120 protein-coding genes and 2 riboswitches (2 of these 122 running past the window's edge) are annotated in these 115,343 nt (G+C 34.6%); of the genes, 29 read left to right on the top strand and 91 right to left on the bottom strand.

Translation table 11 applies throughout. The features are described 5' to 3' along the window. The 11 genes from MKY81_RS14035 to MKY81_RS13985 form a co-directional block, all read right to left on the bottom strand. Window positions 1–32: the start of a hypothetical protein gene (locus MKY81_RS14035; protein WP_066233542.1), read on the bottom strand. The gene continues 271 nt to the left of window position 1, outside the view; the window shows 32 of its 303 coding nt (coding positions 1–32); the start codon lies at window positions 30–32; the stop codon falls past the left edge of the window. Between the two features lie 293 nt (window positions 33–325). Beyond that, complete coding sequence (locus MKY81_RS14030; RefSeq protein ID WP_244913528.1) at window positions 326–787, bottom strand: Gfo/Idh/MocA family protein; 462 nt, start codon at window positions 785–787, stop codon at window positions 326–328. Then, complete coding sequence (locus tag MKY81_RS14025) at window positions 768–1,274, bottom strand: Gfo/Idh/MocA family protein (RefSeq protein ID WP_341118085.1); 507 nt, start codon at window positions 1,272–1,274, stop codon at window positions 768–770. Before MKY81_RS14025 ends, MKY81_RS14030 begins: the two co-directional genes overlap by 20 nt. A 236-nt stretch (window positions 1,275–1,510) precedes the next feature. Beyond that, window positions 1,511–2,128 carry an NUDIX hydrolase gene (locus MKY81_RS14020; protein ID WP_108073092.1) on the bottom strand — a complete coding sequence of 206 codons (618 nt, stop codon included), beginning with the start codon at window positions 2,126–2,128 and terminating at the stop codon, window positions 1,511–1,513. Between the two features lie 38 nt (window positions 2,129–2,166). Next, a complete protein-coding gene (locus MKY81_RS14015; RefSeq protein WP_108073090.1) occupies window positions 2,167–3,012 on the bottom strand; it encodes a class I SAM-dependent methyltransferase in 846 nt (281 codons plus the stop codon). A 211-nt stretch (window positions 3,013–3,223) separates the two neighbouring features. Beyond that, window positions 3,224–4,582: an LLM class flavin-dependent oxidoreductase gene (locus MKY81_RS14010; protein ID WP_108073088.1), complete on the bottom strand. Its 1,359-nt coding sequence runs from the start codon at window positions 4,580–4,582 to the stop codon at window positions 3,224–3,226. 20 nt (window positions 4,583–4,602) lie between these two features. Continuing rightward, window positions 4,603–5,157: an NADPH-dependent FMN reductase gene (gene ssuE / locus MKY81_RS14005; RefSeq protein ID WP_108073108.1), complete on the bottom strand. Its 555-nt coding sequence runs from the start codon at window positions 5,155–5,157 to the stop codon at window positions 4,603–4,605. 82 nt (window positions 5,158–5,239) lie between these two features. Continuing rightward, a riboswitch (SAM riboswitch) is annotated at window positions 5,240–5,343 on the bottom strand. A 112-nt stretch (window positions 5,344–5,455) separates the two neighbouring features. Further along, the gene (locus MKY81_RS14000) at window positions 5,456–6,136 is read right to left on the bottom strand and encodes an ABC transporter permease (RefSeq protein ID WP_066233522.1); all 681 of its coding nucleotides are present in this window, start codon (window positions 6,134–6,136) and stop codon (window positions 5,456–5,458) included. A 17-nt stretch (window positions 6,137–6,153) separates the two neighbouring features. Next, complete coding sequence (locus MKY81_RS13995) at window positions 6,154–7,071, bottom strand: osmoprotectant ABC transporter substrate-binding protein (RefSeq protein WP_376067278.1); 918 nt, start codon at window positions 7,069–7,071, stop codon at window positions 6,154–6,156. A gap of 9 nt (window positions 7,072–7,080) precedes the next feature. After that, the gene (locus MKY81_RS13990) at window positions 7,081–7,734 is read right to left on the bottom strand and encodes an ABC transporter permease (RefSeq protein WP_341118084.1); all 654 of its coding nucleotides are present in this window, start codon (window positions 7,732–7,734) and stop codon (window positions 7,081–7,083) included. 11 nt (window positions 7,735–7,745) lie between these two features. Next, window positions 7,746–8,897 carry a betaine/proline/choline family ABC transporter ATP-binding protein gene (locus tag MKY81_RS13985; RefSeq protein ID WP_341118083.1) on the bottom strand — a complete coding sequence of 384 codons (1,152 nt, stop codon included), beginning with the start codon at window positions 8,895–8,897 and terminating at the stop codon, window positions 7,746–7,748. Window positions 8,898–9,167: 270 nt separating this feature from the next. Between MKY81_RS13985 and MKY81_RS13980 the strand changes: the two genes are divergently transcribed. Then, window positions 9,168–9,704, top strand: coding sequence for a GbsR/MarR family transcriptional regulator (locus tag MKY81_RS13980; protein WP_107958802.1), 537 nt, complete (start codon window positions 9,168–9,170; stop codon window positions 9,702–9,704). A 133-nt stretch (window positions 9,705–9,837) separates the two neighbouring features. After that, window positions 9,838–10,242 carry a thiol-disulfide oxidoreductase DCC family protein gene (locus tag MKY81_RS13975; protein ID WP_107958800.1) on the top strand — a complete coding sequence of 135 codons (405 nt, stop codon included), beginning with the start codon at window positions 9,838–9,840 and terminating at the stop codon, window positions 10,240–10,242. A 74-nt stretch (window positions 10,243–10,316) separates the two neighbouring features. Here MKY81_RS13975 and MKY81_RS13970 read toward each other — a convergent pair whose 3' ends face one another. From MKY81_RS13970 to MKY81_RS13955, 4 genes are all read right to left on the bottom strand, one after another. Then, a complete protein-coding gene (locus MKY81_RS13970) occupies window positions 10,317–11,123 on the bottom strand; it encodes a DUF817 domain-containing protein (RefSeq protein WP_107958806.1) in 807 nt (268 codons plus the stop codon). 92 nt (window positions 11,124–11,215) lie between these two features. Further along, window positions 11,216–11,437: a helix-turn-helix domain-containing protein gene (locus MKY81_RS13965; RefSeq protein WP_107958798.1), complete on the bottom strand. Its 222-nt coding sequence runs from the start codon at window positions 11,435–11,437 to the stop codon at window positions 11,216–11,218. A 10-nt stretch (window positions 11,438–11,447) separates the two neighbouring features. Then, window positions 11,448–11,930, bottom strand: a complete 483-nt coding sequence (locus MKY81_RS13960; RefSeq protein WP_325949451.1) for a DUF2975 domain-containing protein — start codon at window positions 11,928–11,930, stop codon at window positions 11,448–11,450. Between the two features lie 257 nt (window positions 11,931–12,187). After that, a complete protein-coding gene (locus tag MKY81_RS13955; RefSeq protein ID WP_235993061.1) occupies window positions 12,188–13,045 on the bottom strand; it encodes a GNAT family N-acetyltransferase in 858 nt (285 codons plus the stop codon). A gap of 175 nt (window positions 13,046–13,220) precedes the next feature. Between MKY81_RS13955 and MKY81_RS13950 the strand changes: the two genes are divergently transcribed. Further along, a complete protein-coding gene (locus tag MKY81_RS13950; protein WP_066233494.1) occupies window positions 13,221–14,015 on the top strand; it encodes an ABC transporter ATP-binding protein in 795 nt (264 codons plus the stop codon). A gap of 27 nt (window positions 14,016–14,042) precedes the next feature. Here the strand turns inward: MKY81_RS13950 and MKY81_RS13945 are convergent, their stop codons facing one another. From MKY81_RS13945 to MKY81_RS13935, 3 genes are all read right to left on the bottom strand, one after another. Continuing rightward, window positions 14,043–14,582, bottom strand: coding sequence for a histidine phosphatase family protein (locus MKY81_RS13945; RefSeq protein WP_108073077.1), 540 nt, complete (start codon window positions 14,580–14,582; stop codon window positions 14,043–14,045). Window positions 14,583–14,656: 74 nt separating this feature from the next. Further along, a complete protein-coding gene (locus tag MKY81_RS13940) occupies window positions 14,657–15,364 on the bottom strand; it encodes a DNA alkylation repair protein (RefSeq protein ID WP_066233578.1) in 708 nt (235 codons plus the stop codon). A 64-nt stretch (window positions 15,365–15,428) separates the two neighbouring features. Beyond that, window positions 15,429–16,673 carry a helix-turn-helix domain-containing protein gene (locus tag MKY81_RS13935; protein ID WP_108073271.1) on the bottom strand — a complete coding sequence of 415 codons (1,245 nt, stop codon included), beginning with the start codon at window positions 16,671–16,673 and terminating at the stop codon, window positions 15,429–15,431. Between the two features lie 190 nt (window positions 16,674–16,863). Here MKY81_RS13935 and MKY81_RS13930 point away from each other — a divergent pair, with 190 nt between their 5' ends. The 3 genes from MKY81_RS13930 to MKY81_RS13920 all read left to right on the top strand — a co-directional run bounded on the left by MKY81_RS13930 (window position 16,864) and on the right by MKY81_RS13920 (window position 18,673). Then, on the top strand, window positions 16,864–17,232 hold the full coding sequence (locus MKY81_RS13930) for a hypothetical protein (RefSeq protein WP_107958439.1): 369 nt from the start codon (window positions 16,864–16,866) through the stop codon (window positions 17,230–17,232). 226 nt (window positions 17,233–17,458) lie between these two features. After that, window positions 17,459–17,683 carry a hypothetical protein gene (locus MKY81_RS13925; RefSeq protein WP_107958441.1) on the top strand — a complete coding sequence of 75 codons (225 nt, stop codon included), beginning with the start codon at window positions 17,459–17,461 and terminating at the stop codon, window positions 17,681–17,683. Window positions 17,684–17,698: 15 nt separating this feature from the next. Continuing rightward, a complete protein-coding gene (locus tag MKY81_RS13920) occupies window positions 17,699–18,673 on the top strand; it encodes a hypothetical protein (protein ID WP_107958443.1) in 975 nt (324 codons plus the stop codon). Between the two features lie 111 nt (window positions 18,674–18,784). Here the strand turns inward: MKY81_RS13920 and aspA are convergent, their stop codons facing one another. Further along, on the bottom strand, window positions 18,785–20,215 hold the full coding sequence (aspA, locus tag MKY81_RS13915) for an aspartate ammonia-lyase (RefSeq protein ID WP_107958445.1): 1,431 nt from the start codon (window positions 20,213–20,215) through the stop codon (window positions 18,785–18,787). Between the two features lie 220 nt (window positions 20,216–20,435). Between aspA and MKY81_RS13910 the strand changes: the two genes are divergently transcribed. After that, window positions 20,436–21,191, top strand: a complete 756-nt coding sequence (locus MKY81_RS13910) for a hypothetical protein (protein ID WP_341118081.1) — start codon at window positions 20,436–20,438, stop codon at window positions 21,189–21,191. A 94-nt stretch (window positions 21,192–21,285) separates the two neighbouring features. After that, complete coding sequence (locus MKY81_RS13905; RefSeq protein ID WP_341118080.1) at window positions 21,286–22,656, top strand: hypothetical protein; 1,371 nt, start codon at window positions 21,286–21,288, stop codon at window positions 22,654–22,656. Between the two features lie 70 nt (window positions 22,657–22,726). Here the strand turns inward: MKY81_RS13905 and dctP are convergent, their stop codons facing one another. The 3 genes from dctP to MKY81_RS13890 all read right to left on the bottom strand — a co-directional run bounded on the left by dctP (window position 22,727) and on the right by MKY81_RS13890 (window position 26,401). Further along, on the bottom strand, window positions 22,727–24,004 hold the full coding sequence (dctP, locus tag MKY81_RS13900) for a C4-dicarboxylate transporter DctP (RefSeq protein ID WP_327990657.1): 1,278 nt from the start codon (window positions 24,002–24,004) through the stop codon (window positions 22,727–22,729). A gap of 119 nt (window positions 24,005–24,123) precedes the next feature. Then, window positions 24,124–24,804, bottom strand: a complete 681-nt coding sequence (locus MKY81_RS13895) for a response regulator (RefSeq protein ID WP_341118079.1) — start codon at window positions 24,802–24,804, stop codon at window positions 24,124–24,126. A gap of 1 nt (window position 24,805) precedes the next feature. Continuing rightward, the gene (locus tag MKY81_RS13890; RefSeq protein ID WP_341118078.1) at window positions 24,806–26,401 is read right to left on the bottom strand and encodes a sensor histidine kinase; all 1,596 of its coding nucleotides are present in this window, start codon (window positions 26,399–26,401) and stop codon (window positions 24,806–24,808) included. Between the two features lie 98 nt (window positions 26,402–26,499). On the opposite strand from MKY81_RS13890, the gene MKY81_RS13885 reads away from it, so the two are divergent. Both MKY81_RS13885 and MKY81_RS13880 read left to right on the top strand, forming a co-directional pair. Then, window positions 26,500–27,555, top strand: a complete 1,056-nt coding sequence (locus MKY81_RS13885) for a TRAP transporter substrate-binding protein (RefSeq protein ID WP_328019154.1) — start codon at window positions 26,500–26,502, stop codon at window positions 27,553–27,555. A gap of 131 nt (window positions 27,556–27,686) precedes the next feature. Beyond that, the gene (locus MKY81_RS13880; protein ID WP_066233461.1) at window positions 27,687–28,856 is read left to right on the top strand and encodes an MFS transporter; all 1,170 of its coding nucleotides are present in this window, start codon (window positions 27,687–27,689) and stop codon (window positions 28,854–28,856) included. Between the two features lie 72 nt (window positions 28,857–28,928). On the opposite strand, the gene MKY81_RS13875 is transcribed toward MKY81_RS13880, so the two are convergent. Then, window positions 28,929–29,711 (bottom strand): VOC family protein, encoded by a 783-nt coding sequence (locus tag MKY81_RS13875; protein ID WP_328019153.1) that lies wholly within the window; start codon window positions 29,709–29,711, stop codon window positions 28,929–28,931. Between the two features lie 147 nt (window positions 29,712–29,858). On the opposite strand from MKY81_RS13875, the gene MKY81_RS13870 reads away from it, so the two are divergent. Continuing rightward, entirely contained in the window at window positions 29,859–30,677 is an 819-nt protein-coding gene (locus MKY81_RS13870) for a DUF2161 domain-containing phosphodiesterase (RefSeq protein WP_341118077.1), read from the top strand. A gap of 101 nt (window positions 30,678–30,778) precedes the next feature. Here MKY81_RS13870 and MKY81_RS13865 read toward each other — a convergent pair whose 3' ends face one another. From MKY81_RS13865 to MKY81_RS13850, 4 genes are all read right to left on the bottom strand, one after another. Further along, the gene (locus tag MKY81_RS13865) at window positions 30,779–31,114 is read right to left on the bottom strand and encodes a CHY zinc finger protein (RefSeq protein WP_325946921.1); all 336 of its coding nucleotides are present in this window, start codon (window positions 31,112–31,114) and stop codon (window positions 30,779–30,781) included. A gap of 12 nt (window positions 31,115–31,126) precedes the next feature. Beyond that, the gene (glsA, locus tag MKY81_RS13860) at window positions 31,127–32,056 is read right to left on the bottom strand and encodes a glutaminase A (protein ID WP_325946920.1); all 930 of its coding nucleotides are present in this window, start codon (window positions 32,054–32,056) and stop codon (window positions 31,127–31,129) included. Window positions 32,057–32,347: 291 nt separating this feature from the next. Continuing rightward, window positions 32,348–32,500, bottom strand: a complete 153-nt coding sequence (locus tag MKY81_RS13855; protein WP_084347753.1) for a Fur-regulated basic protein FbpA — start codon at window positions 32,498–32,500, stop codon at window positions 32,348–32,350. A gap of 41 nt (window positions 32,501–32,541) precedes the next feature. Then, entirely contained in the window at window positions 32,542–32,850 is a 309-nt protein-coding gene (locus tag MKY81_RS13850; RefSeq protein WP_328007480.1) for a DUF5634 family protein, read from the bottom strand. 182 nt (window positions 32,851–33,032) lie between these two features. On the opposite strand from MKY81_RS13850, the gene MKY81_RS13845 reads away from it, so the two are divergent. Next, complete coding sequence (locus tag MKY81_RS13845; protein ID WP_066233443.1) at window positions 33,033–33,494, top strand: YndM family protein; 462 nt, start codon at window positions 33,033–33,035, stop codon at window positions 33,492–33,494. A 42-nt stretch (window positions 33,495–33,536) separates the two neighbouring features. On the opposite strand, the gene MKY81_RS13840 is transcribed toward MKY81_RS13845, so the two are convergent. Further along, window positions 33,537–34,307: a class I SAM-dependent methyltransferase gene (locus MKY81_RS13840; RefSeq protein WP_328007482.1), complete on the bottom strand. Its 771-nt coding sequence runs from the start codon at window positions 34,305–34,307 to the stop codon at window positions 33,537–33,539. 146 nt (window positions 34,308–34,453) lie between these two features. Between MKY81_RS13840 and MKY81_RS13835 the strand changes: the two genes are divergently transcribed. The 3 genes from MKY81_RS13835 (at window position 34,454) to MKY81_RS13825 (ending at window position 37,333) form a co-directional block, all read left to right on the top strand. Then, window positions 34,454–34,654: a methionine aminopeptidase gene (locus MKY81_RS13835; protein WP_328007483.1), complete on the top strand. Its 201-nt coding sequence runs from the start codon at window positions 34,454–34,456 to the stop codon at window positions 34,652–34,654. Window positions 34,655–34,909: 255 nt separating this feature from the next. Then, window positions 34,910–35,800, top strand: a complete 891-nt coding sequence (locus MKY81_RS13830) for a CPBP family intramembrane glutamic endopeptidase (protein WP_341118076.1) — start codon at window positions 34,910–34,912, stop codon at window positions 35,798–35,800. A 288-nt stretch (window positions 35,801–36,088) separates the two neighbouring features. Continuing rightward, window positions 36,089–37,333, top strand: coding sequence for a cation:dicarboxylate symporter family transporter (locus tag MKY81_RS13825; protein WP_107958345.1), 1,245 nt, complete (start codon window positions 36,089–36,091; stop codon window positions 37,331–37,333). 169 nt (window positions 37,334–37,502) lie between these two features. Here MKY81_RS13825 and argH read toward each other — a convergent pair whose 3' ends face one another. The 11 genes from argH to MKY81_RS13770 all read right to left on the bottom strand — a co-directional run bounded on the left by argH (window position 37,503) and on the right by MKY81_RS13770 (window position 53,513). After that, window positions 37,503–38,876, bottom strand: coding sequence for an argininosuccinate lyase (gene argH, locus MKY81_RS13820; RefSeq protein ID WP_327990642.1), 1,374 nt, complete (start codon window positions 38,874–38,876; stop codon window positions 37,503–37,505). Window positions 38,877–38,909: 33 nt separating this feature from the next. Then, on the bottom strand, window positions 38,910–40,121 hold the full coding sequence (locus tag MKY81_RS13815) for an argininosuccinate synthase (protein WP_327990641.1): 1,212 nt from the start codon (window positions 40,119–40,121) through the stop codon (window positions 38,910–38,912). 72 nt (window positions 40,122–40,193) lie between these two features. Further along, window positions 40,194–41,177 (bottom strand): ornithine carbamoyltransferase, encoded by a 984-nt coding sequence (gene argF / locus MKY81_RS13810; RefSeq protein ID WP_107920623.1) that lies wholly within the window; start codon window positions 41,175–41,177, stop codon window positions 40,194–40,196. A gap of 21 nt (window positions 41,178–41,198) precedes the next feature. Then, window positions 41,199–44,387, bottom strand: a complete 3,189-nt coding sequence (carB, locus tag MKY81_RS13805; protein ID WP_341118075.1) for a carbamoyl-phosphate synthase (glutamine-hydrolyzing) large subunit — start codon at window positions 44,385–44,387, stop codon at window positions 41,199–41,201. Beyond that, a complete protein-coding gene (locus MKY81_RS13800) occupies window positions 44,374–45,450 on the bottom strand; it encodes a carbamoyl phosphate synthase small subunit (RefSeq protein ID WP_341118074.1) in 1,077 nt (358 codons plus the stop codon). The genes carB and MKY81_RS13800 overlap by 14 nt, the downstream gene beginning before the upstream one ends. Before the next feature lie 4 nt (window positions 45,451–45,454). Further along, complete coding sequence (locus tag MKY81_RS13795) at window positions 45,455–46,645, bottom strand: acetylornithine transaminase (RefSeq protein ID WP_341118073.1); 1,191 nt, start codon at window positions 46,643–46,645, stop codon at window positions 45,455–45,457. Continuing rightward, complete coding sequence (gene argB, locus MKY81_RS13790; protein ID WP_341118072.1) at window positions 46,639–47,421, bottom strand: acetylglutamate kinase; 783 nt, start codon at window positions 47,419–47,421, stop codon at window positions 46,639–46,641. The genes MKY81_RS13795 and argB overlap by 7 nt, the downstream gene beginning before the upstream one ends. Window positions 47,422–47,446: 25 nt before the next feature. Then, the gene (argJ, locus tag MKY81_RS13785) at window positions 47,447–48,694 is read right to left on the bottom strand and encodes a bifunctional ornithine acetyltransferase/N-acetylglutamate synthase (RefSeq protein ID WP_108073245.1); all 1,248 of its coding nucleotides are present in this window, start codon (window positions 48,692–48,694) and stop codon (window positions 47,447–47,449) included. Window positions 48,695–48,709: 15 nt separating this feature from the next. Next, a complete protein-coding gene (argC, locus tag MKY81_RS13780) occupies window positions 48,710–49,750 on the bottom strand; it encodes an N-acetyl-gamma-glutamyl-phosphate reductase (RefSeq protein WP_341118070.1) in 1,041 nt (346 codons plus the stop codon). Between the two features lie 207 nt (window positions 49,751–49,957). Next, window positions 49,958–52,021, bottom strand: a complete 2,064-nt coding sequence (locus MKY81_RS13775; protein ID WP_341118068.1) for a sensor domain-containing protein — start codon at window positions 52,019–52,021, stop codon at window positions 49,958–49,960. Window positions 52,022–52,328: 307 nt separating this feature from the next. After that, the gene (locus MKY81_RS13770) at window positions 52,329–53,513 is read right to left on the bottom strand and encodes a beta-ketoacyl-[acyl-carrier-protein] synthase family protein (RefSeq protein ID WP_341118067.1); all 1,185 of its coding nucleotides are present in this window, start codon (window positions 53,511–53,513) and stop codon (window positions 52,329–52,331) included. A 576-nt stretch (window positions 53,514–54,089) separates the two neighbouring features. Here MKY81_RS13770 and kynB point away from each other — a divergent pair. From kynB to MKY81_RS13755, 3 genes are all read left to right on the top strand, one after another. Further along, window positions 54,090–54,719: an arylformamidase gene (gene kynB, locus MKY81_RS13765; RefSeq protein ID WP_341118066.1), complete on the top strand. Its 630-nt coding sequence runs from the start codon at window positions 54,090–54,092 to the stop codon at window positions 54,717–54,719. Window positions 54,720–54,724: 5 nt separating this feature from the next. Then, entirely contained in the window at window positions 54,725–55,546 is an 822-nt protein-coding gene (kynA, locus tag MKY81_RS13760; RefSeq protein ID WP_341118065.1) for a tryptophan 2,3-dioxygenase, read from the top strand. A 72-nt stretch (window positions 55,547–55,618) separates the two neighbouring features. Next, window positions 55,619–56,335: a class I SAM-dependent methyltransferase gene (locus tag MKY81_RS13755; protein ID WP_341118064.1), complete on the top strand. Its 717-nt coding sequence runs from the start codon at window positions 55,619–55,621 to the stop codon at window positions 56,333–56,335. Between the two features lie 76 nt (window positions 56,336–56,411). Here MKY81_RS13755 and MKY81_RS13750 read toward each other — a convergent pair whose 3' ends face one another. The 5 genes from MKY81_RS13750 to MKY81_RS13730 form a co-directional block, all read right to left on the bottom strand. Then, a complete protein-coding gene (locus tag MKY81_RS13750) occupies window positions 56,412–56,603 on the bottom strand; it encodes a hypothetical protein (RefSeq protein ID WP_341118063.1) in 192 nt (63 codons plus the stop codon). A gap of 53 nt (window positions 56,604–56,656) precedes the next feature. After that, window positions 56,657–56,956 carry a hypothetical protein gene (locus tag MKY81_RS13745; protein ID WP_341118062.1) on the bottom strand — a complete coding sequence of 100 codons (300 nt, stop codon included), beginning with the start codon at window positions 56,954–56,956 and terminating at the stop codon, window positions 56,657–56,659. Window positions 56,957–57,023: 67 nt separating this feature from the next. Beyond that, the gene (locus MKY81_RS13740; RefSeq protein ID WP_341118061.1) at window positions 57,024–60,158 is read right to left on the bottom strand and encodes an AAA family ATPase; all 3,135 of its coding nucleotides are present in this window, start codon (window positions 60,156–60,158) and stop codon (window positions 57,024–57,026) included. Then, window positions 60,155–61,300 carry an exonuclease SbcCD subunit D gene (locus tag MKY81_RS13735; RefSeq protein ID WP_108073234.1) on the bottom strand — a complete coding sequence of 382 codons (1,146 nt, stop codon included), beginning with the start codon at window positions 61,298–61,300 and terminating at the stop codon, window positions 60,155–60,157. Before MKY81_RS13735 ends, MKY81_RS13740 begins: the two co-directional genes overlap by 4 nt. Window positions 61,301–61,444: 144 nt before the next feature. Then, window positions 61,445–61,624 (bottom strand): hypothetical protein, encoded by a 180-nt coding sequence (locus MKY81_RS13730; RefSeq protein ID WP_066233367.1) that lies wholly within the window; start codon window positions 61,622–61,624, stop codon window positions 61,445–61,447. Between the two features lie 218 nt (window positions 61,625–61,842). Between MKY81_RS13730 and MKY81_RS13725 the strand changes: the two genes are divergently transcribed. After that, window positions 61,843–62,271: a DUF2621 domain-containing protein gene (locus MKY81_RS13725; protein ID WP_108073233.1), complete on the top strand. Its 429-nt coding sequence runs from the start codon at window positions 61,843–61,845 to the stop codon at window positions 62,269–62,271. Window positions 62,272–62,439: 168 nt separating this feature from the next. Here MKY81_RS13725 and MKY81_RS13720 read toward each other — a convergent pair whose 3' ends face one another. From MKY81_RS13720 to MKY81_RS13710, 3 genes are all read right to left on the bottom strand, one after another. Then, on the bottom strand, window positions 62,440–62,928 hold the full coding sequence (locus tag MKY81_RS13720; protein WP_066233361.1) for a CcdC family protein: 489 nt from the start codon (window positions 62,926–62,928) through the stop codon (window positions 62,440–62,442). Window positions 62,929–63,106: 178 nt separating this feature from the next. After that, window positions 63,107–63,466 carry a response regulator gene (locus MKY81_RS13715; protein WP_066233358.1) on the bottom strand — a complete coding sequence of 120 codons (360 nt, stop codon included), beginning with the start codon at window positions 63,464–63,466 and terminating at the stop codon, window positions 63,107–63,109. Window positions 63,467–63,596: 130 nt separating this feature from the next. Continuing rightward, window positions 63,597–64,310, bottom strand: a complete 714-nt coding sequence (locus tag MKY81_RS13710; protein ID WP_108073231.1) for a cytochrome c biogenesis CcdA family protein — start codon at window positions 64,308–64,310, stop codon at window positions 63,597–63,599. Between the two features lie 233 nt (window positions 64,311–64,543). Here MKY81_RS13710 and MKY81_RS13705 point away from each other — a divergent pair, with 233 nt between their 5' ends. Then, window positions 64,544–64,720 (top strand): aspartyl-phosphate phosphatase Spo0E family protein, encoded by a 177-nt coding sequence (locus tag MKY81_RS13705; protein ID WP_084347743.1) that lies wholly within the window; start codon window positions 64,544–64,546, stop codon window positions 64,718–64,720. Window positions 64,721–64,801: 81 nt separating this feature from the next. Here MKY81_RS13705 and MKY81_RS13700 read toward each other — a convergent pair whose 3' ends face one another. The 8 genes from MKY81_RS13700 to yneA form a co-directional block, all read right to left on the bottom strand. After that, entirely contained in the window at window positions 64,802–66,595 is a 1,794-nt protein-coding gene (locus tag MKY81_RS13700; RefSeq protein WP_066233354.1) for an ABC transporter ATP-binding protein, read from the bottom strand. Window positions 66,596–66,598: 3 nt separating this feature from the next. Then, window positions 66,599–68,350, bottom strand: coding sequence for an ABC transporter transmembrane domain-containing protein (locus MKY81_RS13695; RefSeq protein ID WP_108073229.1), 1,752 nt, complete (start codon window positions 68,348–68,350; stop codon window positions 66,599–66,601). 196 nt (window positions 68,351–68,546) lie between these two features. Continuing rightward, the gene (locus MKY81_RS13690) at window positions 68,547–68,765 is read right to left on the bottom strand and encodes a YneF family protein (protein WP_066233348.1); all 219 of its coding nucleotides are present in this window, start codon (window positions 68,763–68,765) and stop codon (window positions 68,547–68,549) included. Between the two features lie 74 nt (window positions 68,766–68,839). After that, on the bottom strand, window positions 68,840–69,280 hold the full coding sequence (gene sirA / locus MKY81_RS13685) for a sporulation inhibitor of replication protein SirA (protein WP_066233345.1): 441 nt from the start codon (window positions 69,278–69,280) through the stop codon (window positions 68,840–68,842). A gap of 177 nt (window positions 69,281–69,457) precedes the next feature. Then, window positions 69,458–71,464, bottom strand: coding sequence for a transketolase (gene tkt / locus MKY81_RS13680; RefSeq protein ID WP_108070567.1), 2,007 nt, complete (start codon window positions 71,462–71,464; stop codon window positions 69,458–69,460). A gap of 167 nt (window positions 71,465–71,631) precedes the next feature. Next, entirely contained in the window at window positions 71,632–71,865 is a 234-nt protein-coding gene (locus MKY81_RS13675; protein WP_066233338.1) for a DUF896 domain-containing protein, read from the bottom strand. A 110-nt stretch (window positions 71,866–71,975) separates the two neighbouring features. Beyond that, window positions 71,976–72,617 (bottom strand): YneB family resolvase-like protein, encoded by a 642-nt coding sequence (locus tag MKY81_RS13670; RefSeq protein WP_108070729.1) that lies wholly within the window; start codon window positions 72,615–72,617, stop codon window positions 71,976–71,978. 8 nt (window positions 72,618–72,625) lie between these two features. Next, complete coding sequence (gene yneA / locus MKY81_RS13665; protein ID WP_341118058.1) at window positions 72,626–72,946, bottom strand: cell division suppressor protein YneA; 321 nt, start codon at window positions 72,944–72,946, stop codon at window positions 72,626–72,628. Between the two features lie 163 nt (window positions 72,947–73,109). Between yneA and lexA the strand changes: the two genes are divergently transcribed. Continuing rightward, window positions 73,110–73,733, top strand: a complete 624-nt coding sequence (gene lexA, locus MKY81_RS13660) for a transcriptional repressor LexA (RefSeq protein WP_066233332.1) — start codon at window positions 73,110–73,112, stop codon at window positions 73,731–73,733. Between the two features lie 59 nt (window positions 73,734–73,792). Here the strand turns inward: lexA and glnA are convergent, their stop codons facing one another. The 3 genes from glnA to MKY81_RS13645 all read right to left on the bottom strand — a co-directional run bounded on the left by glnA (window position 73,793) and on the right by MKY81_RS13645 (window position 77,039). Continuing rightward, a complete protein-coding gene (glnA, locus tag MKY81_RS13655; RefSeq protein ID WP_066233329.1) occupies window positions 73,793–75,127 on the bottom strand; it encodes a type I glutamate--ammonia ligase in 1,335 nt (444 codons plus the stop codon). A gap of 46 nt (window positions 75,128–75,173) precedes the next feature. Beyond that, the gene (locus MKY81_RS13650) at window positions 75,174–75,563 is read right to left on the bottom strand and encodes a MerR family transcriptional regulator (protein ID WP_066233327.1); all 390 of its coding nucleotides are present in this window, start codon (window positions 75,561–75,563) and stop codon (window positions 75,174–75,176) included. A gap of 213 nt (window positions 75,564–75,776) precedes the next feature. Beyond that, window positions 75,777–77,039, bottom strand: a complete 1,263-nt coding sequence (locus tag MKY81_RS13645) for a methionine gamma-lyase family protein (protein WP_066233324.1) — start codon at window positions 77,037–77,039, stop codon at window positions 75,777–75,779. 232 nt (window positions 77,040–77,271) lie between these two features. Between MKY81_RS13645 and MKY81_RS13640 the strand changes: the two genes are divergently transcribed. Next, on the top strand, window positions 77,272–77,892 hold the full coding sequence (locus MKY81_RS13640; RefSeq protein WP_066233322.1) for a trimeric intracellular cation channel family protein: 621 nt from the start codon (window positions 77,272–77,274) through the stop codon (window positions 77,890–77,892). A gap of 9 nt (window positions 77,893–77,901) precedes the next feature. On the opposite strand, the gene spoVK is transcribed toward MKY81_RS13640, so the two are convergent. The 3 genes from spoVK to miaA form a co-directional block, all read right to left on the bottom strand. Then, window positions 77,902–78,846 (bottom strand): stage V sporulation protein K, encoded by a 945-nt coding sequence (gene spoVK / locus MKY81_RS13635; RefSeq protein WP_066233319.1) that lies wholly within the window; start codon window positions 78,844–78,846, stop codon window positions 77,902–77,904. Window positions 78,847–79,150: 304 nt separating this feature from the next. After that, entirely contained in the window at window positions 79,151–79,381 is a 231-nt protein-coding gene (gene hfq / locus MKY81_RS13630; RefSeq protein WP_066233316.1) for an RNA chaperone Hfq, read from the bottom strand. Window positions 79,382–79,411: 30 nt separating this feature from the next. Beyond that, the gene (gene miaA, locus MKY81_RS13625; protein WP_341118057.1) at window positions 79,412–80,362 is read right to left on the bottom strand and encodes a tRNA (adenosine(37)-N6)-dimethylallyltransferase MiaA; all 951 of its coding nucleotides are present in this window, start codon (window positions 80,360–80,362) and stop codon (window positions 79,412–79,414) included. 360 nt (window positions 80,363–80,722) lie between these two features. On the opposite strand from miaA, the gene sda reads away from it, so the two are divergent. The 4 genes from sda (at window position 80,723) to MKY81_RS13605 (ending at window position 82,916) form a co-directional block, all read left to right on the top strand. Beyond that, a complete protein-coding gene (gene sda, locus MKY81_RS13620; protein ID WP_107921100.1) occupies window positions 80,723–80,857 on the top strand; it encodes a sporulation histidine kinase inhibitor Sda in 135 nt (44 codons plus the stop codon). 215 nt (window positions 80,858–81,072) lie between these two features. Further along, a complete protein-coding gene (locus MKY81_RS13615) occupies window positions 81,073–81,834 on the top strand; it encodes a thermonuclease family protein (protein WP_107921101.1) in 762 nt (253 codons plus the stop codon). Between the two features lie 119 nt (window positions 81,835–81,953). Further along, window positions 81,954–82,577 (top strand): hypothetical protein, encoded by a 624-nt coding sequence (locus tag MKY81_RS13610; RefSeq protein WP_325946850.1) that lies wholly within the window; start codon window positions 81,954–81,956, stop codon window positions 82,575–82,577. Window positions 82,578–82,814: 237 nt separating this feature from the next. Continuing rightward, complete coding sequence (locus MKY81_RS13605; RefSeq protein WP_084347739.1) at window positions 82,815–82,916, top strand: YjcZ family sporulation protein; 102 nt, start codon at window positions 82,815–82,817, stop codon at window positions 82,914–82,916. 143 nt (window positions 82,917–83,059) lie between these two features. Here the strand turns inward: MKY81_RS13605 and MKY81_RS13600 are convergent, their stop codons facing one another. Next, window positions 83,060–83,947: a YitT family protein gene (locus MKY81_RS13600; RefSeq protein WP_341118055.1), complete on the bottom strand. Its 888-nt coding sequence runs from the start codon at window positions 83,945–83,947 to the stop codon at window positions 83,060–83,062. A 123-nt stretch (window positions 83,948–84,070) separates the two neighbouring features. Further along, window positions 84,071–84,171, top strand: a riboswitch (guanidine-I (ykkC/yxkD leader). A gap of 63 nt (window positions 84,172–84,234) precedes the next feature. Between MKY81_RS13600 and MKY81_RS13595 the strand changes: the two genes are divergently transcribed. Beyond that, complete coding sequence (locus MKY81_RS13595) at window positions 84,235–84,576, top strand: DMT family transporter (RefSeq protein ID WP_341118054.1); 342 nt, start codon at window positions 84,235–84,237, stop codon at window positions 84,574–84,576. Continuing rightward, window positions 84,576–84,890 (top strand): DMT family transporter, encoded by a 315-nt coding sequence (locus MKY81_RS13590; RefSeq protein WP_341118053.1) that lies wholly within the window; start codon window positions 84,576–84,578, stop codon window positions 84,888–84,890. Before MKY81_RS13595 ends, MKY81_RS13590 begins: the two co-directional genes overlap by 1 nt. Window positions 84,891–84,935: 45 nt before the next feature. On the opposite strand, the gene MKY81_RS13585 is transcribed toward MKY81_RS13590, so the two are convergent. From MKY81_RS13585 to recA, 12 genes are all read right to left on the bottom strand, one after another. Further along, complete coding sequence (locus tag MKY81_RS13585; protein ID WP_181294603.1) at window positions 84,936–85,094, bottom strand: hypothetical protein; 159 nt, start codon at window positions 85,092–85,094, stop codon at window positions 84,936–84,938. Window positions 85,095–85,153: 59 nt separating this feature from the next. Further along, the gene (locus MKY81_RS13580; protein WP_341118051.1) at window positions 85,154–85,336 is read right to left on the bottom strand and encodes a hypothetical protein; all 183 of its coding nucleotides are present in this window, start codon (window positions 85,334–85,336) and stop codon (window positions 85,154–85,156) included. Between the two features lie 139 nt (window positions 85,337–85,475). Next, on the bottom strand, window positions 85,476–87,365 hold the full coding sequence (gene mutL, locus MKY81_RS13575; protein WP_341118050.1) for a DNA mismatch repair endonuclease MutL: 1,890 nt from the start codon (window positions 87,363–87,365) through the stop codon (window positions 85,476–85,478). A 13-nt stretch (window positions 87,366–87,378) separates the two neighbouring features. Next, window positions 87,379–89,952 carry a DNA mismatch repair protein MutS gene (gene mutS / locus MKY81_RS13570; protein ID WP_341118049.1) on the bottom strand — a complete coding sequence of 858 codons (2,574 nt, stop codon included), beginning with the start codon at window positions 89,950–89,952 and terminating at the stop codon, window positions 87,379–87,381. A gap of 108 nt (window positions 89,953–90,060) precedes the next feature. Further along, window positions 90,061–90,435 carry a VOC family protein gene (locus MKY81_RS13565; RefSeq protein ID WP_341118048.1) on the bottom strand — a complete coding sequence of 125 codons (375 nt, stop codon included), beginning with the start codon at window positions 90,433–90,435 and terminating at the stop codon, window positions 90,061–90,063. 163 nt (window positions 90,436–90,598) lie between these two features. Beyond that, window positions 90,599–91,141, bottom strand: coding sequence for an outer spore coat protein CotE (locus MKY81_RS13560; protein WP_108070586.1), 543 nt, complete (start codon window positions 91,139–91,141; stop codon window positions 90,599–90,601). Window positions 91,142–91,426: 285 nt separating this feature from the next. Next, window positions 91,427–91,858, bottom strand: a complete 432-nt coding sequence (locus tag MKY81_RS13555; protein WP_066233275.1) for a RicAFT regulatory complex protein RicA family protein — start codon at window positions 91,856–91,858, stop codon at window positions 91,427–91,429. A 3-nt stretch (window positions 91,859–91,861) separates the two neighbouring features. Further along, window positions 91,862–93,406, bottom strand: coding sequence for a tRNA (N6-isopentenyl adenosine(37)-C2)-methylthiotransferase MiaB (gene miaB, locus MKY81_RS13550; protein ID WP_066233270.1), 1,545 nt, complete (start codon window positions 93,404–93,406; stop codon window positions 91,862–91,864). A gap of 212 nt (window positions 93,407–93,618) precedes the next feature. Then, window positions 93,619–93,879, bottom strand: coding sequence for a stage V sporulation protein SpoVS (gene spoVS / locus MKY81_RS13545; RefSeq protein WP_058002725.1), 261 nt, complete (start codon window positions 93,877–93,879; stop codon window positions 93,619–93,621). A 146-nt stretch (window positions 93,880–94,025) separates the two neighbouring features. Further along, the gene (locus MKY81_RS13540) at window positions 94,026–94,826 is read right to left on the bottom strand and encodes a TIGR00282 family metallophosphoesterase (protein WP_108070590.1); all 801 of its coding nucleotides are present in this window, start codon (window positions 94,824–94,826) and stop codon (window positions 94,026–94,028) included. A gap of 128 nt (window positions 94,827–94,954) precedes the next feature. Next, window positions 94,955–96,514: a ribonuclease Y gene (gene rny, locus MKY81_RS13535; protein WP_066233264.1), complete on the bottom strand. Its 1,560-nt coding sequence runs from the start codon at window positions 96,512–96,514 to the stop codon at window positions 94,955–94,957. Window positions 96,515–96,797: 283 nt separating this feature from the next. Next, window positions 96,798–97,832 (bottom strand): recombinase RecA, encoded by a 1,035-nt coding sequence (gene recA, locus MKY81_RS13530; RefSeq protein WP_066233261.1) that lies wholly within the window; start codon window positions 97,830–97,832, stop codon window positions 96,798–96,800. Window positions 97,833–97,968: 136 nt separating this feature from the next. On the opposite strand from recA, the gene MKY81_RS13525 reads away from it, so the two are divergent. Next, on the top strand, window positions 97,969–98,106 hold the full coding sequence (locus MKY81_RS13525) for a hypothetical protein (RefSeq protein WP_341118046.1): 138 nt from the start codon (window positions 97,969–97,971) through the stop codon (window positions 98,104–98,106). Here MKY81_RS13525 and MKY81_RS13520 read toward each other — a convergent pair. The 17 genes from MKY81_RS13520 to MKY81_RS13440 all read right to left on the bottom strand — a co-directional run. Next, the gene (locus MKY81_RS13520) at window positions 98,079–99,317 is read right to left on the bottom strand and encodes a competence/damage-inducible protein A (RefSeq protein ID WP_341118045.1); all 1,239 of its coding nucleotides are present in this window, start codon (window positions 99,315–99,317) and stop codon (window positions 98,079–98,081) included. The genes MKY81_RS13525 and MKY81_RS13520 overlap by 28 nt on opposite strands. Window positions 99,318–99,346: 29 nt before the next feature. Then, window positions 99,347–99,928: a CDP-diacylglycerol--glycerol-3-phosphate 3-phosphatidyltransferase gene (gene pgsA / locus MKY81_RS13515; RefSeq protein ID WP_066233255.1), complete on the bottom strand. Its 582-nt coding sequence runs from the start codon at window positions 99,926–99,928 to the stop codon at window positions 99,347–99,349. Window positions 99,929–100,038: 110 nt separating this feature from the next. Further along, window positions 100,039–100,929, bottom strand: a complete 891-nt coding sequence (locus tag MKY81_RS13510; protein ID WP_341118044.1) for a helix-turn-helix domain-containing protein — start codon at window positions 100,927–100,929, stop codon at window positions 100,039–100,041. Between the two features lie 18 nt (window positions 100,930–100,947). After that, window positions 100,948–101,739 (bottom strand): DUF3388 domain-containing protein, encoded by a 792-nt coding sequence (locus tag MKY81_RS13505; protein ID WP_066233250.1) that lies wholly within the window; start codon window positions 101,737–101,739, stop codon window positions 100,948–100,950. 220 nt (window positions 101,740–101,959) lie between these two features. Then, window positions 101,960–102,217 (bottom strand): DUF3243 domain-containing protein, encoded by a 258-nt coding sequence (locus MKY81_RS13500; RefSeq protein WP_066233246.1) that lies wholly within the window; start codon window positions 102,215–102,217, stop codon window positions 101,960–101,962. Between the two features lie 70 nt (window positions 102,218–102,287). Further along, window positions 102,288–103,010, bottom strand: coding sequence for an elongation factor P 5-aminopentanone reductase (gene ymfI / locus MKY81_RS13495; protein ID WP_341118043.1), 723 nt, complete (start codon window positions 103,008–103,010; stop codon window positions 102,288–102,290). 72 nt (window positions 103,011–103,082) lie between these two features. After that, window positions 103,083–104,372 carry an EF-P 5-aminopentanol modification-associated protein YfmH gene (gene yfmH / locus MKY81_RS13490; protein ID WP_066233240.1) on the bottom strand — a complete coding sequence of 430 codons (1,290 nt, stop codon included), beginning with the start codon at window positions 104,370–104,372 and terminating at the stop codon, window positions 103,083–103,085. Continuing rightward, window positions 104,369–105,649 carry an EF-P 5-aminopentanol modification-associated protein YfmF gene (yfmF, locus tag MKY81_RS13485; RefSeq protein WP_341118041.1) on the bottom strand — a complete coding sequence of 427 codons (1,281 nt, stop codon included), beginning with the start codon at window positions 105,647–105,649 and terminating at the stop codon, window positions 104,369–104,371. Before yfmF ends, yfmH begins: the two co-directional genes overlap by 4 nt. Before the next feature lie 132 nt (window positions 105,650–105,781). Beyond that, entirely contained in the window at window positions 105,782–106,741 is a 960-nt protein-coding gene (locus MKY81_RS13480; RefSeq protein ID WP_066233232.1) for an ABC transporter permease, read from the bottom strand. Next, entirely contained in the window at window positions 106,742–107,785 is a 1,044-nt protein-coding gene (locus MKY81_RS13475; RefSeq protein ID WP_066233227.1) for an ABC transporter permease, read from the bottom strand. Next, window positions 107,778–109,313 carry an ABC transporter ATP-binding protein gene (locus tag MKY81_RS13470; RefSeq protein WP_341118781.1) on the bottom strand — a complete coding sequence of 512 codons (1,536 nt, stop codon included), beginning with the start codon at window positions 109,311–109,313 and terminating at the stop codon, window positions 107,778–107,780. Before MKY81_RS13470 ends, MKY81_RS13475 begins: the two co-directional genes overlap by 8 nt. Window positions 109,314–109,468: 155 nt before the next feature. After that, window positions 109,469–110,545, bottom strand: a complete 1,077-nt coding sequence (locus MKY81_RS13465; RefSeq protein WP_107919917.1) for a BMP family lipoprotein — start codon at window positions 110,543–110,545, stop codon at window positions 109,469–109,471. Between the two features lie 47 nt (window positions 110,546–110,592). Continuing rightward, window positions 110,593–111,318, bottom strand: a complete 726-nt coding sequence (locus tag MKY81_RS13460; protein ID WP_066233220.1) for a GntR family transcriptional regulator — start codon at window positions 111,316–111,318, stop codon at window positions 110,593–110,595. 197 nt (window positions 111,319–111,515) lie between these two features. Next, a complete protein-coding gene (locus MKY81_RS13455) occupies window positions 111,516–113,852 on the bottom strand; it encodes an FtsK/SpoIIIE family DNA translocase (RefSeq protein ID WP_341118036.1) in 2,337 nt (778 codons plus the stop codon). A 111-nt stretch (window positions 113,853–113,963) separates the two neighbouring features. Beyond that, a complete protein-coding gene (locus MKY81_RS13450; protein WP_066233212.1) occupies window positions 113,964–114,173 on the bottom strand; it encodes a YlzJ-like family protein in 210 nt (69 codons plus the stop codon). Then, the gene (locus tag MKY81_RS13445) at window positions 114,170–114,919 is read right to left on the bottom strand and encodes a ClpP family protease (RefSeq protein ID WP_066233209.1); all 750 of its coding nucleotides are present in this window, start codon (window positions 114,917–114,919) and stop codon (window positions 114,170–114,172) included. The genes MKY81_RS13450 and MKY81_RS13445 overlap by 4 nt, the downstream gene beginning before the upstream one ends. Window positions 114,920–115,036: 117 nt before the next feature. Then, on the bottom strand, window positions 115,037–115,343 hold the 3' end of the coding sequence (locus tag MKY81_RS13440; RefSeq protein ID WP_341118034.1) for a ribonuclease J. The gene runs 1,364 nt beyond the window's last position; 307 of the gene's 1,671 nt are visible here — the last part of the coding sequence; its start codon lies beyond the right edge, outside the window — the gene reads right to left on this strand; the stop codon is at window positions 115,037–115,039.

The raw sequence follows: 115,343 nt of genomic DNA, 5'->3' as shown, positions 1-115,343 counted from the left end.
TGTACTTGCCTTTCTTCTTGTAATGGATTCACTGTCCTTTTCCCTCCTCTTTATATATTAATTTTCTTATTATTTTCTCCACTGTAGATTCCCAGTACTGAATTGATGTAGGTCCAGTATAGTCTTTATTTTTATAATGGACTGACATATTGTAATAAAAACGTTTCTTTTCAGCGTAACTATAAGAATTTGAAACCCAAGATCATGCATAGGAAGGTTTAAAATAGAATTGGTAAAATCTATTTCTACCCAAGCTGAACTATCACAGAAAGATGCCGCAAAAGTGGTTGACTTCTTTTTAGAACTAATTACGCTAAACTATATATTAATTTGCCAAAATCTTATCTAATATAACTTGGTTTTCATATCCATCTTGAATTGTTGGTAAATCTCTATCTAATTTGTCAAAAATAATATATTCATATACTTTTTCCAAAAACGGATAAAAAGCAGGATAATAAGCCTTCGCTTCTAAAGTAAGATGAACAGGAATATTCTCTTGTTGAAGAATATGGATTTTTTTTAATGGTTTACTTCCTTTTCCATATTTAAGAGTATTATCATTCATCAGCACAATCGTTCCCGCACTACCAAATATCCTTAATTGGGATCCGAATCCATGGTTTACCCCTGAAAGCAGTTGAAGGGAAAAAGTAGAATTATTCTTCATCTTTCCATGAATGAAAAAAGCATCATCTGCATCCCGAAACTCACCTGCTCCTTCTGGAACATGTGTGTGTACAAAGCCATTAATTTTTTCTATTTCATCACCTACTATCCATCTCATTACATTCGATCATATGTGATCCAATTGCACCTAACATTCCACCAAATTGTTTTTTTTGCGCCATCCATCCTCTACTTGTTAAGTGAAGATGCTCATATTGTGCACTCGAAATATGATAATCAAAATGAATAAGATCCCCAATATTGTTTTGAAATAATTTTTTCATTTTTTGCCTGATAGGAAGAAATCTCCATTCAAAATCTATCATTACTTTGGCGGAATAGTGTGTCGTTAGTTCTATTAATTCTCTCGATTCATGGCGATTCATTGTAAATGGCTTTTCGCAAACAATATTAATTCCTTTTTTTAGTGCTGTTTTAACCATATTATAGTGAAACGGAGGCAATGAACTTACAAATAATAGATCGAGTTCTTCATAATCTATCATTTTGTTCCAGTTTCGATAATGTTTAGGAATAGTTGATTCACTAAATATTCCATCTGGGATTTGATGACGATTCATCGTGCAAACTGCAGTTAATTTCATCCTAGGATGTGTTTGAATAATGGGAGCTTGAACCCACTCGCATCACGGCTCTCCTCCTCCTAAATTAAGAGCAGTAGATTTTGTCTACTGCTTCTAGATTGTGTTTATTTACGAAATTACTTTTTTGTAACAAGACCCCTGCCTGTGAAGTTCGCAGAAACTGGTGTTTTCCCAACTTCCCTCGCCCAAACAGATACTTAACCAATATGACATAAAACAATCAGAATTTAAACAATTCAATCAAAATATATACGTTCATCTGAACTATTTGCTATTCTTATTGCCATCTCAATTTGTGATTTAGTATTTCTGGCTTCTGATAGTTCAGGTAGTTCATTTTCAGCAAAAAAGCTTACATCACTGGTTTCAATTCCTTCTAAAGACATCCCGCCAATAATTTCGCATTGGATGAAAACTTTATATACATGATAAAGTGAAGGTGGATGTGGATGATACTTTTTATCTAGAATTCCTAATAGTTTAACTGCTTTTACATCGTAGCCTGATTCTTCCTTTACTTCTTTAACAGCAACTTCGCTTGGCGATAATCCAATGTCCGCCCATCCTCCAGGTAACGCCCACTTGTTATCTGTCTTTTCTTTGACCAATAGAATTTTCTTATTTCTTAAAACAACAGCTCGAATATCTACTTTTGGTGTTTGATAGCCTGTTTCATTTGCAAATAAATCTTTTATAAAGGTTGTATCCATATTTGTCTGATTGGATAGGATTTCTATACTAATCTTTCTTATTAATTCAAATCTCTCCTTGTCATAAATATCATTAGAATAAGTTAACCCTGCTTGGGCAATTGCTTGTAACTGTTTCACCCATTCTAGCCATTTTAGTTCCATAATCATTCACCTTTTTATTTCATTTTTCTAATTTACATTTAGTTTGCTGTAAAAGCATAGACTGACAAAGGAATAATTTTATTTACTTTAATATGCTCTTCTAGCATGTTTTTTTCAGATTGAAGGAGTTCTTTAAGCTTTATAGGTAGTTCACCATTTTTTTGTAGTTCTTCATCAAATTCTGTTAAAACATTATGTATTTCCCATTGACCATCTTGTATATCTGGGGAAAAAATAGATGTTTCATTCGTGATTGTCCAACCAGCATGTTTTGCGATTTTTATTATTTCATTTGGGGTAAATAATGTTCGTACATTTGATTCACTGTTGTCCTTAAACGACTCAAGTTGTGCTTGAATAAGAATAGATAAAAAATGAGAATACTGTTCAATTTTATGAATGTTTGTATCCCATTCTGCAAAACATAATTTTTTTCCCCATTTTTTAATTTTGCTCAGTATTTCAAATAATTCTTTTTTTGACTTTAAATACCACGAGCAATGTGATAATACGATACAATCAAAATATCCATCTGGAAAATCTATTTCAGGGGACAGTATATCCACATTAAAGTTCATATTAATCTGCTTACCTAACTTTGAATGTGTTAAATACATTGCAGAATCACCTAATGATACCGGACTACCGTAAGATTCAGAACCAATATCTACTCCTTGAACTAGACCACTTTCTCCTACATAATAGGCAAGCACTGCTGTTGTATCCCCTTGACCGCAGCCTATTTCAAGGACCTTATCCCCTTTTTCAATTTCCCAAAACTCAACTAGTTTCATACGATGCTTTGTTTGTATCCTTTGAATATCCCGCATTTCTATATTTGCAGCCATACAATCAACTATGGTCTCTAATACTTGTTTATTCATCAATACCCTCCAAATACAAAAAGATAATTTCAAAAAATCCTTTGATATATAAAACTTCGATAATCTATAAAATAATCCTTCTTTTTAAACATTCAATCCACCAAGCGGAATAGGCGTTTCAAAATGGCTTTTATTTCAGCCAATTCTAGTGCTAATAGTAAAATATGAAAAACCTTATTTCGTAGTTTACGAGAATAAGGTTTTTCATATTTTAAACAGGTATTCTCCTATTTCGATGTTGTCTAGCTGGATGATGTTCATGTAAAAAATCATTTCCAAATAATTTTTTCCGGAATGTCCCTTCTTCATATTTTTTTCTGACTAATCCACGCTCTTGTAGAATTGGTATGACAAATTCTACGAAATCCTCAAAGGTTCCAGGCGTAATCGCATAAGCTATATTAAAACCATCTACTCCCGTTACTTCTACCCATTCCTCTAATGAGTCCGCAACTTTCGTTGGAGAGCCGACAATAACTGGACCTAATCCACCAACCCCAACAAATTCTGCTACTTCTTCTACAGTAAACTCTGAGTATGACTTCAATGCTGACTGAATAGCATCGTTTTTCACATATTGAATTTTCTCTTGTGGATTAAGTTCCTCTAAATTGAGTCCAGTCCATCCGCCAACTAATGCTAGTGCACCTTCGTAGCTCGCGTATTTTTTGTATTCATTATATTTCGCTTCTGCTTCTTCTTGTGTCGGGGCGACAATTGGGGTAATAAGAGTTAGAATTTTTATTTCTTCTGGTTTTCTTCCAGCTTTAATAGCTTCTTCCCGAAAAGCTTGAACTGTCTTTTTCGTACTTTCCATTGTAGTTGCGCCAATGAAAACTAGCTCTGCATGCTTTGCCGCAAATTTTCTGCCTCTAGAAGATGCACCCGCTTGAAAGATAACAGGTGTTCTTTGAGGTGATGGTTCACATAAATGCGCACCTGGAACTTTATAATACGTACCCTCGTGTTCAATATCATGAACTTTACTCGGATTCGTATAGATCCCCTTCTCTTTATCTACAATAACGGCGTCATCCTCCCAACTCGCTTCCCATAATTTGTAGACAACATCCATATATTCATCAGCAATATCGTATCTATTATCATGACTAAGCTGTTTATCAAGGCCGATATTTAATGCAGCACTATTTAAATAGGAGGTAACAACATTCCAGCCGATACGCCCTTTCGTTAAATGATCTAAAGTAGAGATTCTCCTGGCAAACGTATATGGATGTTCGTAGCTTGTTGAAGCTGTTAATCCAAATCCTAGATGTTTTGTTACTTGAGCCATTATTGGAACGACAAATGCCGGATCGTTTACCGGTACTTGTGCACCTTGGCGAACTGCAGGATCCCTTGAGCCTTGATAAACATCATAAGTACCTAACACATCAGCTAAGAATATCGCATCAAAACAACCCTTTTCCAAGACCTGCGCAAGATGAGTCCAATATTCTGCATCTTTATAAGTAGAGGAGCGATCTTCTGGGTGTGACCATAAACCAGGGGATTGATGACCTGCACAATTCATATCAAAAGCATTCAAATAGATTCTTTTTTTTACCATTTTCAGACCTCCTAAATTTTTTACAAAGATTGCGCTGTAAATTGTTTGAGCTGTTTAATCGACTTAACAAATCCGTCAACCTGCTCAGATAATCGTTGAATCGACTCAATATGTGTCAGAGGATTTCGTTTATTGGATTTGTCAATAGCACTTTCTAAAATATAAATTCCTTGTAAAGGATTTCCCTTTAATGTTGTTATGAGTGGTTTTAATGCATAATCTAGAGCGAGTAAGTGCGCACCACTGCCTCCTACCATTACAGGAAAAACAGGTTTTCCCTTAAGTATTCTTTCAGGCAATAAATCAATTAATGTCTTTAATACACCTGTGTAGGATGCTTTATACACAGGTGATCCGATAATGACGCCATCTGCATTTATAATCGTTTGTGCCAAATGATTAATATCCGGACTGTCATAACGGCTATTTACTAAATCTAAAGGTGAGAAATCGACAACTGAAGCATACGAAACAGAAATCCCTTCTTTCTCTAATAAAAATTGAACATGTTTCAACACAAGATCTGTTTTGGACTTATCAGATGGGCTCCCACATAAAATTACTACTTTACTCATATCACTAACCTTCTTTCTTATAAAATTTTTCAAGCAAAAAGTCCCCTTTTCAAAAAGAAAAGAGGACTCCTCAATGCGTCATCTCTTATCTTCCAAGCGAATGCTTGCTGGAATTAGCACCTTTCTACCTAAGTAGAGGTTGCTGAAGCTTCTTCGGGCCAGTCCCTCGGCTTCTCTGGATAAGAATTATTTAATTGTATTAATAATAATATTTGAACATTTAATATGTCAAGATTAATTCTGACTTTTTTTATCTGAATTATAAGTCTTGTTGTTGGTCTACACCCTCTGTTCCATATTATGCAGCTTCCTTCATTTCTAATTTTACTTCTTTTTTCTTTTTCACAGGAGATAGGATTCGTTCCAGCCAGCCCATCAAAAAGTCTGCAGCAACTGCCATTAATGCAGTCGGAATCGCTCCAGCCAATATTATGGACGAACCGTTCGTTACATTCGTACCGCGGACAATAATATCACCTAGTCCACCTGCTCCGACAAATGTTCCGATTGTTGCAATCCCAATTGCGACAACTAGTGCGTTTCTGAGACCTGCCATAATAACGGATAATGAAAGTGGCAGCTCAACCATTCTTAGTATTTGAAATTTCGTCATCCCCATCGCTTTTCCGGACTCCAACAAGAATTGATCGACATTAACAATTCCTGTATAAGTGTTCTTTAAAATTGGCAAAAGTGAATATAGAAATAATGAAAGGACTACTGTATTTGTTCCTAACCCCATAACTAACATTAGGACCGATAACATCGCTAAGGCAGGAATCGTTTGGATAATATTTGCAAGTGAAATTACCCACGTACTAAGCCTGCGGTATCGCGCAATGATGATTCCAAACGGAATAGCAACAATCGCAGCAAAAATTACCCCGTATGCTGACATTAGAAAATGTCGATAAAACTGTTCCCAAACATATCCACCATTGTGAGCGTAATAATCAAATAATCCTTGTATCGTATTCAATTCACACACCTCCAGTCTTACTCAAAATAGTTATTTTCCTCTAAAAACTCTTTAGCAACAACAGAAGGCTCTTTCATTTTCCCATCGCTTTCATAATTCAATTGCTGCATTTTTTTCGTACTAATCTTTCCAACCAGCTTTTGTAAGATTCCTTTTAGTTCAGGATGTTTTTTTAATACATCATTTCTAGCAACAGGCGATGCGTCGTAAGGTGGGAAGAAATGTTTGTCATCTTCCAGTACCTGAAGATTATATGCATTGATTCGGCCATCCGTTGTATAAGCTAAAACAACATCCATTTTTCCGCTTTGGACTGCTTTATAAACGAGACCGATTTGCATTGGGAAGGTTTGACCGAATTCGAAGCCATACTCCTTCACAAAACCTTCGTAGCCATCCCCTTTTCGTTTTAACCATGAATTATCAACACCTAAACTCAAGTCTTTCACCATTGGTTCTAATTGGGAAACTTTTGATATGTTATTTTTTTCAGCAAAGTCTTTCGTTACAGTAAATGCATACGAATTGGCGAATCCATATGAATCAAACCATGTTTGATCAAAACGTTTATCAAATTCTTTCTGAACAATTTTTAATGCCTTTTTTGGATCGTTCACTGGATCCATCCCAAGAGCACCCGGCAAATCGGTACCTGTATAGCGTGCAGCTGAGATATCAACATCCCCGTTAAGCATTGCTTTATGCAAAACGATGGATGAACCTAAATTGTTCACCAAATCCACCTTTAAATCCGTATAATGTTCGATCATATATTTTTCCATATATCCAAGAATTTGTGTTTCTGTTGTTGTCACCATACCTATCGAAATCGATTTATCTGAAGATGCACTTAAACCAGGTAAAGAGCATCCACTGATGATCAATGAGATTGACAAAACGAAGACGACAAACCATTTTCGTTTTTTCATACTAATGCTCCTTCCTTATGCAGCTTGTTCTAATTTACGTATCCCTTTCGGTGTTGCCCAATTTTCAAGTTTTCCTAATAAGAGATCGACAAGCAGAGCAAGAATTGTTACCGGGATTGCCCCTGCAATAATAAACTCTGTTTGATATAAATTAAGTCCACTAAATATATAGTCACCAAGTCCACCTGCACCGATGAAGGCAGCAAGTGTTGCCCATCCAATTAAATAAACGGTAGACAATCGAATACCAGCCATAATAACCGGTATCGCTAATGGAATTTCGACATAGCGAATCCGTTCCCATCCAGTCATACCCATCCCGCGACCTGCCTCAAGCAAGTTTCGTTCGATCCCTTTGACACCTATATATGTGTTTCTCAAGATGGGTAGGACTGAATAGAAAAATAACGCAACAATTGCAGGCACCTTTCCAACACCTAGAATCGGAATAAAAAAGGCTAAAATAGCGAGACTCGGAAAGGTTTGGATGACACCAGCAATACCCATGATTACTCCTGCTAATTTCGGTGTTCTCGTTAAAGCAATCCCTATCGGAACGGCAACAATTATTCCTAGGAAAACAGCAATGATAGAAATATAGAAATGCTGCCATGTTTTAAATAATAACTCGCTCCAATTACTAGTTAAAAATTGTATAATGCTATCCATCTAGCTCCCTCCTAGCCAACATTTTTCGTTTCAATCTCCTCTTGTACATCACCCCAAATAGAATCGTAGACAATATCTACTAAACTAGCTCTAGTTACAATCCCCACTAAACGATTGTGGCCATCGACTACAGGAACATATTTCATTCCCATTTTTAATATTTTTCGAATCGTATCTCGGACTAATGTTTCTTTTTCAACAGCAAATACTTCCGTTTCTAATACATCCGCTACTTGAACCATTTTCTTGCGATTTTGATCTATTATTTCTACATCAATATATCCTTTTAAAACTTGGTTTCCATCGACTACGAGGAGAGAATCTACGCGTTTCTCTTTCATAATTTGAATCGCTTCTGATAGAGATTTATCTTCCGTAATTGTTATTGGGTTAGAGTTCATTACTTGCTCAACCGTTTGTATATTTGGTCTTGCTTGTAATAAACGTTCTTTACCGATAAATTCTTCAACAAAGTCATTGGCTGGGTCACGTAATATCTCTTCTGGAGTACCAACTTGGACCAATTGACCATCTTTCATAATCACAATACGATCTGCTAGTTTCAGAGCCTCATCCATATCATGCGTTACAAATACAATTGTCTTACCGAGCGTTTGTTGTAGCTTTTTGAATTCGTCTTGTAAGGAATCCCTTGTAATAGGGTCAAGTGCTCCAAACGGTTCATCCATCAGAATTAATGGTTGGTCTGCTGCAAGTGCACGAAGAACTCCGATACGTTGTTGTTGTCCACCGCTTAACTCATGTGGATAGCGATCTAAATAATCCTCTGTCATGTTAACAAGTTTGAGGAGCTCTTTGGCACGTGCCCGACGTTTCTCATCTGGCCATTTTAATAGTTTTGGTATGAGTGATATGTTTTGTTGTATGGTCATGTGAGGAAATAAACCGATTTGTTGAATAACATACCCAATTTCTCTTCTAAGTTGTACTGGGTCCTTTTCCATTATGTTTTTTCCATTAATATAAATAGTGCCACTTGACGGTTCGATTAGGCGATTAATCATTTTCATCGTTGTCGTTTTCCCGCAACCACTTGGACCGATGAAAACGATGAACTCACCTGGTTTAAATTCTAAATTTAAATCTGAGACTGCTTTCTTTCCACCTTTATACACTTTTGTTACATGATCAAATTTAAGCAAAATGATGACACCTCCACAATTTTCATAAAGTACTTACTTATTTATTCACCTTTCAATTGTATCGCACACTTTATAAAATAAAAAGTTTACAAATTTTATATATTGTATAGATTATACGCAAATTCGTGAGTGTATATTGTTAAAAACGACATTATTCATACTATTACTTATTAATGCTTTAGTATACTCCCTGTATTGCTTGTTTATTTTTCCACTAAAATATGATACATTGACTTAGTAAATTAGGTGGTTGAAAGGAGCCTACTACCTATGGATGAGAAACCATTGAAATTAATTAATCAAGCTAAAGAACAATATATAGAGAAGATTGCAGATAATATGCGTACGTATGGAGTATCCACTACGGTTGGTCGTGTTCTAGGTATTATTTATATGAACCGGAAACCGATGACGCTTGATGAACTATCTGCTGCAACTGGCATGAGTAAAACAAGAATGAGCCAAGTCGTTCGCGAAATGCTTGATATCAATATTGCCGAAAAAGTATTCGAAAAAGGTGTTCGTAAAGATATTTATGATGTCGAATCCGATTATTACGAAACCTTTATTTCTATCTTCACCTCCAATTGGCGAAAAACGATCAATCGCAATAAAATATTTGAAAAAAAATTATCCAGAGAACTCTCCCTATTAAAGGAACATGAAGAGTTATCACCAGAAGTTGAAGCAAGCGTTAATGAACTACTGAAAGAAATGAAAGTATGGTCAGGCTACTATCAATGGCTAACTCGGTTAGTTGACTTTTTCGAAAGCGGGGAAATATTCGAGCACGTTCCAAAATCGTAGACCTTTATGTATCATTACTCCTATTTTTAAAAAATGGGAGTATTATTATTTACCCAATATTTTTTGCTTATAAACATGAGTTAATATGTTATCCTTATCTTACTTGAATGACTAAAAAATAGTGGGTGATCACATGGGTGGGATTATTTTATTCGACGGCGTTTGTAATTTTTGCAATAGCAGTGTGCAATTTATTATGAAAAGAGATCCTAAAGCCTTTTTCAAGTTTGCATCACTTCAAAGCGAAACTGGAAAATCACTATTACTGAAATATCAGATTACTGAGGATGTTGACAGTCTTGTATTAATAGAAGACGATTCATATTTTATTAAATCTAGTGCAATCTTAAGAATTTGTACCCATTTACGGGGATTATGGAAAATCTTATCCGTTTTTCGTTTCGTACCTACACCAATGCGGAATATATTGTATGATATCATCGCCAAAAATCGATATAGATGGTTTGGAAAGAAAGAAACTTGTATGATTCCTAGCAAAGAGGAAAGACGGAGATTTTTAGATTATACAGATTCATAACTTTTAAAAAAGCATCCAATCATTTTGGATACTTTTAACAAGGATCCGACTTTTTAATAGAGAATTCTAAGTAGTTATAAAGATTGACTAGCATCCGAACTAATGGAGCTTTTTCCCTTCACTTGCTTTAACGTTGCTACTATAAGAAAGCTAACAATCACTAATAAGAGCCATGAACTTACCTTACCTAGATGAACGAGACTCCATGCTTCTGTTTGGTTTGGATACTCCCAAGCGCCAAAAAACGTTGCGATATTTTCGGCTACCCATATAAAAAATCCGATGAGCACAAAAGAAAATGATAGTGGCATACGGTAACGTGTTCCATTAACTTCGTATATGACCCATGACTTCCAAAAAACGATAATGACAAGCCCTGATAACCATAAACGGACATCAATCCAATAGTGGTGAGTAAAGAAATTCAAATAAATCGCAGCTGCAAGAGGTACAACTACCAAAAATGGTGGCCACTTAACCAGCTCAACCTTCAACCTCCTCCAAGCCTGGCAAAGATAACTAGCTACGCTTGCATACATGAATCCGCTATACAAAGGCACTCCAAAAATTTTGAAATATCCTTCCTCCGGGTAAGACCAAGAACCCATATGTACCTTAAAAAGTTCAAGAGCAAGTCCAATAAGGTGAAACAATGAGATTACCTTTAGTTCATCCATTGTTTCAAGTCCAGATCGAACCATCCACCACTGCATTAGAAGGCAAATGATCAGCATCCAGTCATACCGCGGCAGGAAGGGAAGCGGGATGATTTGTGTAAGAGCCAAAGAGGCAAAAATAACGACGGGAAACAAACAGGATAATGCCTGTTCCCATCCAAAATGAACAAGTTGCTTGATTACTCTGACGATTTGTGCATCCATTTTTGAATGATTAAACTCATGAATTGCTTCCCTTTTACGAATTTGATTCATAGAAAACTTCACTCTCCTTACGTGTTAAATACTCCATTTTATTAAACTTGAGAGTCTTCATCACTTCGGTATTCTAAAATATCTCCGGGTTGACATTCTAAAGCCTTACAAATTCCCTCTAAAGTTGATAATCGAATTGCTTTTGCCTTTCCATTTTTTAATATTGAAAGGTTAGCCATTGTGATTCCAACCTTCTCCGATAGTTCGGTTACACTCATTTTCCTTTTAGCAAGCATCACATCAATATTGATTATAATTGCCATTGTTTTCACCTCAAACCGTTAAGTCATTTTCTGATTTTATATCAATCGCTTCTTTTAACAGCTTTTGAAGAACAGCGGCAAAGACTGCAATCACCATAGAAGCAAAAGGAACTACCAAACCAATAATGACAACACCTGGTGCGTCATCTTTATCCGCAAACAGATAGAAAAGCGGCAAGACGAGGATATGTAAGCAACTAATTGTGATTGCACAGTATTTGATTTTCTCTAAAGATTTTACAGAGTTTTGCGAGAAAGCATTATTTTTGTCAATATAGCGTAAAAGTTTGAAAGCCTGATACAAAGCAAAGTAAAAAGGAATCACCGATGCATAAAACGCGATGAAAACGAGATATTTTATATAAGCAAACTTAGGTAATAATTTTGCTGCAAGATTCCCTATCTCAGGCACCAAAAAAATGCACAAAGCAAGAATTGGAATTCCAATAAGAACGACAGATATCTTTAAAAAGAGTGTTGACACTCGTTTCATAAAAGCACCTCACTTATTTAATGTCTTTATTGAATTTAACATAATATTTATCGTTTTACAATAAAAAATTATTGATTTTTACTGCACTCTTATTGTTATAAAATTATCATATTCATTTGCTAAAAGAAAAAGCATTCCTCATACCTTTGAGAAATGCAATAAAACACTTAGATCTATAATCTATTCAATTCATAAACTGTTGGACCTCTCCTCATTTCAAAATATAATCAACAAACAATAGATTAATAAAATAGGTTTTACATCGATGGAATTACAACTGCATTACACGCTTTTTCATAAAATTCAATCGGTCCTGCCTCACCAATAACTGCATACTCATAACCAATTTCCTTCATATCTTTTAAACAATGATGAAGTAGTGCATAGCCAATACCTTTAACCCTATTAGATTTCGTTACACCCATAGGACCGAAATAACATTTTCTATTCTTATAAATATCAAAAGCAGCAAAGCCAATAATCTCTTTATAATTATCATATGCAATATATATAGAGGGATCATCTAATAAAAACGCAGCTCTAATGGTTTGAGACCATTCCTTTGAAAAATTCTTATCTACAAAATTAACAATATTATTTTCATCCTTACTAATTGCCCTTCGAATCAAGGGCGAATCTACATTGGGATATGTGTATTTGCCGAGGTGAGTAATCATATCCCTTGAATTTGTTCCGAGGGCTAAAATTATTTCCTTATTTTCATCTGTTAAAAAACTATCCATCACTCCAGTAGTAATTAAAGCTTTAAGTAAATGACCTTCATTTAAATAAACTTGATTATATTTTTCCATGTAATGCCTTGCAGTATGAAAAACTTCAATCACTTCAACCGTTACAGCTGTATTAAAAAAATCGCTTCCAGTTATATTTTGATTTTGTGATTCCCTTAATTCTATTATTCTATTTGTCATTAAAGATTTGTCTATGTTAGTTTTCAAAGATATTTCACCGAGCACTCCAGTTTTTTCATTTAGGCACGCAATAAGTAAATGTACGGGCTGTAACACTTTATCTTTAGAAAAATGCATCTCTATCTCTGCATTCCTCATAATTCTTAGGATTCTACTAGTAAAATAAAAGTTTGAATTTTTCAAATTAACGCCCCCTTCAAGTAGCCTAGCATATTAAACCATTGATAAAATAGAAAAAAATTAAAATTGACCAACAATATTTTTGCTTTTTTTAGGACAATAATGTTATCATGTATTCACTATTTTCTAAATAGTATAAAATTATCATAATAATATATCACTAAAAGGAATGAAGCAAATGATTATTAATATGAAGAACGTATGCTGGAAACGCGGGGAAAACTGGATTTTACAAAATCTATCATGGGATGTGAAAGAAAAAGAGCATTGGTGTATTCTCGGACTTAACGGATCTGGAAAAACAACTCTACTTAATATGATTAATGGGTATATTTGGCCGACAAAAGGAGAAGTGAATGTATTAGGGAACAAATTCGGTCGTACCGATCTACGCGAGCTACGGAAATCAATTGGATGGGTAAGCTCCTCATTACAACAGCAGTTACCTGATGAAGAAATAGTCGAAAATATCGTATTGAGCGGCAAATTTGCAAGCATTGGTTTATATGAACAAGCATCTCCACAAGATTATGAAAAAGTTCATGATTTACTCACATTACTAGATTGCCAGCATTTAAGAAACCGAATGTACCAAACTTTATCCCAAGGTGAACGCCAACGCATACTAATTGCAAGAGCTTTAATGGCCGCGCCAAAATTACTTATACTAGATGAACCATGTACAGGACTGGATATCATTGCTCGGGAACAGCTTTTACAGTTGATTGAAACATTAGCGAATCAACCAGATGGCCCTACTTTGATCTATGTTACACATCATGTTGAAGAAATTCTTCCTTCCTTTCAAAAAACTTTATTATTAAAAAATGGTGAACCATTCGCCTCCGGTAATACAGTTGATCTATTAACAGAAAAAAGATTATCTGAATTTTACGGAACACCCATTTCTGTTACAAAGAATCTTGAACGGACTTGGCTGTCATTTAAAGAAACTTTATCCGTGAACACATGAATATCATGCGTTCACTTTTTGTTAATCCTATTTCCAAATTCTCTTTATATTAATTGAATTGGTATCAAAATCCAATTGATAAACATCTGGATTCGTCAAATCCCGCCATGTTTCAAAAGAATACTTGTTATTAAAATAATTTAGTATTAAAGATAATAAATTCCCATGTGTTGCAACTAAGGTCGTGTCATATGGTCCTTCTACTATCTCTGTTATTACATCGATCGCACGCTTTGCAGCCGTCCTACTTGATTCCCCGCCATCAAAGCAAAGATCTACATCTTCAAACGTTCTTCTTAGCATGTCAAACCATTCGGGTTGATCAGTTGTACTAAGTACCCTCTCAGTTAAACGTGTATCTTTAACGATTCTAAGTTTCTTCATATTTGCGAGTGGAACTACGGAATCAACAGCTCTCTTAAAAGGACTTGCTATTATTTGATCAATATTTTTAGTAGTAAAAAATTCCGCCAATTCAACAGATTGCTTGATACCTATTTCAGTTAAATTAGCATCCCTTTCCTGACCGAATGCCTGGCAATGACGGATAAGGTAAATCGTTTTCAATAACGCTCTTCCCCTTTATGAAACAGTTTTTTGTTCATTATTATATTAAACCGCCTACGCAACTAAGCCAATTTTTAGCACCTAACATATTTGCGTTTGAAACCAAGTCTTCCTCTATCAATTTCTTTTTGAATATTTTCGTAGGCGTTTAGAAGACTGCTTTTTTTATTTTCCCGTTTGACTTCTACTATACCTACTTCCTTAGCGGTCTTGACTGCCTTTTCATGAAGTGGCAAATAAGAAATCCCCACTGTGGATAGAAAGTTATTCATAGACGATTTCGTTCGTTCTGGCGATTCATGGATCGTATTTTTCACAATATCAAGCATATTGGAAATCTTGCTTTCGGAAAATTCAATGTCTTTACGATTTCCTAAAAGCCAGCAGTAGCAACTCCAGCCCGCTGACATTCTCAGCTCGTCACCGCTTGCAATCCACTTATCTGCAACGTCTTGTGCAATATCGGACTCTGATAAAGTTACTGCCACCACATAATCGGACAGCATATAAAAATACGCCCCATCCATCCAACGATCAAAATCCGACTCTGTCATAGCTTTCGGATCTGCAATAATGCCTGCAAAGTACATTGCATCGTAGTTACCTGTAGAATAAAGCTCTTCCGCTAAAGGTTGATTTATTTTTATTTTCTTTGCCATTGGTTTCATAGCGCCTGTAGCTACACCAAAAAGAGGCTCATGAGCACCATTCGATATGTACATTTTTTTCATTCGATCCTTACCGAGGGCTTCAAGCTCCTGCATAACTGTTGCAAAATCCATAGTTGCACTTCCTTCCTTAAAATTAATACCCATTTTATAGTAAACCAACCTCTTGTACTCGACACTAATCTAATTCATAAAGACTATTCTCAACCAGCATTTTCTTTTTGGCGATAGCCCATGCCTTTTCGTTCTGCCCTGTTTTTATATAATACCGAAAAAGCCTAACTTCAAAGTGCTGTATGATATCCTCGTTTCCGGACTGAATAAAATAAGGGAGCACCTCATTTTCAACGTATTTATAGTAAGAATCTTCCATACCCTTCAATGAAAATATATGTAGGTTAAAATAGAGATATCTATGATCTTTTCGTTGTATTGCATGGTGAAGTCCTTTTTTTGCATCGGTCAATAGGCTTTCTTTCGATTTTAAATTGCCTTTATAACAGATGTCTATGTATAAATCTAACATGGTTAGATAGTAAAAATCGTCTTCTTTTATTAACGAAAATCCTTTATCAATATACTCTTTTGCTTCTTCAAAACGTTTTCTTCTAAACAGCTCTTGTCCAAAATTATAATAGAGCTTCATTAATCTATCTACAGATTGTATTTTTTTAGCAGATTGAATTAATTTATAATAAAATTGGCGGGTTTCTTTTAAGCTAAATTGCGATTTGGCGTTTATTAGAAGAATAATTAACGTCTCTGTATCAAGTATACGTGTGAAATTTAATGTTTCTTGAAAATAATGTAAAGCTTTTTGAGCATAATATTGAGCTAAAGTGTTATTATGAACCGCATGATATGAAATAGCAAGGTGGTAGTAATATTCTTGGCTCGAGTAGTTGGAATCAATTTTCTTTAAAATTTCAATAGATTTCTTGTAGCTTCCGATACTAAAGTAATAGATGCCTTGAACATGATTATATAGGTTGCTCTCATAAGGTGAGAGGTTGATATCAAGTTTCTTGACATTCTCCATTAGTTTATGACATTTTTCAATTTCATAAAATACAAGATAATGACGAGCTAATAGAAGTGAGTAACGTACTTGAAAATCGGGAATATTCTTTAATGGATTAGCGTCAAGTGCCGCTTTTTTTACTTGCATTTCATCGGTATCTAACATAACGATAGCGTTTTGCCATTCTTGTAATGTTACTTCAAAATTTTTGAATTTTCTTACTTCATCTTGAATATTTATATTTAATTGTTTAGAAAGAATTGCTGTAATTTCTTCCGAATATTCCGTAATGCCCCGCTCAATTTTACTTAAATGACTGACAGGACAGATCCCTTTTGAAAGCTGTTCCTGTGTGTATCCTTTTTGTTCTCTGTAGTATTTTAAAATTTTCCCCTTGACCATCCTGTCCCCTCCTACCGATAGTATACAACAGAATGATTGATAGCAATAGGTAAGACTTTGATGTAGTTTATAGAAGGGAAAATTGCAAATGTCAAGTAAAATTCATGAATTAATTTAGATACTCCAGCCTTTTACGTTATAATTAAACTACAACTTATTTAAAAACCGGGAAATAAAGGAGATTTTATTTGTGTTCCTAAGAGAACTGAATCAAGAAGAGAAAGAAGCGTTTCTTGAACTCGCTTATCTCATAGCAAAAATTGATAAAAATCAATCTATATTCGAAAATTCAATTCTAAATAAATTCAAAACAGAAATGGGAATTGATAAATATTCGATTAAAGGATCTGACATAGAAGATATACTTAAAGTATTTGAAAACGATCGAACGAAAAATATCGTCTTAGTTGAAATCCTTAGACTCATTTTCTCAGATGGAGTTTTTCATGATTTTGAGAGAGAATCAATACAACTCATAAAAAAACACTTTGGTTTCGATAAAGATGACTTCCAAAGTTTGAGGGATTGGGTATTAAAAATAAAGGAATTAGAGAAATAAGGTAACAAAAGTTTTTTCTTTGTTTAGAAAAGATTTTTATATTGACTCAACTTAAAATACCATGTATACTCGTAAACGTTGTACGCATAAATTGGAGATTGATCCCCACAACTGGTTTGTGGGGATTTTTGTTTTTTACCCTGTGTATTGAAACTTCCTTTTATTTTCTATATATTACTAATATATAACTTCTTACAAGGAGGGACCTGATATCACTTTACTCCCATTGTATTTATTACATGCTACTGAAGATGCCCATGTAGAAAACGATTTCCAATTATGGTTGGTATTTTTCTGCAATTTTCTGATGGTTATTACTGGATTTATTTTTATGTACAAATTATTTACATTAAAAAATGCAAAAAAAATTGGAATTACTTTTGGGATCATCTTACTTATTAATTATTTTCTTATACTTTTATTCGGAAGTTTCTTTGATTTACTTGGTTAACGAAGGGAGATGTTGATGAATTTGAAATTTTACCGACTTTGGGTTTTAGCATTTTTACTTAAATTTATTGGTTCAGCTTGGGACGCGTCCTATCATTTTCGCTATTTATTCGAAAAATACTCCATTCCTCATTTAGTTAATTTTGCCGGCTTTGCATTGGGGGCGTATCTTCTATTTAATGAATGGCGTCGTTTAAACTATATGGATCGTTTTTCAAGAAATTTAACGACGATTGGTTATGTTCTGTTTTTAATTGGAATTCCTTTAGATTTTAGTTATCATATCGCATATGGAATTGATCTGACAACGTGGAGTCCAACCCATTTTGTCTATTATATTGCCACTGGAATAATGATTATTGCTGTATGGCGCGGATATTCGGTTTATACTAAAGGTCAAGTGCCTATATGGAAATCGATGCACACTTGGTTTGCCATGTTTTTATTAGAATGTCTTGTGTTCCCAAATATGCAGCAAGAAAATGGTTCTATCTCATATGATCAATATATCCATGGTAAATCGATTGCCTCTAAAGAGATTTTAGCCATTTTATCTGATCCGGCATCACAAATCTTTGGCGGGATTCCACCTTGGTTATATCCTTGCTATTCCGTATTAACTGTTTCATTATTTACTGTTTTAATCATTCGGATTTTTCGAAGTTATTCAATCCCATTAGCAGCTACTGCGTTATATATTAGTTTAAGATTTATAGGAAAATTAATCTTCTTTGCCGTTGGTTATCCAACATCATATGTTCCAATTACTCTATTATTTATTCCTATATTTTATCTATTGATAAAAAAATATTCTTGGATTGCAGGCTTGCTAGGTAGCTTTTTCTATTTTATTTCTTTATATGGGATTCATAAATCTGGACTGCTCATTACTCCACCTTTGGAGATTTCGTTAATCATTCCTGTCCTACTGATTGGAATACTTGTCCCTATTATAATTCCTACAAGGAAAAGGCGGAATAAAGAAATGTAGTTTCTAGAAAAAACAATTTTTGTAAAACAAAGGCAATGTAAATGTACATTGCCTTTTGTGTTGGAGTTATTTTTTATTAGTGATTCATAGGTTATTTAAGCAATTATATTATTAATCTCTTTCCAGCAATTCAGCACCAGCAATGCCGGGATGTGTCATTTCATACGGATCTAGTATTAAATTTAACTCTTCTTCTGTTAACACATCATATTTTAAACATAGTTCCCGGATCGGTTCTCCGTTTACGATTGCCTCTCGTGCAATTCGTGCCGCTACTTCATACCCAATATGAGGATTAACTGCGGTAATTAGTCCGGCACTCTTCTCTACATAGTCTTTCAATCTCTTTTCATTGGCTTTAATTCCTTTTAAGCAATTGACTGTAAAAGTACGGAAAGCATTATTCATAATACTGATAGATTGAAGTAAATTATATACGAGAACGGGTTCCATCACATTCAACTCGAGCTGGCCCGCTTCAGATGCAAGGCAAATTGTATGATCATTCCCAATGACCTGGAATGCTACCTGATTAATGACTTCTGCCATCACCGGGTTTACTTTACCAGGCATGATAGAAGAGCCCGGTTGTCTTGCAGGCAGCATGATTTCACCCAAGCCGGCTCTAGGACCTGAGGCCATTAGGCGTAAGTCGTTGGCGATTTTCGACATATTCATCATACAAACTTTCAATGCTGCTGATACTTCTGTGTATGCATCTGTATTTTGAGTTGCATCTACAAGATGTTCGGCACCTATTAATGGCAGACCACTAATCTGAGCTAGATGCTTTACGACCAATTCGATATATCGAGGATCAGCATTTAAGCCGGTTCCAACTGCTGTTGCCCCCATGTTCAATTCATATAAATGCTGACGTGATTGTTTAATCCGTTTAATGTCACGTCCGATTACGCGACTGTACGCTTCAAATTCCTGGCCAAGTCGAATTGGCACAGCATCCTGAAGGTGGGTACGCCCCATTTTAATGATAGGATTAAATTCCTCGGCCTTTTCTTGAAAAACCGCTTTCATTTCTTCCATTGAAACTAGTAAAGTTTCCAATAGATTTAATACCGCAATATGAATCGCCGAAGGAAATGCATCATTTGTAGATTGTGACATATTGACATGTGTATTCGGACTGCAACGGAAATAATCCCCTTTTTCTTCGCCCATTAATTCGAGAGCACGGTTTGCAAGAACCTCATTCACATTCATATTTATTGATGTTCCCGCTCCACCTTGAATCGGGTCAACGATAATTTGATCATGCCACTTGCCTTCAATTAATTCATCTGCTGCTTTGACGATCGCTTCTCCAATTCCGGAATAAAGACGTTTAATATCCATATTCGCAAGTGCAGCCGCCTTTTTTACCATAGCCATACCCTTTATTAATTCCTCATGTATGCGATTACCTGTGATTTGAAAATTTTCCACAGCGCGAAGTGTTTGGATCCCATAATAAGCTTCAGCGGGAACTTCTTTTGTTCCTAAAAAATCTTTTTCAGTACGCATTTTGCTTTGTGTAATTGTCATATTATTCGCTCTCCTATTTAGGTCATTAGTACTTCTTCTGTCAACTTCCTATTATAAGTGCAAATATAAGAAAGTTAAAGAAAAATACAGATTAAACTTTTTAATTATTTGACGATGCTGCCTGTGGTTTTGCCTTTTCACCTTTCCCTCCATGTTTTACATATTTAATAAGGACAATGAATACATATTAGAAAAGTATATACAACTGGAGGGATATGTCATGTATGGAAACTACAATGGATATCCATATTTTAAAAGAAATTGTTCAAACCCAAATTGTCTGAATCCAAATTGTCAATGCGGTGATAATTGTCATTGCAACACTGAACATAATTGTCAACCACTTGAATATAAAAAACCCGGTATTTATCCTCGACTGCAAATTATTTATTTTAATCCACCAATTAAAGAGGTACCTCAAGCTGAATACCCAAAAATAAGTTTAAAAGCAGTCATGGGGCCAAACTCTTATGTCATTGGTGATGTTCATGTTGAAGATGATGTCATGATCGGTTGGAATAATTTAATCAGAGCGGATTCTTCTTCACCTTATTTCATTGGAAAAAAAACGAATATCCAAGATTTTGCCGTAATACATTGTCACCCTTCACAACATATTGAAGTAAATGGGAAAAAATATGGTGTTTATATTGGTGAAGAAGTAAGTATATTACATCATGCCCAACCACATGGTCCTCTTTATATTGGTCGAAATACATTTATTGGTGAAGGCGTTTCTATTTATGGAGCAACGATTGGTAAAAACTCAGTTATTATGCATGGGGCCACGATTGCCAACCATGTAAAAATAAGTGAGGGACGTTTTGTTGAGCCGGGGCAAACTGTTTGGAAACAAGATCAAGCCGATCAACTTCCACCCGTTCCCGCGGAATTTAAAAATTTAAATCAAGAAATTGTCGATCACTATTATCGACTCGGGAAAGCTTATCGAATGCATACTAAGCTATTTATATAAAACCTACTTGTGGAAAGGGAATAGTGATTCCCTTTCTTTTTCTGTTCTACAGTATGTTATAATAAATTGATAATAAATCCTAGGAGGATCAAAAATGAACCAACAACCATTATTGATTTCAAATCATAGTAAAACCATTAAACTTCATGTAGAACAAATGGTCATTTATTTACAAAGCAAAATTATTGAAGCTACTGATGATCTACATAACATTTATTATCTCTTCTTTTACAAAGAACACTTTCTCACATATGTTAAACCAACTAAGTTAAAACGACGTACACATATTGAAAAAGCTTTTACAAAAGGAATCATTCTTCCGTCTACACATCCGCTCATCCATTCCCTGCTTTCCTCAGACCATCCATATAAAAAAAGAACATTTAATCAGTTAATTAAGAAAGCCGAAAGCTCTTATAGTCCCCAAGAAGTCGCACAAATTGCAACCTTTTTTGAATCCTTTATTTCAAAAAAAACCATTTTCTCTCTCATCCAATCGATCTTTTATGATTACCGCCGAAACGGACAAATGTTCTCAAGCTATCGAATCCTCCGTATATTAATGGACTTCACACCAAACCACAGTTGGGTAAAAGGATTGTCAAGTGATTTAAATTTCATCAAATATGGGAAATTATATGATCAATTATCGGATGAATTAATGACAAAGGATCCTATATATATGGAAAAGGCATTGTACACAGATAAATCCTATAATCAACTTATACAATTACTCCAAAATCAATCAAGATGGATGGATGAAATCGCTTTGTATATTCATCACATTAGCCCTAACAATTATTTATCACTAAAACCGTTGTTGAACAATCATTTTACAGACGAAGAAATCATGGATGTATTAGAACATTTATCTGAGCATACAGATGATGTTTCAGAAATGTATGATGATCTCCTCGAAAACTATTTACACCACCAAAATGCAGAAAAAATGATAAACTTACTATTCACACATAAGCTTACCCTCAATCCGAAACAAACGCAGGAATTTGAACATTTATTAGAAAATGTGGAATTAGAACCGGAACAATTTCCAACAGAAAAAGTTCTTTCATTCTTAGTACCCCTTTTTAACATAAATCCTGAAAAAGCTACTAAGCTGCTCCATAAATTCATCGTCTTACAACTAAAGGAATATGATATTGATTCTGTCGTAAAAAGGCTCATCCCATTAAAAAATGTCATGCATGCACATCCGATTCTCGAAAAACTCCAGCATATTCAAAAACTAGCAAATGACCCAGATCAACAATTATTATTAGGAGAATTATATTACGAATTTCAACAATTTGATCAAGCCATCGATTGTTTCAGTTGGGAAATGGAGTTAAAATCCATCGACCCAAAACCGGTAAAATGGCTTTCAAAAATATATAATGAAATTGGAATGGAACAAGAGCATCGAGCATATCGACAGCTGTATATCGATATGCAGAAAAGAGCATGATACATCGGTTTAAGGTAAAAAAGTCTAATCACCGACAACTGATTCTGTCAGGTTGATTAGACCTATCCCTTTATACTGCAGTAGTTATTTGTTTACTATGCTTCATTTCCGCTATAGCCTCTGCACATTTTGCTTCATCAAATTCCTTTTCACTTTTCGCTACGACAATTGTTGCAATTCCATTTCCTATCAAGTTTACGATCGATCGACCTTCACTCATAAAACGATCAACTCCAAGAAGTAATGCTAAACCTTCGATTGGGATGATGTGTAAAGCTGAAAGAGTTGAAGCTAATACGATAAAACCGCTTCCCGTTACACCCGCCGCACCTTTTGAGGTAAGCATCAAAATTAGTATAATCGTAATTTGATGGCCGATTGTTAAATCGATTCCAAATACTTGTGAGAGAAATACCGTTGCCATTACTAAATAAATAGATGTACCATCTAGGTTAAAAGAATACCCTGTTGGAATAACTAAACCAACTACAGATTTTGAACATCCGAATCTCTCCATTTTATCCATCATTCTCGGTAATACAGATTCTGAAGAACTGGTCCCTAAAACAATTAATATTTCATCTTTTATAAATCGTAAATATTTAAATAAGCTAAAACCATATGCTTTACAAATAAGATTTAAGACGATAAATATAAATAAGAACATTGTCGTGTAGACCGAAATCATTAATTTTGATAAAGGAACTAATGATTGCAAACCGAAAGTTCCAATTGTATAAGCAATTGCGCCAAATGCCCCAATCGGAGCTGCTCTCATAATATAGCCAATAATTTTAAAGAATACTTGTGAAATTTTATCAAAGAACTCAATAATACTTTTTCCTTTTTCACCTAAAGCTGCTAAACCAACACCAAACAAAATTGAAAAGAATAAAACTTGTAATATATCTCCTTCAGCAAAGGCGCTTACCATACTATGTGGAACAATATGTGTTAGGAAATCAACCCAGTTTAGTTTTTCTCCTTCTCCTGTATATTGGGAAATATCACCTTTTGGAAGTTTATCAGGATCAAGTCCCGAACCTGGATGGAGAATATTGACTACAATCAAACCAATAATTAGCGCAAGGGTAGTGACAATTTCGAAATAAATTATCGCTTTTCCCCCAACTTTACCTACCTTTTTCATATCGCCCATTTTCGCAATTCCTAAAACAATTGTTAAAAAGATAATAGGAGCAATAAGCATTTTAACTGCATTAATAAATGTATCACCAAGCGGCTTCATTTGTTTTCCAACATCCGGCCAAACTAAACCAACAATTACACCAATAAAGATCGCAGTTAATACTTGAAAAGTTAAATTCTTTAAAATCCTTTTCCCCATTGAAAGCATCCCCTCTAAAAATTGAATTTTCTCGCAAATTGATGATAACGCTTTCTTATTAAATGGGGAAGTATATGGTCATATAGTACATTTTGGTCTTTTTGGTCTTATAATGCCTATTACATCGTATAACGGTTAACCGGTCTACCTACATTCCCATATTGTACATCCAAATGGATAATTCCTGTTTTTTCTAAGTAATCTAAATAGCGTCTTGCGGTTACTCTAGCAATACCTACGGAGTTAGCTACTTCTCCTGCTGATTTCGCTTCATTTGCTTCTTTCATATAAGTCATAATTTGCTGTAATGTAAACATATTCAAACCTTTTGGTAAGTGGATATCTCGCTTCATTGTTTGTTGCATATTCATCATTGCATCCAGCTCGTCTTGTGAAAGTGTCCTATTCTTCTTCAATGTTCGTTTATAATATTGATAGTTTTCTAGGGATTTCTTTATTCTATCGAACTTAAACGGCTTGATAATATAATCTACAGCACCATTTTGCAGCATAATATTTATCGTTTCATTATCTTTAGCCGCAGAAACAACAATGACATCAATATTTAATTGTTGCGCTCGAATTTGCTGTAATGTGTTTATTCCATCAATTTTTGGCATATAAATGTCAAGAATAACTAAATCAACGTCTCTCTCTTTAGCTAATTGAATTCCTTCTTCACCATTACTAGCCTCTCCGATTACTTTGTATCCATTAACGCTTTCTATGAAGCCTTTATTCACTTCGCGGACCATCGGATCGTCGTCTATTAATAGTACATGAATCATCTTGCTTTCCATCTTATTCACCACCTGTTCCAATTGGAAAAGTAATTACAAAGCTCGTCCCTCTGCCTACTGTCGAAGTTACATCAATCGTTCCATTTCCTTTATCAACAATTTGTTTAGTTAAATACAAACCATAACCTGTTCCATTTTTTTTGTTTTTTGTAAAACCTTTTTCAAAAATATGAGGCAGATCATTTTCATCAATTCCACACCCGTTGTCTTCAATTAAAATTGCACAAATGTCATCCGTTTGTTCGATACTTATTTCTACTTTTTTTTGAGATTGGGATGTATCCGGAAAAGCTCCAAAAGCATTTTCTATCAAGTTACCTAGTAAAATAACAAAATCATGCTGATCAATTTGATAGGGAAAAACTGCTAAAAAGCTATTTGGATCAATGAAAACCTCTATTCCAATCTCTTTTCCCCTTCTAATTTTACTCAACAATAAGCCTGCAATGGCGTGATTTTTTATTGAATCCGTTAAAAATTGTTCTAAATTTTCTTGTTTTGCTGAAGTTTCAAATGCTAAATCTAGAGCTTGCTCTGCTTTTCCAAGTTGAATTAAACCTGCAATAGTATGTAATTTATTCATATGTTCATGATTTTGAACTCTTAATGCATCAACAAAATTCCTTACTCCCGTTAGCTCTTCAGCCAATTTAACCACTTCGGTTCGATCTTGGCAAATGGCAACGGCACCGACAACTTGATCTTCAATTACTACAGGAATTCGACTACTTAAAATCGTTTTCCCACTCACATTAATCGTTTCATTATATACTGCCTTTTTCTGTTCGACAATTTCCGGTAAGCGAGTATCAGCTATTACACTCCTAATTGGTTTTCCTACTACATCTCCAACAACTGAAAATATTGACTTCGCCTTATCATTAAAAATAGTTATGATTTCATTATAATCTATCGCTATAATTCCTTCATGCATGGAATGAAAAGTTGCTGTTCTTTCTTTTAAAATATGAGCAATTTCATACGGCTCCAATTGAAACATCTGTTTCTTTAAATTTCGCGCTAGAAAAAAAGATCCAATAAGACCTACAGACAATGTTAGGGAAATAATTATAACCACTTCTTTTTTTAAATCAGCAATAATTTCAATAATTGTAGGAAGTCGTTTACCGACGACAACCACGCCAATTTGATTGTAGTCTTTATCTTTTATCGGAAAAAAGGCGCGAATAAATGTTCCAATCTCCCCTTTTGCTTTGGAGAAATAATTATGCTCAGCAAATGCAGCCTCTTCATCGCTCGTCTTTGACAGTGTTCCTAATAGACTTTTTACCGGATGGGAGAAGCGAACATGATCCATATTCATTACAACAATATAATCTAACTCGTTAATTAGACGAATTTCTTCCACTAACGGATTGATTTGTTTCCATCCATCCCTATTCTTTATTTCTTTTTTTACTTCTGTTAACTCAGCTACAGTCCTTGCTGTATTCATGGCATTCATTTTTATTTCTTTTTCTCTTGTATTTTGAATATTAACGATTAAGAACATCCCCCCTACAAGCAGAGAAAAAACGACGATTGCATACGATAAAATTGTTATTTTCCAACGGATGGGTAGTTGCTTCATTTTCAATGATTCTACCTCCCCTCTATCATCTATTATGAATTCGGTTGCATTTTTGTAGTAAAATTGTATTTAGACATGCAATCGGTTTAATTACGGAGGTTAATATGAAAAAATGGATCATTATATTGGCTAGTTTGGTGCTTTTCATTTCCTGTATCCTAGTTGGAATGAAAATCTTTCTTCATCCTAAAAAGCTTGCTTATGATTATGAACAAGAAGGACTAAAGGATCAGATTGTCCTAAAATTCAGTCATGTCGTCGCTGAAAATACTCCTAAAGGGCTAGCAGCAAAAAAATTTGCTGAACTTGTTTATAAAAAATCAGATGGAAAAATAAGAGTAGAAATATTTCCAAATGGGATGCTCTATTCTGATATAGAAGAAATTAACGCATTAAAAGAAAATAAAATACAAATAATCGCCCCATCAACTTCAAAACTAGGCACACTTTCAAGTAGATGGGGAGTACTTGATTTGCCTTTTGCATTTCCAAATTATGAAGCCATTCAAGCAGGATTAAATGGGAGTATCGGAAATACTCTTTTGCAATCATTAGAAAAAGAACATCTTAAAGGACTGGCCTACTGGATAAATGGCTTTAAACAATTTACATCTAATAAAGGTCCAATCCGAATTCCTAAAGACATTAAGGGGCAAACATTTCGGATTATGCAAAGCAATATTTTAAAATCACAATTTGAACAGTTACATGCTAAAGCCATTCAGCAACCGTTTGATATTACATTTCAATCATTACAATCCGGAAAAATCGACGGTGAAGAAAACACTTTAACAAATATCTACTCAAAGAAATTTTATAACTTACAAAAGTATTTGACAATTAGTAATCACGGATATTTAGGTTATGTTGTATTAATGAATCAATCGTTTTGGAATGCGCAAACCGATCAAACGAAAAAAATTTTAACTGAAGCAATGATAGAGACGACTGAATGGAATGAAAAACATGCTAAAAAAATGAATGAGGAACAGCTTAAACTTATACAGAAAAAATCTTCGATACAAATTCATGAATTAACTAACGAAGAAAAAAAACAATGGATGATAGCTTTAGACCCTTTATATGACAAACTTGAACCGATAATTGGTAAGGACTTAATAAGAGAAATAAAGAACTTACGAGAGAAATACAGTAATTAATTTTTATAGTGTGTTGCTACATATTCACCTTTTGATTATTTTAAAATCAAATGGATAATTGTTATACTATTTGAATATAGAAAATAACGAAGAAACAATTGAAAATTTGAGAATCAAAAAGGATTGATATAATGGAATCAAAAAAAGTTTTACCTATATTATTTTTAATAATGTTTCTAGTTATGGTTGGATTCGGCATTATTATCCCAGTTATCCCGTTTTATGCAGAAAAAATTGGGGCAAATCCAACTGAATTAGGGCTTTTAATGGGAGTTTATTCATTAATGCAATTAATCTCCGCGCCGATATGGGGCAGGATTTCAGATCGAATCGGCCGGAAACCTGTTATGATGATCGGAATATTCGGATTAGCCGTTTCTTTTTTCCTCATGGCATTATCTAGTCAGCTCTGGATGTTATTTGTCGCAAGAATTATTGGTGGGTTATTATCATCTGCAAATATGCCAACAACGATGGCCTATGTTGCTGATATCACATCTGAAGAAGATCGTGGAAAAGGAATGGGAATCATCGGAGCGGCAACAGGATTAGGATTTATCTTTGGTCCCGCAATTGGAGGATTATTTTCGAAATCCAGCTTACAAACACCTTTTTTTATAGCAGGGTTTTCCTCCCTTCTTACCTTACTGCTTGTTCTACTTGTTTTAAAAGAATCGCTACCGAAAGAAAAAAGAGGATATCATGCTGAAAGAAAAGTCTCTATGTGGGAACCATTTAAAGGATCGCTGTCCATTATTTTTATTTTGCAATGGTTTATCTCGCTTTCTTTATCTGGTTTAGAAGCAAGCTTTGCTTATTTCGCAGCCAAAATGGCGGGATTAGATACGATTGATTTAGGCTATATCTTCATGATTATGGGCTTAGGTAGCGCGGTTGTTCAAGGTGGTTTAGTCGGTAGATTAACGAAAAAATATGGTGAAGGCATTGTTATTAAAGCTGGGATCATTGTATCTGCCATTGGCTTTGGATTAATCATGCTTGTAAACAATTTTGTTACAGCAGCCATTTTTCTAACGATTTTTGGACTAGGTAATGGCGTAATACGGCCTTGCATATCCGCATTACTTACAAAAAAATCTAGTGCTGGTCACGGGAGCGCAACCGGTTTACTATCTTCCTTTGATTCATTCGGAAGAATAATTGGACCTCCATTAGGAGGATGGTTGTTTTCAGTATATGCAGGTCTTCCATATATTTCTGGAGCAGTAATTTCAATTCTAGCATTTATTCTTTATCAAATTTATCAAGCTCAAGAAAAACGTCAAAAAATTGCTGAATAATTGTTATTTGAAGAAGATCACCAAAAAACATAGGTTTTCAATGATCTTCTTTTAATAACCATGATTAAAGAATTACACAAATTGATAGTGCCCGCCAAACATTTCTTTTTCTAAAACAATATTACTATTTGAAATTCTTAATAAACATGGCCCCTCTCCTTTTGTCTCAATGACCCGTGCAATTTCTCCTTGTGCGTATGGTGAGGCAAATACGATATTGCATCCTTCAAGTTGTAATTGAGTACAGTTTGCTTTCAATTTTTTATCCTTATATGTATCTTGTTTCGTTAAATGAAATAACTCACTCCATTTTGTAGCGACTTCTACATGATTATTAACTGCAAATATTAACTCTTTTAAAGGGAGGGCATTATTGTTTGCTTCAATCGATTTCTTCCTTATTTCGTCATTTTCCTGCCACTGTATAATAAATGGAAATGGAATTGAATACTCATCTCGGATAAATAACATTTCCCATTGAATGAGTGTCCCGTCTGCCCTTTTTCTTTCCGCTTTAATTGGGCCAACCGTTTCAATCCCTTTTTTATGGAAAGAATGGATAAGTTCTCTCATATTATTCGTTCGAAGAGCAATTCTTGCAAATCTCTCCTTTTCTGGTAATAAAGCAGTCGTTTGAACAACTAAATCATTTTCAATTACTTTTTCTGCTTTTTCCCTATCAAATACCCCTAAAAATTCAATATAGGATAAACCAAAATAACAGAGTGCATTATACGTTCCCCAATCCTCGTGTCTTCCACCAAGCATTGCTTTCAACCCGATTGTTGCGAAATCTTCAATCGCTTCCTCAGGTCGATTAACTATATGCACTAAATGATCAAATGAAAGTTTCAAGAAAAACCCTCCACAATAATAATTAAGTTATACTTATTTAATTCTACAATTCTTGCGAAATTCCCCTAAGAATTTTATCTTTTCTATAAAAATATTTGTTTACATAATATTATTATCGGAACATATATTTATTCTTAAAGGTCCTAAATGAATACATATGTTATGATGATTATAGTAGTTGATAGATCGATTGATGCGTGTTTTTTTAAGGTTGGTGTAAAAATGCAAAAGAAAAAAGAAAAAATTTATGAAGTTGATTTATATAAGCCGATACATAAACATTTTACAAATCAAGGATATGAAGTGAAAAGTGAAGTAAATGATTGTGATATTACAGCTGTTAAAGGTGACGAACTTATTATTATAGAATTAAAGGTAAGATTAAACGTCGATTTACTTATCCAGGCGACAAAAAGACAGAAGCTTACTGATCAAGTTTATATTGCTATTCCAAAACCGAGTTACAGCTTCTATTCAAAGAAATGGAAAGATATATGCCATCTCATAAAAAGACTAGAATTAGGCTTAATCATCGTGTCATTTCTACAATCAACGACAAAAATGGATATTGTTATCTCTCCTGCCCCTTTTGATCGGAAAAAGAGTATGCAGCAAAATAAGAAAAAAAGAAAAAAACTTCTTTCAGAAATTGAAGGGCGACACGGAGATCATAATATAGGTGGTAGTAACCAAACGAAGATCATGACGGCGTATAAAGAAACAAGTATTCAGATTGCCTATCTTTTGGAACAATTTGGCGCACTCTCACCAAAGGCATTACGGCAAATGGGAACCGGGGAAAAAACACAGTCTATACTTTTTAATAATTATTATGGATGGTTTGAACGAATACAAAAAGGCATTTATGGGATAAGTGAAAAAGGAAAAAGTGAAATTCAAGAATATCCGCAGATTATTAAATTTTTTAGAAAAGAAGCCAATCAAATCGATAAAACGAAAACATAAATTGCATAATGGGATTTAAATATGTGTTAAGCAACTACAACAATGATTATTTGTTGTGGTTGCTTAATTTCCGATAACTTAATGATCCGATTTCATAAAATCTATACTTCAAAATAAAATTCCTTATGTAACGAACATCCTGGATTAAATGCTGCAAAACATACCGGACAAGATGAGTTACAAGCGTAATATTCATTTATAGTTAATTCGTTCCCGCATCCCCCGCAAAGGATCGCCTTATGATTAAATAACTCTTTCGGCCATACTTTTGGATTGTCACACCCATGTTCTTTGTGACATTCGAAACAAGGATAATATATATTACAACAATAGAACTTTATTGCAATTCGATCAATTTCCTTATGATAATGTGTGCAGCGGGTTTCAAAATCTATAACGTTTCCTTTTACTTTATGGCCATGAATAATCACACACATCTCTCCTACGTTTTAAAACATGCTTAACGAATATTTTTCAGACATTAACTTTAAAAGCTTCATACCTGCAATACTATTTCCCTTTTCATCAAGTGCTGGACCGTAAATTCCAATACCAAACCTTCCAGGTACCGCCCCTAATATACCACCGGATACCCCGCTTTTTGCTGGTATGCCTACCTCGATTGCAAATTCACCAGAAGCATTATACATTCCACATGTAACCATAAATGTTTTACAAATCCTTGCAACTGAGCTAGGAATTAACTGTTCTTCAGTATATGGATCTTTTCCATCCATTGCCAAAACACAACCAATGCGTGACAAATCCAGGCAATTCAATTCAATCGCACACTGTCTTGTATATAAATCAATTAACTGTTCAACATCTTCATCAATAACTCCATGTTCTTTTAAAAAATAACATAATGATCGATTTAAGTCTGCCGTTTTGAATTCAGAATCTGCTACCTCTTTATTATAACTAATCGATTCATTCCCAGAAAGCTTTTGAATGAGCTTTAATATCCTCTCAAACCGCTCATCCACACTACTCCCTTCAATCATATGTGTCACAGCTAATGCACCAGCATTAATCATTGGATTTAATGGTTTTGATGGCTTATTCGTTTCTAATTTTGCTATCGAATTAAACGGATCACCTGTAGGCTCTTGGCCAACACGATTAAAAACATACTCTTCCCCTCTATCATTTAGTGCGATAGCGAGGGTTATAACTTTGGAAATACTCTGAAGAGTTAAATTTTCTTTAATATCTCCTGCTGAAAAACAACTCCCGTTCGGATAAAACAAAGATATTGATAAAGTATCTTTGTTAGCTTTTTGTAATGCTGGGATGTAATCTGCAACTTTCCCTTTATTTGAAGATTTTTTTGCTTCATTAACCAATAATTGCAATTCCTCTGCAGATCGACATTGCATTTATATCACCTCTTAACTTTCTAAAAAATTACGATCTTAGTGAATAACATTATTATCGATAGTCTCATAAAAAAAATACTTACTGCACCATAATATCTTAGTGCTAATAAGTATTTATATCAACCGTAATCACCTAAAATCAAATGCAACAAAATAAAGCAACGATTTTTCTACCTTACTCACCGTTATTCGTTCCCAAGCCTCTTTATAATATTCACAAAAAAAGAGTGTCTCAAAAGTAATGATTCACTGCAATTTTACTAGCATCCTCTTGTAACGGTCTTTGATATTTCAACCTAAACTATTCAATTGTGATTCATTGTATATCTCTTCTAAATCCTCTAATGTTAATTCATATAACTGTTTATTCAACGATTTATATATTCCAATGGATAGTAGTTGATCAATATAGAACTTTTTCATACATTCTGTATCACAGGACATTTCGCTTTCTCCTTATTACCTTAAATTTACTGTCACATTATTTAATGAAAACCTTTGTCTATATGATCGAATACCTCATCTAAGTTATGAAATCCCTTTTTTTCTCCCTCGTCCGATTGAATTGTCCAGTCTCTATTTTTTAACCCAAGATTTCCGTAAGCATCCTTCATATAAGGCATATTTATCATATAAACTTCGCCATTTTTTCTTACAGTATAGCCGAGATAATAATCATCTCCGGCTCCCTCTTCTTCATAAATTCCAATGTCCTCAAGTTGGTAATGATCCATTAACTCTTTTAATTGTGCATTCATTTGATCAATTAAGATCTCTCTGTTTAAATAGTCCATTAAATATATACCTCACGTCTTTTTTTATAGTTTGACCATAAAATAAAAAATTTATGTACTTAAAATGTTGTTTACATAATACTTTTATTTTAAACAATTAAAGATTTACCATTTTATTTTTGAATAGTTTCTTAGAAAATTTTAAAAATAATAAGACAGTAAAGTTGTGAGGTGAAATTATTTTGAAGCATATTAAAGCAATGGCTATTAAATTTGTTGCAACAATCGTGGTTTTATTTGTAATCCTTGATGTCATTTTCGGTATGTCGTTTACGAATGTGTTTTTTATTTCACTCGTTCTATCGGTTGTTTCCTACCTTGTCGGTGATATTGGCATCCTTTCAAGAACGAATAATACAGTCGCAACCATTGCCGACTTCGGACTTTCATTAATTGTTATTTGGTTTCTTTCCGCAGCACTAACATTTGAAAATCGTACACCACTTTTCATCATATCACTTATTTCAGCGGCTGCCATTGCACTTGTTGAGATTGTTTTTCATAAATATGTATCATCTTATACATTTGAGAAAGAATCGGATGATTTTTTACCAAAGCATCGTTATTACTATTCAAATAACTATCAAACCGAAGCATCAAAAGACATTACACCGGAAATTGAAAAGAATAAAGAAAATAAGTAACGTTAGGCCAGATGTCAATAATCCTAGACATCTGGCTTTTAATCAAATTTTACGAGCTTTTATGATGATTGCTTCTCCTTTAAAAGAGATAATTGTGTTTTCAATTACTTCGATATGGAATTTCTTCTTTATATTTAGAGTAGCGTGAAGCATGTATTCGGTTAAATCATTTTTCTCCTTTTCAGTTAACTTCATTCGATTACACCATGAATCAAACTGAAACGTTTTTTCAAAACAGTACATCTCCTCTATATTAAACCCTTTTTCCTCCAGCATACGAATCCATTCAGTTTTTTTCCAGGCACGAAAATGGCTGTAATCTCGTTTTTTCTCAATATTATTATAAAATTGATCTTGATCATCATCTTCAGGTGAAACATTATCATCAAGTAAAAAAATTCCACCCGGCTTTAATACTTTGTGAACGCTTTCGATAAATTTATTTACATTCGGAAAATGATGTGGAGCAATTCGACATGTCACAATATCAAAACGGTCATGATCAAAGGGAAGTTCCTCCGCGTCACCCTGGATAAACGAAACATTATGATGACCATTTGCTTCAATAAAAGCTTTTGCTGCTTTGATCATCTCAGCTGTTAAATCAACTGCTGTTACATGTTTTACATAATGGGCAAATGCATTCGCTGTATGCCCCCCACCTGTAGCAATATCGAGTACATCTTCATTCCCCGTAAGATTTGCAATTTCTAAAAGCTTTTGAAGATCTTTGCCTTTTTGATGAATTTCACTTGTTACATATGAATTTGCACTTCTACCAAATTGCTTCTGAACATCCTTTTTAATATCCATTCCCATCCCTCTTTTCATTGTTCTACATTAAGAATAAACGAATTTCATAATAAGGGGAATTACAATTTATTAATGCTATTTCATAAGTTTTTCTTAATTGTTATAAAACTTCCATTTAGCCTCATACTAAAAAAGAGGTGATTAAAATGGGAATATTTAATGCATTTTCAAATTGGAAAACAGAAAGATATGAAAGACACATAGAGGAAATGCATGATTTAGGTAAATGTCCGGATTGTCGTGGTAGGGGGTTCACTCTTCCTTTGAGCACTTATGCAGCTGCCTATGAATGTCCAAGCTGTAATGGAAGTGGACTTTACTCGGATTGGTCTGAAATGAATAGTTAGTTTTTTATGTATAGTTGGAAAAAGACGCCTAAATCCGTAGGCGTCTTTCAAAAAAAGTTTTGCGGCGAATAACCCGTATGACCACATTCATACGTTTAGCGAACGCTCGGTTTTCGACTTACGCAAATAGCTCATCGCATAATAAGAATAACATATTATTGGTCGTAAAACAATAAATCTCTAGTTTTTCACTTCTTTTTTTATTATAATTAATATATTTAATTTTAAAATAATTTAAGACTAGAGGTTCAATCTATGAAAAGTTTTTTAAATCCAGAAAAAGGGTTAAATCAAACGTGGCGATATATAGTCTCTATACCGATTATTTTTATTTTTATTATTATCGGGATCCTTTGTTATATTGCTGCATTATATTTTGCTAGCGTGCATGCAGAGGATATGGTTGATTTCGACGAGGTAGTTTTTTCTAATCCATTGATAGACCTTTTCCTCACTAATGCTATGATGGTTTTTTGGATTATAGGTTTATGGGTGGCAGCCCGTATTTTGCATAGACGTTCACTGAAATCGTTTATCACTCCGTACCGTACGATTCGCTGGAAACAGATCATTTTTGGTTTTTCCGTTACTTTTAGTTTATTAGCTTTATTTTTAATTATTGATCTCATCTCGAATCCGAATGATTACTATATGCAAGACTTCCAATTATCTAACTTTCTATTATTAATTTTAATATCTCTGATTTTGACTCCTGTTCAAACAACTGCTGAGGAATTGCTTTTCAGAGGATTTTTACTTCAATTTTTTGCTAAATTCACAAAAAGTCCTATCGTTTTAAGTTTAATCATTGGTGGGATATTTGGAATTTTGCATTTTAGTAACCCGGAAATGGAAAATGGTGCATTCTGGATAGGCGTCGATTACATAGTAACAGGAGTTATTTTGACTTATGTTACTATTAAGACCAATAGTTTAGAAGCTACAATTGGGGCGCATGCAGCAAATAATGTTTTTATTAGTTTATTTATTGCTTCTAACAATTCGGCAGTAGGTCATCTACCATCATTATTTTTTACCAATAATAACGAGGCAACTGCTATAACAACTCTTCTTTCAATCCTTCCTAGCATCCTATTTATGTACATTATGATTCGTTCATCAAATAAAAACAGTATGGGATTTTGAATCCTATACTGTTTTTATTTTTTTTAGTTCCTTCCTAAGTCCCTATCCCACTACATATGATCTCCCGCTCCCGAATTTTTCAAAAGGATTGCCGAGAATTCATCTTATTCTGTAAACATAAACAAACGAATTTATTGATAATTCTGTATTTATTATTTTAAAATAATTAAATATAGAGTGAATTTTATTTATTTTTGTTATTAAAAGGTTTTCATTTGTCTATTTTTGTTTTTTATATTATATTTAAAAAATAAATAAATTCGTCGTTGTATTAATTGGGGGGTATATATGAAAAAAATTGGATTAGCTTGGCAAATACTTATTGGACTAGTCCTCGGGATTATTATTGGGGCTATTTTTTATGGTAATCCAGGAATCGGAAAGTATTTACAACCGATTGGAGATATTTTCTTACGATTAATTAAAATGATTGTTATTCCAATTGTCATTTCAAGTATTATCGTTGGGGTTTCTAGTGTAGGAAATGGAAAAAATCTCGGTAAACTTGGTGGTAAAACGATTCTTTATTTTGAAATCGTCACAACTATTGCTATTTTAGTCGGACTTCTTGTTGCAAATGTATTCCAGCCTGGTAAAGGAATTAATATGCATTCTATCCATAAGGTGGATATTGGTTCTTATGTTGATACAGCCAAAAATGTAGAAAGTCATGGCTTTGCTGATACAATTGTCAATATTGTTCCAAAAAATATATTCGAAGCATTTATCAACGGCGATATGCTTGCCATCATCTTCTTTTCTGTCCTATTTGGATTAGGAGTTGCAGCAATTGGCGAAAAAGGAAAACCGGTTCTCGCCTTTTTCCAAGGAACAGCGGAAACAATGTTCTATGTAACGAATTTAGTCATGAAATTTGCTCCATTTGGAGTATTTGCACTTATTGGTGTGACTGTTTCCACTTTCGGATTAGAATCATTAATTCCATTAGGAAAACTAGTTATTACTGTTTATTTAACGATGATAGGCTTTATTCTCATTGTTTTAGGTGGAATTGCCAAGTTAGTCGGTGTGAATATTTTCCATTTACTGCGACTGCTTAAAGATGAGTTAATTCTAGGATATTCAACAGCAAGTTCAGAGGCGGTACTGCCGAAAATCATGGAAAAAATGGAGAAATTCGGTTGTCCGAAATCAATAACTTCATTTGTTATTCCTACTGGATATTCCTTTAATCTTGATGGTTCTACATTATATCAAGCATTAGCAGCCATCTTTATTGCTCAAATGTATGGAATTCATCTTTCGTTTACGCAACAATTATCACTTGTTCTAGTTTTAATGGTAACATCAAAAGGAATCGCTGGAGTACCAGGAGTATCCTTTGTTGTTCTTCTTGCTACTTTAGGTACTGTTGGAATTCCGATTGAAGGCTTAGCATTTATTGCTGGTATCGACCGAATTCTCGATATGGCTAGAACTGTCGTAAACGTTGTTGGAAATTCACTAGGTGCGATTGTCATCTCGAAATGGGAAGGACAATTTAATCAAAATAAAGAGATACTGAAATCTTAAATAAAAATGGATTCCAATTTATAATTGGGATCCATTTTTATTTAAGATTATTTTTTGTCCATCCCGAATAATCTTGCGGGCACTTCATTCTACTTACTACGCTCTTATCTTCCCGAATATAAAAAAGTTTCACCCATCTAAAATGAATGAAACCTGTAAGTTAATGCTATTAACTTAATTTACCTTCTGCCAATACAATTTGCTGTTTCACTTGTTCGGATGATGTTCCACCAAGACTATTTCTTGCTTCAACAACATGTTTTGGTTGTAATACATTAAAAATATCTTCTTCAAATAAAGGATTGAAAGATTGATATTCTAAAAGTGATAAATCTAGTAAGTACTTATTATGTTGGATAGCATATAAGACAATTTTCCCGATAATTTCATGGGCCTGACGGAACGGAAGACCTTTCGTCACAAGATAATCAGCAATATCTGTTGCATTCGAATAATCATTTGTTACCGCTTTAAACATTTGTTCTTTATTTACCGTCATCGTCTCAATCATAGGTGCAAGTAAACGTAGTGAACCGTTTAATGTTTCAACAGTATCGAGCATTCCTTCCTTATCTTCCTGCATATCTTTATTATAAGCTAATGGAAGACCTTTTAATACGGTTAATAATCCAATTAAATTACCGTAAACTCTGCCCGTTTTGCCACGCAATAATTCCGGTACATCCGGATTTTTCTTTTGCGGCATAATGCTGGATCCGGTACAAAATGAATCATCTAGTTCAACAAATTGATATTCTTGGCTCGACCATATGACTAGTTCTTCAGAAATACGAGAAATATGGATCATCATAATCGATGCAATGGATAAAAACTCTAATATAAAATCGCGATCACTGACGGCGTCTAAGCTATTAGGATATACGGTATCGAACCCTAATAGTTCTGCACTTCGATTACGATCAATTGGAAAAGTCGTCCCTGCTAATGCCCCGGCACCAAGTGGTGACCAATTAATACGTTTCAAGCTATCGATCAATCGTTCTTTATCTCTTTCAAACATCCAAAAGTAGGCAAGTAAATGATGTGAAAATATGATTGGTTGTGCCCTTTGCAAATGTGTATAGCCTGGCATAATCGTTTCGATATTTTCCTTTGATTGTAATAACAGGGCATTTTGAACCTGTTTAACTAGCTCAATTAATTCGCTCGTTTGTTTTCGTAAATATAGATGCATATCTGTTGCAACTTGATCATTTCTGCTTCTGCCAGTATGTAATTTCCCACCTACTGGACCAACTTCTTCAATTAATAATCGCTCAATATTCATATGAATATCTTCATCTTCTACGGAAAACTGGACTTCTTCATTTATAATTTTCTGTTCAATGGATAGTAAGCCTTGTTTAATTATTTCAACATCGTCCATTGGTATAATTCCACATTCGCCCAACATTTGTACATGTGCCAAGCTACCCTCTATATCTTCTAATGCCAGCTTCTGATCAAATGTAATAGAAGCTGTAAACTTTTCTACTAATTCATTTGTTTCTTTTGTAAAACGTCCGCCCCAAAGCTTTGTCATCTGCGTTGCCTCCTGCACGACTCTTAAAATCCGTTAGTTATTTACTTTCTGTTTCGAATGAATTTCAGAATATACTTTTGTTGGTAATCCCCATAATTTTATGAAACCAACTGCTGCATTATGGTCGAATGCATCTCCTTTTGAATATGTTGCGAGTTCTTCATTATATAAGCTATATGGTGATTGACGACCTATTACAACATGTGTACCTTTGAAGAGCTTTACACGGACTTTACCCGTAACCGTTTTTTGTGTTTCTTCGATAAACGCATCAATTGCCGGCTTTAACGGTGAATACCATAATCCTTCGTAAATGATTTTTGCTAATTGTTGTTCTACTGTTGATTTAAATTGCGTCACTTCGCGAGGCAATGTTAAAAATTCGAGTTCTTTATGGGCATTAATTAATAAAAGGGCTGCAGGATTTTCGTACACTTCACGTGATTTGATACCAACTAAACGGTTTTCAATATGATCAATTCTTCCAATCCCATGTTTGCCAGCGAGTTCATTGAGTGTTTCAATTAAATCAACTAGATTCATAGGTTGATCATTCAATGCAACCGGAACTCCTTTTTCAAAATCAATTTCAATATATTCCGCTTCATTTGGCGTTTTTTCAATTGGATTCGTCCAATCAAAAGCTTCTTCCGGCGCTTCGTTCCACGGATTTTCTAATACTCCCGCTTCACAGGCTCTACCCCAAATATTTGCATCTATTGAAAACGGATTATCTAAATCGATTGGAATAGGAATACCGTGTTGTTCCGCGTAGGCAATTTCCTCATCACGAGTCATTCCCCATTCACGTACAGGTGCGACCACTTTTAATGTTGGATTCAATGCTTGGATGGAAACCTCAAAACGTACTTGATCATTCCCTTTTCCAGTACATCCGTGTGCCACTGCCACGGCCCCCTCTTGTTCGGCCACATCTACTAGTAACTTAGATATTAACGGTCTACTTAATGCTGAAGATAATGGGTATTTTCCTTCATATAACGTATTCGCCTTTAAGCTTGGTAAAATATAATCGTTAGCCAGCAATTCTTTTCCATCTATCATTACTGCCTTAATTGCTCCGACATTAAGAGCCTTTTGACGAATCGCCTCTAAGTCTTTTCCTTCACCTACATCTATGCCTAATGCAATAACATCGTATCCATACTTTTCTTGTAACCACTTAATTGAAACAGATGTATCTAATCCACCTGAATAAGCTAGAACAATTTTTTCTTTCGTCATGTCTATCTCTCCTTTGTATAAATAATTATAAACATGCATTTTTATTCATGTCAATCAAAAAATAAAAAATGACTACTCTTTTTGTGAAGAACCTCCCATTAATACTTTTAATATTGCTTTCTGTGCATGTAGTCGATTTTCCGCTTCGTCAAATACAACCGAATGTGTTCCATCAATAATTGCTGCTGATACTTCTTCCCCTCTGTGAGCGGGTAAACAATGAAGAAAAATAAAATTATCATTTGCATATTTGCATAAGTTCTCATTTATTTGATAAGCTTCAAAATCGATTAATCGTTGATGATTTTCTTTTTCCTGTCCCATACTAGCAAACACATCTGTGACAACAATATCTGCGTTTTTCATCATTTTGACGGGATTAGAATCAATTTCAATGGTCGATCCCCACTTTTTAGCATCTATTTTTGCCTTATTAACGATTGTCTTATTCGGTTCATAACCATTTGGAGTAGCTACTGAAATATTCATCCCAACTTTAGCAGCACCTTCTATTAATGAATGACACATATTGTTATTTCCGTCGCCAACGAAACACATTTTTAACCCCGTTAGCTTCCCTTTATGCTCATAAATAGTTAATAAATCCGCCATTACCTGTGTGGGGTGATGCATATTCGTCAATCCATTTATGACTGGAACAGAGGAATGCTCGGCAAATGTTTCAATAATTTCATGCTCAAAAGTTCGAATCATTAATCCATCTACATATCTTGAAAGTACCTTTGCTGTATCCTCGATTGTTTCTCCTCTGCCAAGTTGAATATCTTTAGAGCTTAGAAAAATAGCATGACCACCAAGCTGCAGCATGCCTACTTCAAACGAAACGCGAGTACGTGTAGAAGCCTTTTCAAATATCATGCCTAATACCTTTCCATTTAAAACGGAGCCCGATCGACCAGATTTTTGAATTTTTTTCAGTTCTATTGCCTCGTTTAAAAGAAAAAGTATCTCTTCGCTTGATAACTCTCCAATCGTTAAAAAATGTTTGCTCTTTATCTTCATTTTATGTTGTTCAAATGGGATGACACTTTGCATTTCAAATCTTCCTTTCTATTATTATTTATTCACGAAGCTGTATTTATAATCATTAAGTGATTTCACTTTAATTTCCTTCGATTTTTTTATAGTCAATACTGATTCAAAAGTATCTAAAGATGTAAAAAGTGGTATTTCATACTTTAAAGCAAGCTCCCTGATATAGCTTCCGAATTTCTCTTTGTCCCTTCCCTTGGTTGGAAGAATAATTGCTCCATCAAACTTTTCCTTATCAAAGATTTCACTTACCTTTTGCTTTTCTTTTTCAATAGAAACTGCCATTACTCCATTTTCTATTAAACTTCGTGCAGTCCCTTCAGTCGCATAGATTTTACAATTGATCTTCTTTATGAATTGAATGAATGTCTCCTTTTCCCGATCATTGATTGAGCAAAAAAGAGAAAGAGAGTCATCACGATCCGTCTCATTTACATTCATAGCTTTACATAATGCTGTTTCATACGTATTACCTAAACCTAGTACTTCCCCTGTTGATTTCATTTCCGGTCCTAAAATCGGGTCAACATCCTGTAATTTCCGAAAAGAAAAGACCGGTGCTTTAATAGAAGTAAATGCCGCTTCCGATGCGATTCCAGTTTGTTCTAGAGACTTTCCAAGTTGGACGGAAATCCCGATATCAATAATTGGAATACCAGTAATTTTGCTTAAAATTGGTACAGTTCTTGAAGCACGTGGATTTACTTCCAGACAATAGATTTGCTGTTGATGGATGACAAACTGGATGTTTGCAACTCCGACAATTCCAGCTTCTTTACATATTTTTCTTGTATAATAATGTAAAAGTTGCTTTTCCTTCGTAGTTAATGTTTTTGGCGGGTATACACTGATACTGTCCCCCGAATGAACACCTGCTTTTTCAATATGTTCAAATATACCGGGGATAAATACATCATTCCCGTCACTAATACAGTCCAGTTCACATTCCAAACCAGGAAGATACTGATCAACTACTAATGGCCAGATTCGTTCATCCGTATATGTCAAGGTTGACAAATAGCTCTCCAGCTCTTCCCCGCTATAAAGTATCGACATCGATTGGCCACCGATCACATAAGATGGGCGAATTAAGACAGGATAACCTAAGTGATTGGCGACTTTTTTAACCATTTCATTGTTATAGGCTATTTCCCCTTTAATATGAGGTATGTTCAAATTATTTAGTAGTTGATAAAATTGTTGCCGATCTTCTAATAAATCAATCGACTCCAATGATGTACCAAAAATGTCAACTCCAACCTTTACAAGTTCTTCTGCTAAATTTATCGCTGTTTGTCCGCCAAACTGAATAAAAACACCATCTGGTTTTTCCTTTTCAACGATATGAAGTACATCTTCAAAAGTTATCGGCTCAAAATATAATTTATCGGCAACTGAATAGTCTGTGCTGACTGTTTCGGGATTATTATTAACAACAATCGTTTCATATCCTTGTTTTTTTAATGCCAAAATTGCATGTACACAACAATAATCAAACTCAATTCCTTGGCCGATACGTATTGGCCCGGAACCAATAATTAGCGCCTTTTTCTTATTTGTTACGTTTACTTCGTCCATACCATTCCAAGTTGAATAATAGTACGGAGTTTGTGCCTCAAATTCCCCTGCACAAGTATCGACCAATTTATAGGATGGAATAAGATGATGCTCTTTTCTTTTATGTCTTATTTGTTGTTCTTTGCACTTTAGAAGTGAACTAATATATTTGTCACTCATATTCATTTTCTTTGCCTTCTCTAATTTCTCAATCGGAATCTCGTCAATTGTATATTGCTTCATTGTTTGTTCAAAATTAATCATTCCTGCAATTTTGTTCAAAAACCAGTAATCTATTTTTGTCGATGCATATATTTCATCTACAGGAACCCCTTTTCTAAATGCTTTGGCAATAGCAAATAAACGAAGATCTGTAGGGTCGTTTATATGATATTTTAATTGTTCATCCGAAAATTGTTCAACATAAGGGTGTGAAAGACCATCTACCTTATATTCGATTGAGCGCAATGCTTTATTTAAAGCCCCTTCAAATGTACGATCAATTGCCATTGTTTCTCCCGTTGCTTTCATTTGCGTCCCTAGTTGACGGTTTGCTTCGGGAAATTTATCAAATGGAAAACGCGGCAGCTTCACGACAATATAGTCTAGTGCCGGTTCGAATGAAGCAAATGTTGTTCCCGTCACTGGATTTATAATCTCATCTAAGTGATAGCCAATCGCACATTTTGTTGCTATTCTGGCAATTGGATAGCCTGTTGCTTTTGAAGCGAGCGCCGATGAACGACTAACCCTAGGGTTTACTTCAATAATATTGTACTGATTGGAATTCGGATCCAAAGCAAATTGAATATTGCACCCTCCAATCACTCCCAGTGCACGAATAACCTTTAATGAGGCATTACGAAGAATTTGATATTGTACGTCTGATAATGTTTGCGACGGAGCTACAACAATTGAATCTCCAGTATGTACACCGACTGGATCAAAATTTTCCATATTACATACAATAATACAAGTATCATTGACATCTCTTACAACTTCATATTCTATTTCTTTCCACCCTTTAATACTTGTTTCCACTAAAACTTGATTAATTGGACTAAGTGATAATCCTTTTTGCAAAACAGTAATTAGCTCTTCAAAGCTATTTGCAAAGCCCCCTCCTGCACCGCCTAATGTATATGCCGGACGGATAATAACCGGAAACCCTATTTTTTCAACAAACTTTATTCCCTCATCTACACTATGAACAATCATCGATTGAGGAATAGGCTCATTTATTTGAATCATTAATTTCCTGAACTTTTCACGATCTTCTCCTTTTTTGATCGAATCTACAGAAGTACCTAGTAATGTCACATTATATTTTTCTAAAATATTTTTTTCATAAAGTTGAACAGTTATATTTAATCCTGTTTGCCCGCCTAGTGTACCGATTACACCATCAGGTTTTTCAATTTTAATAATTTCCTCTACCGTTTCTACAGTAATTGGTTCGATATAAATTCGATCGGCAATTTGCTCATCCGTCATAATTGTTGCTGGATTACTGTTTAATAGTACAACTTCAATACCTTCTTCTTTCAATGCGAGACAGCTTTGGGTCCCGGCATAATCAAATTCAGCTGCTTGCCCAATCACAATGGGGCCGGATCCGATGACGAGAACTTTTTTTATGTTGTTATTGTAAGGCATACTGCATTACTCCCATTTTTTGTTTAAGTAAATTGATGTATTTTTCAAAGATATATTCAGTATCCATAGGACCAGGATGTGCCTCAGGATGAAATTGTACAGTGATAATTGGTAGCTGGCGATGCTCTAAGCCTTCAATCGTTCCATCATTTACATGTTTGAATGTAACAATAAACTGTTGTTCGTCAATCGTTTGATCAATAACAACATATCCATGATTTTGTGATGTGATAAAAACTTTCCCTGTTATCACATCTTTCACTGGATGATTTCCCCCACGATGTCCAAAATGGAGCTTTTTCGTTTTTGCTCCATATGCTAATGCGATTAATTGGTGACCTAAACAAATTCCGAGGGTTGGAAACTTTTGCGTGATTGCTTTTATCTTTTTCAATTGATTACTCACTGCAAGTGGATCTCCAGGTCCATTACTAATCACTATCCCATCTGGATTTAGGCTGTATATTTTCTCTAGCGGATAATCATACGGAACGACTGTTACCTTACAATGAGAATCTAGCAAGTAATGTAAGATTGATTTTTTGAAACCAAAATCCATGAGCATAATATGAGGACCATTGTTTTCATATGTTCGAATCTCTTTAGAAGTTACTAGATCAACGAGTTGTGTATCATTTAATGATGGTTTTGGACTTACCTTTCGAGTGGAAATGATTCCTTTAACCGTTCCTTTTTTCCGAATGGTTTTCACTAATTCTCTCGTATCTACGTTCGTTAAACATGGGATATTATGTTTTTGTAAAATATTTTCCATCGAATTTGTCTGAGTAAAATGACTTGGATGACTACAAAATTCACTCGTAATAATTGCCTTCACATGTGGGATGTGACTTTCATTGTCATTATTATTCACTCCGTAATTACCTATTAATGGATAAGTAAATACGACAATTTGACCTGCATAGGAAGGATCTGTCATAATCTCTTGATATCCTGTCATACTTGTGTTAAAAACGATTTCCCCACAAACTTCAGAAATGTTTCCGATTATTTCTCCTTCAAAAACTTCTCCTGTTTCAAGAGTTAAATAACCTGCAATCATTGTTTCATCCCTCCATTTCATACAAAATTTTATTAAAACTATAAAGAAACTGATCAATCTCTTCTACCGTTACAGTCAACGGAGGAAGTAATCTGACAACATTTCGACCAGCTGTTAAAATAAGAACTCCTTCCTTCCGGGCAGCTTCTACTATTTGATTGGCATTACAATCCACAACAATCCCAATCAATAATCCCTTTCCTTGAATAGATTTAATAGTTGGATGGGCTTTTTTTAAGTAGTTTAATCCATCCCATAAATAGGTAATCATTTCGTTGTTTTTAGAAATAATATTGCTCGTTAAAAATTGAACCGTTGCCATTCCTGCTGCTGCAGCTAATGGGTTTCCACCGAATGTACTTCCGTGTGTGCCAGGCACAAATGATTTTGCAATTGGATTTTTCGCAAGCATAGCACCAATCGGAAAACCAGATCCTAGTCCTTTGGCAAGTGTAACAATGTCTGGTTCAAAGTCATATTGTTCATAGGCAAACATCGTTCCTGTCCGCCCCATACCTGTTTGAACTTCATCAACGATAAGTAAAATATTGTTCTTCTTACAAATCGTTACAAGTTTCTCTATCCATTCTTTTTTTGCAGGGATGACGCCACCCTCACCTTGAACAAGCTCAAGCATAACGGCAATAGGAGTAATTGTTTCGATTTTTTCCAGATCTTTGACATCATTATAAATAAGATAATGAAAACCTGGCATTAACGGGGCAAAGCCTTTTTGCACCTTTTCTTGCCCAGTAGCCGATAATGTAGCGAGGGTTCGACCATGAAACGATTGTTTAAAAGTGACAATAACCGGCGATACATTTCCCTTTACATTGTTCGCATAAATTCTTGCTAGTTTAATAGCTGCCTCATTAGCTTCCGCACCACTATTACAGAAAAATGCTTGATCCATACAACTGATTTTCGTTAAAAACGAGGCTAATTTCTCTTGAACCTGAATATGATATAAATTTGAACAATGCCATAACATATTTAATTGTTCTTCTAATGCCTTTTTCACTGTATCCGGCACGTGACCAAGGTTGCATGTAGCAATTCCCGAAGTAAAATCTAAGTATTTATTCCCTTCCATATCCCAAACATAGCTGCCTTTTCCTTTTTGTAAATGAATAGGCGCTCTTTGATACGTATTCATAACTGGAGTAATTGCAGGATCCAAGATTCCATTTAACATGTAATTCCCTCCATAAATTTAGTGCCAATCATCTCACCGCTCACTAACTTCAGTAATGCATTTTCATCCATACCATTAATTATCGAAACTTCTTTCACTCCGGAGCGTAAACATTCAATGGCTGCATTCACTTTAGGAATCATGCCGCCGGTTATAATTTGATTGGAAATCATGTTTTCCACCTCTACGTCTTGTATAAAATGAAGGATTTTACCTTCTTTGATTACTCCAGCTACATTCGTAACCATACATAATGATGCATTGATTTCCCTTGCAATAGCTGCTGCTGCGGTATCACCATTAATATTCCAATGCTGTCCGTTTCGATCAATGGCAATAGGAGAAATAACCGGGATGACATGTTCATCTAGTAATTTATCTAGTAAACTCTTTTTTACGGAAACGACCTCTCCGACAAAACCAAGTTCGTGATGTTCTCCAAACTGCTTTGCCTCTAGGAGCATACCGTCAATGCCACTTAGTCCAATAGCCTCCCCGCCATTTGCAATAATATTCCGAACAACCATTTTATTAGACGAACCCGACAAGACCATTTCAACGATTCTTAAAACTTCCTTCGAGGTAACGCGTATTCCATTAATAAATCTTGTTTCAATATCCAGCTTCTTAAGAAGTGTAGTTATATCCGGTCCTCCGCCATGCACGATGATTGGTTTCATCTTTCCACTTTTCATAATGTCTACGATGTTCGAATAAAAAGAACTTGAAATGTTCTCCAGTACGCTGCCTCCACATTTAATAACAATATAGGACAATCCTCACCAGCCCCTTCTTTCAGCTTTAAGTTCGATAAGATGCATTGATTTTGACATAGTCGTACGTTAAATCACATCCCCAGGCAACCGCATTTCCACTGGCAGCAGATAAATCAACAAAAATTTGAATCGTTTCATTCTGTTGCAAATAATATGCTGCGTCTTTTTCGGAAAACGAAAATGGGAGTCCGTTATCCAATAATTTAAACGGCCCTAGGGATACATTCATTTTTGTAGGGTCCAGTTCAATACCGCTATAACCAATAGCTGCTATAATTCTCCCCCAATTGGGATCTTCGCCATATATAGCTGTCTTAACAAGATTTGAACCAACTATTGCTTTCGCAACCTTTTTGGCATCTTGATCAGTTTCGGCACCTTTAACTTGTACTTCGATCAGTTTTGTTGCTCCTTCCCCATCTCTTGCTATTTGTTTTGCTAATGATTGACATACTAATTTCAAACATTGTTCAAATGCATGCCACTCAGGATGTGCTGGAGTTAATTCTTTATTTCCAGCTTTGCCATTAGCCAGAATAAGGACCGTATCATTTGTACTCGTATCACCATCGACCGTAATCATGTTAAATGTTTCATCCGTTACCTTTTTTAATGATTGATTAAGTGCATCTTGCTGGATATTTGCATCTGTCGTAATAAATGCTAACATCGTTGCCATATTGGGATGGATCATTCCCGAACCTTTTGCTGCCCCGCCAATCGTTACAGTTTTACCATCAATTTTCAGCTCCGCACATGCATGCTTAACAAATGAATCCGTTGTTAATATCGCCGCTTCAAAGCTAGCTGCATCGTTTTGTTGATAAAAATCAGTCATATTCAATATTCCGTTTTCAATCTTTTCTATTGGTAATTGTTCACCAATTATTCCTGTTGAACTAACAGCTATTAAGTGTTCACGGACACCAAGATGTTCCGCAAATTTTTGTCTCATTAAAAGGGCGTTTTTCAGTCCTTCTTCTCCCGTACATGCATTCGCATTTCCTGAGTTAACGATGACGCCTTGTATTTTCCCACTGGATTGAATACTATCTTGCGTTACTTTTAATGGTGGTGCTTGAAATAAATTTGTTGTGTATACTGCAGCTGCTGTTGCAGGTACTTCCGAATAAAGCCAAGCCAAATCCAATCTTTTCCGTTTAATGCCACAAAATAATCCACCTGCTAAAAATCCTAAGGGTGATGTTATACTTCCGTCTATTAAACTTCCTTTGTTTTCTTTTAACGTATCCACTTGATTAACACTATTCATCCAAATTTCCTCCTTTTACGGATATAACGGTACGTTTTCTAAGCCTGTTTTTTCATACCAAGCATTTATTACGTTCATATTTTGAATCGCTTGACCAGCCGCACCTTTAACGAGATTATCAATGACTGAAACGATTACTAAACGGTTCGTCCTTTCGTCAACTCTTAAACCAATATCACAAAAATTGGAACCTGTTACTTCCTTTGTTGCAGGCCATTCATTTGCTGAACGGATACGAACAAAATATTCATCTTTATAAGTCTCTTTATATAAATCAATCATTTCTTGTGTTGAAATAGTTTCCTTTAGATCAGCATAGATCGTGCACATAATCCCTCTCGTCATTGGAACCAGATGGGTAGTGAAGGATATCCGTGCTTCCTCTCCACTTATTACATTTAGCAGTTGCTCAATTTCCGGAATGTGTTGGTGCAGACCAATTTTATATGCTTTCATATTTTCATTGATTTCTGCAAATATATTACCTATGGATGTATTTCTTCCCGCCCCCGAAATACCTGATTTGCCATCAATAATGATGGATTTCTGATCAATCCATTTTGCCTTCAATGCAGGATATACTCCAAGAATTGTGGCCGTTGGATAACATCCAGGGTTTGCAATTAAATGCCCATTTTTTATTTCTGAACGGAATAACTCGGTTAATCCATATGTAGCGTTTTGTAACAACTCATATTTTCCTTGAGTGTTTTTGTACCATTTTTCATAAAGAAGCCCATCCTTCAATCGAAAATCGCCAGACAAATCGATACATCTAATACCTTTTTCCAGAAGTGGGGGAATAATTTCTTTTGACACGCCGGATGGTGTTGCAAAAAAAAGTAAATCTACATTACTAGCAATTTCTTCAATATCAATTTTCTCAAGGGTCATCTCATATACATCGTTTAAATGGGGATATTGCTCAGTCAGTTTACATCCTTGTGTTGAATGAGAGATGACTTTTTCTACACTTACGAGTGGATGTTGTTTCAATAATCTAAGTAGTTCGACACCTCCGTAGCCATTAGCACCTATGACTCCAACTTTCACCATAATCACCTCCGTTAATTTTGAATCATTATAACAACTAATGAATAACTATACAATATTTTTTAAAAAAATAATTATTTTATCCTATGTATTAATAAATAATTTAACAAACCTGTATAAACAAATGAATAATAATACATCTGCTCGCATATTCCCATAAAATAAAAAACCCCTTAAGTTGACTTCATAGTCCAACTTAAAGGATTCATTTCAACTAAACGGATGTTCTTTCGGTTTTGATATAAAGTATCCTTGCCCGGTATAACAATCCATGTTTTTTAAATATTGTAATTCTTCCTTTGTTTCAATTCCTACGGCAATTACATCTATTTGTAATTTTTTTGTGACGGATATAATGCTTTGAACAATTGTTGCATTCTTATTATTCAAAGAAATGTTTTTTACTAATGATCGATCGATTTTAAGTACATCAATTGGGATTTTCCCTAAATAATTTAAAGAAGAGTATCCTGTACCAAAATCATCAATGGCTATTCTAACTCCTAATGATTTTAAAGACTCTATTATCTCAATTACTTTTTCATGATTGGTCATGGCTATCTTCTCAGTTATTTCAAGTTCTAAATAAGTAGGATTTAGTTGTGTTTCATCTAAAATTCTAGATACTTTGTAAACAAAGTCCCCCTCTAAAAATTGTTTCATTGAAATATTTACTGCAATTTTTATTGGATCTCTACCTTCAATATTCCATTCTTTACATTGCTTACAGGCGGTTAGTAACACCCACTCACCAATCTGATTTATTAAGCCAACTTCTTCTGCAACTGGAATAAACTCACTTGGTGGAACCATTCCAAATTCTTCGCTATTCCACCTTAACAAGGCTTCCGCACCTATAACAACGTTGTTTTTTAAATCTAATTGCGGTTGATAAACTAATGTAAATTCTTCTGCATCAATAGCCTTTCTTAATCCCTTTTCAATCATCATTTTACGGTAAAACGTTTCTTTCATATCAGACTGAAATAATTTGTAACCATTTTTCCCTTTTTCCTTTACGAAATACATTGCGGTGTCCGCATTTTTCATCAACGTTTCCGCATTTTCGCCATCTTCTGGAAAAATACTAATACCGATACTTGGTGTAATAAAAAGGGGATTTCCTTTAATCGTTAGCGGCTCTTTAAACTTTTTAAGAATCTTCAAAGCAAATAACTCGGCTTCAATCGCACGGCTATTCGGTAAAATGATTGTAAATTCATCTCCGCCAATTCGGTATACTAAAAAGTCTTCATTTTCTTCACTGCAAGTTTCTAGTTGGTATGCAACTAATGAGAGTAACGTATCTCCGGTTGCATGGCTCATTGTATCATTTATATATTTAAATCGATCTAAATCGAGAAAAAAGACCGCGAAATGCTTGTTGTGAGTTTTTGCATTTTCTGTGAATTCGATTAAGTCGATATTAAACTTGCGACGATTCGGCAAGCCCGTTAATGTATCATGAAAAGCTAAGTATTTCATTTCTTCTTCTTGTTTTTTTCTTTCCGTTATATCGGTAGAAACACCTAGAATAATTTTTTCATCATTATATGCTTCAATCGGAATTTTTACTGATTGTAACCATATTTTATTTCCATTTTTATTCAAGGTAATTTCCTCGGGAACACATTGTTCATTCATTTCGTTAATTTCATACAGTTTTTGTTCCTCTTTTTCATCATAAAGGATTTCCACCGAATGACCTTCCAATTCCTTCGGTACCTTTTTATATAATTGAGCAAAAGCTTTATTTACAAGTGTAAATTCTTTTTTTTCGTTTATAGCATAAATCAAACTAGGATTCATATCGATCGTTGTTCGCAAAAACTCTTGGTGTTTTTTAATTTCATCATTCATACTCTTAATTTTCTTTTGATGAATTCTTATTATTGTAATGAAAATAGATGTAGCAAAAACAATAACTGCTAAACTACTCCCTAGTAATTTACTTTGTGGGAAAACATTTAGAAAGCCTATAGTATAACCTAACGTAGTAGCTACTATAAATTGTCTTGTATTGGATTTCATCTGCTTATCTTCAATTTTTGCTGATAATAGAAAACAAAAAAATAGACAAATAAACATTATGATAAGCATGGAAAAATAGAATCCACTACCTTTTCCACCAATGGGAAACAAGAAATTTGATCCATCTATCCCATTCATCATTACAAGCTTATTCACACCATAAGGACTCATGCCGATTAAAAATACGACTAATCCCCAAGCGGACAATAGAATAACTGTATACCTGCTTACAATAAACCGCAACCAACTTTTGTTAAAATTAGGAGATAGTTCAGTAAACAAGAGGTAACATATATACATTAAATTTGGGGCTAAAAAAATCGATCCCCATCTAAATAGCCTAAATAAAAATTCTATTGTGTATATGTCAAATATTTTATGAGCATAAAGGACCGCAACACTCAATTGCCATAAAATAATATTAATAAGAAACAAAAATAAGGAAATTGAAATTCTAGAGCGTTCCAAAATAAATAACCCTAAAATTCCAATTATCAAAGGAAAACAAGCAAATAAAGTCATCATTATATACATTAAATAATCACACCTATTAATGATAACGAGAGATAAGTAAACACGTATTATTCCCTCCATTACCATGTGTAGTTATCGCAACATGTTTAATTTCTTGATATTGCGTTTCTAAAACGATCGGCAAATCCTCATAACCATCTGCGTTCGTTTTAATTGTTGGTGGAATAAATCCATATTCCATCGAGATAAGAGCAGATATAACCTGGATAGCTCCCGACGCTCCAAATGGATGTCCAATCATCCCTTTGATAGAAGTGATAGGAACACTAGCACCAAACATGGATTGATGGGCTTTATATTCGACTGTATCGTTAGTTATTAATCCAAGTGCCTGGCTATTAACATAAGAAGGAATATAGTTACCAATTGCCCCTTTTAACGCTTTTGCCATTGTTTGTCCAGTTAAATCCGTTTGATACATTGGTAAAGAGTCATTATTAGCATACCCATTCATAATGGTACCTAAAATGTTGGCTTTTCTTATTTTCGCATCATTTTCACGTTCTAAAACAAGAATACCTGCACCTTCTGCCATTACAAATCCTTTATGCTTTAATGAAAATGGGACTCCAGTGTTTAGGATATCCTCATCCAATTGAATAGACTTAAGTTTCAAAAAACCTAATGAGATCCAGTCTCCTAGGCAAGCATCTGCTCCGCCAACAATACAAACATCAGCTTGTCCTGTTTCTAATAGAAGTTTCCCAAGTAATATTGCATCAGAACTGGCTGCGCATCCCGTAGTGAGTGTATAAGATTGATTTTTCACGCCGATATGTGTCGCAACTGAAGAGGATAATGTATGTGGGTCTCCTAATGAAACACTTTCTATAGGAAAAGTCTCGTATTTCTTAAAGTTTTCTGAGTTTCTTTCTAATTCTCTTAATCCTCCAGCGGAAGTACCCAAAATAACTGCTACTCTCTGATTCTTTTCAAATATGATTTGTGCCATTTTTATTGCATCATCAGTTGCAGCCATAGCTATTCTACTTAATCTTGGATATCGTTTATAATTTTTTCCGTTTATAGTTTGGAAATCATCACGAATAACTCCAGCAACCATTTGATGAATTCCATTTTTACCTTTTGTTTGTACCAATTCATGTGTACAGATTCCGTTTTCTAAAACTGATTTAAATTGGTGTTTTGAAAATGCTCCGGGAATTTTTAAACCAAAACCTGTCACTACTACTTTTCTCATAATTTTCTTCCTTTTACTTAAATAATCAATACTTAATTATATTTAATAGATTAATAGTTAGTCAAACCTAAAAAATTAATGCGTAAGCATATTATAGCCTTTATAAAGAGAAAATAGGAATGAAAATTTATCAATTCTATTTTACTCCAAATCCGCATTAATATGCTATAGTATCTGTTTACTATTTTTTGGATTATAGGTCAGCAAGTAAATAAATCCATTTGTAAAATAAGATAATCCCACAATAATATTGTGAAATTATCTTATTTTTTATAGAGAAATGGTTGTTCAATTGTGACAATTTTGTTTCTCATTAATTTATCATCTAGCTTTCATTTGGATTTAGGATTTATCGATTACTATATAAACAGTTGCAACGAACATTGCAGCAAATACCTTTTTTAAAACTAGGCCCCCCCAAATAGTCTAGTTAAACCCCTTTTATTTCCGGTCGTCATGGCCGGCTTTTTTTTGAATTGATACCTTTCCATTCTTTCTGTATTTTTCACGAAATATTCTGAGCATATATTGTATAATAATAATAGATTCGATAAGTTACATCTTTAGGAGGTACATATGAAACTAATTGATATTTCAAAACCATTGACGAACTCAATTGCGGTATGGCCAGGAGATACTCCATTTTCATATGAAGTAGAAGTAACAAAGAAGCAAAGTGGATCTGTTAATATTGGTAAGGTTACGATGAGTACCCACACTGGAACCCATATAGATGCTCCCTTTCATTTTGATGATAATGGAAAGAGAGTGAAGGATCTTAAGCTATCCATTTATATCGGTCCGGCTAGAGTGATTGATGTTTCCAAGTTTACTAGTATTGGTGCAGAAGAACTTCAAGGATTTGATTTAGGGAATGAATCAAGACTATTATTGAAAACGGATTCATCCACAAATCCCGAAGTTTTTCCTACTAATATTCCTTATTTACAATCTAATATTGGGCCATTTCTAAAGGAAAAAGGGATTGAGCTAATTGGAGTAGATGTTCCTTCCGTCGATCCTCTTGATAGTAAGTCTTTAGATGCACATCATGCCTTGTCCAGTAATGGCGTCCATATTTTAGAAAATATCGTTCTTAAAGATGTAGAACCCGGACGTTATGAATTGATAGCTCTGCCATTACCTATTCAAGAAGCAGACGGCAGCCCTGTACGTGCAGTTCTAAGAATGCTTGAAGGAGTGTGAAGTTTATGTCAAAGGAAAATGAAATTTATACTAATTTTATTAATCGTATGACCTATGGAGAATACCTCCACCTAGACACTCTTCTAACTAGTCAAAAAAGATTATCTGATCATCATGATGAAATGCTATTCATTATAATCCATCATGTAAGTGAACTTTGGATGAAGCTTATTTTACACGAACTGCAGGCTGCGATTGATTCCATTTCAAAAGGGAATTTATCTCCTGCTTTTAAAATGTTATCACGAGTTTCGAAAATACAAACCCAAATTATCCATGCATGGGATGTGCTTGCAACATTAACACCTGCAGAATATATGGAGTTTCGCGATAAGTTAGGTCAGGCATCCGGTTTTCAATCATACCAAAATCGATTAATCGAATTTGCATTAGGATATAAAACTCACCATATACTAGAAATCTATAAAAAAGACAGCGACTTGCATAAACAGTTACAGATCGCCTTGCAAGCTCCAAGTTTATACGATGTTTCCATTCAAGCATTGGCGGCAAATGGTTTACATATTCATTCCGAATTATTAACGAGGGATTTTTCACAACCATATAAAGCGGATCCGAGCGTAGAAAACGCCTGGCTTGAGGTATATAAAAATGTTGATAAATATTGGGATTTATATGAACTTGCCGAAAAACTTGTTGATATTGAAGATTCGTTTCAGCAATGGCGATTTCGACATATGAAAACCGTAGAACGAATCATCGGTCATAAAAAAGGTACCGGAGGCTCTGCTGGTGTTACTTACCTAAAAAAAGTACTTGACCATCGTTTTTTTCCCGAATTATGGGATATTCGTACTAAGTTATAAAATAAACATATAACTCTTTCAAGCTTCTAAACATATAGTGAAGGAATGAGGAAATTGAAGGAGTGAAAAATATTGGCCTATTCATATCAAGATGCCCTTGCTTATTATGGAGTCGGGGGAGCGCATCCTGGAGGGTTATCCTTAACAAAACAAATCTTTCAAAATGAAAATATTACCCCTACTACTAAAATTTTAGATGCAGGATGTGGCACAGGACAAACCTCTGCCTATCTTGCAGAAAGGTATAAATGTGATGTTACAGCCTTAGACATTCATCCAGTCATGATTGAAAAGGCAAAAAAACGATTTAAAGAGAGACATCTCCCAATTAAAACGATACAAAGCAGTGTAGAAAACATCCCTGTTCCAGATCAATCCTATGATTATATTCTATCAGAATCAGTAGCGATATTTACAAATATCAAAAAAACATTGACGGAATACTATAGAGTTTTAAAAAAAGGGGGCATTTTAATTACTATTGATATGACAGCTGAAGTTCCATTACATTCATCAGATACAATGATGATTTCTAATGTATATGGAATTTCCCATGTTCTAACTGAGAATGAATGGATATCCCTTCTACGTGAAGTTGGCTATCATAAGGTCAATGTGCTACGTTCGGATTCTCTTTCTTCACATATCAATAATAACTTGGAACAACCTGAGTTTCACATATCTCCTTCAATCGATCCTAAGCTAATGGAAATTCTCCAAAATCATCAAAATGTCACATCACTATTAGCAAATAAAATTGGGTATCGTATTTTCAAATCGAAGCGATAAGAAGGTGTAGTTGTATAATTCCAAACTCATTTCACCTGCGAAAACCCCTTTCTTAAATGAAAGGGGTTCGTAATTTTTATACATGTTGTTTTTTAAACCATTTACGTATAAAGAGTATGTTCATTATTATTGAGGCTATTGTCAGTAGGATAAAAATTAGTCCAATAATGAAATATCCCATTTTAAAGGCAATAATCGAAAAGGTGGCGATTGCTAATAGAATAATCCACCCAAATAGGATTGTTGCGACATAATAACTTTTTTCCATATGTATCACCACCATGTTCACAAATAAAGAGCTTCAATTATATATAGCTATAACTAATACGGGAAAACGGATTGTTTCTGCTTTTTTGGTTTAAAAAGTGAAAGAACAAGCCAATTAATTGTGTTTATTATCGACATTGATAGAATATAGTAAACAATTCCGGGGATAAGCGTTAATATAATACCCCAATTGATCACTATCCACCATATTAATCCAATTATATGTAGTGAAAAGTTAATGATGGTTGCTTCAATTAATGGTTTTTTATAAATTTCAAATTTCCTCAACCGAAACATACTCCAAACGATTGATCCAATGAAAGCCAATCCAACAAAACTAAAATAAATAATCACATTATCCTACCTCCCCTTACAATATATGAAGGGGTGGGTAGATAATGCCTCAAAACCATAGTGCTATCTAATTTAGAAAATGAAACTCTGTTTTACTACCATTTTGACTAGAATAAACTTCAAGTCGCGCATCGATGCGTTCTTTTAATTCGGGAACATGAGAAATTATCCCTACAAGTCTTCCACTATTTTGTATATCCATTAATGATTCAATCGCTTGGTCTAATGATTCCGGATCGAGCGTTCCAAACCCTTCGTCTATAAACATCGTTTCAAGTGAAACACCGCCGGAGTGCTGTTGGACAACATCAGCAAGTCCTAATGCAAGTGCCAAAGATGCCTTAAAGCTCTCCCCGCCAGATAGCGTCTTCACATGGCGTTCCTGCCCGGTATATTGATCGAAAATCAATAACTCTAAACCGCTTTGGACATTCCCCTTTGATCGATCTGTTTTTCTAAGTAAGTGATAACGTCCACTTGTCATTCTTGTTAACCGTGTATTAGCAACTTGCAAAATATCATCTAGAAATGCAGCAAGGACGTATCTTTCAAATGTGATCCGATACGTATTTTGGCCTTTTGAAATATCGGATAGATGACCAATTACTTTATATTTTTCCTCTGACTCTTTAATTGTAAGATTAATCTTTTCTACCTTGTCAGCGATCTTTTCATTATGATGTATCTTCATTAGTATATTTGAATGGTTGGTAGATAAGTTCTGCATATCGTTTTCTAATTCGATAAATTGTTGCTTTAACCTATCGATTTGCGGCTTTTCAACATTTTTGAGAAGCTCTTCTATTTCTTGATAACGATCTGAAACGGAGCGAAACTCTTCTCGATAATTTTGAACCTGTTGTTCTAGTTGTTTGATTGTTTCTCTCTCTCTTTTTGCCTGTGAAAATTGTTGGTATCCGCTAAATCCCTCTTCACTTAACATATTGATGAACTTTTTTCTTTCTTCTTTTAATGTTCCTTCTGACTTTGTTAATAAGTCTAATAGTTTCTCATTGGAAGCTCGATTTCCTGAAAGCTGTTCTTTTAACTGTTGAACGTATAGTTTTGCATTTTCAAAATCTTGTTCCAATTGTTGTTTTTGCTTTGTTAAACTTTTAACTTTCTTTTCATATACATCTATTGTTTGAATTTCATTTGGAATATTTTTCAATGAGCTTTGAATAGATGTATTTAACTCTGTATAACGCTTAGCGATTTCTCTTTCGTTTTCTAAGTATGATTCTTCATTGTTTCTTTCCTGTTTTCGTTTACCTTCCAGTTGTTCAATATCTTTTTCGATTTGATTAAATTGTGAGATTTTCATTTTTTGTTCGTTAATTAACTGATTTTTCTCCACAAGTTTTTCTTCGTATAACCTTAACGTTTGTTCCACATTTTCAAGTGATAGTTCTGGAATGATAACTGTCATCTCTTCTTTTTGTTCTTCGATAGAGACATTCAAGTGTGTAAGGCTCGATTTAATTTCGAACCAGTTTGTTTCTATCTTTCTGTATTCATTTTCTAATTTTTCCACTTCTAATTTCGCACTTTTCAAATCTTTTTCGGTAGGAATTTCTTCATGTATGATTGATCGATTTGGGTGATGGGTAGATCCACAAACCGGGCAAGGGTCACCTTCTATTAATGTTTGCGCTAATAAGCCTGCTTGTCCTATCTGCCACTTACGTTCTAAAGTGGAAAGGGTGTTTTTAGCATCTTCAAGCCTTACCTTTGCATATTCATACAACTTTCCTTTTTCTTCTAAATCACCCTTTGTTTTGGCTTCTTTTTGCATAAGATCAGCGATTTTTCGTAATTTGTGAATAATGTTTGTTAATTGATCTAATTCCTTTTCATTTTTCAATGAAAGTAATTTTAGTTCATCTACCCATTTTTGTTCATTTCTTTTCTCATTTATATTTTTTTCAATTTGTTCGATTTGTTTTTTAGTTTGTTCGATTTTTAACTCAATGATTTTATATTCTTTTCCAAGAGTTTGGAGCTCTTTTTTTCGATTTGCCAATGAGTAAACTTCGTCTTTTAAATTCGTTACTTTAACTAATTCATCTGCGATTCGATTACGCAAATCTGATTTTTCTTCCTCTTGTTTTAATCTAATTTCAGCTTGTTCTAATAATGATGCTATCCGTTCTAGCTGATTCTTTGAATGTTGAAAATCCGCTTTATATGTATCATATTCCTTTTTAATTCGATGACAAAGTTGATCTTGCTGTTCTAATCTAGAGGCTTTATATGCCTGCTCAATTTCAACTTTCATTTGATCATAATAATCTTTTTTAGACTCCAAAAAATCTTTTTCTTTTTTGAGACGGTCGCGATTAGCAAATTGTTTTAAAAGAGTTTCCGCTTCATCGACTTTTTTCTTGGACTCATCGCGCTCTAACTTTTTTTGTTCCATTTTCACTTGGAGTTCCACGGCCATTTGCTGCATTTTCTTGATTTCGGCCGTTAACATTGGAATTATTTTCACGTCATTAATGATGTCTTCTTCAATTTCCGACTGCAAGTCTTCATTTTCAATTTGATAAATTGATTTCAATGCCATGGATCGTTCTTCTATCTTCGCTTCAACATATTTTTTTAATGTCGCAGCTTCTTCCTTTAATTGTTCTTCAATTCGTTTATACAACTCTGTATGAAAAAGTCTTTGTAAAATCTGTTCTTTATCCTTACTTTCAGAGGTTAATAATTTTCGGAACTCTCCTTGCGGGATCATGAGGATTTGACGAAACTGATTGGCATCCAATTGAATAATCTCTTTAATTTTTTCATCTGTATCACGTACATTCGCCGCTAAAATTTGCTTATCTCCAGTCTCGTTAAGCAAATAAAGTTCTGCCTTAGCACCTACGGTTGTAAAGCCATCACCACGGCTTTTTCGCTTTTCTTGCTGCGGGGAACGCCATATAAAGTAGGTTTTATTTCTTAATGAAAATTGCAATGAAACTTCCGTAGGCAGCTCATCTTTCGCAAATTGGCTACGAAGCTCATTACCATTACGGTCCTCACCACTTGCTTTCCCATAAATAGCGAAACTGATGCCATCAAAAATGGTCGTTTTTCCAGAGCCCGTCTTTCCGGAAATAACAAACATTGTTCGATTGCCTAGCTCTGTAAAATCAATCACTTCTTTTTCCGCATAGGGGCCGAATGCTTGCATCATTAATTTTAATGGCTTCATAGATTACGAGACTCCCCTTTCACCCGATCAATGATACTTATCATCAAATCTCTTTTTTCTTGACTAAATTCTGATGTCGTCATTTCTTTATAAAACTCTTCAAATAACCTAAGTTCCGATTTCGATTGTCTTTTTACGGTATTAATAGATAGTTTTTCTTTTACATCGATTTGATCGATCTTTTTCTCTAAATGCAGTACATTCGGATACACTTGTCTTAGTTTGTTAATTGGATCTAATATAGCTCCTTCATCATGAAGTACTACTTTGAGGTAATCATCTATCTTTTGATTTTGATAAAAAGAAGGATCTAATAGCTCTTCAAGATATCCCGAAATTTCTCTCATATCTTGTCGGGGTGTTAGTATTCTCTCCTCTATTTCTAGTTTACCGTTAGGATCAATTGTGACGATTGATACAGATTTCCTTTGTTTCGCTTCTGAAAAAGAATACTTTAATAAGGAGCCGGAATATTTAATCGTATCATGTTTAATCGCATGCGGGCTGTGCAAATGTCCTAAGGCGGTATATGTAAATGGCCTAAAACAATCGGCAGGAACACTTCCTGTGCCACCAACAGATAAAATTCGTTCAGAATCACTTGTCGAACCACCGGCGACAAATGCGTGTCCAATTAAAACATTGGGTTCATTTGGGTTCATTGTCTTTTCTATTTGTCCAACTATTGATTTCATTGCATCTTCATGCGAATGGATAGATGAATCATCTAATAATTGACGGACAATACCCGGTTCTGCGTATGGAACGAGATAAAAATTAACTCCATTTAAATAGATTGGCTTAATTTCCTTTAACAACTTACCTTGCATATAAAAATGACTTTGACGATACCATGTTGAACCGAAAGATAGTCTTTCCGCACTATCATGATTACCGGAAATCGCCAAAATCGGAGTTTTTAATTCTACATTAATTTTAAATAATATCTCATCTAATAGATTTATAGCATCTGTAGGCGGCACGGAACGGTCATATAAATCTCCTGCAATAATCACTGCATCCGGCTTTTCTTCTTCGACCAATTTAACAAATTGTTCAAGTACTATCCGCTGTTCGTCTGTCATATATATTCCATGTACAAGCTTTCCTAAATGCCAGTCAGCTGTATGAATAAATTTCATTCAAATCACCTCAGGTGCTTTTTATATTCTTCTTATTATATCAAAATGAAGCATTTTAATAGAAGGGAAATTGAATGAAGGAATTATGTCATAGGATCAAAAAAGCAAAACCCTGCATAAAAAAGCAGAGTATTACTTATTGTATCATTTATTAAATCCTTTGGATTTAACATGTATTTTATTGAGAAGAGTTATATATTCAGCAAACATTTTACTGTTACACGGCTCATTTTGCATGATTCCTAAAATGATTTGTGCTTCGGCTTGAAGCATTTGATAACTTTTACAGTGATCGATTCGTTTTTGGAAATCTAATTGATCCATTCAATCACCCTCCGACCCACGAAAATGGATTTATGTTAGAATATGAAAATCTCACAATAAATCCATAGGTAAAAAGACCTATTGAACGAATAAAATTTTCTCCTTGAACTATTTTATTTAATTTTCCTATAATCATTCCTTGTATTTTACTTGTGATAACATTTCCAAATTGTCTATAATAGAAAATGATATGCTTTAAATAGATTGAGGTGAAGCACATGCTAAATGGCTGGTTTTTATGGTTTATTTTGTTTTGGGTAGTCATATTAATTAGTTTATTTGCAATCGGCGGTTTCTTTATGTTTCGAAAGTTTTTAAAGAGGCTTCCAAAAGAAGATGGGAAATCGATTTTAGATTGGGAAGAACATTACGTAAATCAAACGCGTAATCTTTGGACTCCTGATCAAAAGGAGTTATTAGAGGAATTAGTGAGTCCGGTTCCCGAATTATTTAGAGATGTGGCAAGACAGAAAATCGCTGGAAAAATTGGTGAAGTTGCGCTCGAAGAGAACGCAAAACAAATAAATCGCGAGCATGTAATTAGAGGATATATATTAGCAACACCAAAGCGAGATCATAAGTTTTTAAGAAAAAAACTACGTCAAATGGAAATAGATGAAACACCTTATGAACATTTGTTCCAATAGGAAAGAAAATCGCCGCTTTTTTAGCGGTTTATTTTTTTATACAAGAAATGGAGGAAAATCTGTTATTACTGAACTAGAGAATTCTAAAGAATAAATTATAAATTTACATAAAAAAGCGAAACGAATGCGTTTCACTTTTTAAACTTATATTAAATTAGACGTTCAATTTCATATCCCTTTAATCTGCACATCATTATTAAGTGTGCCGAGCAATCTACGATATTGAATATACATCGCTAGTCGCCAAGGAACAATCATTCCAAATGCTAATAAATAAAACATTCCGCTAAGTTGCCCAACGTTTATTTCGGCACTCAATATAAGCTTTGCTACTAGCCTTATTAAAAGAAGGCCGATTAGGATAAATCCGAACGCTTTTGATCTTTTTAAATATATATCATTTTCTCGAATTTCAAATCTAGACGTTTTTACTAAAACGATTGAAAATAGCATTCCTACCAAAACCGCTTCGACAATTTCGGATAACGTAACTCGAAAAAATGGTTCAACAAACATTAGCATACCCGTACTCATAAAGATAGGAGGTAAAATTATTTTCTTTGCTGATGCTGGTTTATGTGATGCTTTCATCCGGACAAATATAACAAAAAGTCCCATGCACAAGGCAAAAATAGATGAAACAATTATTTCGAGCATATATGATCAACCTCTTTTACTTTGATGTTTATATAAGCTTGTAAATGCCTTATCTATTATAACGGATTTCTCCCAAAAACGAAATCAAATAAAAGAAGGTTATCTCACTAAATATGATTCATTCATATAAAAGACACCTTCGTTTACCTACTTAATCAACAGGAATATTTAAATAACTTTATTTTAGAACACGATCGATTGCTTCGTTCACACGAATTTCATTGAATGGCTTAACGATATAATCCTTTGCTCCCGCATCAATTGCATTCATAACCATTTTTTGCTGTCCCATTGAGGAACAAATAATGATTTTTGCCTCCGGAAACTCTTGTATGATTTGCCTTACAGCTTCAATACCAGTCATCTCGGGCATAGTAATATCCATTGTGACTATTTCAGGCTGTAGTAAGCGATACATTTCAACCGCTTCCCGGCCATTCTCAGCTTCACCAATTACCTCATGATCAGCTAATTCTAACATTTTCTGTAAGGTTACTCTCATAAATTTAGCATCATCAACTACTAATACTTTAGCCAAAGATGTTTCCCCCTCATCTTATATGTAATTAACTAACAGAACGATAATTAATTGCATATATAATAAATATAGCAAATATTTTTAATACGGTGCAAACCATAAACATACAATTTTCCGTTCAAAAAGAATATTAGAATCCCTTAAATCCTCCAAAAAAAGCGGACATATAGCCGGTAAGCATTGTCATCCAATCAAAAAATAAGAAGATTCCCATTACAATCATAATATAACCACCTATTTTAACAATTCTATTACTATTTCTACGAATCCATTTAAGCTTTCCAATAAAGAAAGAAAGAATAAAAAATGGTACTGCAAAACCGATGATATAGGCGATCATATAAGGCAGTGCAGAATTGGGATTATTTAAACCAAGATTAATTACAGCCCCTAATATTGGGCCTGTACAAGGTGTCCATCCTGCAGCAAAAGCAAGTCCAATTAAAATTGATCCAAAATAACCAGCCGGTCTATTTTTAAATTGAAAACGATGTTCTTTCATCAAAAAATCCGGTTTTAAAAATCCAACAATTATAAATCCAAAAATTACAATGATAATTGCACCAATTTGTCTAAGTAAATCTTGATAATCCTTAAACAAACTACCAATTAACGAAGTACCAAAACCAAGTCCAATAAAAACTATTGAAAATCCAAGAATAAAACATAAAGTATGTAAAAGACTTCGCCTCTGTAACATAGCATTTTCATTTTTTAATTCATTCACTGACATGCCAGTTATATAGGATACAAACGCTGGATAAAGCGGTAAACAACATGGAGATATAAAACTTAAAAATCCCGCACCTAGCGCTAGAAATATATTTAAATCTACTTCAGTCATGCTAAACAACTCCTGATACGTTTTTCTTCATTTTACCAAAGTTCCCTATTATATATGACTGGATATTGTGTGAAGTTTTTGTGTACAATAATATTTATGTATATTTTCTGTCATAAACTATCAAAGATAAACGAAATTATTTAATTTTTTATGGAAATAAAGAGAAAAACTTTTGAAAAAGTGTAAAAGATTGGGTATACTTAGATTAAATAAAGTACGAAAGGAAATCAACCGTGAAAAATGATCATCTTTCAAAACAAATTGAAAAAAAACGGGCTGATTTAATAGAAGTAGTTAGGAAGGAAGGGCTTTCATCTTCATTAGCCATTCAATATAGTCAAGAATTAGATCGTTTGTTAAATCAATATCTTCATCTAAGTATGCAAAATAAATCTGCAATTTCTCCATGATCCATATAAATATATTATAGAATGTGAAAAAGATAAAGTAAAAAAACGAGTACCACTCGTTTTTTTTACTATTTAGTTATTTCAAGAAGTAATTGGATGGATCGATTCTTTTATACCATTTTGCAATAAATACATTTTATGGTATAAACCATTTAAGGCAATAAGCTCCTGATGATTTCCGCGTTCAACTATTTCCCCTTGATGCAAAACTAATATTAAATCTGCATCTTGAATAGTAGATAAGCGATGTGCGATAGCAATTGTTGTGCGACCTTTTCTCATATGATTTAATGCATCTTGAATAGCTTCTTCTGTTTCCGTATCAATATTTGCAGTCGCTTCGTCTAATATTAATATTTTCGGATCTGTTGCAATTGTTCGAGCAAACGCGATCAATTGACGCTGCCCGCTCGACAAGGTTGATCCTCTCTCAACAACTTTATGGTGGTAACCACCTTCAAGCTCGGATATAAATGTATGTGCTTGCACAAATTTTGCAGCTTCTTGAATTTTTTGATCGGTTAAACTTGGATTATGAAGCCGAATGTTATCTTGTATTGTTCCGTAAAACAAAAAAGGATCCTGTAACACTAAACCTAATTTTGCGCGCAATTCTTCAAGAGGATATTTTTTAATCGATATACCATCTATTAAAATATCTCCTCTCGTGAATTCATAGAATCTCATCATTAAATTAATCGTTGAACTTTTTCCACTACCTGTATGACCTACTAAAGCAATCGTTTGACCCGGCAGCACTTTAAAGGAGATATTCTTTAAAACCTCTCTTTTGCCATCATATGAAAAGCTTACATTTCTAAATTCAACCTCACCCATTTCAATTTTTAAATCATTCCCACTCTCTTGACTAGGTGCGGTTTCCTTTTCATCAATTATTTTGAATATCCTTGTTGCGGCAACGATAGCTTGTTGAAACATCGATAAGCGAAACATCATTTGATTTACCGGTTCAAAAAATCGATCTAAATAATTGACAAATGCATACAAAACACCAATTTCTATTGGATGTTGAAAGGAAGAAATACCGAAATAGCTTAAAACAATGATTAATGCAAATACATAGATGAGATCAATTACCGGACGTAGTAGGAGTCCATCAATCTTAATATTTTTCATCCCGGCTTTAAAATGCTTTTCATTGATACTAGCGAATTCTTTTCGAAACCGTGCTTCCTGCCGAAACAATTGGATAATTGACATTCCTTGCAAAGATTCATTTAGCTTTGCATTTAATTGACTAAGACGCTCTCTTAAATCTTGATAAAAGACAGAACTATATTTGCGGTATAGTCCCATGATAAAAATTAATATAGGCAGTATACATAAGCAAAAAACGGCAAGTTTTACATTTAACGCAAACATCGCGATAAAGATCCCTATAATTAAAAAGACTCCTTGAATAAAAGTAACCATGACATTTACAAACATATCATTAATCGCTTCCGTATCGTTTGTTACCCTCGATACAATACTTCCTGCGGGTGTTCGATCAAAGTATCTCATTCCTAAATTTTGGACCTTTGTAAACACGTCAATCCGCAATTGCTGAATGATTTTTACGGCAATTTCCTGAAACTTAAATAGCTGATAATACTGTATAATCGCTTTAAATACTTGAATTAAAATATATACAACCGCTAAATTTACAAGTGCTTGATATGGAAAATGTCTAGGTGTTAAATAATCATCAATAAACACCTTTACGATAATCGGACCATAAATATCACCAATTGTTGCTAGTAACAATAGAAAAAAGGCGAAGAACATCATTTTCAAATGAGGTTTCGTATATGCCATCAAGCGAATTAGTATCATCCTTTGTTCTTTAGCCGTCATCGTCATATTTTTATCCATTATTTACTTTCCCCCAAGTTCTACAAGCTCTTCAAGCTGCTGACTGACAAACATCGCTTTATACCAACCATCATTTTCCATTAATACATCATGTGTTCCACTTTCAATTATTTTCCCATTTTCAAGTACTATAATTTTATTCGCATGTTTAATCGCACTTAGTCTATGGGCTGTAATAATCGTGGTTTTTCCCGAACGTTCTTCCTTTAACGATTTTAAAATCGCCTCTTCCGTTTTGGCATCAACTGCCGACAATGAATCATCGAGAATGAGCACTTCCGGATCTTTTAACAACGCTCTGGCAATGGAAATTCTTTGTTTTTGTCCCCCAGATAAAGAAACACCTTTTTCTCCTACTATTGTTTCATACCCATCTGTAAACTGAAGAATGTCATCATGGATATGGGCGATTTTCGCCGCCTTCTCGATAAAAGTTTGGTCAATTAGTGGATCACTAAAAGCAATATTCTCTTTTACAGTTGAAGAAAACAAGAAATGATCTTGCGGAACATAACCAATTGATTCTCTTAATCTGTCAATCCGGTATTCATAAATCCTATTATTTCCAAACAATATTGTTCCATTTATCCCTTCAAATTCTCTCAGTAAAAGTTTGATTAAAGTTGTTTTTCCAGCGCCCGTTTTTCCTACTATCCCAAGTGTTTCCCCTTGTTTCAACTGAAAGTGGATGTCTTCTAACACTGGCTTCGTTTCATTCGGATAGTGAAATGACTTTACTTTATATTCGATTGAACCTGTTGGGATAGTATTTATTGCATTTGGACGATCAAGAATTTCTTTAGGCTCTGACAATAAGTTACTTACTCGTTCATAGGAGGCTCTCCCCCGCTCCAAAATATTAAAGAGACTGCCAAACGCAAGCATCGGCCAAATGAGTAAACCAAGATAGGTAGTAAAAGAGATTAACTGTCCAATCGTTAATTCATTTGAAATGACATATTTTGCTCCAAATACAATAGATAAAAAGAATGATAAACCAATTACGATAGATATGGTCGGGTCAAAAAGGGAATCAATTTTCGCAACAGCTACATTTTTTTTGACTACATCAGCGGATTGAGCTCGGAAAGACTCTATATCCTCCTTTTCCTGACCAAATGTTTTAATCACTTTTATTCCATTTATACTTTCCTGTGTTTTATCATTTAACGATGAAAAGGCTTCTTGCGCTTTATGAAACTTTTTATGGAGCAATGATCCATAATAATTCGTTAATATTGCCATAAACGGCATTGGTATTAATGCGATTAGTGTTAATTTCCAACTAATCGTTGCCGCCATAGCAATAACTACAAAACCACCCGTCAAAAGTGAATCAACAAATGTTAACACTCCTGAACCCGCCGTCCCTTGGATTGCCTGCAAATCATTTGTTGCATGAGCCATTAAATCACCAACACGTTTTTGCTGATAAAATGAAGATGACATATTCGTAAAATAGCTAAATAAACGATTTCGTAAAATCCGTGCTAATTTCAAAGAAGAACCGAAAATCATAATCCGCCAATAATATCTCAAAACATACATAGCTAATGCTGTCACAATCAAAACGATAATCCATTTTATTAGCGTGCCTTTAGTTAATTCATTCTCTTTAATTAAATCAACGATATACCCCACGATTTTGGGTGGAATAAGGTGCAGCACTGCCACAACTGCTAAAATCAGTATTCCCGATATGTATGCTTTCTTTTCCTGCTTAAAAAACCACATTAAATCAATGAAAACCCTCATTTTATCCCCCATCTGTCCGTCAAAAAATTGTAAACTTTATTTAAGATATTTCATTAATCAAAATAAAAAACCCTTTCTAATATTACCAAATTTTCCGATAACAAAGAAGAGACATTTTCCAAAAAAAATAAAGCTATAAGATGATAGTTATCATAAAGGCTGTCCCTTTTCTAACATCATTTATAGCTCTATCCTATTACTTCATTTGTTGTTTATTCATCGCATTCATCATTTGATTGATTTTCTTTTGAGATGGTTTCATACCCATTTGAGTCATCATCATTTTTAGCATTTGTTCGTTGATTGGCGGATTTTTCTTTAAGTAGTTCATCATATATTTACGTGCTATGAAAAATCCTAGTGCAACTCCAGCTAATAGAGCTACAAGTATGATAATGTATACATACCAAGCCATAATAATCCTCCTTCATGTTGTCTATCTTACAGTGTACTAAATCCTCAATCATTATACAATATTTCAATTATGTTTCAAACGAATTTTCTTTCTTTTATTGGTTTCAACCAGCCAAATCTCTCATTTTCGAGGTCCATCGCAAGTAATCGTCCATCATATTTTCGCAAAACTTCTAAAAAGGCCGATTCCGAGTCATAGTTCCCCCATGCATTCAGCCTAAGCATATAATCATCGACAAATAACTCTACTCCATTGAACAGGTCATTTTCGATGTAACGATAAAAATTATTATTATGTTCAAAATCCTTTTTCTTTGAAAAAGCTTGTCCAAGTAAATGATGGATATGTAATACAGGTATTGGTTTCGTTATATACTCTATTTGCTTACCTAAAATTTGTTTTAGAATACCTTTTACTTGATAGTATTCCAAAAATAAATCAAAAAACATTCTTTCCCGTCCATAATAATACTCTGCAACCTCATCCTCTATTAAATAGATTTGATAGGCACGCATGATACTTCACTCCCGAGTTTTTATCCTTTCCTATTATTCTAGACTAATATTTCTGATTTTTTTGTCAAAAACTGTTTCAAATAGGTGATTTTTTTGTCGAAAAGCAATTTTTTATTACAACGGAAAGAAAATAAAGTATTAAAAAAGGGGGATAACAAGGTTATCCTCCCAAACTTTTTATTGTTGAAGTAACGCTTTAACTCGCGATACTACATTTTCTACAGTAAATCCGTATTCTTCCATCACTTTTGCACCGGGTGCAGATGCTCCGAATCCGTTAATGGCTAAAATTTCTCCTTCATCACCAACATAACGTTCCCAGCCAAATGGAGCTGCCATTTCGATAGCAAGGCGTTTTTTCACTGATTTTGGAATAACTGACTCTTTATATTCCTTCGTCTGTTCTTCGAAACGATCCCATGATGGCATACTTACTACTGATGCTTGAATCCCATCATTTAATAATGCTTTTTGAGCTTCAATTGCAAGATTAACTTCTGAGCCAGAAGCTAATAAAATTACGTCCGCTTGATTATTTTCAGATGGAGACACTACATAAGCACCTTTTGCGACACCTTCTTGAGCATTTTCTGCAGTTGATTTAATCGTAGGTAAACCTTGTCGTGTTAAAACAAGTGCAGTCGGTTTATCCTTAGATGTCAATGCGAGTTTCCATGCTGCAGCTGTTTCATTCCCATCCGCTGGGCGAATAACAGAAAGATTAGGCATTGTTCGTAAAGATGGTAATTGCTCAATTGGTTCGTGCGTAGGGCCATCTTCACCTACCGCAATACTATCATGTGTAAATACATAGGTTACTGGCAGGTTCATTAACGCTGCTAAACGGATTGCTGGTCGTAAATAATCAGAGAATACGAAGAACGTTCCTCCATAAACTTGTAATCCGCCATGTAATGCCATTCCATTCATTGCAGCACCCATCGCAAATTCACGAACACCAAACCAAATATTCCGTCCATCATAATTTTCAGGTGTAAAGTCTTTTTCACCTTTAATCATTGTATTATTTGAACCAGCTAAATCGGCTGAACCGCCAATAAAGGTTGGAACATTTTTTGCAATGGCGTTTAAAACTTCACCACTGGAAGCTCTGCTTGCTAAACTCTTTCCTTCTTCATAAACAGGAATATCTTTATCCCAATTTTCCGGAAGTTCTCCTTTGATGGCATGTTCTAATTGTGCAGCCAACTCTGGGTATTGCTTTTTATATTCTGCAAAAAGTTGTTCCCATTGTTGTTCTTTTTCAATACCTGGTTCTACGATTTTTTCATTGAAACGATCATAAACTTCAGCCGGAACGTGGAAATCTTCTTCAAATGTCCATTTATAATAGTCTTTCGTTAGCTTTAATTCATCTGCTCCGAGCGGAGAACCGTGGACTGCAGATTTTCCGGATTTATTAGGTGAACCATATCCAATTACTGTCTTAACTTCAATCATAGTTGGGCGAGTAACATCGGATTTTGCTTCCTCAAGTGCTCTAGAAATGGCTTCAAAGTCATTTCCATCTTCTACACGAAGATATTGCCATCCATATGATTTAAATCGTCCTTCCACACTTTCTGAAAATGATTTATCTAAATCACCATCTAGTGAAATATCATTTGAATCATATAATACAACTAAACGACCTAGTTTTAAATGTGCGGCTAATGATGCAGCTTCACTGGATATCCCCTCCATGAGATCTCCATCACCACAAAGTGCATATGTATAGTGATTAACTATATCGAATTTATCTTTATTGTAAACACCTGCTAAATGACGTTCAGCCATTGCCATGCCAACAGCCATCGCAATTCCTTGTCCTAATGGACCGGTAGTTGCTTCGACTCCTTTAGTGTGTCCAAATTCTGGATGTCCAGGTGTTTTGCTTCCCCATTGACGGAATTGTTTAAGATCATCAATGCTTAAACCATATCCTGCCAAGTGAAGTAGGCTATATAGTAACATTGAACCATGTCCAGCTGACAAAACGAACCGATCTCTATTAAACCATTCCGGATTTTTCGGATTATGGTTCATAAATCTAGTCCAAAGTGTGTAAGCCATCGGTGCGGCGCCCATAGGTAATCCCGGATGACCTGAATTGGCTTTTTCAATCGCATCAATAGAAAGTGTTCTTATCGTAGTTACTGCTAATTGGTCTGTATTGTCAAACAATTTTATACATCCTCTCTATCATATAGTCCAATATTAATATTAAACATGTTTATATTATAACTCAACTAAAGAAAAGTATAGTTTTTTATCTTTTATTGAAATGAATTATTATATATACACGAAAAAAGGCTGATTGGTCAGCCTTATCAAAAGAACTAATTTAATTATTAATGTAATCTTTTATTCGCTTGGATATTGCGGACTTTTTGAGGAGTTACATCGTTTCCTTCCGGATCAATCACGCGTACCGTTTCAATCGTATTTTTCATGGATGAACGAAAACTTTCTAAATACTCGCGTCGAAGACGAGATTGTTCCTTAGCTTCCTCATTAGTTAGTCCTTTTCCTTTAGACTTTTTCGATAGTTCATTAATTCTTGCTATTTTATCTTTAGAAAGCATATAGCTACTCCTTTTCTATAGAAACTACTATCTTTTCCAGTATAAGATACAGTAATAGTACTAGATAAATACTTTGTTATCAAGAAAAGAGCTTAAGCTTTCATTCGTAGTTATTCTTGCTTTACATATTCTTGATATCTTCTATGCACTGTTGCTTTTGAAACATCATATCCAAATCCTCTAAGTGTTGCTGCTATTTCAGCAAATGTAAGGTTATTCTTTCGCAAACGGACTATTTCATCGATAGGCATTTCCTTTCGATCACGCCCTTGAATATTCCCATGATCTTTTAAATTCAATTCTGGACGATATCCTTTATCAACTGCCCGTTTCATCCCTCTTTTTATTTTTAAATTATGTAATTTCCTTTGGTATTCTTCCACCATACTAACAATATTTAGAACCATGGAATCTGATTCGGACAATTCTAATTCACCTTGATGAGAAATACTATAAACTTTAATGCCTTCTTTAAAAAGACAATGTAAAAGAGCAATTTTTGCATTCCCTCTGCCTAATCTCGTCTCGTCTTGAATTAATAGCACATCAATGCTTTTTTCTTTTATAAGGTCAAGAATTTCTATAATCCCCGGACGATCTAAATGATAGCCACTTTCTTGATCATGAATCACTTGAACAACATCGAATCTATAAATTTTAGCCATCTCGATTAGTTCAGCCTCTTGCCTTTCAAGTGATGTTTCTTGGGTTTGTTTTGTTGTACTAACACGACAATAAATTACTGCTTTCATCATTTCTATTACTCCAAATCTAAAGCATATTGATTACTGTCATCCAACTGTTTTTTCATTTTAACAGGGATGACAATTTTATCTCCAGCTTTTATATTACTACTTGTTAAATGATTTTTATTCGTTACCCATTCAATGAAATCATTAGGATTCATTGAATGTTCTTCTGAATACATATGAGCAATTTTCCAAAGTGATTGTCCTTTGGATACAGTGATTTGCTGATAGTTTTTGTCATCTATAAAAGTGTTTGTTGCATATAAACCTATAATTAATGATAGAACAATTAATATAATAACATAAGAGTATTTTTTCCATAGAATAAGCATATAAAAAACCTCCTTCGAATGTATGTTCGTTTATTTATTTTTATTATAATGCGAACACTTGTTTTTAGTCAACAGTTTTTTTCGAACTTATGTTTGTATAGTTAGTTAAGAAATGCTATAATAAAATTAATCTAAAAGTTACGAAATAATCGGGGTGTGTATAATGACAAAACTTTCAAAAAGGCAACAGGATATACTGGATTTTATAAAACAAGAAGTGAAAGCAAAAGGGTATCCACCATCTGTACGCGAAATAGGAGAAGCTGTTGGACTTGCTTCGAGTTCTACTGTACACGGTCATCTGTCAAGATTAGAAACAAAAGGATTAATTAGAAGAGATCCTACTAAACCACGGGCAATCGAAATTCTCGATTTTGAATCAGAAAGCATTCCTAAACAAAACGTCGTGAATGTTCCTTTATTAGGTAAAGTTACCGCTGGTATGCCTATAACTGCCATTGAAAATATTGAAGAGTTTTTCCCATTACCGGAACAATTAGCACCCGCTGATGAGAATATCTTTATGTTAGAGATTGTCGGTGAAAGTATGATTGAAGCAGGTATTTTAGATGGGGACTACGTAATTGTCCGCCAGCAACAAACAGCTAATAATGGGGATATCGTCGTTGCTATGACAGAAGATGATGAAGCTACAGTAAAGCGTTTCTTTAAGGAGAAAGATTTTTTCCGCCTTCAACCGGAAAATTCAACAATGGCTCCAATCATTTTAAACAATGTCTCTATTTTAGGAAAAGTTATTGGTCTTTACCGTCACATCATTCATTAAGCAAGATTTTTATTAAAAACAAAACCCCTTTATACCAATGGTATCAAGGGGTTTCACTATTAATACATTTGCATATATTGCTCGCGTTCCCATGGGTGGACTGTTGTTCTAAACATATCCCATTCAATCTCTTTTGCTTCTAGGAAATGTTCAAGAATATGTTCACCAAGAGCACTTGTCATTACTTCATCGGAAATTAAATTTTCCAATGCTTGTTTCAATGTTCCAGGAAGGTCAATAATTCCTGCTTCCTCACGTTCTTGTTTATTCATAACATAAATATTTCGGTCAACCGGTGCTGGAACTTTAAGTTTATTTTTAATACCATCTAATCCTGATTTTAATAAAACAGCCATTGCTAAATATGGGTTTGCTGCAGGATCGACACTACGGACTTCAATGCGTGTGCTTAATCCACGTGAAGCCGGAATTCGCACTAATGGACTACGGTTTCTAGCAGACCAAGCAACATAACATGGTGCTTCATAACCAGGGACTAAACGTTTATAAGAGTTTACAGTCGGATTGGTGACCGCGGTAAAATTCGTTGCATGTTTAATTACGCCAGCAATAAATTGATATGCCGTTTCACTTAATTCAATTTTACCATTTGGATCGAAGAAAGCATTTTCACCATTTTTGAACAGTGATAAGTTGCAGTGCATACCGGATCCACTTACACCAAACAATGGTTTAGGCATAAATGTTGCGTGCAGACCATGCTTTCGGGCAATGGTTTTAACAACGAGCTTAAATGTTTGTATATCATCACATGCTTTTAATGCATGCGCATATTTAAAATCAATTTCATGTTGACCAGGTGCTACTTCATGGTGTGAAGCTTCGACTTCAAATCCCATTTCCTCAAGTTCTAATACGATATCCCGACGACAATTTTCACCTAAATCGGTTGGTGCAAGGTCAAAGTATCCCCCATTATCATTTAATTCTAATGAAGGTTCCCCTTTTTCATCTAATTTAAATAAGAAAAATTCAGGTTCAGGCCCAAGATTAAAATCTGTGAAACCTAACTCTTCCATTTCCTTCAATACACGTTTCAAATTATTTCGTGGATCTCCCGCAAATGGTGTTCCATCAGCATTATAAATATCGCAAATTAAGCGGGCCACTTTCCCTTTTTCAGCTGTCCAAGGAAATACTACCCATGTATCTAAATCAGGGAATAAATACATATCAGATTCTTCAATTCTAACAAAACCTTCAATTGAAGAACCATCAAACATCATTTTATTGTCTAACGCTTTTCCAAGCTGGCTAATCGGAATCTCAACATTTTTAATCGTTCCTAATATATCAGTAAACTGAAGACGAATAAATTTCACATTTTGCTCTTCTGCTATTCTTTCAATGTCACTACGATTATACCTTGACATAAACAATTTCCTCCCTATGGGTCCTATTTTTTAAATCAACTGTCAATTAGTGAAAAAATCTCGGTCTTTCATTTTGCATTCCAGGGCGTTGAAATCTCCCTGCTTGTAATAGTTCTTCCCTTAATATTTTTCTCACTTCTTCGTTAGATACTTCCTGTTTTGTTGTAGTTGTTTCTGTTGGAGTTGGTTCATTTTTCATAACTAATATTTTCTTAATTCCCGCCATATTTATGCCTTGATCTAACAAATCTTTAATTTCTAATAATTGATCGACATCATTTAAAGAATATAGCCGGCGGTTCCCATCTGATCTAGCCGGATGGATTAAACTATGTTCTTCATAGTATCGGATCTGACGGGCTGTTAAATCGGTTAATTGCATCACTGTACCAATCGGTAAGATTGGCATTGAACGACGAATTTGATTACCACTCATTAAAAACTCCGCCTTTCATATTTACTATATAAGTACTTTAATATATGTTAGATTAATTGTCAATAGAATGTTAGATTTTCTTACATAACTTTTTTTAACAAATTTCTTTTGTTAAAAGTCTGTTGTTTTAGCTCCAATTAACTATCTACATAACATAGCCTAAAAATAAAAAAGCGCGTGAAATCTAAGGTTCACACGCTTTCAATGCTCCATTTATATTAAATTCTTCGTTAATAAACGGTCTAATGCTAAACAGACAGCAATTTTCACATGAGTATATGTCAATCCGCCTTGTACATATGCAGTGTATGGTGGTCTCAGCGGACCATCTGCGGATAATTCAATACTTGCTCCTTGAATAAATGTTCCCGCTGCCATAATCACATCATCTTTATACCCGGGCATATAGCTAGGATATGGGGTAACATACGAATTGATTGGTGAAGCAAATTGAATTGCTTGGCAAAACTCAATCATTTTATTCGGATCTTCAAATTGAACAGACTGAATAAGATCGGTTCGTTTCGCATCCCATTTTGGATGTGTATTTAAACAAAACTTTTCTAAAATTGCGGATGTGAAAACTGCCCCTTTTAATGCTTGTCCAACTACATGAGGTGCTAGGAAAAATCCTTGGTACATTTCTTGTAAAGAATAAAGTGAGGCACCCGCCTCAGCACCAATACCAGGTGATGTCATGCGATAGGAACAGGCATCCACCCATTGCTTCTTGCCAACGATATATCCACCTGTTTTTACAATTCCCCCGCCCGGATTTTTAATTAAGGATCCAGCCATTAAATCTGCCCCAACATGACAGGGCTCAATGTTTTCAACAAATTCCCCGTAACAATTATCAACGAAAACAACCACATCCGGTTTAATTTCTTTAACAAACTTGATCATTTTTTCGATTTCTTCAATTGTAAAAGAAGGGCGATTTGCATATCCTTTTGAACGTTGGATACCAATCATTTTTGTATTCGATTTAATGGATTTTCTGATTCCCTCATAATCAATCGTACCTTCACTTGTTAAAAGAACAGTATTGTATTCTATTTGAAATTCTTTTAAAGAACCAACACCATTTCCTCGAATCCCGACTATTTCTTCTAACGTGTCGTATGGCTTGCCGGTAATATATAATAATTCATCTCCTGGTCTAAGCACGCCAAATAAAGCGATAGAAATTGCATGTGTTCCCGATATAATTTGTGGACGAACTAGCCCTGCTTCTCCACCAAATACGTCAGCATAAATTTTTTCGATGGTATCCCTTCCGATATCGTCATAGCCATAACCTGTAGAAGGATTAAAATGCGAATCACTTACACGATTCGCTTGAAAACTTTGTAATACCCTAAACTGATTTTCTTCAATTCGTTGATCTATTTTTTCGTGAATTGGTTTAATTTGTTGTTCAACTTCTTCAATAATTGGCTTTAATTTCTCACCATTAGTTAAATACTGTAACATCTTGTTGCTCCTTTAAAATCTGATATTAGCCATTACCCTTCTTACTTATAAAGAGAATGTGTAATTTCATCTTAACAGAAAAATATGAAACAAAAAAATTTTTCTTGTAAGTCTGTTTTATCGTGATAAAATCAAATTTGTGATGAAAATAATAAACATACATATTAGTAATTTTAGAGCCTAATTTTTTCATATCATCATAGATTATCTATACTTCTAGGAGGTAAACCCAATGACTTGGGAAATTCTAAGTATTATTGGCACCATTGCTTTTGCCGTTTCTGGCGCAATCATTGCAATGGAGGAAGAGTATGACATATTGGGAACATATATATTAGGAATCGTAACGGCTTTTGGCGGAGGGGCAATTCGTAATCTTCTCATTGGAGTTCCAGTCTCAGCACTTTGGGAGCAAAGCCTCCTTTTCCAAATCGCGTTACTATCTATTACAATTATTTTCTTATTCCCTCATAATTTATTACGTCATTGGCAGCGTTGGGGGAATTTTTTCGATGCAATGGGACTTGCCGCATTTGCTATCCAAGGAGCATTATATGCAAAACAAATGGGGCACCCATTAAGTGCAATAATCGTTGCAGCTGTATTAACCGGAAGTGGCGGAGGAATTATTCGTGATGTTCTTGCGAAGAGGAAACCGCTCGTATTACAATCCGAAATATATGCTGTTTGGGCAATTCTTTGTGGATTTGCTATCGGGCTAGGTTTGGCAAAGGAACCGATTGAACTCTATTTATTATTTGCTATTATCACAATGCTGCGTGTGCTATCCTATATCTTTAAGTGGAAACTTCCAAATAAAACTGGAATAAAAACGGCTAGTCATCATGACTAACCGTTTTTATTATTGGTTATCTGGAAACAATAAATCATTACTTCTGATTGTTAGTAAATCATGTCGATCAAAATGATGATTATTTAGCAATCTCATAGCTTGTGAACGAATCGATTTTTCGATTACATTTCTGACATACCTTCCATTTGAAAAACTAGTCGGATTCATCATTTTTACATATGATAAATGGTCTTTTAATTTTCTTTCCGCATCATGACTTAGCACATATTCTTTTTCGTACAACATCCGCTTACCTATTTCCATCAACTGTTCGACATTGTAATCAGGAAAATGGAATACTAACGGAAATCTAGAATGAAGACCGGGATTTAAGCTAAGAAAATAATCCATTTCTCTCGAGTATCCGGCTAATATTAAAATAAACTCATGCTGCCGATCCTCCATATGCTTGACCAGTGTATCAATTGCTTCTTTACCGAAATCCTTTTCTCCCCCCCTGCCAAGGGAGTATGCTTCATCAATAAAAAGAATTCCTCCTATCGCTTTTTTAACTAAATCACGTGTTTTTTGTGCAGTATGACCAATATATTCACCTACTAAATCTGCCCGTTCGGCTTCTATTAGATGCCCCTTTGTTAATACATTCATTTTTTGAAAAAGTTTGCCAATCAATCTTGCTACAGTTGTTTTCCCTGTTCCCGGATTACCTTTGAACATCATATGAAGCGCCTGCTTACCAGTTTTTAGACCTGCTAATTCCCGTTTCTTATTAATATATATCCAAGCATATATTTCCTTAATCATCTTTTTCATTTCATCCATTCCAACAAGAGCACTTAATTCTTCTTCAATTTCCCTGAGTGCCTCATGCTCTGTTGTTGATACTCTCTTTTGAACAACTTCCTTTGGATGAGTTTTTGAGGATTCTCTTTGTTGCGCACCGAGGACAATACTTATTTGGCCATTATTTTTCATGCGTATTGGTTGATCCAAAGCGTTCACCTCACAATCTGAAAACAGTATACGCCAAGAGGTAAAAAAGTGTGACAAACGCCCAGGTCCAAGCGTTTTTTTAATCACCTATTTTTAAATAGTATGAATACTTTTAGGCATTCATTATTGTGAATTTGATTCTATACTAATATTTTCAAATGCCCCAATAGGTCTTTTCGTTTTCCCTCTCCACATTCTATTCCCTTCTACAAGTAAACATTACTTTGTCCTTTTCAAAAATTATCGAAATGAAAAAAGCATGTTTAACTGTTCAGTGTTAAACATGCTTTTTTCTATTTAATCATTATTGTTCTTCAAAATTTATTTGGACATTTTTTAAAGGAGAGAAGGTTGATATTGCGTGTTTAAAGACAAGCTGTTGTTTCCCTTCTGACTCAAATAATACTGTGAAATTGTCAAAGCCTTTTATTTGTCCACGAAGTTGAAATCCATTTAATAAAAATACTGTTACTGAAGTGCCATCTTTACGTAATTGGTTTAAAAACTGATCTTGAATATTAATTGCCTGTTTCATAAAAATCCTCCTCTTCTATCTCTATAATTATTAATTCGATTTTAATCGAAGCTTTCCTGCAACAAAATGTGATATTTCGCTTATTTTTTTCTTTCTATCCATTTCATTTGTCATATCAAACCATGTTACATCCATTTTATTTCTAAACCAAGTTAATTGTCTTTTGGCATATCTTCTGGAATTTTGTTTCAATTGATTAATCGCTTCGTCTAAAGTGATTTTCCCATCAAAATAATCATACAGTTCTTTATATCCGATTGCTTGTATAGACTGAGCATTTCGAATTCCTCGTTCATATAAACCTTTTACTTCGTCTATTAGTCCTTCATTAATCATGTTATCCACCCGTTGATTAATTCGTTCATACAATTTATCTCGTTTCATAGTAAGACCAATTATTGCCACATCATATAATAATTCGGTTGCTTGTTGCTTTTGATATTCTGTTGCTGTTTTCCCGGTACAATGAATTACTTCCAACGCTCTAATGACACGTCTAATATTATTGGGATGAATTTTTTTGGCACTTTCGGGATCCATTTGCTCCAGCAACTGATAGACGCTTAAATTCCCTTCTTTTTCTGCCTTTTTTTCGTATTGAGCCCGTATTGTTGCATCCCCGGGTGCTTCGCTAAATTGATAATCGTAAATCACCGACTGTATGTATAAACCTGTACCACCAACAATCATTGGTATTGCATTCTTCTGAGAAATAATATTAATTTCTTTCCTTACTTTTTCTTGGAATTCTGCAACAGAAAATGGTTCGTCAGGTTCTTTAATATCTATTAAATGATGGGGAACTCCATTCATTTCTTCTTCTTTTATTTTCGCAGTTCCAATATCCATCCCTTTATAAATTTGCATAGAATCACCGCTTATGATTTCCCCATTAAATTGTTTTGCGAGATGAATACTCAATTCCGTTTTTCCAACTGCTGTTGGTCCGATAAGTACGATAAGTTTTTGTTTCTTTTCCAAACTTTTCACAGCCTTTTCACATGTAAAGAATATCTATATCGTACCATATTTAATGATAATTGACTTTAAAGAAATAATAATATTACATCTGTTTCGTTGCAATGTAACAGCTCTTTTTTACTATTGCACAGTTAATAATTGTTTCCTATTTATTTGTATTTATACACTAACACGCAAATTTCAAAACATTTTGTCGTGTTACCGAAAAGAAATATCGGATTTTTTTGAACTTTTTGCAGAAAAGTGTTGATTTGCAGGTCTGATTTTTCTATAATTTTATTTGTTGTCCGATAACTTATCGATTTTGAACAATAAAATAACGGATTTTGAAGAAATTGCTCGAAAGGAGTTTAATATAAAATGGAAAGACATTTACCTTTATCCAATGATTTTTTACTAATAACTTATAAGAAAGCTATAAAGTTAAAATTGCCGAAAGAATTTATTGAGATGCTCCGTGAAGAACTTGAGAAACGTCAACTACAATTGAAATAAAACCTCATTGTTATACACTACATATAAAACTCTACTTTTCTTTTTTACTAGTTTGATGCATATCTCCCTAGAATTTCAAAAATCAAAAGTTCGTATCATACCGTATAATGTAAAAAATTATCTGTATTTTCCTACTTCACTCCTTTATCAACATATTGATTATAAAATATGATACTATTTTATACATCAATAAATCAAAATGAATAGGAGTCATTATGCTTTCAACAAAGAAAAACAAACATTATTTATTTTTAATTTTTGTTAGTCTGTTTCTTATTAGTAGTTTCCTAGTTGGTTGCGATGCTCTAGCAAATAAGGAAAGAATTTCTACAGCATCAAGTATTCCGAAAAATACAATTTCAGCTAAAGTAAAAAGGGTTGTTGATGGAGACACGGTGAAGGTAATCTTGGAAGGGAAAGAAGAAACGGTTCGAATGATTCTCATTGATACGCCCGAAACGAAGCATCCACGTATTGGTGTACAACCTTTTGGCCCAGAGGCATCGAATTTTACTAAAAAAATGTTGACGAATAAAAGCATTGAATTAGAAATGGATGTACAAGAGCGAGATAAATATGGTCGCCTCCTTGCATATATATGGTTGGATGGAAAAATGTTCAACCGGATTTTATTAGAAAAAGGGCTTGCAAGAGTTGCGATTTTCCCTCCGAACACAAAATATGTTGATGATTTTGAAAGAATTCAAGATAAGGCCCGACAAAAAGAAATAGGAATTTGGAGCATTGAAAATTATGCAACTGATCGAGGATTTAACTCCAGTGGTCTACCACCAGTTTCTAGTAGATCTTCAAAAGAACATTCCAGTGGATGTAAAATTAAAGGGAATATTAATTCTAGAGGGAAAAAAATCTATCATTTGCCAAATGGACAATACTATCAACAAACAAAAGCTGAAGCTTGGTTCTGCTCTGAAAAAGAAGCTAAAGAGGCCGGTTATCGTAAATCTCAAAGATAGACTTTGACAAATGAAAATTCTCTTAACAAATTTTTCTTTTTTAAGTTTCACATTTTTTCTCAATAAATGGATATACTATCTTTCGATAAACATTTTGACTATCGGAGGTTGTTGAAAAATTGAAGAAACATTATATGCTTATAAGTCTTTTAAGTGTCTTTTTATTTTGCAGTCAACAAAATATTTTAACTGTCAAAGCACACGATCATAAAGAGATTGAGGCAAAACATGTACACTTACATATAAGTGATCAAGAAATAAATGATTTAATAAAAAAGGGATATACAAAAAGAGATATTTTCAAGGCTTACTTTATTGCTAAACACGCAAAAGAAAAGTTAGATGTTGAAACTATCCTAAAGGTATATAAACAGAAGCAATCATGGGAGGAAACAGCTAAATATTTTAAGGTTGATATTGAAAAAATTAAAAAAGAGCATTTCGAAAAACATAAACAGTTTTATAAAAAGAATAAAACACAAATTATCCAATATTTAGCTACATATACTGGTAAATCACCAAAAGAACTTGACACATATTTAAAGGACGTTGATTTACACTTTTTAGTTGTAGCCGCCGCTATTTCTAAAAAAAGTAATACTGATCTTAATCAAATCATTCAGTATAAAAAAGAAGGAAAACATTTAAAAGAGATCATTTCTATAAAGAAACTAGATCCAAAATCTGTATTCAATGAAGCTAAGAATATTCATAAAGGTATTTATCGTGCAATAAAGAAATAAATCATTTATTTTAGGCTGACCTTTTATAAACAATTGGTCAGTCTTTCTTTTCTAGTTACCCAAAACATCTGTTCTTATTTCATACAAACAAACGTTTCGTTATAAAAAATAGAAAATGATCCAAAGAGAAAAATGACATGACAATTCAATCATTTTTTTTCTACTGTACCATTTGTCCATTCAAAAGCTCATTACTAACCATACAATGTATTAATCTTTTTTCGTGGAGGTGATATTATGTCTGGTGGATATTCTGGAGGAATGGGCTTTGCATTAATCGTAGTCTTGTTCATTCTTTTAATTATTGTAGGTGCTTCCTATATGGGTGGAGCTTACTAATGCTATTCATTTTATAATGGCTGAATGAGACCTACCCATTGTATGTAGCAAATTACTTTTGGTTTAGCCTTTACCTCTTTTCCTTGACAATGCATTTTCCACTATAGTAAAAAGACGCACCATTTCAGTGCGTCTTTTCAATTTTAATGAATATTTTTTTTCTTGAAATTTCCGCCACGAACTTCGGCAATATCGCCAACAGCAAGAAAAGCACGTTCATCAATTTCTTCTAAAATAGCAGTTAACTTAGCTTCCTCTAAACGGTTAATAATACAAAAAATTACTTTCTTTTCGTCTTCTGTATAAGCCCCTTGTCCATTTAAATAAGTAACGCCCCTTCCCAGACGGGCAAGTATAGCTTCCCCTACTTCTTTATGTTTATCAGTAATAATCCAAATAGATTTCGATTCATCAAACCCTTTGACTACCGTATCAATTGTTTTTGTAGCTATGACGTATGCAATTATGGAGTACATGGAACGGTCCCACGAAAAAACAAATCCCGCTATACCAAGAATAAAAACGTTAATAAACATAATAATTTCGCCAACAGAAAAAGGTAATTTCTTATTAAATAATATAGCCAGTATTTCTGTACCATCTAAAGCTCCACCATAACGAATAACAATTCCTACTCCTGCACCTACGACAATTCCGCCAAAGATTGTAGCTAAAAATATATTCTCAGTAAAAGCCGGTACTGGATGAAATAACGCTGTAAAAATTGATAGGATGATAATCCCGAAGAGTGTGGAAATCGCAAAAGTTTTCCCAATTTGTTTTTTTCCAATAAAAAAGAAAGGAAGGTTTAATGCGAAGATAAAAATCCCAAGTGGCAAGGTAGTTATGTGAGAAAGCATAATCGATATACCGGTTATACCACCATCAATGACACTATTCGGAACTAAAAAGATCTCCAAGCCAACTGCCATTAATACTGCACCGATACAAATAGCAATTGCTCTTTTGAAAATTTTTAATTTAGTCATTGGTTTATGTACTTGTTTTAGTTCAACTTGCTGATATGCCATGCATTTCACTCCTTTTTATCATATATATAAATTATAGCAAAAGATTTTGTTGTAGGAAAAAGATTAGCATAAAAAATGTTGCCAGATTAAGAGAATAGTGTATAATATTAATAATTAAATATTGAAAAGGCTTTCTAGGGTTCCGCGTATTTTTTGACGGTCTGGTCCGAGAGAAAGCCCGCAGTTTTTTTGCTGTGTCACGGAAGGATAAAAGCCTGGGAGATGTAACCTCATCTCTTCGGCTTTTTTATTTTGCTTTTTTCAATTTTTGTGTAGGAGGAATTCAAATGAACGTACATTGGAGTAAAGTTGTAATTGGCGCCATTTTTGAAGTGATTTGGGTTATGGGACTGAAGCATGCCGATAATTTAATCACATGGTCCGGAACGATTATTGCCATTATTTTAAGTTTTTATTTAATGATTATGGCAGGAAAACATTTGCCTGTAGGTACTGTTTATGCGGTTTTTGTCGGACTCGGAACGGCCGGAACCGTTATCGCCGAAATTGTTTTTTTCCATGAACCTTTTAAACTATCAAAGTTTCTTTTAATCGCTCTTCTACTTGTAGGTGTGATCGGTTTAAAAATCTTTTCTAATGAAACGAATCATGAAAGGGGGAATAGTTAATGGCGTGGATTTATTTAGTTCTGGCCGGTATTTTTGAAATGTTCGGTGTAATGTTCATTAACAAATTGCATAAAGACCGAAATGTATTCTCCTTTTTCTTACTCTTTATCGGTTTCGCAGGTAGTTTTCTTTTTTTATCACTTGCTATGCAAACTTTACCAATGGGTACGGCCTATGCAATATGGACCGGAATTGGTGCATCAGGCGGAGCCATTTTAGGGATGATTTTTTACGGGGAACAAAAAGATTGGAAAAGGATTGCCTGTATAGCATTAGTCGTTGCAGCAGCAGTTGGGTTGAAATTAGTTTCCTAAAACTTATTGTTTTTAGCTCCCTGAATCTATAAAAGAAGCTGACATTTATGTCAGCTTCTTGTCTTTTTGTAATTGTTCGATTACTTTATTGCGCTCCCCACCATCTGATAGTTCCTCGGAAAATTGTTGTTTCCCGCTTTCATTAATTGATTTGTTAGGAGGTAAATTATTATTTGGTGCTGCTTCCTCGTTCCACTTTCCCATGATATCACCCTTTCTAGAATACAAGGGTTAGTATGTGTATTCATCTTTACATCATTCATTTAACTACTTTTTTCTTTGTCTTTTCGATTTCTTTCCTTAATTCCATCTGTAAACTCAACAAATTTATATAATAAGTAAAAGGGCCAAATTAATATGAGGATAATCCTGAACCATACTTTCTTCTTTGAAACGAAGAACATAACGATAACGCCAAACAATAAATAAAGACAGAGTTCAAGCATAATCAAATTCCCCTTTCCATTAATTTTCCCCAGCTGTTTCTACATGTTATCCATTTATAACTTGTCTCGTTCTTCATCGTAATAATTTGATAATAAAAAGGCAAAACACCAAAATTTCAAGTGTTTTGCCTTTTTAAAGCTACATCACGCGTTTAAACATCTTTTCCATATCATAAACCGAGTAATGAATTATAATCGGTCTTCCATGCGGGCATGTGAATGGATCGGATGCTTGTCTTAATGAATCGAGTAATGCTTGAATTTCGTCATTTCGCAAATGATGGTTAGCCTTTATCGACCCTTTACAACTCATCATAATGGCCGCTTCTTCTCGCAGCTTTTTAATATCTATTTTTTTCATAGAAAGAAGCTGTTCGATCATTTCCTCAATAACTTCTTGTTCTTCCCCTTTTGGAAACCAAACGGGATGGGAACGTGCAATAAAGCTGTTATGCCCAAATGGTTCGAGAAAGACTCCGACTTTTTCAAGTTCATCAAGATTTTCCTGAATCTTTATCGATTCATCAGTCGAATACTCTAATGTTAAAGGTACTAGTAAATCCTGCAATTCATTCGTGACTCTACCGACCTTTTCACGAAAGTATTCATATTTAATTCTTTCTTGTGCTGCATGCTGATCAATGATATATAAACCTTTATCATTTTGAGCAAAAATATAAGTACCATGCATTTGCCCAATAGGATAAAGTGGAGGAATCCTTTCACTCACCTGAGTAGTTTCTTTAAGCTCACTTTCGTCATACACATTCCACTCATTTGTTTCCTCTACCATTTCCGGAAAAACAGGTTCATCATTTATTATTTGTTGATCGTTATTTCGTACTGGTAGGACGGGTTCATATAATTTTTTCATTTCTTCTTGTGGAAGAAGCTTTTCCTTTTGTGGAACAGAGTATGAATTATTTTTTTTAAATTGTTCAATATTATCTTTTTCAGTTGTTGGCAAATGATCTAAATTCATGAATGTTTGTTCAGCTTTTGGAGTTTGTTTAACAACAGGTGACATCCCATTTGGAATTAACTCACGCTTTTTGAATGCCGTTTTAATTGCATCGGAAATAAGATGATTTAATTCTTGTTCTTTACTAAGTCTTACTTCCAACTTAGCAGGATGAACGTTCACATCCACTAGGATAGGATCCATTTCAATTGCTAATAGGACAATCGGGTAACGTCCGATCGGTAATAATGTATGGTATCCTTCCTGAATCGCCTTGACAAGTGCATAATTTTTTATAAATCTTCCATTGATCATCGTCGATACATAATTTCTAGATGCTCTTGTGATTTCTGGCATAGATATATAGCCATTAATCTTAAAATCTAATGATCTAACAGAAATGGGAATCATATTTTTAGCAATATTGACCCCGTAAATAGCAGCAAGTACTTGTCTAACATCACCATTTCCATTTGTTTGTAAAAGTGTTCGATCATTATGACGTAATCGGATAGATACTTCAGGATGGGCTAGTGCTAAACGATTCACAACATCTGTAATATTTCCTAGTTCCGTATGAATCGTTTTCATATACTTTAATCGAGCCGGTGTATTATAAAAAAGATCAGAAATCGTAATGTCTGTGCCGCGTCGACTAGGAGCCTTTTCATGTACTGTTATTTTCCCCCCATCAATCACTACTTTCGTCCCTGGATGTTCCTCTGTAGCAGTGATCATTTCTAAATGGGAGACTGAGGCGATACTTGGTAATGCTTCGCCCCTAAATCCTAATGTTTTTATCCGAAACAAATCATTTTCATCTTTTATTTTACTTGTTGCATGACGTTGGAAAGCAATTATTACATCGTCTTCTTCGATTCCTGATCCATTATCAATAATCCGAATTTTATTTAGACCCGCTTCCTCTACATCAATTTCAACAACAGTACTACCTGCATCAATCGCGTTTTCCACCAGTTCCTTAACAACTGATGCTGGTCTTTCAACTACTTCCCCGGCCGCAATTTTATTTGATAATACATCGTCTAATTGAATAATTTTTCCCACTCGATCTCACCACTTAACCTTTTAACTTTTTTTGCAATTCATATAAAGTATTCATTGCTTGTAACGGATTTAATTCTAAAAGATTAATACCTTTCAACTCTTCTACAATTTTCTTTTCTTTTGATGTAATCTCTTTTTTTACTTTCGTGTCTGTCTCTTCAAAAAAGGAAAGCTGTTTTAGTGAGTGTTCTTCTTTCTTAGGCTCTATTTGCTCATTCTTATTATTTTGGTTCTCTAATTGACGAAGAATTTCATTTGCCCGCACAATCAATTCTTTTGGCAGTTCGGCAAGTTCCGCAACATGAATACCATAACTTTTATCCGCCGGTCCCTCTTTAATTTTATGCAAAAATACTACCGTTCCATTTTGTTCAATCGCGCTAACGTGAACATTTTTTAGTTGTGGGAGCGTTTCAGCCAATACTGTTAATTCATGATAATGTGTCGAGAATAATGTTTTTGCTCCTATTTGCGTATGAATATATTCAATGATTGCCTGTGCAAGCGCCATTCCATCATAGGTAGATGTTCCACGGCCAATTTCATCAAAGAGGATAAGACTGTTTTTTGTAGCATTTGCAATCGCATTTTTCGCTTCTAACATTTCTACCATAAATGTACTTTGTCCAGAAATTAAGTCATCGGCAGCACCAATACGAGTAAAGACCTGGTCAAATATTGGCAAAATCGCCTCACGAGCTGGAACAAAACAACCGATTTGAGCTAAAATTGATGTCAAAGCAATTTGTCGCATATACGTACTTTTCCCTGACATATTAGGTCCCGTAATTAACAGCAATTCTCTTTCTGCATCCATGTAACAATCATTTGGTACGTATTCTTGTGCATTCATTACTTTCTCAACAACAGGATGGCGCCCTTCTTTAATTATTACCTTTCGTTCTGAATTAAACAAAGGTTTAACATAATGTCTTGACTCACTGATAGTCGCAAAGCATTGTAATACGTCGATTTCGCTCACTATTTTCGCGAGGTTCTGTAGTCTAGGAATGTACTCTTTTACCACTTCACGAATTTGCAGGAATAATTCGTATTCAAGTTCAACACTTTTTTCCTCCGCTTGCAAGATCAATGATTCTTTTTCTTTAAGTTCGGGTGTAATAAACCGTTCTGCATTTGCTAATGTTTGCTTACGATCGTACCGACCTTCTTCTAGTAAATGTAAATTCGACTTTGTTACTTCAATAAAATAGCCAAATACACGGTTATAACCGATTTTTAACGATTTTATTCCTGTTCTATTTCTTTCTTCCTGTTCAAGCTGAGCAAGCCAATTTTTTCCGTTTCGGCTCGCGTCCCGATACTTATCTAGTTCCTCATTATAGCCGTCTTGAATGATCCCTCCTTCTTTAATAGAAAGTGGGGGGTTATCAATTATTGCTCTCTCAAGAACATCCACTAACTCTTCACACGGATCTAGTTGCTCAACGAAATCTAATTCTAGCTGCTCTATTAATTGTCGAATGATCGGTATTTGCTGGAGTGAACTTTTTAATTGGATTAAATCACGAGCATTCACATTTCCAAAAGCTACACGGCCAGCCAATCGTTCTAAATCGTATACTTCCTTTAATTTTTCCCGAATATCTTGCCTTTCAAAAAAGTGCTCGATAAATGTTTCGACAACCAGTTGTCTTTGTTCAATTTCCTTTTGATTAATTAATGGTCGGTCAAGCCAGTGTTTTAGTAAACGCCCTCCCATTGCAGTCATTGTTTCATCTAACAACCATAGTAAAGAACCTTTCTTACCTTTCGAACGAATGGTCTCTGTAATTTCGAGATTACGTTTTGAATAATAATCTATTTTCAAAAATTGGTTGATTTCAACAATCGCTACAGGCTGTAAGTGATCTAAGTTTCTTTTTTGAGTACGATACAAATAATTAAATAGGCGAATAATAGATATTCTCATTGAATGTTCGTTAATAGTCGATAGTAGTTTTCGATAATCCGGTTTCTCCGAAATATCGTCTTCTATGGAAATTGTCGCATTCAAACGTTCTTGCAATTGTTTTTGCAAATGATCTTTAAATTGTGATTGTACAACCACTTCTTTTGCACCAATTATTGATAATTCATTTAATACGAGATCAAAGTGATTCTCAATTATCGTTACACTATTCTCTCCAGTCGAGAGATCTGTATAGGCGATTCCATATCCATCTTCGAAAGTTGAAATGGCTGCTATATAATTATTTTCTTTTTCCCTAAGACCTTTACCTTCCATTTTCGTTCCAGGAGTAATAAGCTGAACGACTTCTCTTCTTACAACACCCTTTGATTGTTTAGGGTCTTCTACTTGCTCACAAATAGCTACCTTATGACCTTTTTCAATCAATACGTCGATATAATTTGCAGCAGCATGATAGGGAACCCCACACATCGGGATTCGCTCGTTGCCACCGCCATCACGACTCGTTAATGTAATTTCAAGCTCTTGAGAAGCCTTTAACGCGTCTTCAAAAAACATTTCATAAAAATCACCTAAGCGAAAAAATAAAAAGGCATCTTTATAATCTGCCTTTACTTGTAAATATTGTTGAATCATCGGAGTATATTGACCCATATTCTACATAATCCTTTCCGTACAACTTACTATTTGATTCTCCTATTATATCATAATCTATTTATTTTCTTTATTGAAAACAACATTTGGAAACAAATAGTGATGCCTTTATTCTTGAGTAAACTCCAAAAATTCAAGACGATTTCCAAATGGATCGCTTACATGAATACGTGACCTACCTTCTATTGCGGGTTCTTCTTTAATATCAATTTGGTAAGCAAGTAAAATCCTTTTTAGCTCCTCAAGATTTGTCACAATTAATCCCGGATGAGCTTTCTTCGCTTCTCTAAAATCTTCTTCAACTCCGATGTGCAATTCTTGATTCCCACATTGAAACCAGCAGCCCCCACGTCCTTTTAAAGTTTCCGGCTTCTTAATTTCAGGTAATCCAAGGATCGTACCATAAAAAAATCTCGCTTTCTCTTCACAGTCTTTTGGAGCAGCTAATTGAACATGATCAATACCATTAAAAAGAAATTTCATCAGGATTACTCCCCTTTACGATATATTTACATATATCATAATTCTATTGCGATAGGAATGCACTTACAGAAAACTTATGGGAAGTCATAAGAATTTAATAATTTCATACAAAAAGAAAAACTAGGAGAGTTTCTCCTAGCCCTAATTTCAATATTATGCGTGCTTATTCCTCTTCCGAACCTACTAAAAAGTCTGGATTTAGTTCTTCAAATTCTTCATCTAGTTCATCTTCCCAATCCTCATCATCACAGTCACGGCCCTCTGGATCAATAGCTACACATATTTTTGTTTCCCCAATTACTTCAACAAGGAATTCTCTTTCACTGTTGACAATCACTTTATTGCCATTTGGTGATATTACTGCTTCGATACAATTAGGTTGCTGCAGTACTCTTGCAACAACTTCCTTATCGTCAAGGCAATCCGGGTCACGATAATTCAATTTAACAATATCACAGTATTCCACTTTTTCTGTGACAACAGATGTTTTCGTATTGTCACTATGAGAATACCAGACATTTATATCGTATGAGCCATTTATTTCTACCTTTTTATCAACTTTTTTGGCTTCATACTTATGGTTTATAATCCAGCCACCTAATATGCTCGATGGATGATGCGGTGGACAGATCGTATGATTGGACTGTGTAAATTTACGTCCTTTCGCAACGACTGCTTTAGTTATTATTTCTCTATATTCTGCCATTCGAGCGAAACCTCCTCATTTATTTTCATTTCATCCTATGCATGGCAATCGTCTATTGTGCGAATAATTTCTTGATTCCCTAGGTCTGACTAATTGCTGTACATTTATTGTGAACAACTAGTTTAGAAGATCTCTGCTAAGTAAAATTACTAAAAAGTTTATGGGTTATTTCATTATATGTAAACAGGATGGTTGTGTTCTAGGCGCTAGGTTTTTAACGTACATTAATTCTTTTTTTGTTTTATAGAAAAAAAAATAAGCCATCAACTTGATGGCTTATCCATATTAATCACATCTACCTGCTGTACTGTTTCTCACTTTAGAGCCTGTTTCACCTGCTAGCAGGTCACCTCCAGTAGAAGTAATAATTTCGTCTGTTACGGTACTTGAAATAGTTGCAGCAACAATTTGTAATAAATCATTTACATCAGCTTGTGATTGTTTAAATTCCTGCACAATAGGAATTTCATCCAACTCTTCTTCAATTTTCTCGATTTTTTCCTCTACCATTTTTAATGCTTCTGTTTTTCCATAATGCTGAAAGTTTACCGCTTGCTTTTGTAAACTCTTAATGCTTGCAATCATTTCACGAACTTTTTGATTTTCATTGATTTGTGCTTCAGCACGTTTAAAAAAGTCAACTTCTTCTGTTTCCGAGATCATCTTTGCTACTTCTGTTGCGCGTTCAACAATTTCATCTTTCGTATAACGTTTCATCAATTATTTCACCTCTACCGCTTCTATTTGTTCAACCATTTCACCATTCAATGACCATGTTTTAGCATCCGTAATTTTTACTTTAACTAGTTGGCCAATCGCTGATTTAGGTCCAATGAAGTTTACAAGTTTATTTTTTCGAGTATATCCGGCTAATACATCGGGATTGTTTTTACTTTCACCTTCAACTAACACTTCGACGATTTGTCCCTTATACTTTTCTAGAGCTTCTTTCGATAATTGATTCACTAAATCGTTTAATCGTTGCAGTCTTTCTTTTTTCACTTCCATCGGTACATTATCTTTCATTCTTGCAGCTGGGGTACCTTCACGTGGTGAATAAATAAATGTATAAGCCATTTCAAACCCAACTTCACGATACAATGAAAGTGTTTCTTCAAACTGTTCTTCTGTTTCATTTGGGAAACCAACGATAATATCAGTCGATAATGCTACATCAGGGATCGCTTCTTTAATTTTTCCAACAAGTTCTAAGTAGCGTTCACGTGTATATTTACGAGCCATGATTTTTAATACATCACTCGAACCTGATTGAACTGGTAAATGAATATGTTCTACTAAATTCCCTTTTTTTGCTAACACTTCAATTAAACGGTCATCAAAATCACGCGGATGACTAGTAGTAAAACGAATTCGTGGAATATCTATTTTTCGTAATTCATCCATTAAATCTCCAAGACCATAATTCATGCCTTCTAAATCTTTCCCGTAAGCATTTACGTTTTGTCCTAGAAGGGTAACTTCTTGATAGCCCTGTGCAGCTAAATGGCGTACCTCTTGAATGATATCTTCAGGACGTCTACTACGTTCTTTTCCTCGTGTATATGGAACGATACAGTACGTACAGAATTTATCACATCCGTACATTATATTGACCCAAGCTTTAATATTTCCTTTACGTACTTTTGGAAGGTTTTCAATTACATCCCCTTCTTTGGACCATACTTCAACAACCATAGCTTTTGACATATATGCTTCTTTCAAAATTTGTGGCAAACGGTGAATATTATGAGTCCCAAAAATCATATCGACATGTTGATGTTTTTCAAGAATCTTATTAACTACAGATTCTTCTTGGGACATGCAACCACAAACACCGACTAGTAAATCCGGTCGTTCCAACTTCAATGGCTTTAAATGTCCAATTTCACCAAATACTTTGTTTTCTGCATTTTCACGAATGGCGCAAGTATTGAGGAGAATTACATTTGCGTCATCTACAGAATCAGTAGGCTCATAGCCTAATTGCATGAAAATTCCAGCCATTACTTCTGTATCATGTTCATTCATTTGACATCCGTATGTACGGATATAAAATTTTCGTCCGTTACCCATCCCTTTAAATTCTTCTGAAATATTAAAGTCTTTATGATATTTAACTTCTTCTTTCCCGCGTCTTTTTGCCTCTTTAAGATTTGGCGGGATATAAACAGATTGAAAATACTTGCTATAATCCTTTTCGGATTTTTTGTCCGCAGGATTCGTAGTGTTTACTTGTTGTCCCTCTAGTCGTTGCTTCTCGTTCATGGAAATCCCCTTTCTTATCGGTTGATTCTATTGTATAATGAAAAAATTTTCTTCACATTTCATTATAATTACTAATATACACATTATTCTAGTATAAAGGCTTTTGCAAATGAACACAATACTACTTGGTTTTTGTCGAAAAAAGGTCAAATAATAGAAAAAATAAAAGGAGCTTAGTAAATACTAGGCCCCTTGAATAGTTTATGTTTGTGTTATCTTGGTTCGACGATTAACTTAATCGCCGTCCTTTCTTCCCCTTCAATTAAAATATCTGTAAAAGCCGGAATACATATTAAATCAACACCACTAGGTGCAACAAAACCTCTTGCAATAGCAACAGCTTTTACGGCTTGATTTAATGCCCCCGCACCAATTGCTTGGATTTCCGCCCCACCTCTTTCACGAAGAACACCGGCAAGTGCACCTGCTACAGAATTAGGATTAGACTTTGCTGAAACTTTTAATATTTCCATTTCTTCTCCTCCTTGTATTTTCCCAATACCGAATGTCCAATTTGTGTGAACAATCCTGGTATAATCATTCCATTGCTACTATATTCACACAAAATCAATTCTATTCCGGCTTGTTCGAAAAAAGAGGATGTTTTCATGAAAATAATTTACTCCGATATAAATAAATGGTCGTCATTAATAAGAATTGTTTCTATTTTATTGGCTTTACCAGTCTTCTTATCCAAGTCAATTAGACAGGCACTAAGCTGCTTTCTACCATCTTTTGGCACTTCAAATCTTACAGGAAGACTCGTTATAAATTTCTTTATAACAGCTCCACGTTCCATACCTAAGATCCCATCATAAGGACCTGTCATTCCTACATCAGTTAAATATGCTGTTCCATTCGGTAATACCCGATTATCTGCAGTTTGTACATGTGTATGCGTACCAACTACTGCGGAAACTTTACCATCTAAAAACCAGCCCATTGCCTGCTTTTCACTTGTTGCCTCTGCATGAAAATCAACAAAAATAATATTGGTTTTCATTTTTGCTTTTTTAATCAGCTCTTCGGCCTTGTGAAAAGGACAATCAATTGCCGGGAGAAATGTACGCCCTTGCAAACTAATAACCGCCGCTTCAATTCCATTAACTTTTATAAAAGATAATCCTGTTCCGGGAGTCCCTTCTGGAAAATTACCCGGTCTTACCAAGTTTTTAGCTTTGTCAATAAATTCAAATATGTCTTTATTGTCCCATGAATGGTTACCTAAAGTAACCATATCTGCCCCATCGTTTAAAAATTGCCGATAAATTTTTTCGGTAATTCCCCTGCCTCCAGCAGCGTTTTCACCATTGATAATCGTTAATTCAGGACGATATTTTGATTTTAATTTAGGCAAGTATTCAGAAATCATTTCTCGTCCAGGGGATCCAACTACATCCCCTACAAATAATATTTTCATATATGTGTTTCCTCTCTACTCTTGGATAAATCTTAAATGTAAAAATTATGTACTTATACTATTATTGCACGAACTTTTCATTTATAACAAATCCGAAAATAAAATAAAGCGGTGTAATGTACACCACTTTATTTTGCATATTCAACAGCCCTTGTTTCACGAATAACTGTTACCTTTATATGTCCAGGATAATCTAATTCCCCTTCAATTCGCTTTCGTATATCACGAGCTAAGCGATGTGCTTCAAGGTCATTGATTTGTTCCGGTTTTACCATGATTCGAACTTCTCGTCCTGCTTGTATCGCAAATGATTTGTCAACACCATCATATGATTCCGATATTTCTTCTAGCTTTTCAAGTCGTCGAATATAATTCTCTAATGTTTCACTACGAGCTCCAGGTCTTGCTGCCGATAATGCATCTGCAGCGGCAACTAATACAGAAATAATGGAAGTAGGTTCAGTATCACCATGGTGAGAAGCTATGCTGTTAATAACTACTGGATGTTCTTTGTACTTTGTTGCTAGCTCAACACCAATTTCCACATGACTTCCTTCAACTTCATGGTCAACGGCTTTTCCAATATCATGAAGAAGTCCTGCACGACGCGCAAGTCTTTCATCTTCCCCTAATTCAGCCGCTAAAAGTCCTGATAAATGAGCGACTTCAATAGAATGTTTTAATACATTTTGTCCGTAACTTGTACGGAATTTCATACGACCTAAAATTTTGATTAGATCTGGATGGAGACCATGTACATCGACTTCAAAAGTAGTCTGCTCACCGATTTCTCGGATATGTTCGTCTACTTCTCGTCTAGCTTTATCCACCATTTCCTCTATTCGTGCTGGATGGATGCGGCCATCTTGAACTAGTTTCTCCAATGCGATACGTGCTGTTTCTCTACGAATAGGGTCAAAACCTGAAAGGATAACCGCTTCAGGAGTGTCATCTATTATAAGGTCAATACCAGTCAACGTTTCAAGCGTTCGAATATTCCGTCCTTCACGACCGATTATTCGTCCTTTCATTTCATCATTCGGCAGATTCACTACAGATACTGTTGTTTCTGCAACATGTTCCGCAGCACATCGTTGAATGGCAAGTGAAAGGATATTTTTCGCCTTTTTATCCGCTTCTTCTTTCGCACGATTTTCACTTTCTTTAATCATCATTCCTAAATCATGTGAAAGCTCATTCTCTACCTTTTTGATAATAATCGATTTTGCTTCATCACGGGTAAGGCTGGAGATACGTTCTAGTTCAGATTTTTGTTTCTGTACCATCTCATCCACTTTGCTTTCCATCGCTTCTATATGTTGTTGTCTTTGATTAAGAGAGTCCTCTTTCTTTTCAAGCGTTGCTTCACGCTTATCTAAAGATTCATCTTTGCGGTCGAGGTTCTCCTCCTTTTGCAATAATCGATTTTCTTGTTTTTGCAATTCATTTCTTCGTTCACGAAGTTCACTTTCAATATCAGTACGAAGTTTATGATTTTCATCCTTCGCTTCTAACAGGGCTTCTTTCTTCAAGGCTTCCGCCTCTCGCTTTGCATCCTCAACAATTTGTTCAGCTGCATTTTTTGCTCCTGCTATTTTTGCTTCAGCAATGGATTTGCGTAAAAGATAACCAACAACTACACCGACGAGGCCAAGCAAAATGGAGATGATTACATTAATTGGTTCCATCATTTCACCTCCTCTTGCTATGAACTTTTATCATGTCTCAAACATGTCGGCTGCTACATTGTTACATAGGTTTCAATATACAGCGCTAGGGCTTCAAAATCAATTTTAAAAAAATAAAATTATACATACTAATTTTATAGTTGTGTCATTTTATTGTCAAGGGCTTATCCTTGTTTATTAACATTATATGTAAAAAAACGTGAGATTTTAACGAAAAATGCGATTATTCAATAAGCGTAAAAAAATGCAAAGTCTCATTTAACGACTTTGCATTCATTATACCTTATAAATCTAGCTCTTCTTGTTCTTCTTCTATTGGAGCTACTTTTTCATCATCTAAACCATAATGATCACGGATTTTATACATAACTTCATCGCGAATTGCCGGATTTTCTTTTAGGAAAAGCTTCGCATTTTCACGACCTTGACCTAATCGCTCATCATTATATGAATACCATGATCCACTCTTCTGAACAATATCAAGTTCAGAAGCCATATCAATAATTTCACCTTCTCTAGATATCCCTTCACCATACATAATATCTACTTCAGCTACACGGAAAGGCGGTGCAACCTTGTTTTTTACTACTTTTACTTTTGTTTTATTACCGACAATGTCATTGCCTTGCTTTAATTGTTCGGCACGACGTACTTCAAGACGTACGGAAGAATAGAACTTCAATGCACGTCCTCCTGGTGTTGTTTCAGGATTACCGAACATAACGCCTACTTTTTCCCTAATTTGGTTGATGAAAATCGCAATTGTTTTTGATTTATTGATAGCACCTGAAAGCTTACGCAATGCTTGGGACATCAGACGCGCTTGTAAACCGACATGTGAATCTCCCATTTCCCCTTCGATTTCAGCTTTAGGTACAAGTGCAGCAACTGAATCAATAACGATAATATCAATTGCACCACTTCGTACAAGGGCTTCAGCAATTTCAAGAGCTTGCTCACCAGTATCAGGTTGGGACAAAAGCAATTCATCAATATTTACACCTAATTTTTGGGCGTATACAGGATCAAGTGCATGTTCAGCATCGATAAAGGCTGCTTGACCGCCCTTTGCTTGTACTTCAGCTATTGCATGCAGAGCTACTGTTGTTTTACCTGAACTTTCAGGGCCATATATTTCAATTACGCGGCCTCTTGGATATCCACCCACACCTAATGCAACATCAAGTGCAAGTGAACCACTAGGAACTGTTGAAATTCTTCTATCTGTTTGTTCTCCAAGTTTCATAACGGAACCTTTTCCGAATTGTTTCTCTATTTGTTTTAAAGCCATTTCTAGGGCTGCTTGACGATCACTCACTATATTTCCTCCCTTATCTTTGCACAATTTAAACGGATTTGTTTATGCAAATCTACTTTCTTTAACTATAACTGTTTTTTACTAGTTTGCCAAGTAAAAAGTCGAACATTTATTCGTCTATTTTCATCAAAAAAAATTGGGTGATTTTCAAATTTTCACTAAAGGAAAAATTAAAAAGTCACTTGAAATGGGCGCTAATAATGAAATAACAGTAAAAAAACTAACAAAAGAATGGCAAAGCCATTCTTATGATGTAAGTTCATTAATTAAATAATGACAGCCATATTTCACTGATCTTAAACGGTTACTATTTCTTGAACTAGCTAGTTCTAATAGATATGTTTTGGTTGCTTTATTTTTTTGGGCAATTCCAATCCATACGGTTCCTGCAGGATTTCCTTCCAATGCATTTGGTCCCGCGATTCCTGTAAAACTAATTCCAATTGTAGAATCTAGTATAGACATAATATTTTCGGCTAATTCAGATGCACATTCTTTACTTACAGCGCCATATTGAGAGAGTGTTTCTTTTTTAACATTTACTAGTTTCATTTTTGCTTCATTTGTATAACAAACGACTCCACCTTTTAATATGGAGCTAACTCCGGAAAAGTTACCAATATTTGATTGAAATAAGCCAGCAGTCAAGCTTTCTGCACACGCGATGGTTTGGTTATTTTTATTTAATAACGTAATTAATTCTTGCATTAATGATGTATCATCATATCCATAGAAATAATCACCTACTCGAAGAAGAATTTCTTCTTCCGCTTGTTGTATTAACTTCCACGCCTCACTACTTGATTGATGCTTGGCAGTAATTCTCAAGGTCACTTCGCCTTCAGATGCTAACGGAGCAATTGTAGGGTTGGTTTGACGATCTAAAATATCTACAATTTCTGTCTCCAATTGTGCTTCCCCAATGCCAAAAAAACGAAGAACTCTGGATTCTATTTTTTGATGTTCATCTAATGTCTCTAAAATTGCATTTCTACCATATGTTAAAAACATAGGTTCCATCTCATGTGGTGGACCCGGCAAAAGCATATAGAAATGCTGTCCATTTTTTAAAAACATTCCCGGAGCCATTCCATTCTCATTCGGTAATACTTTCGCATCTTCTAACACTAGCGCTTGCTTTTTATTATTCTCTGTCATAACACGTTTTGTTCTTTGAAAATATTGTTCAATTGATTCCATTGCTTCTAAATCAGTTACGAGTTTTTTACCAATATGGGCTGCAATCGTTTCTTTCGTTAAATCATCTTTCGTAGGTCCAAGTCCACCTGTAAAAATAATTAAATCCGCTCGTTTTTCAGCAATTACTATACTCTCCTTTAAGCGACCCGCATTATCGCCGACAACTGTTTGGTGAAAAACATTTACGCCAATTTCAGCTAAGCATTTTGAAATATATTTTGCGTTTGTATTAACTATTTGGCCGAGTAAGAGCTCTGATCCTACTGCGATAATTTCTGCCTTCATTAAAGTCTTCCTCTCTATTAAAATTACGTTTATTTTGAATTAACAAAGATATGACGATTTTTATATAAATAATCCCACCCAGACCAAATGGTGAAAAATAATGAAATCCATAGGGCAATATTCGCTAACGGAAATCCGCCTTCACCAAAAGGAAAATTATGTAGAAGCATTAAAGCAATAGCAATAGTTTGAGTCCACATTTTTATTTTCCCTGGCATTGCTGCCGCTACAACTTCTCCCTCACTTGCTGCTAAAATAGCTCTTAATCCGGTTACAGCGAATTCACGACTGATAATTATAATAATAATCCAGGACGGTGCAATACCAAGTTCGACTAAAATAATAAAAGCTGCCGAAACAAGTAATTTGTCCGCTAATGGGTCTAAAAACTTTCCTAAATTCGTTACTAAGTTATGTTTTCTTGCATAATGACCATCAATAAAGTCAGTTACAGATGCAACGATAAAAATTAGCGCAGCAACAAAATGGGTAACAGGCATTTCAGCGTTGATTAGCTCAATATTTCCCCAATTTAATGGGGCAACCATAATAATAACAAAAATAGGTATTAAACAAACTCGTAATACAGTGATTCTATTTGGTAAGTTCACAAATCTTTCCTCCGTTGTCTATACTTATCCATTAGGAAAAGCTTTTCTTATTTAGATATTATCCCTTAACAAATTGATCATTTGCAAGAAAAATAGCCATCAATTGATGACTATTCAGTTTTTGATGGTTCAAATTGAATTGTTATTTTTTGTGTATAGTTATCATTTGGATAATCAAATTTTTCACCATTAATATAAATCTCTGTTTCAGGAGTTTTTCCAATATTAAAGGTTACTTGTTTTTCTTTAGTTAAATCAATTATTTGGCTTTGTCCATCTTTCAAAATTCCATTGAAATATGAATGACCTGAGTCATTTGAAACACCAATCCATGCTTCACCAGTGGATGATAACTTAACTTCAAATTTATCAGTGTTTAATAATTGATATGTGGAATATTTCCCGCTAGTATTAACAACTTTTAATTTTTGTTTTGGTTCTTCAACCGTTTTATTTTTTTCATCTTGTGTTTTTTCTACACTGTTATTATCTTTATTATTATTTTGTTTGTTAGTCTTTTCTGCAGGCTTATTGCTTTGCTTAACCTCAGTAGACTCGATCGGAGTTTCTTTTGTTCCTCCGAGTTTTTCATTATTGTTTGATCCCGAATATTTTGTATATAAAAACCAGATAAGAAATATTGCAGCAATTATAAACACAGCTACTAATATTTTCGGAAATATATCTAGAATTTTCGAAGAACTTACAGGAACGGTTTTTCTCGATTGAACACGAGAAATTTGTTCCGGCAATTCTTCGTGATATACTTCCGGAACTTCATTTTTATACTCATCAAAAACTTGTTCTGTTTCAAGTCCGACAGCTTCTGCGTATTGTTTAATGAACGCCCGGACATAAAACTTACCAGGCATCATATCATAATTTCCTTCTTCAATACCTTTTAAATAACGCTTCTGAATTTTTGTCATTTCTTGTAAATCATCTAAACTTAAACCTTTTGCTTGCCTAGCTTCTTTCAGGCGACTTCCTAATTCTGTCACGCATTAACACCTGCCAATCTAATAATCAAATCCTCCAAAACCCGAACCGCTAAAAAAATTATTATTTTCAATCACTTCATATGTAATTTCTTGATTAGGGATATCACGTAATTCTATGATATAGTCAAAGTCTTCCAATGAGTATTCAGTATTTTGGACGAATACATCAGGATGTTCAATTACCTTAACAGCTGATAGACGCATAATTTCTCTAACTAGTTGCCAATGTCGCTCATCTGCACGTTGGGTTGAAACAATTCCATCTAGGATAAAAATATTATCAGAACTATATTCGTCTTTAATTAATTGATTTCGAATCGTTTGTTTTAATAATGTAGAAGATACAAATAGCCATTTTTTATTCGCGCATACACTGGCAGCAACTACAGATTCTGTTTTTCCTACACGTGGCATTCCTCTGATTCCTATCAATTTATGACCTTCTTGTTTAAACAACTCGGCCATAAAATCAACAAGTAATCCTAATTCATCGCGAATAAAACGAAAGGTTTTTTTATCATCAGCATCTCTTTGAATATAGCGCCCATGTCTGACAGCTAATTTGTCACGTAATTTTGGTTCGCGTAATTTTGTTACTTTAATTGTTTCCATAGTCGCTAAGATTGATTCTAATCTTTCGATTTGTTCTTCATTCTTCACTAATAACAAAAGACCTCGTCTTCCATCATCTACGCCATTAATACTAATAATATTTATAGAAAGCATACCTAATAAGGATGAAATATCACCTAATAACCCTGGTCGGTTTATTTGAATTTCATATTCTAAATACCATTCTTTACGATCCATATAAACCCCCACCAATCTTTTTAAATCATCTAGCTTATATGATAAATGATTTTACTATAAGATGAAAGGAAAAAGTAGCCTATTATGTAAGAAATGAAAAATTGAAAACAATTATATATAACTAGACAGTCGTTATTTTCTTCAATCAATATATATAATTATATTCGGTTTTATATATAAAAAAAGAGGGGTTATTTCCCCTCATGTTGTTCTGATTCTATTAGTGTGTGCCATTATTTTGAACAAGCTTTACCATTACGTTAGCAATTGCTTGCTGTTCTTCTTGAGAAGCAACAGACCATAGGTCAGAAAGTACTCTTTGTTGCTCATTTTTAGGATCAACTTGTTGTGAAAGATAATCCCCTACTTGTTCAGCCAATTGATTAATTGTTTCTTGAGACATTCCTTGTTGTTTAGCTTGGTTTAATCGATCACCAAGAAAATCTTTCCATTGGTTCCAGTTGTCTAATACTGACATTGTTCAAACCTCCTTAATAGTAAGTTCCAAATTATTTTCTCTCAAGGGGGTTTATTTTATACATAATTTTTTATGTGTACCAGCCACCGTTAACGGACAAAACTTGTCCGGTTATATACGATGATTTTTCTGAAAGTAAGAAGGAATTAACACTAGCCACTTCATCAGGACAAGCTAATCGTCCAATCGGAATTTCATCTTTAAGCTCCTGTTGTTCTTCTTTTGAAAACATAGCAAGCATGTCCGTGTCAACAGCACCAGGTGCAACCGCATTGATGCGTACTCCATTACGAGCTACTTCTTTACTTAAAGCTTTTACAAAAGCAAGCTGAGCTCCTTTAACAGTCGAATAAGCAACTTCACATGATGCACCTGTTTGGCCCCATATCGAACTGACCAATACGATTTGGGAGGATGAATTTCTCATTAATTTTGGTAATAGTTCTTTAATAATTTTCATAGGTGCAAATACATGTACTTTCCACATTTTCTCAAGAATATCATCGGTCGTATCAATAAATAATCCATAATAGGAAATTCCGCTGACATAGCAAATGGCATGAATGTGAAATATATTATTTATAAGTTTTTCAATTCCTTCATCAGTTGAAAGATCTGCTTGAATGGGGATTAGTTCCACATTATATGGCTCGAGTTCATTTAATAATTGCTTTATTGCCACTGTATTTCGATTGTAGTGTAAATATAAATTCCACCCCTTTTTCGCCAATTCAATGGCCGTTGCTTTCCCTATTCCCCCGCTTGCACCAGTTACTAATACGAATTTTTTCATTTTTCCTCTCCTAATTCACATAACGTTGAAAAAGAAAAACTCGGAATATCCGAGTTTTTACCAAAAATCGGTTTATTTATTTGGGACAACTTGACACACCGTAAAGCGCTCTTCTTTAAAGAACTGTTCTGCAGCATTTTGCAAGTCTGCAAATGTAATTTTTTCTAATGTTGGTACAACATCAAATAGATTCATTTCATTAAACGCATATCTTGTAAATTGATTGGCGATAAAATCCGGAGAGTTTAGCTGCCTTAAAAATCCGCCTATTTTCTTTTTCTTCGTTCTTTCAAGTGCCTTCTCACTAATATGTTGACCATTTTTAGCATCTAACATTATTTTTTGCAACTTGTCAGCTAAAACATCTGGTTTTTCTGTATCTCCTCCTACCATCGAAAAACCAAATCCTTCTTCTTGTGTGTAATCAAAGGAGAATGTTTCGTCGATTAATCCTTCATTGTACAGATCAAAATAATTTGCAGAACTTTTGCCGAAAAGAATATCAAGTAAGATATTAATTGTTAATTCATTTTTTAACATTTCATCGCCACTTTGATTAACATCTAACGCTTTAACACCAACTAAACATTTAGGCGTTTGCACATTCATTTTTAATACTCGTTTTTTCTCAGCTACTTGCGGCGGTTCATTTTCAAAACGACGCTTAATTTTAGACATATCCTTATAATTCTTTTTCTTTTGATTGTCACGAATCATTGTCATGATTTGATCTGGATCAATTGGTCCGACAACAAAGATAAGCATATTGCTTGGATGGTAAAAAGTGTGATAGCACTCATACAATAGTTTATCTGTAATAGGGGTGATAGACTCAATTGTTCCTGCGATATCTATTTTAACTGGATGATTATGATACATATTTTCGATAACGCCAAAATATAAGCGCCAATCCGGATTATCATCATACATCGTAATTTCTTGGCCAATTATCCCTTTTTCTTTTTCTACTGTTTTCTCAGTAAAATAAGGGCTTTGTACCATATCGATTAGCGTTTCTAAATTTTTTTTGACATTGGATGTGCTAGAAAACAAATATGCTGTTCGATTGAAAGTAGTGAACGCATTGGCTGATGCTCCTTGCTTACTAAATTGCTGGAATACGTCGCCATCTTCTTTTTCAAATAATTTATGTTCTAAGAAATGGGCAATGCCATCAGGTACTCGTTTGAATTCATGCGAATCTAATGGGACAAAATCATTGTCGATAGAACCGTATTTTGTCGTGAATGTAGCAAATGTTTTACTAAAACCTTCTTTAGGTAAAAGATAAACATTTAGACCATTTTCCATTTTTTCATAATAAAGCGTTTCTTTTAATTGTTCAAATTCAATTTTTTTCATGATTCATTTCCCTCCATTCCTGTTAAGAAATAGATTGTATCCAATTCAATCTTTTCAGCTACTTTTGTAATATCTTCTTTCGAAGCATTGTTCACTCCTGCTATCCAGTCATCCACTGTTAGGTTTTGATGACCAATTACATTATGATAAAGTATCTCTACCAAACCTCTTGATGTATCCGTTGTTTCCAAAAGCTGATTATTAATTACTGCTTTCGTTTGCTCTATTTCTTGATCGGTAAAATCACCATTCTTCATTGCTTCCATTTGTTCACGAATGATTCTAATTGCTTGATCATAATTTTCCGCTTCAATTCCACTCATTACCATTAATAAACCTTTATGACTTTCAAGTCGACTTGCTGCATAATACGCTAAACTGGCTTTTTCACGAACATTTATAAATAATTTTGAATGTGAAAAACCACCGAAGATTCCGTTAAAAACTTGTAAGGCAAAGTAATCTTCATCACCAAATTGAATGTTTGTTCGATAGCCAATATTTAATTTCCCTTGTTTAACATCTTGTTTTTCTTTAATTTCTTTTACTTTATCAATTTGAACGCTATTCCTGTTTTCTAATTTAAGTGGTGAGCGATCCTTAAATTGTAGATTTTCACAAAATACTTCCACTTCTTTTTCATCCACATCACCAATAATGTATAAGTGCAATTCATCCTCATTGATAGCTTTTTGGTAATAGTCATATAATCTTTTTGGAGTGATTTCATCCACTTTTTCACTCACCCCATTTGCATCAAAGGCATAAGCTTCATCTTTACACATTTCTTCCACTAACCGGACGCTGGAATAACGCATTTTATCATCATATATAGATTGGATTCTCTGTTTTAATGTTCTTTTTTCTTTTTCAACGGTTTGAGGATGGAACGATTCATTTTCAACATTCGGGTTTAATATTACTTCCGACAAGAAATTGATTCCCTTTTGAAGCAAAGGTGTAGGATCTTTGAGGAACTTCTCATTAGCAATATCTATTGAAAAAGACATAATATGATATTCGCCTTTTTTTGCTAAATCAACAAAAAATCCAGCACCATATAAATCATCTAGATAGGTTCGTAGTGCGGTAGTTGTTGGATATTGCTTTGTGCTACTTTGTAATACATTTGGTAATAATGCTCGAAGTGTTACCGTTTCTTCCGTTAATGGTGCCTTCATTTTCCAAACAAGTGTATTCGTTTTATATTTATTTGTTTTCACGATATGTAATGTATAACCATTTTTCTTAATTATTTGCTCGTTAGCAACAGCCATAGCCAATCCTCCTTTTACTTTCTAATACTATTTTGTTATGAAGTTATTCTTACTATACATGTTAAAGATAATGTCCTACAAGTATTTACCTTATAAAAAAACCCAGAAACATTTCTGGGCTCTCTCAAAAATTTATCTTTGACCTTTAATATATGGAAGACCACTTGCTTTAGGGGCATCTGCACGGCCGATAAATCCTGCTAAAGCTAAAATGGTTAGTACATATGGAGCAATTAACAAATATACACTTGGAATATCTTTGAGGAACGGAATATCCCCTCCAACAATACTTAAACTTTGTGCAAAGCCAAAGAACAATGCAGCCCCCATTGCACCAAGCGGATGCCATTTACCGAAGATCATAGCGGCTAAAGCCATAAAACCTTGTCCAGTGATCGTCGAATGACTAAAATCTAAAGTAATCGTTTGGGCATATACCGCACCACCAAGACCACCAAATACACCGGATAACATGACACCGATATAACGCATTTTCGTCACATTTATCCCCATTGTATCTGCCGCAGCCGGGTGTTCTCCAACCGAACGAAGGCGTAAACCAAATGGTGTTTTAAATATGATAAACCAGACAACAAATGCAAGAATAATAGCAAGATAGGATGCATACGTTACATTACTAAAGAAAAGATCTCCAACGATTGGAATATCCTTTAAAACTGGAATATCAATTTTACGGAAATTTTCTTTAATAAAATCAGTTTGACCTTTACTGTACCATTTTTTCACTAAAAATAATGAAAGACCTAATGCAAAAAAGTTAATTGCAACACCACTAACAGTCTGATCAGCTCTAAATGTTATAGAGGCAACTGCATGGAGTAATGATAAAATTACTCCAACAATCATCGCTACAATTAACGCAATCCATGGAGTTGCTGCCCCGAAAGTATCAGCAAATGTTAAATTAAAGACGATGGCACTAAATGCACCGATAATCATAAGCCCTTCCAAACCAATATTAACAACACCTGCACGTTCGGAGAAAACGCCGCCTAATGCAGTGAAGATAAGTGGAGCAGCTACTAAGAGAGAAGAAGATACTATTATTTCAAGTGCTGTCATTAAATCCACTTATTTCACCTCCCTTTTAAAACGTGTAATGATCCATTTAATCATATAACTTGAAGCAACAAAGAAAATTATCAATGCAATGACGATTTCTACAAGCTCATTCGGAACATTCGCTTCAATTGGCATATTCAATGAACCTACCCTTAAACCACCGAATAAAATAGAAGCAATAACTACTCCCAATGCTGTATTTCCACCGAGAAGTGCCACAGCAATTCCATCGAAACCTACACCGGAAAAACTTGATTGTAAGAAAGCAAAACCAAATGTACCCAAACCTTGCATCGCTCCGGCAAGTCCGGCAAATACACCGGAAATAATCATTGAATAAATAATATTTTTATTTACATTCATACCCGCATATTGTGATGCATGCTGGTTAAATCCGACCGATTTAAGTTCATAACCTTTTGTTGTTTTCTCAAGTAAAAACCACATAATAATAGCAGCAATAATTGCAAGATAAATCCCATTATGGAGACTCGAGTAATCTGTAATGCTTTGAAAGAAATCTGATTTTAATGAAGCTGAATTTGGAATTTCCTTCGTTGTATCAGATTGATCTGATAAAACATTACGAATGATATAGTTTGAAACATGTAGTGCAATATAATTCATCATAATTGTTACAATTACTTCGTGAACACGAAATTTAGCCTTTAAAAGTCCGGGAATAAATCCCCAAATCGCCCCAGCTATAGCTGCAGCAATAATCGTAAGTGGTAAATGAATGATTTTTGGCAGATCAAAAGCTAATCCAACCCAAACTGATACGATCCACCCCATTAACATTTGCCCTTCTACACCGATATTAAATAGCCCGGTTCGAAATGCAAAAGCAACTGCAAGTCCGGCAAAAATATACGGCGTCACCTGTCTTAATGTTTCACCAATATAGAAAGAATCCCCGAAAGCACCGTTCCATAATGACAGGTAACCATTAATTGGGTTGTATCCACTTATAAGCATAATGATAGCCCCGGCAATTAAACCTAATATTACTGATACAACAGGTATCAATATATTCACTAATCGATTAGACATTTGTTTTTTCACCTTCTTCCCGGCCTTTAGAACCTGCCATTAACAATCCAAGTTCTTGCTCTGTTGTTACTTTTGGATCGACAACTGCTACAATTTTCCCTTCATAAATTACCGCTACCCGATCACTTACATTTAAGATCTCATCTAGTTCAAAGGAAATTAATAACACTGCCTTTCCATTATCGCGCTGTTCAATTAAACGTTTATGAATAAACTCAATCGCTCCTACGTCTAAACCTCTAGTCGGTTGTGCGGCAATTAATAGATCAGGATTCCGATCCACTTCACGCCCAATGATTGCTTTTTGTTGGTTTCCACCCGATAATGAACGTGCTAAAGTATATTCACTAGGCGTACGAACATCGAATTCTTGGATAATTTTCGATGCCTTGTTATATATTTGTTTAAAATTTAATATACCCCCTTTTGAATAGGGCTTTTGATAGTACGTTTGTAAAACGATATTTTCGCCGATCGGAAAATCGAGTACTAGTCCATGTTTATGACGATCTTCCGGAATATGTCCCACACCAGCTTCCGTAATCTTCCTCGGCTTTAAGTTTCGTACTTCTTTTCCATTTAATTTAATTGATCCACTTTCTGATTTTCTTAATCCCGTAATGGCTTCAATTAGTTCCGTTTGTCCATTCCCATCTACACCGGCAATACCGACGATCTCACCCGCTCGTACATTAAGATTTAAACTTTTTATCGATTCAATCCCTCTTGTATCTTTGACGACTAAATCTTTTATTTCAAGTACATTTTCTTTTGGACTTGCTTCTTTTTTTACAGTTTTAAAAACAACCTCACGTCCAACCATTAAGTTAGCGAGTTCGTTCGGATTTGTTTCCTTAACTGATACTGTTCCAATTCCTTTTCCTTTACGAATAACCGTTACTTGATCACAAACTTCCATAATTTCTTTTAACTTATGAGTAATTAAAATGATAGATTTGCCTTCTTTAATTAACGTTTTCATAATTTGTATGAGTTCAGTAATCTCTTGTGGTGTTAAAACCGCAGTTGGCTCGTCAAAAATAATAATTTCCGCACCACGATATAATGTTTTTAATATTTCAACTCTTTGTTGCATTCCTACTGAAATATCAGCTATTTTCGCTTTCGGGTTAACAGCTAGTCCATATCTTTGCGAAATCTCCTGAACCTCTTTCTCCGCTTTTTTAATATCGATCGTTCCCCCGGATTTTGGCTCTTTTCCTAGAATAATATTTTCAGTGACAGTAAACGTATCGACTAACATAAAATGCTGATGAACCATACCAATCCCTAAATCATTCGCAATATTAGGATTCGTTATTTTTACCGACTTTCCATTAACACGAATTTCTCCTTTTTCCGGTTGATATAAACCAAAGAGAACATTCATAAGAGTCGATTTTCCGGCACCGTTTTCTCCAAGCAGCGCGTGAATCTCCCCTTTTTTTACTTGCAAAGTAATATTATCATTAGCAACAATACCTGGAAATTCTTTGCGAATACCCAGCATTTCAATGACAAATTCCACCCTATCCACTCCTCGTAAAACCTTCATTTATCTAAAAAATTTTGTATCGGAATACTCAATAAGATTCTAAATGAAAAGTAAAAATGGTAGACTTTTACTCTTCAGTTAAAACTTATTTGTGGGATTGAAGCGATGCATCAATCCCACATAAGAAATTATTTCGTCGGTTTTAATGGTACTTTTACTTCACCTTTAATAATTTTTTGTTTCCACTCATCTACTGCTTTTAGCACATCTTCCGATACATTGTCTTTTGATGGAGAAATGCCTACAGCATCTTCATTTAAGCCGTATTCAATTTGTTCGCCACCTGGGAATTTACCGTCTTTAGCTTTTTTAGACAAATCTTGAACAGCCAAATCTACACGCTTGATCATGGAAGTGAGTGTTACATTGTAATCTTTACCATTTACAGAAACTTTACCTTCATCAACCTGGTCACGGTCAACACCGATTACCCATACATTTTTATTAGGATCTTTTTGTTTAATGTTTTTAGCTTCTGTGAACACACCGTTACCTGTTCCACCAGCTGCATGATAAATAATATCAACACCGGAATTGTACATTGCTGATGCCATTGATTGCCCTTTGTCTGCTTTGTCAAATGCACCCGCAAAATCGATTTTGATATCAGCTTTAGGATTAACCGCCTTCACGCCAGCTTGAAAACCGGCAGCAAATTTATTAATTAAGTCACTATCGGTTCCACCAATGAAACCAACTTTGTTTGTTTTAGTAGTTAATCCAGCTACTACACCAACAAGAAATGATCCTTCATGCTCTTTAAATGTAATACTTACAACATTCTTTTTATCTTTAATAACGTCATCAACAATAGCGAAGTGACTATTTTTACGTTGACCGGCAATTTCTTCAATTGCAGGTTTTAACTTATAACCAATACCATAAGTTAAGTCGAAGCCGTTACGAACTGCTGTATTAAGATTTGTTTTGTAATCTGCATCAGATTTTGATTGGAAGTAATCGAAACCTTTCGTACCTTTTTTTAACCCGTTGTCTTCCCCAAATTTTTTTAGACCTTCCCATGCTGATTGGTTAAATGATTTATCATCAACACCACCAACATCGGTTACTAATGCAACAGTGAAGTTGTCATTTTTGTCATTTTTCCCTGACGTACCTTCTTTGTCACTTGTACCGCAAGCTCCTAATAATGTTCCTGCAGCTAATACTAGTGAGAGAGCGAATCCAATTTTACGCTTTTTCACTTTTTGAACCCCCTATAATTTTGATTTAGTAGAATAATAGAATAAAGCTAGATCCGTTTTCTAACTACATGAAAACTAAAACTATCCGCTTTAAAATAATTCACAGAGTATAGAACTGGTTCATCATTTTCATTGTAATGAAGTTGTTTTAGAACTAATAAAGCAGTTTCAGGATCACACTCCAAAATTTGAGATACCTTATCGTGATACCCGATTGGTTCTATTTGGGTTACGGCATGTGTGATCTTCTTACCATTTTTTTGTTCTAAAATATCAAAGATGGATCCGTCATTGTATGAAAACTCCCAAGGAAAAAGATTATTAGGGATTTTGTCAATACAATAGACGACTGGATTCCCATTGGCAGTTCGTACTCTTTCGATAACCGCAATCTCCTCTTCCTCATTGCATGAAAAACGATGAATATCTTCCTCTGATGGTACTTGGGTCTTTGAACTTAAGAAAATGGTTCCCGGTTCCATTCCACCTTGTTTAATCATGTCGGTCACACTATACAATTGTTCGATTCCTGAAGTGAAAATAGGCTTAGGATTAACAAATGTACCGACACCATGTCGGCGAGTAATCACATTCTCCTCTTCTAATATCCGGAGAGCCTCGCGCAATGTTGCACGACTGACACCAAGTTGTTTTGCTAAATCAAATTCAGATGGCAGTTTCTCTTTTTCCTTATAAATTCCTGCTTCGATGTCTTTTTTTAGACGATCAATTACCTGCAGATATAAATGTCGGCTATCTGTTTTAATTAACATAATGAACCCACCAAACTTTCTTAAGACATCAGACCTCTGATCAATTATTCCTACTAATCGAAAATACTATAACATTTTTTTCGATTAGTATAAATACAAATTTTTCGTTTTGTCGAAAAAAAGCGACTTAAAGGAAAAATTGTTTATACTCAGACAATAAAACAAGCGGAAAATCATTTATTTCCGCTTGCAAATAACTATGAACTTTGTTCTTCGGATGGTTTAGGGACTAGGACCGTACGTGGCTTGCTACCTTCATACGGTCCCACTACTCCTCTAACTTCCATCTCGTCAATTAATCTAGCTGCTCTTGTATACCCAATTCTAAATCGTCTTTGTAACATGGATACCGAAGCAGTTTGCATCTCAGCTATTAATTGAACGGCATCATCATATAATTCGTCATCGACAGTTTCAACCACTTCCGGTGTATCATCAGGAATCATTTCTTCTTGATATTGGGCTTTTTGTTGAGATATGACAAAATCAACGACTTCTTCAACTTCATCATCTGATAAAAAAGCTCCTTGGACACGCACCGGTTTTGAGGCACCAACAGGTAGGAAGAGCATGTCCCCTCTCCCCAATAATTTCTCCGCCCCGCCCATATCAAGAATCGTACGAGAGTCAGTCGCCGAAGAAACGGCAAAGGCAATTCTTGATGGAATATTTGCTTTAATAACACCTGTAATAACATCAACTGAAGGCCTTTGTGTAGCAATAATTAAATGGATTCCTGCAGCACGTGCCATTTGCGCTAATCGTGTAATTGAATCTTCCACATCATTTGAGGCTACCATCATTAAATCTGCAAGCTCGTCCACAATTACGACTATATACGGTAATAACGGTTGTTTTTCACCAGTTTCAACATTATGGCGCTTCACATGATCATTATAGCCTTCAATATTTCGTGTCCCTGTATGGGAAAATAATTCATATCTTCTTTCCATTTCACTAACTACTTTTTTTAAGGCTTGTGATGCTTTTTTTGCATCGGTTACAACGGGAGCTAACAAATGTGGAACACCGTTGTAAACATTTAATTCAACCATCTTAGGATCGATCATCATTAACTTAACTTCATGTGGTTTTGCCCTCATTAAAATGCTTGTGATGATTCCATTAATACATACACTTTTACCACTTCCTGTAGCACCAGCGACAAGGAGATGCGGCATTTTATTTAATTCGGCAAGGACCGCCTCCCCGGTAATATCTCTCCCTAAGCCAATTTGCAACTTTGATTCCGGATTATCTAACTCTTTCGCTTCTAATACTTCACGTAAAGATACGACAGCTACTTCTGAATTTGGAACTTCTATCCCTATTGCTGATTTACCAGGAATCGGTGCTTCCATCCGGATATCTTTTGCAGCTAAAGCTAAGGCGATATCATCGCTTAAACTAACTATTTTGCTTACTTTTACCCCGACATCCGGGTGTACTTCGTATTTAGTAACTGCAGGCCCTAAATGCACTTGTGTCACCCGGGCTTTTACCCCAAAGCTTTGAAAAGTTCGTTCAAGCTTTGCAGCATTCGCATGAATTAAATGATATTCTTTGCTTTGATCCGTTGCTTTCGGTCTTTTTAATAAAGTTATTGCCGGTAATTGATAATCCTCGTTTTCTACTTCTGTAAAAGTTATGCTAGGAGTAATATCTTCTTCAACTATCTCTTCATTCGTTTTCTTTTGAATAGCTTCGTTTTTAGATAAATCTTGTTTTATTTTTTCCTCTTCAACTAATGGAAATGCTCTTTCAGTAAAACTTGAGATGATTGGCTTGATTTCATTATCATGATCAGGAGTCATAGATTGTTTTTCCTCGTGATTATGTATATCTACGAAAGGCTTTTGTTCTTTTTGCTCTTTTCTTTCTTTTCTTTCTTTTCTTTCCGCCTTCCATTCATGTAACTCCTTTTTAGATGCTTCCCATTGCTGACCGGCAAATTCTTTTGTGCGATGACCAATTTTTTCGAATAATACCCCAACCGATTTACCGGTAATTAAAACAAATCCAATAACAAGTAAAACAATGGAGAGTATTTTCGTTCCTAATGAGTCAAATAAAAAATGGGAAACAGCGAAAAAAACTGCACCAATCATTCCACCTCCGAGATCAGGTGTTGACGTCTCGCCCTTAATCTCTTGCCAAAACAAATCCCAAGTATTTTTAATAACACTTGGATTTTTAATATGTCCTGACCTTGTTAATTGTTCAAATAATTTCACATGGCTTAAGAGGAGTAAACTTATCATCGCCACATATACACCCCATAGCCTGCGACTATAAAAGAATGGCCAATCTCTTCTAACCATTAAATAAACTGCAAGAAAAATCATACAAACTAAAGCGACCATGTACCATTCACCAAGAAAAAAGCGAAAAAAATATACAAGGGATTTACCAACAGCTCCAAGCTTTATGATTGAAATTAAACTAAGCGCTATTAAAATGATACCAATCAATTCAAAACGGATATTCGTTTTTATTTGCTGTGATTTTTTACTCCGCCTTTTCCTTTTCGCCATCTATTTCACCCTCACAAAACCTTAAATTATATAAGAAAGCAGCCAGTCGTGGCTGCTTTCATTTTTCCTTATTATAGCATAAGCTACTTTGGTAGGGGAAATTCTAGCAAATTATATGAACGAAATTAGTTGTCCCGGTGCCAATTCATCTTTCATAAAATCATTTGGATTACTGCTCAAAACTTGCACGATTCGATAATGATTTTCTGTTTGTTCAACGACTATCGGCACACCTTGATAGGAAATCGTTTTATAGTTTTCAAATGCAGTTTGATCACATGGAAAAATCAATTCATGTGGTGTTGTCGTATAAAGAATCATTGAATCATACCTTCAGTACTGTTTTGAGATTTATTCAAATCAATTAATTCATTTAGCTTTTTCATTGCTTCCCCAACGCCACCGACCTCATTGATTAATCCCGTTTTTACCGCATCGATTCCTACTACATTCGTTCCAATATCTCTCGTTAAATTTCCTTTTGCAAACATCAATTCTTTAAAAACATCTTCATTAATATTTGAATGTTTGGTAACAAAATTTATTACTCTTTCTTGCATTTTGTCAAGGTATTCAAATGTTTGAGGAACTCCAATGACAAGGCCTGTTAGTCTAATTGGATGGATCGTCATTGTCGCAGTTCCGGCAATAAATGAGTAATCACAAGAGACGGCTATCGGTACGCCGATTGAATGGCCTCCTCCTAATACAATAGATACAGTTGGCTTTGATAAGGAGGCGAGCATTTCCGATATAGCCAAACCAGCTTCAACATCACCACCAACCGTATTTAAAATAACTAGAAGACCTTCAATTTTTGGATTTTGTTCGATTGCTACAATTTGAGGAATCACATGTTCATATTTAGTTGTTTTATTTTGTGGCGGTAACTGCATATGACCCTCAATTTGACCAACAATTGTTAAGCAATGAATATTGGTGTCTTGTGAAAGTTGCGGAACATTCGTTTGTCCAAGTTGTTGGATTTTATCTACTAATGCCGATTTATCCTTATTTTCATCCTGTTTTTCTGGGGATGGTTGTTCCATCCTAATATCTTTTTCCATCTCAAAACTCCTTTATCATTGACAAATATTTCATTAAACTATAGTATTTGCTGACATTCATTTTTCATTCATAAAAAAACCAGGTGACAATAATCACCTAGTAATTTTAATTCTTTATTAAACTTCCATAATAATCGGCAGAATCATTGGTCTGCGCTTTGTTTTGTCATATAGGTAGTAATTTAATTGATCGCGAATTTCTTGTTTAATGCTGGACCAATCAAAGGCATCTTTAGACATATTTTTTTCAACGATATCACGAACTAGTTTTGTTGATTCACCCATTAATTGTTCGGATTCTCTTACATATACAAACCCGCGTGAAATAATTTCCGGACCTGAAGCAATCATTTTTTTCGTCTTATTTAATGTAACAACAACAATGAGGATTCCGTCTTGAGATAATAGTCTACGGTCACGTAAT

Origin of the sequence: Heyndrickxia sp. FSL W8-0423, from assembly GCF_038009395.1 — a bacterium.
In the GTDB taxonomy this organism is placed as follows: Bacteria; Bacillota; Bacilli; order Bacillales; family Bacillaceae_C; genus Heyndrickxia; species Heyndrickxia sporothermodurans.
This window is presented reverse-complemented; position numbering and strand designations above follow the sequence as displayed.

Excerpts from the sequence above, each read along its gene's own strand:
- MKY81_RS14030 (WP_244913528.1), bottom strand. The coding sequence starts at position 787 with ATGAGATGGATAGTAGGTGATGAAATAGAAAAAATTAATGGCTTTGTA.
- MKY81_RS14025 (WP_341118085.1), bottom strand. The coding sequence starts at position 1,274 with ATGAAATTAACTGCAGTTTGCACGATGAATCGTCATCAAATCCCAGAT.
- MKY81_RS14020 (WP_108073092.1), bottom strand. The coding sequence starts at position 2,128 with ATGGAACTAAAATGGCTAGAATGGGTGAAACAGTTACAAGCAATTGCC.
- MKY81_RS14015 (WP_108073090.1), bottom strand. The coding sequence starts at position 3,012 with ATGAATAAACAAGTATTAGAGACCATAGTTGATTGTATGGCTGCAAAT.
- MKY81_RS14010 (WP_108073088.1), bottom strand. The coding sequence starts at position 4,582 with ATGGTAAAAAAAAGAATCTATTTGAATGCTTTTGATATGAATTGTGCA.
- ssuE (WP_108073108.1), bottom strand. The coding sequence starts at position 5,157 with ATGAGTAAAGTAGTAATTTTATGTGGGAGCCCATCTGATAAGTCCAAA.
- MKY81_RS13990 (WP_341118084.1), bottom strand. The coding sequence starts at position 7,734 with ATGGATAGCATTATACAATTTTTAACTAGTAATTGGAGCGAGTTATTA.
- MKY81_RS13980 (WP_107958802.1), top strand. The coding sequence starts at position 9,168 with ATGGATGAGAAACCATTGAAATTAATTAATCAAGCTAAAGAACAATAT.
- MKY81_RS13975 (WP_107958800.1), top strand. The coding sequence starts at position 9,838 with ATGGGTGGGATTATTTTATTCGACGGCGTTTGTAATTTTTGCAATAGC.
- MKY81_RS13970 (WP_107958806.1), bottom strand. The coding sequence starts at position 11,123 with ATGGATGCACAAATCGTCAGAGTAATCAAGCAACTTGTTCATTTTGGA.
- MKY81_RS13965 (WP_107958798.1), bottom strand. The coding sequence starts at position 11,437 with ATGGCAATTATAATCAATATTGATGTGATGCTTGCTAAAAGGAAAATG.
- MKY81_RS13960 (WP_325949451.1), bottom strand. The coding sequence starts at position 11,930 with ATGAAACGAGTGTCAACACTCTTTTTAAAGATATCTGTCGTTCTTATT.
- MKY81_RS13950 (WP_066233494.1), top strand. The coding sequence starts at position 13,221 with ATGATTATTAATATGAAGAACGTATGCTGGAAACGCGGGGAAAACTGG.
- MKY81_RS13940 (WP_066233578.1), bottom strand. The coding sequence starts at position 15,364 with ATGGATTTTGCAACAGTTATGCAGGAGCTTGAAGCCCTCGGTAAGGAT.
- MKY81_RS13935 (WP_108073271.1), bottom strand. The coding sequence starts at position 16,673 with ATGGTCAAGGGGAAAATTTTAAAATACTACAGAGAACAAAAAGGATAC.
- MKY81_RS13920 (WP_107958443.1), top strand. The coding sequence starts at position 17,699 with ATGAATTTGAAATTTTACCGACTTTGGGTTTTAGCATTTTTACTTAAA.
- aspA (WP_107958445.1), bottom strand. The coding sequence starts at position 20,215 with ATGACAATTACACAAAGCAAAATGCGTACTGAAAAAGATTTTTTAGGA.
- MKY81_RS13910 (WP_341118081.1), top strand. The coding sequence starts at position 20,436 with ATGTATGGAAACTACAATGGATATCCATATTTTAAAAGAAATTGTTCA.
- MKY81_RS13905 (WP_341118080.1), top strand. The coding sequence starts at position 21,286 with ATGAACCAACAACCATTATTGATTTCAAATCATAGTAAAACCATTAAA.
- dctP (WP_327990657.1), bottom strand. The coding sequence starts at position 24,004 with ATGGGGAAAAGGATTTTAAAGAATTTAACTTTTCAAGTATTAACTGCG.
- MKY81_RS13895 (WP_341118079.1), bottom strand. The coding sequence starts at position 24,804 with ATGGAAAGCAAGATGATTCATGTACTATTAATAGACGACGATCCGATG.
- MKY81_RS13885 (WP_328019154.1), top strand. The coding sequence starts at position 26,500 with ATGAAAAAATGGATCATTATATTGGCTAGTTTGGTGCTTTTCATTTCC.
- MKY81_RS13880 (WP_066233461.1), top strand. The coding sequence starts at position 27,687 with ATGGAATCAAAAAAAGTTTTACCTATATTATTTTTAATAATGTTTCTA.
- MKY81_RS13870 (WP_341118077.1), top strand. The coding sequence starts at position 29,859 with ATGAATACATATGTTATGATGATTATAGTAGTTGATAGATCGATTGAT.
- MKY81_RS13865 (WP_325946921.1), bottom strand. The coding sequence starts at position 31,114 with ATGTGTGTGATTATTCATGGCCATAAAGTAAAAGGAAACGTTATAGAT.
- glsA (WP_325946920.1), bottom strand. The coding sequence starts at position 32,056 with ATGCAATGTCGATCTGCAGAGGAATTGCAATTATTGGTTAATGAAGCA.
- MKY81_RS13855 (WP_084347753.1), bottom strand. The coding sequence starts at position 32,500 with ATGTCCTGTGATACAGAATGTATGAAAAAGTTCTATATTGATCAACTA.
- MKY81_RS13850 (WP_328007480.1), bottom strand. The coding sequence starts at position 32,850 with ATGGACTATTTAAACAGAGAGATCTTAATTGATCAAATGAATGCACAA.
- MKY81_RS13840 (WP_328007482.1), bottom strand. The coding sequence starts at position 34,307 with ATGGATATTAAAAAGGATGTTCAGAAGCAATTTGGTAGAAGTGCAAAT.
- MKY81_RS13835 (WP_328007483.1), top strand. The coding sequence starts at position 34,454 with ATGGGAATATTTAATGCATTTTCAAATTGGAAAACAGAAAGATATGAA.
- MKY81_RS13830 (WP_341118076.1), top strand. The coding sequence starts at position 34,910 with ATGAAAAGTTTTTTAAATCCAGAAAAAGGGTTAAATCAAACGTGGCGA.
- MKY81_RS13825 (WP_107958345.1), top strand. The coding sequence starts at position 36,089 with ATGAAAAAAATTGGATTAGCTTGGCAAATACTTATTGGACTAGTCCTC.
- argH (WP_327990642.1), bottom strand. The coding sequence starts at position 38,876 with ATGACAAAGCTTTGGGGCGGACGTTTTACAAAAGAAACAAATGAATTA.
- MKY81_RS13815 (WP_327990641.1), bottom strand. The coding sequence starts at position 40,121 with ATGACGAAAGAAAAAATTGTTCTAGCTTATTCAGGTGGATTAGATACA.
- argF (WP_107920623.1), bottom strand. The coding sequence starts at position 41,177 with ATGCAAAGTGTCATCCCATTTGAACAACATAAAATGAAGATAAAGAGC.
- carB (WP_341118075.1), bottom strand. The coding sequence starts at position 44,387 with ATGCCTTACAATAACAACATAAAAAAAGTTCTCGTCATCGGATCCGGC.
- MKY81_RS13800 (WP_341118074.1), bottom strand. The coding sequence starts at position 45,450 with ATGATTGCAGGTTATTTAACTCTTGAAACAGGAGAAGTTTTTGAAGGA.
- MKY81_RS13795 (WP_341118073.1), bottom strand. The coding sequence starts at position 46,645 with ATGTTAAATGGAATCTTGGATCCTGCAATTACTCCAGTTATGAATACG.
- argJ (WP_108073245.1), bottom strand. The coding sequence starts at position 48,694 with ATGAATAGTGTTAATCAAGTGGATACGTTAAAAGAAAACAAAGGAAGT.
- argC (WP_341118070.1), bottom strand. The coding sequence starts at position 49,750 with ATGGTGAAAGTTGGAGTCATAGGTGCTAATGGCTACGGAGGTGTCGAA.
- MKY81_RS13770 (WP_341118067.1), bottom strand. The coding sequence starts at position 53,513 with ATGAGAAAAGTAGTAGTGACAGGTTTTGGTTTAAAAATTCCCGGAGCA.
- kynB (WP_341118066.1), top strand. The coding sequence starts at position 54,090 with ATGAAACTAATTGATATTTCAAAACCATTGACGAACTCAATTGCGGTA.
- kynA (WP_341118065.1), top strand. The coding sequence starts at position 54,725 with ATGTCAAAGGAAAATGAAATTTATACTAATTTTATTAATCGTATGACC.
- MKY81_RS13750 (WP_341118063.1), bottom strand. The coding sequence starts at position 56,603 with ATGGAAAAAAGTTATTATGTCGCAACAATCCTATTTGGGTGGATTATT.
- MKY81_RS13740 (WP_341118061.1), bottom strand. The coding sequence starts at position 60,158 with ATGAAGCCATTAAAATTAATGATGCAAGCATTCGGCCCCTATGCGGAA.
- MKY81_RS13735 (WP_108073234.1), bottom strand. The coding sequence starts at position 61,300 with ATGAAATTTATTCATACAGCTGACTGGCATTTAGGAAAGCTTGTACAT.
- MKY81_RS13730 (WP_066233367.1), bottom strand. The coding sequence starts at position 61,624 with ATGGATCAATTAGATTTCCAAAAACGAATCGATCACTGTAAAAGTTAT.
- MKY81_RS13725 (WP_108073233.1), top strand. The coding sequence starts at position 61,843 with ATGCTAAATGGCTGGTTTTTATGGTTTATTTTGTTTTGGGTAGTCATA.
- MKY81_RS13720 (WP_066233361.1), bottom strand. The coding sequence starts at position 62,928 with ATGCTCGAAATAATTGTTTCATCTATTTTTGCCTTGTGCATGGGACTT.
- MKY81_RS13710 (WP_108073231.1), bottom strand. The coding sequence starts at position 64,310 with ATGACTGAAGTAGATTTAAATATATTTCTAGCGCTAGGTGCGGGATTT.
- MKY81_RS13700 (WP_066233354.1), bottom strand. The coding sequence starts at position 66,595 with ATGGATAAAAATATGACGATGACGGCTAAAGAACAAAGGATGATACTA.
- MKY81_RS13695 (WP_108073229.1), bottom strand. The coding sequence starts at position 68,350 with ATGAGGGTTTTCATTGATTTAATGTGGTTTTTTAAGCAGGAAAAGAAA.
- MKY81_RS13690 (WP_066233348.1), bottom strand. The coding sequence starts at position 68,765 with ATGGCTTGGTATGTATACATTATCATACTTGTAGCTCTATTAGCTGGA.
- sirA (WP_066233345.1), bottom strand. The coding sequence starts at position 69,280 with ATGCGTGCCTATCAAATCTATTTAATAGAGGATGAGGTTGCAGAGTAT.
- MKY81_RS13675 (WP_066233338.1), bottom strand. The coding sequence starts at position 71,865 with ATGCTTTCTAAAGATAAAATAGCAAGAATTAATGAACTATCGAAAAAG.
- MKY81_RS13670 (WP_108070729.1), bottom strand. The coding sequence starts at position 72,617 with ATGAAAGCAGTAATTTATTGTCGTGTTAGTACAACAAAACAAACCCAA.
- yneA (WP_341118058.1), bottom strand. The coding sequence starts at position 72,946 with ATGCTTATTCTATGGAAAAAATACTCTTATGTTATTATATTAATTGTT.
- lexA (WP_066233332.1), top strand. The coding sequence starts at position 73,110 with ATGACAAAACTTTCAAAAAGGCAACAGGATATACTGGATTTTATAAAA.
- glnA (WP_066233329.1), bottom strand. The coding sequence starts at position 75,127 with ATGTCAAGGTATAATCGTAGTGACATTGAAAGAATAGCAGAAGAGCAA.
- MKY81_RS13650 (WP_066233327.1), bottom strand. The coding sequence starts at position 75,563 with ATGAGTGGTAATCAAATTCGTCGTTCAATGCCAATCTTACCGATTGGT.
- MKY81_RS13645 (WP_066233324.1), bottom strand. The coding sequence starts at position 77,039 with ATGTTACAGTATTTAACTAATGGTGAGAAATTAAAGCCAATTATTGAA.
- MKY81_RS13640 (WP_066233322.1), top strand. The coding sequence starts at position 77,272 with ATGACTTGGGAAATTCTAAGTATTATTGGCACCATTGCTTTTGCCGTT.
- hfq (WP_066233316.1), bottom strand. The coding sequence starts at position 79,381 with ATGAAACAGGCAATTAATATTCAAGATCAGTTTTTAAACCAATTACGT.
- sda (WP_107921100.1), top strand. The coding sequence starts at position 80,723 with ATGGAAAGACATTTACCTTTATCCAATGATTTTTTACTAATAACTTAT.
- MKY81_RS13615 (WP_107921101.1), top strand. The coding sequence starts at position 81,073 with ATGCTTTCAACAAAGAAAAACAAACATTATTTATTTTTAATTTTTGTT.
- MKY81_RS13605 (WP_084347739.1), top strand. The coding sequence starts at position 82,815 with ATGTCTGGTGGATATTCTGGAGGAATGGGCTTTGCATTAATCGTAGTC.
- MKY81_RS13600 (WP_341118055.1), bottom strand. The coding sequence starts at position 83,947 with ATGGCATATCAGCAAGTTGAACTAAAACAAGTACATAAACCAATGACT.
- MKY81_RS13595 (WP_341118054.1), top strand. The coding sequence starts at position 84,235 with ATGAACGTACATTGGAGTAAAGTTGTAATTGGCGCCATTTTTGAAGTG.
- MKY81_RS13590 (WP_341118053.1), top strand. The coding sequence starts at position 84,576 with ATGGCGTGGATTTATTTAGTTCTGGCCGGTATTTTTGAAATGTTCGGT.
- MKY81_RS13585 (WP_181294603.1), bottom strand. The coding sequence starts at position 85,094 with ATGGGAAAGTGGAACGAGGAAGCAGCACCAAATAATAATTTACCTCCT.
- MKY81_RS13580 (WP_341118051.1), bottom strand. The coding sequence starts at position 85,336 with ATGCTTGAACTCTGTCTTTATTTATTGTTTGGCGTTATCGTTATGTTC.
- mutS (WP_341118049.1), bottom strand. The coding sequence starts at position 89,952 with ATGGGTCAATATACTCCGATGATTCAACAATATTTACAAGTAAAGGCA.
- MKY81_RS13565 (WP_341118048.1), bottom strand. The coding sequence starts at position 90,435 with ATGAAATTTCTTTTTAATGGTATTGATCATGTTCAATTAGCTGCTCCA.
- MKY81_RS13560 (WP_108070586.1), bottom strand. The coding sequence starts at position 91,141 with ATGGCAGAATATAGAGAAATAATAACTAAAGCAGTCGTTGCGAAAGGA.
- MKY81_RS13555 (WP_066233275.1), bottom strand. The coding sequence starts at position 91,858 with ATGAAACGTTATACGAAAGATGAAATTGTTGAACGCGCAACAGAAGTA.
- miaB (WP_066233270.1), bottom strand. The coding sequence starts at position 93,406 with ATGAACGAGAAGCAACGACTAGAGGGACAACAAGTAAACACTACGAAT.
- spoVS (WP_058002725.1), bottom strand. The coding sequence starts at position 93,879 with ATGGAAATATTAAAAGTTTCAGCAAAGTCTAATCCTAATTCTGTAGCA.
- MKY81_RS13540 (WP_108070590.1), bottom strand. The coding sequence starts at position 94,826 with ATGAAAATATTATTTGTAGGGGATGTAGTTGGATCCCCTGGACGAGAA.
- rny (WP_066233264.1), bottom strand. The coding sequence starts at position 96,514 with ATGGAACCAATTAATGTAATCATCTCCATTTTGCTTGGCCTCGTCGGT.
- MKY81_RS13520 (WP_341118045.1), bottom strand. The coding sequence starts at position 99,317 with ATGAAGGCAGAAATTATCGCAGTAGGATCAGAGCTCTTACTCGGCCAA.
- MKY81_RS13505 (WP_066233250.1), bottom strand. The coding sequence starts at position 101,739 with ATGGATCGTAAAGAATGGTATTTAGAATATGAAATTCAAATAAACCGA.
- MKY81_RS13500 (WP_066233246.1), bottom strand. The coding sequence starts at position 102,217 with ATGTCAGTATTAGACAACTGGAACCAATGGAAAGATTTTCTTGGTGAT.
- ymfI (WP_341118043.1), bottom strand. The coding sequence starts at position 103,010 with ATGAAAAAATTCGTATTAGTAACTGGTGCAAGCGGGGGAATAGGGAAA.
- yfmH (WP_066233240.1), bottom strand. The coding sequence starts at position 104,372 with ATGAAAAAAATTGAATTTGAACAATTAAAAGAAACGCTTTATTATGAA.
- yfmF (WP_341118041.1), bottom strand. The coding sequence starts at position 105,649 with ATGGCTGTTGCTAACGAGCAAATAATTAAGAAAAATGGTTATACATTA.
- MKY81_RS13475 (WP_066233227.1), bottom strand. The coding sequence starts at position 107,785 with ATGTCTAATCGATTAGTGAATATATTGATACCTGTTGTATCAGTAATA.
- MKY81_RS13460 (WP_066233220.1), bottom strand. The coding sequence starts at position 111,318 with ATGTTAATTAAAACAGATAGCCGACATTTATATCTGCAGGTAATTGAT.
- MKY81_RS13455 (WP_341118036.1), bottom strand. The coding sequence starts at position 113,852 with ATGGCGAAAAGGAAAAGGCGGAGTAAAAAATCACAGCAAATAAAAACG.
- MKY81_RS13450 (WP_066233212.1), bottom strand. The coding sequence starts at position 114,173 with ATGATTCTTTATACGACAACACCACATGAATTGATTTTTCCATGTGAT.
- MKY81_RS13445 (WP_066233209.1), bottom strand. The coding sequence starts at position 114,919 with ATGGAAAAAGATATTAGGATGGAACAACCATCCCCAGAAAAACAGGAT.